84 protein-coding genes are annotated in these 100658 nt (G+C 64.8%); 55 read left to right on the forward strand and 29 right to left on the reverse strand.

Annotated features, from left to right (window positions below; translation table 11 throughout):
• Positions 1 to 150 precede the first annotated feature (150 nt).
• The gene (locus tag AAE027_RS31780) at positions 151 to 444 is read right to left on the reverse strand and encodes a hypothetical protein (RefSeq protein ID WP_128944970.1); all 294 of its coding nucleotides are present in this window, start codon (positions 442 to 444) and stop codon (positions 151 to 153) included.
• A gap of 587 nt (positions 445 to 1031) precedes the next feature.
• On the opposite strand from AAE027_RS31780, the gene AAE027_RS31785 reads away from it, so the two are divergent.
• The 6 genes from AAE027_RS31785 to AAE027_RS31810 all read left to right on the forward strand — a co-directional run bounded on the left by AAE027_RS31785 (position 1032) and on the right by AAE027_RS31810 (position 6955).
• Entirely contained in the window at positions 1032 to 2210 is a 1179-nt protein-coding gene (locus AAE027_RS31785; protein ID WP_370989859.1) for an ABC transporter substrate-binding protein, read from the forward strand.
• Positions 2211 to 2398: 188 nt separating this feature from the next.
• Entirely contained in the window at positions 2399 to 3268 is an 870-nt protein-coding gene (locus AAE027_RS31790) for a branched-chain amino acid ABC transporter permease (protein WP_370989860.1), read from the forward strand.
• An 8-nt stretch (positions 3269 to 3276) separates the two neighbouring features.
• Entirely contained in the window at positions 3277 to 4305 is a 1029-nt protein-coding gene (locus AAE027_RS31795; protein ID WP_370989861.1) for a branched-chain amino acid ABC transporter permease, read from the forward strand.
• Entirely contained in the window at positions 4302 to 5057 is a 756-nt protein-coding gene (locus AAE027_RS31800; RefSeq protein WP_370989862.1) for an ABC transporter ATP-binding protein, read from the forward strand. The genes AAE027_RS31795 and AAE027_RS31800 overlap by 4 nt, the downstream gene beginning before the upstream one ends.
• On the forward strand, positions 5050 to 5766 hold the full coding sequence (locus AAE027_RS31805) for an ABC transporter ATP-binding protein (RefSeq protein ID WP_128938835.1): 717 nt from the start codon (positions 5050 to 5052) through the stop codon (positions 5764 to 5766). Before AAE027_RS31800 ends, AAE027_RS31805 begins: the two co-directional genes overlap by 8 nt.
• A 70-nt stretch (positions 5767 to 5836) precedes the next feature.
• Positions 5837 to 6955, forward strand: coding sequence for a cobalamin-independent methionine synthase II family protein (locus AAE027_RS31810; protein ID WP_128938834.1), 1119 nt, complete (start codon positions 5837 to 5839; stop codon positions 6953 to 6955).
• 175 nt (positions 6956 to 7130) lie between these two features.
• On the opposite strand, the gene AAE027_RS31815 is transcribed toward AAE027_RS31810, so the two are convergent.
• Entirely contained in the window at positions 7131 to 8849 is a 1719-nt protein-coding gene (locus AAE027_RS31815) for a caspase family protein (protein WP_370989863.1), read from the reverse strand.
• Positions 8850 to 9021: 172 nt separating this feature from the next.
• Here AAE027_RS31815 and AAE027_RS31820 point away from each other — a divergent pair, with 172 nt between their 5' ends.
• The 10 genes from AAE027_RS31820 (at position 9022) to AAE027_RS31865 (ending at position 19598) form a co-directional block, all read left to right on the forward strand.
• A complete protein-coding gene (locus AAE027_RS31820; RefSeq protein ID WP_128938832.1) occupies positions 9022 to 10377 on the forward strand; it encodes a hypothetical protein in 1356 nt (451 codons plus the stop codon).
• 61 nt (positions 10378 to 10438) lie between these two features.
• The gene (gene metK / locus AAE027_RS31825; RefSeq protein ID WP_128932730.1) at positions 10439 to 11635 is read left to right on the forward strand and encodes a methionine adenosyltransferase; all 1197 of its coding nucleotides are present in this window, start codon (positions 10439 to 10441) and stop codon (positions 11633 to 11635) included.
• Positions 11636 to 11764: 129 nt separating this feature from the next.
• Positions 11765 to 13186, forward strand: a complete 1422-nt coding sequence (gene ahcY, locus AAE027_RS31830; protein WP_128932731.1) for an adenosylhomocysteinase — start codon at positions 11765 to 11767, stop codon at positions 13184 to 13186.
• A gap of 156 nt (positions 13187 to 13342) precedes the next feature.
• The gene (locus AAE027_RS31835; protein ID WP_370989864.1) at positions 13343 to 14803 is read left to right on the forward strand and encodes a flavin-containing monooxygenase; all 1461 of its coding nucleotides are present in this window, start codon (positions 13343 to 13345) and stop codon (positions 14801 to 14803) included.
• Between the two features lie 136 nt (positions 14804 to 14939).
• Positions 14940 to 15602, forward strand: coding sequence for a nucleotide-binding protein (locus tag AAE027_RS31840; RefSeq protein ID WP_370989865.1), 663 nt, complete (start codon positions 14940 to 14942; stop codon positions 15600 to 15602).
• On the forward strand, positions 15571 to 16224 hold the full coding sequence (locus AAE027_RS31845) for a hypothetical protein (RefSeq protein ID WP_370989866.1): 654 nt from the start codon (positions 15571 to 15573) through the stop codon (positions 16222 to 16224). Before AAE027_RS31840 ends, AAE027_RS31845 begins: the two co-directional genes overlap by 32 nt.
• A gap of 177 nt (positions 16225 to 16401) precedes the next feature.
• Positions 16402 to 16557, forward strand: coding sequence for a hypothetical protein (locus AAE027_RS31850; RefSeq protein ID WP_007612486.1), 156 nt, complete (start codon positions 16402 to 16404; stop codon positions 16555 to 16557).
• A gap of 133 nt (positions 16558 to 16690) precedes the next feature.
• Complete coding sequence (locus AAE027_RS31855) at positions 16691 to 17620, forward strand: aspartyl/asparaginyl beta-hydroxylase domain-containing protein (protein ID WP_128938827.1); 930 nt, start codon at positions 16691 to 16693, stop codon at positions 17618 to 17620.
• Positions 17621 to 17633: 13 nt separating this feature from the next.
• Entirely contained in the window at positions 17634 to 18092 is a 459-nt protein-coding gene (locus AAE027_RS31860; RefSeq protein WP_370989867.1) for a YybH family protein, read from the forward strand.
• A 165-nt stretch (positions 18093 to 18257) separates the two neighbouring features.
• Complete coding sequence (locus tag AAE027_RS31865) at positions 18258 to 19598, forward strand: MFS transporter (protein WP_370989868.1); 1341 nt, start codon at positions 18258 to 18260, stop codon at positions 19596 to 19598.
• Positions 19599 to 19662: 64 nt separating this feature from the next.
• On the opposite strand, the gene AAE027_RS31870 is transcribed toward AAE027_RS31865, so the two are convergent.
• The 3 genes from AAE027_RS31870 to galE form a co-directional block, all read right to left on the reverse strand.
• The gene (locus AAE027_RS31870; RefSeq protein WP_370989869.1) at positions 19663 to 20364 is read right to left on the reverse strand and encodes a fumarylacetoacetate hydrolase family protein; all 702 of its coding nucleotides are present in this window, start codon (positions 20362 to 20364) and stop codon (positions 19663 to 19665) included.
• Positions 20365 to 20401: 37 nt separating this feature from the next.
• Positions 20402 to 22204 (reverse strand): ABC transporter ATP-binding protein, encoded by a 1803-nt coding sequence (locus tag AAE027_RS31875; RefSeq protein WP_370989870.1) that lies wholly within the window; start codon positions 22202 to 22204, stop codon positions 20402 to 20404.
• Positions 22205 to 22322: 118 nt separating this feature from the next.
• Positions 22323 to 23336: a UDP-glucose 4-epimerase GalE gene (gene galE, locus AAE027_RS31880; RefSeq protein ID WP_370989871.1), complete on the reverse strand. Its 1014-nt coding sequence runs from the start codon at positions 23334 to 23336 to the stop codon at positions 22323 to 22325.
• A gap of 125 nt (positions 23337 to 23461) precedes the next feature.
• Here galE and AAE027_RS31885 point away from each other — a divergent pair, with 125 nt between their 5' ends.
• Entirely contained in the window at positions 23462 to 24499 is a 1038-nt protein-coding gene (locus tag AAE027_RS31885; protein WP_370989872.1) for a glycosyltransferase family 4 protein, read from the forward strand.
• A 179-nt stretch (positions 24500 to 24678) separates the two neighbouring features.
• Here AAE027_RS31885 and waaF read toward each other — a convergent pair whose 3' ends face one another.
• Positions 24679 to 25749, reverse strand: coding sequence for a lipopolysaccharide heptosyltransferase II (gene waaF, locus AAE027_RS31890; RefSeq protein ID WP_370989873.1), 1071 nt, complete (start codon positions 25747 to 25749; stop codon positions 24679 to 24681).
• Between the two features lie 158 nt (positions 25750 to 25907).
• Between waaF and rfaD the strand changes: the two genes are divergently transcribed.
• The 5 genes from rfaD (at position 25908) to AAE027_RS31915 (ending at position 32735) form a co-directional block, all read left to right on the forward strand.
• A complete protein-coding gene (gene rfaD, locus AAE027_RS31895; RefSeq protein WP_370989874.1) occupies positions 25908 to 26888 on the forward strand; it encodes an ADP-glyceromanno-heptose 6-epimerase in 981 nt (326 codons plus the stop codon).
• Positions 26889 to 26900: 12 nt separating this feature from the next.
• Positions 26901 to 28385: a D-glycero-beta-D-manno-heptose-7-phosphate kinase gene (gene rfaE1 / locus AAE027_RS31900; protein ID WP_370989875.1), complete on the forward strand. Its 1485-nt coding sequence runs from the start codon at positions 26901 to 26903 to the stop codon at positions 28383 to 28385.
• Complete coding sequence (locus AAE027_RS31905; RefSeq protein WP_370989876.1) at positions 28382 to 29668, forward strand: O-antigen ligase family protein; 1287 nt, start codon at positions 28382 to 28384, stop codon at positions 29666 to 29668. Before rfaE1 ends, AAE027_RS31905 begins: the two co-directional genes overlap by 4 nt.
• 126 nt (positions 29669 to 29794) lie before the next feature.
• Positions 29795 to 31705, forward strand: coding sequence for an SDR family NAD(P)-dependent oxidoreductase (locus AAE027_RS31910; protein ID WP_370989877.1), 1911 nt, complete (start codon positions 29795 to 29797; stop codon positions 31703 to 31705).
• An 85-nt stretch (positions 31706 to 31790) separates the two neighbouring features.
• Positions 31791 to 32735: an NAD-dependent epimerase/dehydratase family protein gene (locus tag AAE027_RS31915; RefSeq protein WP_370989927.1), complete on the forward strand. Its 945-nt coding sequence runs from the start codon at positions 31791 to 31793 to the stop codon at positions 32733 to 32735.
• Here the strand turns inward: AAE027_RS31915 and AAE027_RS31920 are convergent.
• Together AAE027_RS31920 and AAE027_RS31925 are read right to left on the reverse strand one after the other, a co-directional pair.
• Positions 32723 to 33742 carry an MraY family glycosyltransferase gene (locus tag AAE027_RS31920; protein WP_370989878.1) on the reverse strand — a complete coding sequence of 340 codons (1020 nt, stop codon included), beginning with the start codon at positions 33740 to 33742 and terminating at the stop codon, positions 32723 to 32725. The two genes, AAE027_RS31915 and AAE027_RS31920, sit on opposite strands and share 13 nt — an antisense overlap.
• On the reverse strand, positions 33739 to 34698 hold the full coding sequence (locus tag AAE027_RS31925) for a lysylphosphatidylglycerol synthase transmembrane domain-containing protein (RefSeq protein WP_370989879.1): 960 nt from the start codon (positions 34696 to 34698) through the stop codon (positions 33739 to 33741). The genes AAE027_RS31920 and AAE027_RS31925 overlap by 4 nt, the downstream gene beginning before the upstream one ends.
• A gap of 235 nt (positions 34699 to 34933) precedes the next feature.
• Between AAE027_RS31925 and AAE027_RS31930 the strand changes: the two genes are divergently transcribed.
• The 11 genes from AAE027_RS31930 (at position 34934) to AAE027_RS31980 (ending at position 48038) form a co-directional block, all read left to right on the forward strand.
• Positions 34934 to 35923 (forward strand): NAD-dependent epimerase, encoded by a 990-nt coding sequence (locus AAE027_RS31930; RefSeq protein ID WP_370989880.1) that lies wholly within the window; start codon positions 34934 to 34936, stop codon positions 35921 to 35923.
• Between the two features lie 7 nt (positions 35924 to 35930).
• Positions 35931 to 37343, forward strand: coding sequence for a mannose-1-phosphate guanylyltransferase/mannose-6-phosphate isomerase (locus tag AAE027_RS31935; protein ID WP_370989881.1), 1413 nt, complete (start codon positions 35931 to 35933; stop codon positions 37341 to 37343).
• A gap of 184 nt (positions 37344 to 37527) precedes the next feature.
• Positions 37528 to 38532 carry a Gfo/Idh/MocA family protein gene (locus AAE027_RS31940; protein ID WP_128938810.1) on the forward strand — a complete coding sequence of 335 codons (1005 nt, stop codon included), beginning with the start codon at positions 37528 to 37530 and terminating at the stop codon, positions 38530 to 38532.
• Positions 38533 to 38583: 51 nt separating this feature from the next.
• Complete coding sequence (locus AAE027_RS31945) at positions 38584 to 39735, forward strand: DegT/DnrJ/EryC1/StrS family aminotransferase (protein WP_370989882.1); 1152 nt, start codon at positions 38584 to 38586, stop codon at positions 39733 to 39735.
• Between the two features lie 228 nt (positions 39736 to 39963).
• Entirely contained in the window at positions 39964 to 41493 is a 1530-nt protein-coding gene (gene murJ, locus AAE027_RS31950; RefSeq protein ID WP_370989883.1) for a murein biosynthesis integral membrane protein MurJ, read from the forward strand.
• 66 nt (positions 41494 to 41559) lie between these two features.
• Positions 41560 to 42078 (forward strand): DoxX family protein, encoded by a 519-nt coding sequence (locus AAE027_RS31955; protein ID WP_370989885.1) that lies wholly within the window; start codon positions 41560 to 41562, stop codon positions 42076 to 42078.
• 486 nt (positions 42079 to 42564) lie between these two features.
• A complete protein-coding gene (locus tag AAE027_RS31960; protein ID WP_370989887.1) occupies positions 42565 to 42762 on the forward strand; it encodes a hypothetical protein in 198 nt (65 codons plus the stop codon).
• A 172-nt stretch (positions 42763 to 42934) separates the two neighbouring features.
• Positions 42935 to 43264 carry a DUF1127 domain-containing protein gene (locus AAE027_RS31965; protein ID WP_370989888.1) on the forward strand — a complete coding sequence of 110 codons (330 nt, stop codon included), beginning with the start codon at positions 42935 to 42937 and terminating at the stop codon, positions 43262 to 43264.
• Positions 43265 to 43549: 285 nt separating this feature from the next.
• Positions 43550 to 45859: a xanthine dehydrogenase family protein molybdopterin-binding subunit gene (locus tag AAE027_RS31970; RefSeq protein WP_370989889.1), complete on the forward strand. Its 2310-nt coding sequence runs from the start codon at positions 43550 to 43552 to the stop codon at positions 45857 to 45859.
• Positions 45860 to 45949: 90 nt separating this feature from the next.
• A complete protein-coding gene (locus AAE027_RS31975; RefSeq protein WP_370989890.1) occupies positions 45950 to 46399 on the forward strand; it encodes a cytochrome c in 450 nt (149 codons plus the stop codon).
• Positions 46400 to 46754: 355 nt separating this feature from the next.
• Positions 46755 to 48038, forward strand: a complete 1284-nt coding sequence (locus AAE027_RS31980) for a cystathionine gamma-synthase family protein (RefSeq protein WP_128932760.1) — start codon at positions 46755 to 46757, stop codon at positions 48036 to 48038.
• Positions 48039 to 48110: 72 nt separating this feature from the next.
• On the opposite strand, the gene AAE027_RS31985 is transcribed toward AAE027_RS31980, so the two are convergent.
• Positions 48111 to 48527 (reverse strand): CHRD domain-containing protein, encoded by a 417-nt coding sequence (locus AAE027_RS31985; protein WP_370989891.1) that lies wholly within the window; start codon positions 48525 to 48527, stop codon positions 48111 to 48113.
• 155 nt (positions 48528 to 48682) lie between these two features.
• Here AAE027_RS31985 and AAE027_RS31990 point away from each other — a divergent pair, with 155 nt between their 5' ends.
• Positions 48683 to 49612: a c-type cytochrome gene (locus tag AAE027_RS31990; protein WP_370989892.1), complete on the forward strand. Its 930-nt coding sequence runs from the start codon at positions 48683 to 48685 to the stop codon at positions 49610 to 49612.
• A 158-nt stretch (positions 49613 to 49770) separates the two neighbouring features.
• On the opposite strand, the gene AAE027_RS31995 is transcribed toward AAE027_RS31990, so the two are convergent.
• Together AAE027_RS31995 and AAE027_RS32000 are read right to left on the reverse strand one after the other, a co-directional pair.
• A complete protein-coding gene (locus AAE027_RS31995; RefSeq protein WP_091891994.1) occupies positions 49771 to 50016 on the reverse strand; it encodes an Lrp/AsnC ligand binding domain-containing protein in 246 nt (81 codons plus the stop codon).
• Between the two features lie 96 nt (positions 50017 to 50112).
• Complete coding sequence (locus tag AAE027_RS32000) at positions 50113 to 52092, reverse strand: PAS domain S-box protein (RefSeq protein ID WP_370989893.1); 1980 nt, start codon at positions 52090 to 52092, stop codon at positions 50113 to 50115.
• 289 nt (positions 52093 to 52381) lie between these two features.
• Here AAE027_RS32000 and thiD point away from each other — a divergent pair, with 289 nt between their 5' ends.
• The 4 genes from thiD to AAE027_RS32020 all read left to right on the forward strand — a co-directional run bounded on the left by thiD (position 52382) and on the right by AAE027_RS32020 (position 56421).
• On the forward strand, positions 52382 to 53182 hold the full coding sequence (thiD, locus tag AAE027_RS32005) for a bifunctional hydroxymethylpyrimidine kinase/phosphomethylpyrimidine kinase (RefSeq protein WP_370989894.1): 801 nt from the start codon (positions 52382 to 52384) through the stop codon (positions 53180 to 53182).
• A 323-nt stretch (positions 53183 to 53505) separates the two neighbouring features.
• Positions 53506 to 54318 carry a UDP-2,3-diacylglucosamine diphosphatase gene (locus AAE027_RS32010; protein WP_091891998.1) on the forward strand — a complete coding sequence of 271 codons (813 nt, stop codon included), beginning with the start codon at positions 53506 to 53508 and terminating at the stop codon, positions 54316 to 54318.
• 13 nt (positions 54319 to 54331) lie between these two features.
• Positions 54332 to 55375, forward strand: a complete 1044-nt coding sequence (locus tag AAE027_RS32015) for a glycosyltransferase family 4 protein (protein WP_370989895.1) — start codon at positions 54332 to 54334, stop codon at positions 55373 to 55375.
• Positions 55376 to 55437: 62 nt separating this feature from the next.
• Positions 55438 to 56421 carry a threonine/serine dehydratase family protein gene (locus AAE027_RS32020; protein ID WP_128944935.1) on the forward strand — a complete coding sequence of 328 codons (984 nt, stop codon included), beginning with the start codon at positions 55438 to 55440 and terminating at the stop codon, positions 56419 to 56421.
• Between the two features lie 425 nt (positions 56422 to 56846).
• Here AAE027_RS32020 and AAE027_RS32025 read toward each other — a convergent pair whose 3' ends face one another.
• A complete protein-coding gene (locus tag AAE027_RS32025; RefSeq protein WP_370989896.1) occupies positions 56847 to 58649 on the reverse strand; it encodes a caspase family protein in 1803 nt (600 codons plus the stop codon).
• Positions 58650 to 58838: 189 nt separating this feature from the next.
• On the opposite strand from AAE027_RS32025, the gene AAE027_RS32030 reads away from it, so the two are divergent.
• Complete coding sequence (locus tag AAE027_RS32030; RefSeq protein WP_370989928.1) at positions 58839 to 59198, forward strand: hypothetical protein; 360 nt, start codon at positions 58839 to 58841, stop codon at positions 59196 to 59198.
• 132 nt (positions 59199 to 59330) lie between these two features.
• Here AAE027_RS32030 and AAE027_RS32035 read toward each other — a convergent pair whose 3' ends face one another.
• Positions 59331 to 60722: a hypothetical protein gene (locus AAE027_RS32035; RefSeq protein WP_370989897.1), complete on the reverse strand. Its 1392-nt coding sequence runs from the start codon at positions 60720 to 60722 to the stop codon at positions 59331 to 59333.
• A gap of 75 nt (positions 60723 to 60797) precedes the next feature.
• On the opposite strand from AAE027_RS32035, the gene AAE027_RS32040 reads away from it, so the two are divergent.
• The gene (locus AAE027_RS32040) at positions 60798 to 61994 is read left to right on the forward strand and encodes an MFS transporter (protein WP_370989898.1); all 1197 of its coding nucleotides are present in this window, start codon (positions 60798 to 60800) and stop codon (positions 61992 to 61994) included.
• On the opposite strand, the gene dgcA is transcribed toward AAE027_RS32040, so the two are convergent.
• Positions 61964 to 62959 (reverse strand): N-acetyl-D-Glu racemase DgcA, encoded by a 996-nt coding sequence (gene dgcA, locus AAE027_RS32045; RefSeq protein WP_370989899.1) that lies wholly within the window; start codon positions 62957 to 62959, stop codon positions 61964 to 61966. The two genes, AAE027_RS32040 and dgcA, sit on opposite strands and share 31 nt — an antisense overlap.
• Before the next feature lie 143 nt (positions 62960 to 63102).
• Between dgcA and AAE027_RS32050 the strand changes: the two genes are divergently transcribed.
• From AAE027_RS32050 to AAE027_RS32060, 3 genes are read left to right on the forward strand one after another with little or no spacing between them, the layout of a single operon-like run.
• On the forward strand, positions 63103 to 64236 hold the full coding sequence (locus tag AAE027_RS32050; protein ID WP_370989900.1) for an MlaE family ABC transporter permease: 1134 nt from the start codon (positions 63103 to 63105) through the stop codon (positions 64234 to 64236).
• A gap of 2 nt (positions 64237 to 64238) precedes the next feature.
• Complete coding sequence (locus tag AAE027_RS32055) at positions 64239 to 65009, forward strand: ABC transporter ATP-binding protein (protein WP_162500203.1); 771 nt, start codon at positions 64239 to 64241, stop codon at positions 65007 to 65009.
• A gap of 28 nt (positions 65010 to 65037) precedes the next feature.
• Positions 65038 to 65907, forward strand: coding sequence for an MlaD family protein (locus AAE027_RS32060; protein ID WP_091899101.1), 870 nt, complete (start codon positions 65038 to 65040; stop codon positions 65905 to 65907).
• A gap of 254 nt (positions 65908 to 66161) precedes the next feature.
• Here AAE027_RS32060 and AAE027_RS32065 read toward each other — a convergent pair whose 3' ends face one another.
• On the reverse strand, positions 66162 to 71870 hold the full coding sequence (locus AAE027_RS32065; protein ID WP_370989901.1) for an apolipoprotein A-IV repeat region-like domain-containing protein: 5709 nt from the start codon (positions 71868 to 71870) through the stop codon (positions 66162 to 66164).
• Positions 71871 to 72268: 398 nt separating this feature from the next.
• On the opposite strand from AAE027_RS32065, the gene AAE027_RS32070 reads away from it, so the two are divergent.
• Positions 72269 to 72643, forward strand: coding sequence for an Hpt domain-containing protein (locus AAE027_RS32070; protein WP_370989902.1), 375 nt, complete (start codon positions 72269 to 72271; stop codon positions 72641 to 72643).
• Positions 72644 to 72811: 168 nt separating this feature from the next.
• Positions 72812 to 73132, forward strand: a complete 321-nt coding sequence (locus tag AAE027_RS32075; RefSeq protein WP_091898497.1) for a 2Fe-2S iron-sulfur cluster-binding protein — start codon at positions 72812 to 72814, stop codon at positions 73130 to 73132.
• 99 nt (positions 73133 to 73231) lie between these two features.
• Here the strand turns inward: AAE027_RS32075 and AAE027_RS32080 are convergent, their stop codons facing one another.
• On the reverse strand, positions 73232 to 73699 hold the full coding sequence (locus AAE027_RS32080) for an acyl-CoA thioesterase (protein ID WP_370989903.1): 468 nt from the start codon (positions 73697 to 73699) through the stop codon (positions 73232 to 73234).
• A 182-nt stretch (positions 73700 to 73881) separates the two neighbouring features.
• On the opposite strand from AAE027_RS32080, the gene AAE027_RS32085 reads away from it, so the two are divergent.
• The 3 genes from AAE027_RS32085 (at position 73882) to AAE027_RS32095 (ending at position 76263) form a co-directional block, all read left to right on the forward strand.
• Positions 73882 to 74910 (forward strand): NAD(P)/FAD-dependent oxidoreductase, encoded by a 1029-nt coding sequence (locus AAE027_RS32085; protein WP_370989904.1) that lies wholly within the window; start codon positions 73882 to 73884, stop codon positions 74908 to 74910.
• 105 nt (positions 74911 to 75015) lie between these two features.
• Positions 75016 to 75612 (forward strand): DUF2147 domain-containing protein, encoded by a 597-nt coding sequence (locus AAE027_RS32090; RefSeq protein WP_370989905.1) that lies wholly within the window; start codon positions 75016 to 75018, stop codon positions 75610 to 75612.
• A 294-nt stretch (positions 75613 to 75906) separates the two neighbouring features.
• Complete coding sequence (locus AAE027_RS32095) at positions 75907 to 76263, forward strand: hypothetical protein (protein WP_370989906.1); 357 nt, start codon at positions 75907 to 75909, stop codon at positions 76261 to 76263.
• Positions 76264 to 76320: 57 nt separating this feature from the next.
• Here the strand turns inward: AAE027_RS32095 and AAE027_RS32100 are convergent, their stop codons facing one another.
• The 3 genes from AAE027_RS32100 to AAE027_RS32110 form a co-directional block, all read right to left on the reverse strand.
• Positions 76321 to 76590 (reverse strand): hypothetical protein, encoded by a 270-nt coding sequence (locus AAE027_RS32100; RefSeq protein WP_370989907.1) that lies wholly within the window; start codon positions 76588 to 76590, stop codon positions 76321 to 76323.
• Between the two features lie 192 nt (positions 76591 to 76782).
• Positions 76783 to 78147 carry a sensor histidine kinase gene (locus tag AAE027_RS32105; protein WP_370989908.1) on the reverse strand — a complete coding sequence of 455 codons (1365 nt, stop codon included), beginning with the start codon at positions 78145 to 78147 and terminating at the stop codon, positions 76783 to 76785.
• Positions 78144 to 78824: a response regulator transcription factor gene (locus AAE027_RS32110; RefSeq protein WP_370989909.1), complete on the reverse strand. Its 681-nt coding sequence runs from the start codon at positions 78822 to 78824 to the stop codon at positions 78144 to 78146. The genes AAE027_RS32105 and AAE027_RS32110 overlap by 4 nt, the downstream gene beginning before the upstream one ends.
• 339 nt (positions 78825 to 79163) lie before the next feature.
• Between AAE027_RS32110 and AAE027_RS32115 the strand changes: the two genes are divergently transcribed.
• Together AAE027_RS32115 and AAE027_RS32120 are read left to right on the forward strand one after the other, a co-directional pair.
• Positions 79164 to 80051 (forward strand): MipA/OmpV family protein, encoded by an 888-nt coding sequence (locus AAE027_RS32115; protein WP_370989910.1) that lies wholly within the window; start codon positions 79164 to 79166, stop codon positions 80049 to 80051.
• A gap of 6 nt (positions 80052 to 80057) precedes the next feature.
• The gene (locus tag AAE027_RS32120; protein WP_370989911.1) at positions 80058 to 80798 is read left to right on the forward strand and encodes a hypothetical protein; all 741 of its coding nucleotides are present in this window, start codon (positions 80058 to 80060) and stop codon (positions 80796 to 80798) included.
• Between the two features lie 16 nt (positions 80799 to 80814).
• Here the strand turns inward: AAE027_RS32120 and garD are convergent, their stop codons facing one another.
• The 8 genes from garD to AAE027_RS32160 all read right to left on the reverse strand — a co-directional run bounded on the left by garD (position 80815) and on the right by AAE027_RS32160 (position 92278).
• The gene (gene garD, locus AAE027_RS32125; protein WP_370989912.1) at positions 80815 to 82356 is read right to left on the reverse strand and encodes a galactarate dehydratase; all 1542 of its coding nucleotides are present in this window, start codon (positions 82354 to 82356) and stop codon (positions 80815 to 80817) included.
• A gap of 134 nt (positions 82357 to 82490) precedes the next feature.
• Positions 82491 to 83939, reverse strand: coding sequence for an aldehyde dehydrogenase family protein (locus tag AAE027_RS32130; RefSeq protein WP_370989913.1), 1449 nt, complete (start codon positions 83937 to 83939; stop codon positions 82491 to 82493).
• Positions 83940 to 84020: 81 nt separating this feature from the next.
• Positions 84021 to 85379, reverse strand: coding sequence for a glucarate dehydratase (gene gudD, locus AAE027_RS32135; protein WP_370989914.1), 1359 nt, complete (start codon positions 85377 to 85379; stop codon positions 84021 to 84023).
• 25 nt (positions 85380 to 85404) lie between these two features.
• Positions 85405 to 86349, reverse strand: coding sequence for a 5-dehydro-4-deoxyglucarate dehydratase (gene kdgD, locus AAE027_RS32140; protein WP_370989915.1), 945 nt, complete (start codon positions 86347 to 86349; stop codon positions 85405 to 85407).
• A 123-nt stretch (positions 86350 to 86472) separates the two neighbouring features.
• Positions 86473 to 87378 carry a LysR family transcriptional regulator gene (locus tag AAE027_RS32145; protein WP_370989917.1) on the reverse strand — a complete coding sequence of 302 codons (906 nt, stop codon included), beginning with the start codon at positions 87376 to 87378 and terminating at the stop codon, positions 86473 to 86475.
• A gap of 122 nt (positions 87379 to 87500) precedes the next feature.
• The gene (locus AAE027_RS32150; RefSeq protein ID WP_370989918.1) at positions 87501 to 88853 is read right to left on the reverse strand and encodes an MFS transporter; all 1353 of its coding nucleotides are present in this window, start codon (positions 88851 to 88853) and stop codon (positions 87501 to 87503) included.
• Positions 88854 to 89151: 298 nt separating this feature from the next.
• Positions 89152 to 91104, reverse strand: a complete 1953-nt coding sequence (locus AAE027_RS32155) for an SGNH/GDSL hydrolase family protein (RefSeq protein ID WP_370989919.1) — start codon at positions 91102 to 91104, stop codon at positions 89152 to 89154.
• A gap of 91 nt (positions 91105 to 91195) precedes the next feature.
• Positions 91196 to 92278: a lysylphosphatidylglycerol synthase transmembrane domain-containing protein gene (locus tag AAE027_RS32160; RefSeq protein WP_370989920.1), complete on the reverse strand. Its 1083-nt coding sequence runs from the start codon at positions 92276 to 92278 to the stop codon at positions 91196 to 91198.
• Between the two features lie 427 nt (positions 92279 to 92705).
• Between AAE027_RS32160 and AAE027_RS32165 the strand changes: the two genes are divergently transcribed.
• The 3 genes from AAE027_RS32165 (at position 92706) to AAE027_RS32175 (ending at position 97464) form a co-directional block, all read left to right on the forward strand.
• Positions 92706 to 93212, forward strand: coding sequence for a YciE/YciF ferroxidase family protein (locus AAE027_RS32165; RefSeq protein WP_370989921.1), 507 nt, complete (start codon positions 92706 to 92708; stop codon positions 93210 to 93212).
• 330 nt (positions 93213 to 93542) lie between these two features.
• Positions 93543 to 94952 (forward strand): MFS transporter, encoded by a 1410-nt coding sequence (locus tag AAE027_RS32170; protein ID WP_370989922.1) that lies wholly within the window; start codon positions 93543 to 93545, stop codon positions 94950 to 94952.
• A 112-nt stretch (positions 94953 to 95064) separates the two neighbouring features.
• Positions 95065 to 97464 (forward strand): bifunctional diguanylate cyclase/phosphodiesterase, encoded by a 2400-nt coding sequence (locus tag AAE027_RS32175; protein WP_370989923.1) that lies wholly within the window; start codon positions 95065 to 95067, stop codon positions 97462 to 97464.
• 4 nt (positions 97465 to 97468) lie between these two features.
• Here AAE027_RS32175 and AAE027_RS32180 read toward each other — a convergent pair whose 3' ends face one another.
• Entirely contained in the window at positions 97469 to 97903 is a 435-nt protein-coding gene (locus tag AAE027_RS32180; protein ID WP_128944801.1) for a hypothetical protein, read from the reverse strand.
• Positions 97904 to 97982: 79 nt separating this feature from the next.
• Between AAE027_RS32180 and AAE027_RS32185 the strand changes: the two genes are divergently transcribed.
• Positions 97983 to 98564, forward strand: a complete 582-nt coding sequence (locus tag AAE027_RS32185; RefSeq protein WP_370989924.1) for a hypothetical protein — start codon at positions 97983 to 97985, stop codon at positions 98562 to 98564.
• Between the two features lie 8 nt (positions 98565 to 98572).
• Here the strand turns inward: AAE027_RS32185 and AAE027_RS32190 are convergent, their stop codons facing one another.
• Positions 98573 to 99916: an aminotransferase-like domain-containing protein gene (locus tag AAE027_RS32190; protein ID WP_370989925.1), complete on the reverse strand. Its 1344-nt coding sequence runs from the start codon at positions 99914 to 99916 to the stop codon at positions 98573 to 98575.
• 186 nt (positions 99917 to 100102) lie between these two features.
• Between AAE027_RS32190 and AAE027_RS32195 the strand changes: the two genes are divergently transcribed.
• Positions 100103 to 100339 carry a DUF1127 domain-containing protein gene (locus AAE027_RS32195; protein WP_370989926.1) on the forward strand — a complete coding sequence of 79 codons (237 nt, stop codon included), beginning with the start codon at positions 100103 to 100105 and terminating at the stop codon, positions 100337 to 100339.
• Positions 100340 to 100658 lie beyond the last annotated feature (319 nt).

Below are 100658 nucleotides of genomic sequence, written 5' to 3' on the forward strand. Positions count from 1 at the left end.
ACAAGACGCCTCGCTGCACCCTAAAAAGCTCGCCGCCCTTTTTGAGTCAGGCTCTGAGGAGACCGCGAAGCGGGCGTCTCGAAGGACGAGGCGCACGCAAAGCGCCATATACGATTGCCCTGCCGCGTGCGGGGAGAGGGGCGCACAATCTTAACGCACCGCGTTGCCCGACGTTGTCCCCGTCGCGCCCTTCTGCGCCTGCTCTTCCTTCTCGCGATCGGCTGCCGGCAGCAGCCGCTTGCGTTCGCGCTCCTTCATGTAGGCGTCGTATTGCGGCGTACCCGGTCGCGGCGGGGCGTCGGCCGGCAGGCCACCGGCCCATTGCGGGACGTAGTCGCCCATGCCGGCGGAGAGCTTTTCGTTGACCGTGCCGCAGCCTGCAAGGTTCGATGCCAGCAGAGCGACGACGGCAGCGATCGAAAGCGAACGGAAACGCATGAGCATCTTCTACTTCGTGCCCGATCGGGCACGTGTGATGGGGACGCCGAACGGGCGCGAGCGGCGGACTGTAGTCCTCAATAAGCAAAATTGGCCTATTCGAAGACAGATTCTTTTGTATACACGAAGGTATTATAATAGGTTTATTTTGCCCTTGAGAGGGTCATCCTAGCTGGTATGGTATACATAGCGTATTCACAAGCTAGGAGATCAGCCGGCATAGCCGTGAGGGTTCAACGGCAAAAGCATTCGGGGATGTTCGAATTCTGCAAATGAGAGGCGGAATTCTCCATCACGCTGCCGTGGCGCCCTCTTAGAGTGCCGCATCAAATTCGCGGCAAACTGGCTTGAGCAACGAAGGGCTTTTTCGTTGACAAGACCATTTTATTTGTACAATCGTACAAATATCTCCGGGCTGTCGTCGACGGGACCGCGCGCTTGCGCCGAATGGTCGCCCAACGTCCGATTGACAACGGGGTTGCAGAGGACGCCATGTGGCCGCACGGCATGGCTTGTCCGCGAGTTAAAGCGCGGCAAGGACCGGGCACTCGGTTCAGGGCACAAAAGTCAGGAATTAAGGGGAGGGAGATCTGATGTTCGTACGCAAACCATTTTCTTGGGCCGCCGCGGTGGCTGCCATCTCGGGCCTTGCTGCCATTGCTCCGGCCAAGGCCGAGGACGCCGTCAAGGTCGGCCTGATTCTGCCGATGACCGGCGGCCAGGCCTCGACCGGCAAGCAGATCGAGAACGCGATCAAGCTCTACATGCAGCAGAAGGGCGACACCGTCGCCGGCAAGAAGATCGAGATCATCCTCAAGGACGACGCCGCGATTCCCGACAAGACCAAGACCGCCGCGCAGGAGCTGATCGTCAACGACAAGGTCAACTTCATCGCCGGCTTCGGCGTGACGCCCGCCGCGCTCGCGGCCGCGCCGCTCGCAACGCAAGCCAAGATCCCGGAAGTGGTCATGGCGGCCGGCACCTCCATCATTACCGAGCGTTCGCCCTACATCGTGCGCACCAGCTTCACGCTGGCGCAGTCCTCCACCATCATCGGCGACTGGGCGGTGAAGAACGGCATCAAGAAGGTGGCGACGCTGACCTCGGACTACGCGCCGGGCAATGACGCGCTGAACTTCTTCAAGCAGCATTTCACCGCCGGTGGCGGCGAAGTGGTCGAAGAGGTCAAGGTGCCCTTGCAAAACCCTGATTTTGCGCCGTTCCTGCAGCGCATGAAGGACGCCAAGCCCGACGCGATCTTCGTGTTCGTGCCTGCGGGGCAGGGCGGCAACTTCATGAAGCAATATGCCGAGCGCGGCCTCGACAAGGCCGGCATCAAGGTGATCGGACCCGGCGACGTCACCGATGACGATTTGCTCAACAACATGGGTGACGCCGTGCTCGGCACGGTCACCGCGCATCTCTACTCCGCGGCGCATCCCTCGCAGATGAACAAGGACTTCGTTGCCGCTTACAAGAAAGCGTTCGGCAACCGTCCGGGCTTCATGGCCGTGAGCGGCTATGACGGCATGCACCTGATCTACGAAGCGCTGAAGAAGACCGGTGGCGACACCAACGGCGACAAGCTGATCGAGGCGATGAAGGGCCAGAAGTGGGAGAGCCCGCGCGGCCCGATCTCGATCGACCCCGAGACCCGCGACATCGTGCAGAACATCTACATCCGCAAGGTCGAGAAGGTCGACGGCGAGCTCTACAACGTCGAGTTCGCGACCTTCGAGGCCGTCAAGGATCTCGGCAAGACCAAGAAGTGACGCGCTCTTTTCTACACCTCTCCCGCTTGCGGGAGAGGTCGGCGCGAAGCGCCGGGTGAGGGCTCTCTCAATACGGGGATTGTCTCGTTGCGGAGAGACCCTCTCCCCAGCCCTCTCCCGCAAGCGGGAGAGGGAGCACAGCAGCCTACTCCGCTAGACCTCATATTCTCGACAACGACCTGTCATCGATGACCGCAATCCTTACCAACCTGTTCGATGGCGTTGCCTACGGCATGCTGCTGTTCGTGCTCGCCTGCGGGCTCGCGGTCACGCTCGGCCTGATGAACTTCGTCAATCTCGCCCATGGCGCCTTCGCCATGGCCGGGGGCTATGTCTGCATGGTGCTGGTCAACCGGATGGGCTGGCCGTTCTTCGCCGCGCTGCCGCTCGCCTTCGTCTCCGCAGCCGCGATCGGCATTGCGCTCGAACGCACGCTCTACCGCCACCTCTATGCGCGCAGCCATCTCGACCAGGTGCTGTTCACGATCGGCCTGACTTTCATGTCGGTGGCGGCGGTCGATTACATCCAGGGCTCTTCGCGCGTCTTCATCAATTTGCCCGCCGCGCTCCAGGGCCAGTTCGACGTGTTCGGCGTCGGCATCGGCCGCTACCGGCTGATGATCATCGTGATCTGCGGCCTGCTCACCATCGGCCTGCAGATGGTGCTGGCCAAGACCCGCTTCGGCAGCCGCCTTCGCGCCGCAGTCGATGATCCCCGCGCCGCGAGCGGCCTCGGCATCAACGTGCCGCAAGTGTTCGCCTTCACGTTCGCTTTTGGCTGCGGGCTCGCCGGCCTCGGCGGCGCGCTGAGCGCCGAGATTCTCGGCCTCGATCCGTACTTTCCGCTGAAATTCATGATCTACTTCCTGATCGTGGTCACCGTCGGCGGTTCGTCCTCGATCACCGGGCCGTTCCTGGCCTCGCTCCTGCTCGGCATCGGCGACGTCGCCGGAAAATATTACGTGCCGAAGATGGGCCCCTTCGTGATCTACACCATGATGATCGTGATCCTGATCTGGCGCCCGAACGGCCTGTTCGGCCGCACGGCCACGCGTTGAGTCCGCCGATGAGCGCTTCCTCCGACGTCGGTCATCACGCCCAGCGCCAGGCGCGCTGGCACTATGGCGAAGTCGCCTTCTGGCTCATCGTGCTGGCCTGCGGCTTCGCCTTTCCCACGCGCTATCTGATCATGACCGACATCCTGCGGCTGGCGCTGTTCACGATGTCGCTCGATCTCATCCTCGGTTATGCCGGCATCGTCTCGCTCGGCCATGCCGCCTTCTTCGGTGTCGGCGCCTATGCGGCGGGACTTCTTGCGCTGCACGGTATCATCAAAGAGCCCGTGCTGGCGCTGATCGTTGCCGGCCTTGCCGCGATGGTGCTCGGCTTTGCCACCAGCTTCCTGGTGATCCGCGGCGTCGATCTGACCCGGCTGATGGTGACGCTCGGCATCGCCCTGCTGCTGGAAGCGCTGGCCGAACGCTTCTCCAACATCACCGGTGGCACCGACGGCCTGCAAGGCATCGAGATGCAGCCGATCTTCGGCGCGATCCCATTCGACATGTTCGGCAAGGCCGGCTTCTTCTATTCGCTGGCCGTGCTGTTCCTCCTCTTCCTGCTCGCCCGCCGCGTCGTGCATTCGCCGTTCGGCCTGTCGCTGCGTGCGATCAAGAACAATCCGCTGCGGGCCGCCGCCATCGGCATCCCGGTCAATCGCCGCCTGATCGCGATCTACACCCTGGCGGCGTTCTATGCCGGCATTGCGGGGGCGCTGTTCACCCAGACCACCGCGATCGCTTCGCTCGACGTGTTCGCGTTCGAGCGCTCCGCCGATCTGATGCTGGTGCTGGTCATCGGCGGCACCGGCTATCTCTATGGCGGGCTGATCGGCGCGGTGGTGTTCCGCATGCTCCAGGAATTGTTCTCCACCATCACCCCGCAATACTGGCAGTTCTGGATCGGCCTCGTGCTCGTCGTGATCGTGCTGGTCGGCCGCCAGCGCCTGCATCGCTGGGTGCTCTATGTGCCGAACCTGATCATCAGGCAGGTGGCCGGGCGCAAGGCCGTCGTCGCCGTGCCGGAGAGCGACGCATGACCATCGCGCTCGAAACGAAGAATCTCGAGAAGCAGTTCGGCGGCCTGCGCGTCACGCGCGACTTGTCGCTCAAGGTCGAGCAGGGCGCCCGCCATGCCCTGATCGGCCCGAACGGCGCCGGCAAGACCACGGTCATCAACCAGCTCACCGGCGTCCTCAAGCCGAACTCGGGGCGGATCCTGCTCGAAGGCCAGGACATCACCGATCTGCCCGTGCACAAGCGCGTGCTGCGCGGCCTGTCGCGCACGTTCCAGATCAACCAGCTCTATCCCGACCTGACCCCGCTCGAGACCATCGGCCTTGCCGTCTCCGAGCGCCTCGGCCATGGCGGCGACTGGTGGCGGCGGATGGGGACGCGCGGCGACGTCAACGGTGAGGTCGCCGATCTGCTGACGCGCTTCCATCTGCTCGATGTCATGAACGAGCAGACCGTGACGCTGCCCTACGGCAAGCAGCGCTTGCTCGAGATCGCGGTGGCGATCGCGGCCAAGCCGCGTGTGCTGCTGCTCGACGAGCCCGCCGCCGGCGTGCCCGAGAGCGAGCGCCATGACATTCTCGCGGTCGTCGGCGCACTGCCGCGCGACGTCACCGTGCTCCTCATCGAGCACGACATGGATCTCGTGTTCTCCTTTGCCGACCGCATCTCGGTGCTGGTCTCCGGCGCGCTGCTCACCGAGGGGCCGCCCGAACAGGTCGCGCGCGATCCGCAGGTCAAGGCGGTCTATCTCGGCGAGGAGGCGGTCAATGTCTGACCTGCTCGCGATCGACTCCCTTCGCGCCGGCTATGGCGAGGCGGTGGTGCTGCCCAACATGTCGCTGCGCCTCGCCGAAGGGCAGGTGCTGGCGCTGCTGGGCCGCAACGGCACCGGCAAGACCACGCTGATCAATTCCATCGTCGGCGTCACCCGCCGCTTCTCGGGGTCGGTCGCGCTTGCCGGCGCGGATGTCACCTCGCTCCGGCCTGACCAGCGCGCGCGTGCCGGCATCGGCTGGGTGCCGCAGGAGCGCAACATCTTCCGCTCGCTCACGGTGGAAGAGAACATGACCGCGGTGGCGCAGCCCGGCCCCTGGACGGTCGAGAAGGTCTACGAGATGTTCCCGCGGCTGAAGGAGCGGCGGAGCAATTTTGGCAACCAGCTCTCCGGCGGCGAGCAGCAGATGCTGGCGATCGGCCGCGCGCTGACGCTCAATCCGAAAGTCCTGCTGCTGGACGAGCCGACCGAGGGCCTCGCCCCCATCATCGTCGAGGAACTGCTCAAGGCGATCGGCACCATCACCCGGGCGGGCGGCATCTGCTCGATCATCGTCGAGCAGAATGCCCAAAAGATTCTGGGGCTGGCCGACCGCGTCGTGATATTGGAGCGCGGAACGATCGTCCACGACGCCCCGAGCGCGGCGCTGAAGGCCGACCCATCCGTCCTGGAGCGCCACCTCGGCGTCGCCGGAGCGGCCGCCCATTGATCTTCGCCTCTCCCCGCAGGCGGGGAGAGGGAGTACAACTTGCGCCACTGAAAGTTCGGGAGAGATAACAATGCAGCGAACCAAAGCCCCCTTCCGCGCCGACGAGGTCGGCAGCCTTCTGCGTCCCGCCAAGATCAAGGAAGCCCGCAGCCGTCTGGAGAAGGGCGAGATCTCGGCCGACGATCTGCGCAAGATCGAGGACATGGAGATCGAGAAGGTCGTGCACAAGCAGGCCTCGATCGGGCTCAAACTTGCGACCGACGGCGAATTCCGTCGCTCCTGGTGGCATTTCGACTTCCTGGCCAAGCTCACCGGCTGCGAGCTGTTCCATCCCGACACCGGCATCCAGTTCGCGGGCGTTCAGACCCGGCACGACGCGGTGCGCGTGATCGGCAAGCTCGACTTCCCCGACAACCACCCGATGCTGGATCACTTCCGCTTCCTGAAGAAGTACGCCGATCAGGCCCACGTCACAGCCAAGATGACGATCCCGTCGCCGGCGGTGCTGCATTTCCGCGGCGGTCGCAAGTCGATCTCCAAGGACGTCTATCCCGATCTCGACGCCTTTTACGAGGACCTCGGCAAGACCTATCGCAAGGCGGTGAAGGCGTTCTACGACGCCGGCTGCCGCTATCTCCAGTTCGACGACACCGTCTGGGCCTATCTCTGCTCGCAGGACGAATTGCAGAAGGCGCGCGAGCGCGGCGACAATCCCGAAGGCCTCCAGCAGATCTATGCCCGCATCATCAACTACGCGCTGGCCGAGAAGCCCGCCGACATGGTGGTGACGACGCATGTCTGCCGCGGCAATTTCCGCTCGACCTGGATCTCCTCGGGCGGCTACGAGCCGGTCGCCGAGACCCTGCTCGCCGGCACCAATTACGACGGCTATTTCCTCGAATACGACAGCGATCGCGCCGGCGGCTTCGAGCCGCTGCGCTTCCTGCCCAAGGGCAACAAGGTCGTCGTGGTCGGCGTCATCACCTCGAAGTTCGGCGAACTCGAGAAGAAGGACGACATCAAGCGCCGCCTGGAAGAAGCCGCCAAGTTCGCCCCGCTGGAGCAGCTCGCGCTGTCGCCGCAATGCGGCTTCGCTTCGACGGAAGAGGGCAACATCCTCTCTGAGGAAGAGCAGTGGGCCAAGCTCAGCCTTGCGGTGGAGATCGCGAAGGAAGTGTGGGGCAAGTAAGTCGCCTCTTGCTCGCTGTCATTCCCCGCGAAGGCGGGGAATCCAGTACGCCGCGGCTTCTCGGCTCAATCACTGGCGCAACGGAGTACTGGATCGCCCGGTCAAGCCGGGCGATGACAGTTGAGTGTTGGGCGAGCAGCGCGGCCCTCCTGATGAGCCAAGCGCAAACCCGCCCTCACTTCGCCGCCAGATAGACCTCACCCAGCAACGACGAATTCGACCACGGCACCTGCTTGTTCTTCGTGGTCGAGACCACCTCGGCCCGTACCCGTGTCAGCATCTGCTGCACCTCCAGCCCGGGCGTGCCGATGTGACGCGACAGCGCGGCGGAGAACGGCGAGTTCGCGCCTTCGCCGTCGAGCGCGACCTGGCCCGGCGCGGTCGCGTAGGCGATCAGCGTGCCGGCTCCCAACGTCACGCCGGTGCCCAGGCTCGTTGGAGCTGCGAGGCCCGAGGCACCCTCGATGCCGCGATTGCCGCCGACGGATGCGACCTGCTGCGCCATCGGATTGTTGCGGCAGGCGTCGAAGATCAGGATGTTGGTGCGGACCTGGTCGTCGAGGCCGGCCATGATCGTATCAGTCTCGATCATCGCCTCCGTCATGTTCGCGCCCGGCTTGAGCGCGACGTCGACGGGAATGAGATAGTTGCGGCCGTCGACCTGCACACCATGGCCGGCATAGTAGACCATCGCGACCTGCGCCCGCGCCGCCACGCGCAAGAAATCGCGCGTCACCTTCTGCATCGCGGCGCGGTCGAGGTCGATGCCCTCGGACACGGTGAAGCCGATGTCGCGCAGGCTCTTGGCGATGGCGCGCGCATCGTTGGGCGGATTGGGCAGCGCCTTGACATGCGCATAGGCGCCATTGCCGATCACCAGCGCCATGCGCTTGCCGGGGGCGACCGGTGCGGGCGAGGGCGTCGGCGCCGGCCCCGCCTGCTGCGGAGCGGGGGTGGACGTCGGCTGCGTCGTCGGTGACGGCGCATCGCGCGGGATCGGCGCGCTCGCATCCGTCAGCAGCGACAGCCGCACCTTCGCGGTGGCCTGGTTGGCCTTGCTGCCGGCGTCCGAAGCCACGATCGCCAGCGTCGCCTTGTAGTCGTCCTTCGCATGCGCATAGTCGCCCTTGACCTCATAGGCGAGCGCGCGATGGATGTAGCCGGAGATCAGCACGCTGTTGGGCGGCGTCATGATGTTGACCGGCGGCCTTTCCTTGGCGAGCCGGATCGCTTCGCTGCCATCGGCGATGGCGCGATCGAGATCACCCTTGGCGCGCCAGATCGCGGTGCGGTTGATCAGCGGCTGCGGCAGCGTCGGATCGAGCCGGATCGCCTGATTGATGTCCGCGAGCGCGCCGTCGAGATCGCCGAGCGCCTCTTTCGAGATGCCGCGGTTCTGGAACGAGAACGCCGATTTCGGATCGGCCTTGATCGACATGTCGTAATCGGCAATGGCCTTGGCATAGTCGTGCTTGCCACGCCAGGCATTGCCGCGATTGTGGAAGATGATGCCGCTGGGCGGGCCGAGCTTCAGCGCGTCGTCGAAATCCGCGATCGCGATCTCGTACTCGCCCTTGTCGTAATAGGCCGACCCCCGCAAGTTGTAGACCGCCTGGCTCGGCTGGAGCCGGATCGCTTCCGTGGCATCAGTGATGACCTTGGCGTAGTCGCCCTTCTTGTTCCACCCGACCGCGCGCCAGAAGTAGACCGTTGCGAGCTCCTCGGCCCTGAACACTTTCAGCGCGATGATCTTGGTGCAGGCGTCGACCATCTGGTCCGCGGGCGTGGTCTCGGTGGTGCAGAGCGGGCCGAGCTGATTGCGGGCCTGGGCGAAGGCGGGCCCGGACCACGGCGCGACGATGAGCAGGCAGAGCGCGACGAGCAGGCGGCGCATGACGATATCTCGTGAGAGGAGAAGCGCTTGTTTGTTGCCCGGCGGGGCGCAGGGGTTCACGGGCTCCCGCCCTGGCGCGCGGCCAACCGAGGCGCATCGATCCGCTATTCCCTGAGTGGGCAGAATTTGCTAGGACACAGGACCCAATCCGTCTGCCCACCGCGTCCCACCGATGAAAAACGACGAAATCCTAAGCCAGATCACCGAATTCTGCCGCAAGGCGGGCATGGCGGAATCGACCTTCGGTCGGCGCGCGGTGAACGATGGGAAGCTGGTGCATCGGCTGCGCGAGGGAAAGCGCATCACCATCGACACGCTGGAGCGGATCCAGGCCTATATGGCCGCATCGATGGCCGGCGGCGTGCCGCCGCCACGGGGACTTCAGGTGCCGCCGGAAAAGCGCGACCCGCGCGGCAATTTCCGCTTCTTCGAGAACCGCCAGAAATACCTGCTGTTCGTCCACACCTGCAGCGAGAAACGGGTGATCGCAGACAGGGTCGCCTTGGAGCTAAGTTCCATCCATCCGCGCCCGCCGGCGCTACGTCTGTTCGACGCAGGCGTGGGCGACGGCACAGTGCTTGCGCGGGTGCTGCGCGCGACGCACCAGCGCTTTCCCAACATGCCGTTCTATGTCGCCGGTAAAGAGCTCAGTCTCGAGGACCTGCGCCTTACGCTGGAGAAGGTGCCGGATCGCATTTTCGAGCATCCGGCGTCGGTGTTCGTCTTCACCAACATGTTCTACGCGGAGGCGCCCTGGCTGACGCCGGCATCGCCTGCGGCGGCGGCGGCCACCGTCTGGCACGAGGTGCCGCTGCGCGGCGCGTCATCGGGCGAGTTCGAGCAGCAGATCGCGGAACTGCGGCCGTTTCTGGAGCAGAACTGGCGCGCCGCGATCAGCCCACGCACGGCTATGCCGCTCTACGAGCGGCCCGTCGTCCTCGTGCTCTATCGCGAAGACCACAGGTTTCTCTTGGATTCGACCATCCCGCGGCCGGGCCAGACCGAGGCCAATTTCGACCTCGTCATCGCATCCCAGCCCTACCGGGCGCTATCCTCGGTTAATTTCCGGGCCAAGCGGATCATTGCACCCTTGGCGCGGGCGCTCCGGCCTGGCGGCAGGCTGATCGGAATCCACTCCCATGGCCAGGATCCGGGCATGGAAATGATCCAGGCGATCTGGCCTGGAGAAAATCCTTTCTCAGTCAGCCGTCATGAGCTACTGCGTGCAGTTAAGTATGAACTTGGATCGGTGGGCCGCGACTTAAATTTTAATGCTTACGCGGATAACCGTTCGATCTTCAGGTATGATATGGAAGCGCTGCCCAACGAGGTCACCGGCACCATCGGTACCTCGACGGCCTTTGCAGCGTGGAATGCGGCGGTGTATGTCGCTCAGATTGAGGACGACCGGTTGACAGAAATGACTCAAAACGGCCGCACTCTGGATGCCGCCAGGGACGTGCTGCGCAAGTACAATGGGCTCTGGTTTCTCGACGAATCCTACGTCATCTCGCGTCGGCGTGATTGACATCATCAAAAGGTAAACATCGCAAACGCCCGCCGGCTAAAGGCGGAACAAGGGGTTACTGATGCGCGCATCCTATCTCTTCACCAGCGAATCCGTGTCCGAGGGCCATCCGGACAAGGTCTGTGACCGGATCTCCGATGAGATCGTCGACCTGTTCTATCGTGAAGGGCCGAAGGCGGGCATTGATCCCTGGGCCATCCGCGCCGCCTGCGAGACGCTGGCGACCACCAACAAGGTGGTGATCGCAGGTGAGACCCGCGGTCCGAAGTCGGTGACCAACGAGCAGATCGAGAGCGTCGTCCGCGGCGCGATCAAGGACATCGGCTACGAGCAGGAAGGCTTCCACTGGAAGACCTGCGACGTCGAGATTCTGCTGCATCCGCAGTCGGCCGACATCGCGCAGGGCGTCGATGCGCTGCAGCCGGGCGAGGTCAAGGAAGAAGGCGCGGGCGACCAGGGCATCATGTTCGGTTACGCCACCAACGAGACGCCCGACCTGATGCCGGCGCCGATCTTCTACGCCCACAAGATCCTCCGTCTCATCTCCGAAGCGCGCCACTCCGGCCGCGAGAAGGTGCTGGGCCCGGATTCCAAGAGCCAGGTCACCGTGCAGTACGAGAACGGCAAGCCGGTCGGCGTGCGCGAGATCGTGGTGTCGCATCAGCATCTGATCGAGGACCTCACCTCCAAGCAGGTGCGCGACATCGTCGAGCCCTATGTGCGCGAGGCGCTGCCGAAGGACTGGATCACGCCGAAGACGATCTGGCATATCAACCCGACCGGCAAGTTCTACATCGGCGGCCCCGACGGCGACTCCGGCCTGACCGGCCGCAAGATCATCGTCGACACCTATGGCGGCGCGGCCCCGCATGGCGGCGGCGCGTTCTCCGGCAAGGATCCGACCAAGGTCGACCGCTCCGCGGCTTACGCGGCGCGCTACGTCGCCAAGAACGTCGTTGCCGCCGGTCTCGCCGATCGCTGCACGCTCCAGCTCGCTTACGCCATTGGCGTCGCGCGGCCGCTGTCGATCTACATCGACACCCACGGCACCGGTAAGGTGTCGGAGGACCAGCTCGAGAAGGCCGTCGCCAAGGCGATGGATCTCACGCCACGCGGCATCCGCACCCATCTCGACCTCAACCGCCCGATCTACGCGCGCACTTCGGCCTACGGCCATTTCGGCCGCACGCCGGACAATGAGGGCGGCTTCTCCTGGGAGAAGACCGACCTCGTCGAGCCGCTCAAGCGCGCGCTCTAGTTTTAAGCGTCATCCCGGGGCGCACGCGGTACGCGAGCGAACCCGGGATCCTTATCCATCACATCGAGATTCCGGGTTCGCCTCTTTCGGGCGACCCGGAATGACGAGTTCAACAACAGGACACTCGCAATGAACGCGAAGCCCGGCTTCACCGATTACATCGTCAAGGACATTTCGCTCGCCGATTTCGGACGCAAGGAGATCTCGCTCGCCGAGACCGAGATGCCCGGCCTGATGGCCACCCGCGAGGAGTACGGCCCGAAGCAGCCGCTGAAGGGCGCGCGCATCGCCGGCTCGCTGCATATGACGATCCAGACCGCGGTGCTGATCGAGACGCTGGCCGCTCTCGGCGCCGACATCCGCTGGGTCTCCTGCAACATCTATTCGACGCAGGATCACGCCGCGGCTGCGATCGCGGCCGCCGGCATTCCCGTCTTCGCCGTCAAGGGCGAGACGCTGACTGAATATTGGGATTACACCGCAAAACTGTTCGACTGGCACGGCGGCGGCACGCCGAACATGATCCTCGATGACGGCGGCGATGCCACCATGCTGGTGCATGCCGGTGTCCGTGCCGAGAACGGCGACACTGCTTTCCTCGACAAGCCGGGCTCCGAGGAAGAGGAGATCTTCTACGCGCTGGTCAAGCGCCTTCTCAAGGAGAAGCCGAAGGGCTACTTCGGCGAGATCGCCAAGAACATCAAGGGCGTTTCGGAAGAGACCACCACGGGCGTGCATCGCCTCTACGAGATGGCCAACAAGGGCACGCTGCTGTTCCCGGCGATCAACGTCAACGACAGTGTCACCAAGTCGAAGTTCGACAACCTCTATGGCTGCCGTGAATCGCTGGTCGACGGCATCCGCCGCGGCACCGACGTGATGCTGTCGGGCAAGGTCGCGATGGTCGCCGGCTTCGGCGACGTCGGCAAGGGTTCGGCCGCTTCGCTGCGCCAGGCCGGCTGCCGCGTCATGGTCTCCGAAGTCGATCCGATCTGCGCGCTGCAGGCGGCGATGGAAGGCTACGAGGTCGTGACCATGGAAGACGCCGCGCCCCGCGCCGACATCTTCGTCACCGCGACCGGCAACAAGGACATCATCACCATCGAGCACATGCGCGCGATGAAGGATCGCGCCATCGTCTGCAACATCGGCCACTTCGACAACGAGATCCAGATCGCCGCTCTGCGCAATCTGAAGTGGACCAACATCAAGCCGCAGGTCGACGAGATCGAATTTCCCGACAAGCACCGCATCATCATGCTGTCGGAAGGGCGCCTCGTGAACCTCGGCAACGCCATGGGCCATCCGTCCTTCGTGATGTCGGCGTCCTTCACCAACCAGACGCTGGCGCAGATCGAGCTGTTCGCCAACAACAAGGACGGCAAGTACGAGAAGAAGGTCTACGTGCTGCCGAAGACCCTCGACGAGAAGGTCGCCCGCCTGCACCTCGCCAAGATCGGCGTCAAGCTCACCGAGCTGCGCAAGGACCAAGCCGACTACATCGGCGTGAAGCAGGAAGGCCCGTACAAGTCGGATCATTATCGGTACTGAGATTTTCTCCAGCAACGGCACGAAAGCCCCGGATCGATCCGGGGCTTTTTTGTTTGTCGGCCAGAAAACGATCGCTCTCCTAACGGTTGTGGCGAGCCGATTGGCGATTGACGGGCGCCGCCGCCGGTCGGACAATCCGTCCCGGCGGAGGAAACCATGTCCCAAGAACATTTCGACGTCCTCATCGTCGGTGCCGGCCTGTCCGGCATCGGCGCGGGCTATCATTTGCAGACGAAGTGCCCGGGCAAGAGCTACGTCATCCTGGAGGGACGCGACTGCATCGGCGGCACCTGGGACCTGTTCCGCTATCCCGGCATCCGCTCCGACAGCGACATGTTTACGCTCGGCTATTCGTTCAAGCCGTGGACCGACCCGAAGGCGATTGCCGACGGGCCGCAGATCCTGAACTATGTCCGCGAGACCGCCGCCGAGAACGGCATCGAGCAGCACATCCGCTTCCGTCATCGGGTCAAGCGCGCATCGTGGTCGACGCCGGAGGCGCGCTGGACCGTGGAGGCCGAGCGCATCGCGGGCGAGGGCGCAACCGAACTCGTGCGCTTCACCTGCAATTTCCTGTTCATGTGCTCGGGCTATTACAAATACGAGGCGGGCTACACGCCGGAGTTCAAGGGCACGGTGGATTTCCAGGGCCGCATCGTGCATCCGCAGAAATGGACCGAGGACATCGACTATTCGGGCAAGCGCGTCGTCGTGATCGGCTCGGGCGCGACCGCAGTGACCCTGGTGCCGGAGCTCGCCAAGAAAGCGGCGCAGGTCACCATGCTCCAGCGCTCGCCGACCTACGTGGTGTCGCGCCCCGCTCAGGATCCCGTCGCCAACAAGCTGCGCCGCAATTTGCCGACGCGGCTTGCTTATCACCTGATCCGCTGGCGCAATGTGATGTGGGGGATGTTCTTCTTCCAGCTCAGCCGGCGCCGGCCGGCGAAGGTGAAGGATCTCATCCTCAGGGGTGTGCAGATGGCACTCGGCCCCGACTACGACGTCGCGACCCATTTCACGCCGCGCTACAATCCCTGGGACCAGCGGCTGTGCCTCGTTCCCGACGGCGATCTCTTCAAGGCGATCCGCGAGCAGCGCGCCGCCGTCGTCACGAGCGAGATCGACACGTTTACGCGCGACGGTATTCGCCTGAAGGACGGCAGCGAGCTTGCGGCCGACATCATCGTGACGGCGACGGGCCTCGTGCTCCAGGTCGTCGGCGGGCTCGAGATCAGCGTCGATGGCCGCGCCGTCGATTTCGCCAGCACGCTGACCTACAAGGGCATGATGTATGCCGACGTGCCGAACATGGCTTCCGCCTTCGGCTACACCAACGCGTCGTGGACGCTGAAATGCGATCTCACCTGCGAATATGTCTGCCGGCTCATCAACTACATGGACCGGCACAATTTCCGTCAGTGCAAGCCGCACAATGACGATGCCACGATCACCGCACAGCCTTCGCTCGATTTCACCTCGGGCTACGTGCAGCGCTCGATCGCCAAGATGCCGAAGCAGGGCTCGAAGCGGCCGTGGCGGCTCCACCAGAACTACGCGCTCGATATCGTCTCCTTGCGCTTCGGCCGGATCGACGACGGCGTGATGAAGTATTCCTGATCTCCGTATGTTGCCGGAGGAACCCGTCGATCGCTTGAGGTGAACCGCGACTTCAAGTAGTATTGCTGCGTTGCATGCAATTTAGTTCCGACAGCGCCTGAGTTCCGCGTCGCTGGCATTGATGGGAGCGCGGGACGTGCAGGTGGTTGCTCTGGTCACGCAAAAAGGCGGAAGCGGCAAGAGTACGCTGGCCGTTGGGCTTGCAGTGGCCGCGATGGAGCGCGAAGAGCGCGTCGCTCTCATCGAGGCGGACGCGCAGGGTACCATCTCGAAATGGAAACAGCGTCGCGAGAATTCCTTTCCTCGTGTCGAGTGCGTTGCGGATCCGGCGGAGATCGAGCCGGTGCTATCTCGGCTCCAGGCTGAAGGAATTGGGCTCGCAATCATCGACACGGCCGCCACGAATAACGCCTTGGCGCTGCGCGCCATCACCAACGCCGACCTCTGTCTCATTCCGGCGCGTCCGAGCCCGGCCGATATCGAAGCTGCCATCCCTACGCTGTTGGCCATTCGTAGGGGTAACCGCCGGTTCGCCTTCATCCTCAATCAGACGCCCACACGGGGGTGCCGGCTGAGTGAAGCTGCCACGTCGCTCAACTCGCTTGGGGTGCTTGCGCTTCCCTTTATTGGACAGCGCAACGACCATCAGGATGCGCTCGGGGTAGGCTTGGGCGTCACCGAGTTTGCGCCGGACGGAAAAGCCTCGGACGAGATCGTTGGGCTGTGGCGCTGGATTTCGGAACACATCTTCGCGGAGTCGAATCATCATGAGCAAGGCGCGGTCGAGACAGCCTGCTGATGGCGCACGCGCCAGACGTCGGTCGCTGGTGGATCTGACTGCGGCGGTGAGCCGTAGCATCGACGAGAGCCTCTTGGAGATGCCGCCTGATCCGGTCGCCGTCCCACGGGGCGATGGACTCCGGAGCGAGCGGGCAGCCAAGAAGGCTGCTCGAAAGACGCCTGCTCGAAAGGTACCTGCGGAGACGGCCATTCCCGCGGCAATCGACAACGTCGCGACGTGCTCGTCTACGAAGGTGGAGTTGGGTTCGACGCAATTCCAAAGTGCCAGCAACACCTCCGCTCTCGCCGTGGAGATCGCCAAAGAGATGCAGACGCGTGCTCTCGAGGCAATGAAGTTAGGCGTGCATACTGCGTTCGAATATACGAAGGATATTGCCAGCCCGGAAAGCGACGTCCTGGACGGAGCTGCCGCTGAGTGCCACGCGGTCGTGCTCGAATTGATGAAAGTGAATGCAGGCGCGACCCTGCAGTATACGCGCGAGTTGAGCCGCGTGAGAACGCTCTCGCAGTGGGTCGAGTTGTCGAGCTCACATGCGCGAAAGCAGTATGAGTTGGTGCGACAGCAAGCCGAATTGCTGAAATCATTGACACGCAATGCGAGAACGTCCGGCGCCGAATAGCGCGCATCGGAATCAGGATATCGCCGAGGCTGGGGCGGGGCGCCCCGCCCGCCAATGTTGTTTGCGTATTCGGCCGCCCGTCTGAATCGGCCATCCTGCCCAACGGTTAACGCCGGATTAACGGATGGGTCCTAGCCTGTCTCGGCCGGGGTGACTCGCAAGGCCGAGGTGAGCCCAATGGAAGCCCAGAGAATCGCGGTCGACGCCGTCGTCGCGCTGACCGATTGCGACCGCGACGCCGTCATCGCCTTCATCCGCCGTCTCTACCTCGCCGGCGTCACCGATCCCAAGCGCCTGACGTTCAAGGGGCTCCAGGCGCTGTCGCGGGCCTGATTTGGGCGGTTTCGGCCCCAAGTTCCGCTCGAGCGCTCTCCCCAGCGTGATTGCAACCCGGCGGTGAATATCTTGCCGCTCGGGCCCTGTCGGGCTACACGACACCCCGGCTGGGTCACTTGGGATTGGGGAAATGCTGAAACAGCTTTTTGCGCCGCAACTTGTCATTCTTTATGTGCTGGCGGCCTCGACGATTTACGTTCACTTCCGCGGCAAGCAGCGGCTGCGCTTCGCGCGCCAGCTCGGCGATCACTCGACCTACCTCGCACCCTACAACGTGCTGATGTATGCCGGTTCGGCCGTGCCCAACAAGCCGGTGATCTCGGTCGATCAGTTTCCCGAGCTGAAGCCGCTGAGCGAGAACTGGGAGACCATCCGCGACGAGGCGGTGCGCCTGTTCGACGAGGGTTTTATCCGCGCCGCCGCCAAGAACAACGACTGGGGCTTCTATTCCTTCTTCAAGAGCGGCTGGAAGCGGTTTTACCTGAAATGGTACGATGACTTCCTGCCTTCGGCGCGCACGCTCTGCCCGAAGACGGTGGAGCTGCTGAACTCGATCCCGAGCGTGCACGGCGCGATGTTCGCGATGCTGCCGCCGGGCGGCAAGCTCGGCGCCCATCGCGATCCCTTCGCGGGTTCGCTGCGCTATCACCTCGGCCTCGTTACGCCGAACTCGAACAAATGCCGGATTCTCGTCGACGGCGTCGAATGCGTCTGGCGCGACGGCGAAGCCTTCATGTTCGACGAGACCTTCATCCACAGCGCCGAGAATGCGACCGACGTCAACCGCATCATCCTGTTCTGCGACGTCGAGCGCCCGATGAAGTTCGGCTTCATGACCGCGATCAACCGTTGGGTCAGCCATCACATCGTCAAGGCGTCGGCGACGCAGAACGTCGACGGCGAGAATGTCGGCGTGCTCAACAAGGTGTTCGGCAAGCTCTACGAGATCCATCTCGGCAGCCGTAAGGTCAAGGAATGGAACCGCAACGTCTACTATACGCTGAAGTATTCGCTGACGGCGCTGATCCTCGGCCTCATCGTGCTGTCGGCGTTGCGGTGATCGGCGCCTCGCGATGAGCCCCTTGCCGGTCGCGAATACGGAGATCGTGCGGTTCTTCCGCCAGTGGCTGGACACCTTCGCGGGCTATGTCCGCGAAGTCGACTACGCCTCGGCGCGGCCGCTCTTCCATCCGGATGTGCTCGCCTTCGGCACGCATAACGATGTCATCCCCGGTCTCGACCAATGGGTCTCGACGCAATGGGACAACGTCTGGCCGAAGACGACCGATTTTCGTTTCGTGCTCGATCAGACCTCGATCCTGGCATCGTCCGACGGCACGATGGCGACCGTGATCGCGCCATGGACGAGCACGGGCTACCATCCTGATGGCAGCGCGTTTGCGCGGCCCGGCCGGGCGACGATGGTGTTCTCCAAGACCGCCGACGGCTGGCTGTGTGTGCATTCCCACATGTCGCTCAACCGCGGAGTGCCCCAGGCGAGCCACGCCAATCGGCCGGTGAAGGCCTGGTAGAGCCAAGCCGTCCGGCAGCGTGCGCCGCCGACTTTATTGGCCGACTAAAGTTTTACCTTCTCGCTCCAGTTCGGCCGGAACGCTTGGAACCTGATCTCGTTTGTTCCTCAACGAACAACCGGTGAAAAATGCGCAACAGGGGGGCTGTTCGAGGGAAACGCTCCCATGGCAACACTCGACCTTGATGCCACCCGACTTACTGAATCCGAGCATCAGCGCCAGCTTCGTCGCGCGGTGATCGCGTCCACGGTAGGGACCGCGATCGAATGGTATGATTTCTTCCTCTACAGCACCGTCACCGGTCTGGTTTTCGCAAAGCTGTTCTTTCCGCAGTCCGATCCCTGGGTTGGCACGCTGGAGGCGTTTGCGATCTACGCGGTCGGCTTCGTCGCGCGCCCGATCGGCGCGGCAATCTTTGGACACTATGGCGACCGCATCGGACGTAAATCGACGCTGATCGCGACGCTGCTTTTGATGGGACTGGCGACCGCAGCAGTGGCCGTGGTGCCGACCTATGCGAGCATCGGCATCTGGGGCGCCGTGATCCTGACCGTGCTGCGATTCATTCAGGGCGTCGGCGTTGGCGGCGAGTGGGGCGGCTCGGTGCTGATGTCGATGGAATGGGCCCGCAGCGACCGATCCCGAGGATTGATCGCGTCATGGCCGCAATTCGGCGTGCCCTGCGGCCTGTTCCTCGCAAATCTCGCCGTGCTGGCGTTCAGCCAGATGGCGGGCGATCAGTTCCTGGCGTGGGGCTGGCGTATTCCGTTCGCGCTCAGCATCATCCTGGTCGGTGTCGGCCTTTATATCCGGCTCGGCATTCTCGAAACGCCGGTGTTCTCAAAGCTCGTGGCCGAACGTCAGGTCGACCGCACGCCGATGCTGACGGTGATCCGGGAATACCCGAAGGAGATCCTGCTGTCGGCCTTCGCGCGCATGTCGGAGCAGGCGCCGTTTTACATCTTCACCGCCTTCGTCTTCTCCTATGGCATCGGCACCCTGCACGTTTCGCGCGACTTCCTGCTGACCGCGGTGCTCTCGGCCTCGGTGCTGTCGTTCGTCTCGATCCCGCTGTGCGGACATATCTCCGATCAGATCGGCCGCAAGAACATGTACATGATCGGCGCTGCCGTGACGGGCATCTTCGGCTTCGTCTATTTCGCGCTGCTCAACACCGGATCGCCAACCATCATCTTCCTTGCGATCATCCTGTCGTTGATTCCGCACGACATGCAGTACGGTCCGCAAGCGGCCTTGATCGCCGAGAGCTTTACCGGACGCCTGCGCTACAGCGGATCCTCGCTCGGCTATCAACTTGCATCCGTGATCGCCGGCGGCCCGGCGCCGCTGATCGCAACCTGGCTGTTCGGCACGTTCCACTCGGCGACCGCAATCGCGGTCTACATCGCGATTTGCGCTGTCATGACGCTGGCCGCAACCGCGATGATGACCGATTACACCGGGAAGGACATCAACGTGGCTGGCGCGCACGAGCGGCGAACTTGAGGCCGCAAAAAAAGCCCCGGACGTGACGTCCGGGGCTTTGCCTGTCCGTGATCTCGAGCTCAGCCTATTCCGGCTGGCCGATCGAGACCTTCAGCGTGCCGACGCCGTCGACGCCGCATTCGAGCTTGTCGCCCACCTGGAGCTGCGACACGCCGGCCGGCGTGCCCGTCATGATGATGTCGCCGGCGGCGAGCTTCACCTGCTGCGAGAGCTGCCAGATGATCTCCGGCACGTTCCAGATCAGCTCGGTGAGGTCGCCCTTCTGCGCTTCCTTGCCGTTGACGGTGAGCCAGATCTTGCCCTTCGAGGGATGGCCGATCTTCGAGGCCGGCTGCACCGCGGAGCAGGGGGCGGAGCCGTCGAACGACTTGCCGATCTCCCAGGGACGCTCCTTCTTGCGCGAGGCAATCTGGAGGTCGCGGCGGGTGAGGTCGATGCCGACGGCGTAACCGTAGACGTGGTCGAGCGCCTTGTCGGCGGGGATGTTCAGCCCGCCGCTCTTCATCGCGACGACCAGCTCGACCTCGTGATGCAGATCCTTGGTCAGCGGCGGATAGGGGATGGTTGCGCCGTCGGGCACCAGCATGTCGGCGTGTTTGGCGAAGAAGAACGGCGGGGCTCGCTCGTCATTGCCCATCTCGCGGATGTGCTCGAGATAATTGCGGCCGACGCACCAGATGCGGCGCACCGGGTAACGGCCGCTTTCGCCGACGACGGGAAGCGATGCCTGGGGCGGAAGCGGAATGACGTAGGAGGCGGCGTTCATGAAGCGGTCTCGCGGCTCTTGAGGTTGATAAGGAACTCTATGCGGTTGCGCTGATCGGCGCCAGTGTGCCGGCATCGTGATGTTGCAGGCGGAAGAACGAGGCGTAGCGGCCGGACCGGCGCAAGAGCTCGTCATGCCGGCCCTGCTCGACGATCTCGCCGCCCTCGACCACCAGGATGCTATCTGCGTGCATGATGGTGTGCAGGCGGTGCGCGATCACGATGGTGGTGCGGTTCCGGCAGAGATGCTCGATCGCCTCCTGCACCTGACGCTCGGACTCCGAATCGAGCGCGGCGGTGGCTTCGTCCAGGAGGATGATCGGCGCGTTCTTGATCAGCGCGCGCGCCACCGCGATGCGCTGGCGCTGGCCGCCGGAGAGCTGCGTGCCGTGCTCGCCCACCGGCGTGTCGTAGCCGAGCGGGAAGCCCATGATAAAATCATGCGCGCAGGCCGCCTTCGCCGCCTCGATGATTTCCTGTTCGGTCGCGCGGGGCCGGCCGAAGGCGATGTTGTTGCGGATGGTGTCGCGGAACAAATAGACGTCCTGGCCGACATAGGCGGTCTGCGCCCGCAGCGATTTGCGCGACACTGAATTGATCGACTGGCCGTCGATCACGATCTCGCCTTGCGTCACCTCGTAGAAGCGCAAGAGCAGCGCCAGCACGGTTGACTTGCCGCCGCCGGACGGGCCGACCAGTGCGGTGACTTTGCCCGGCTCGGCGATGAAGCTCATGCGATTGAGCACGGTCTCGCCTGAGCGATAGGAGAAGCTGACGTCGCGGAGCTCGATGCGGGCATCTGACAGCTTCAGCGCCGGCTTGTCGTCGTCGGACTGCTCGCTCGCGGGGCTGTCGACGACCTCGAGCAGCATGCGCGCGCCGACCAGCTGGCTGTTGAGGTCGATGTTGAGCCGCGCCAGCCGCTTGGCCGGCTCGGTCGCCATCAGGAACGCAGTCATGAAGGAGAAGAATGCGCCGGGCGTCGCATTGAGCGCGACCACGGCGTAGCCGCCGTACATCAGGCAGCCGGCGACCGCGAAGCCCCCGAGCATCTCCATCAGCGGGTTGGAGCGGTTGGCGACGCGGGCCATCTTGTTGGCGTTGCGCTCGACGACCGCGATGTTCTCGTCGATGCGGTTCTGCATGGTGTCTTCGAGCGTGAACGCCTTGACCGTGCGGATGCCTTGCAGCGATTCCTGCATCGTCTCCAGGATGTCGGCGGTGCCGGTGAACTGGTTGTGCGCAAGGCCCTTGATGCGCTTGACCAGCTTGCGCAGCACCAGCATCGCAGGCGGCACCGCGACGAGGCCGATGAACGACATCAGCGGATCCTGCCACACCATCACGCCGATCATGGCGAGCAGCATCAACAGGTCGCGCCCGATGGCGTTGACCAGCATGTTGAGCACGTCGGTGATGGACTTGGCGCCGGCGGTCAGCCGCGCCAGGAATTCAGACGAATGCCGCTCGGAGAAGAAGCCGACGCTTTCGCGCATCAGCTTGGCGAACAGCTGGCGCTGGTTGGTGGCGAGGATGGCGTTACTGATCTTGGTCAGGATCACCATGTGGCCGTAGGTCGCCACGCCCTTGATGAACAGCAGCACCACCGTGATGCCCGAGAACATCGCGATGCCCGGGATATTCTTGTCGACATAGGCCTGGTTGATGACCTGGCCGAGCACATAGGTCGCGCATGCGGTTGAGCCTGCGGCGAGCGCCATCAGCGCAAAGGCGACGAGGTAGCGCCGCCAGTAGACGACCCCTTGTTCCATGACCAGGCGGCGAATCAGGACCGCTGCCGCATAGGGATCGTCGGTGATTTTCTTTGGAAACTGGGCCATCCGGTGTCCATTGACGGCGCAGGACAAAGCCTGCCCGCGCGTCAGGGATCGATGGGCCTCTGTGCCCGCTCAAGCGGGGTTTTTCAAGCCCAATTAAGGGCTTGCGCTCGGGATGATTCTAGGCCGAGACGGCGTGGCGAAGCTCGCCGTGGCGCTCGCGGAACAGCTTGTCCTCCCAGGCCAGCGCATGCGCGGCGATGGTCTCGAGGTCCTCGTATTGCGGCTTCCAGTCGAGCAGGCCGCGGATGCGGCTGGTGTCGGCGACCATGGTCATGATGTCGCCGGGCCGGCGCGGGGCGTATTGCACGGCGAAGCTGCGGCCCGAAACCCGGCGCACCGCGTCGATTGTCTCCAGCACCGAATAGCCGCGGCCATAGCCGCAATTGAGCGTCGTCGAGGCGCCGCCATTGCGCAAGTACGCCAGCGCGGAGCGATGCGCCTGCGAGAGGTCCGTGACGTGGATGAAGTCGCGGATGCAGCTTCCGTCCGGGGTCGGATAGTCGGTGCCGAACACGTCGATCTTGGCGCGCTGACCGGTGGCGGCTTCCACCGCGATCTTGAGCAGATGCGTGGCGCCGACGGTGGCAAGGCCGATGCGCGCCTGCGGATCGGCGCCGGCGACGTTGAAGTAGCGCAAGGTCACATATTGCATACCGAAGGCAGCGGCGACGTCGTGCAGCATGATCTCCGTCATCAGCTTCGACGAGCCGTAAGGCGACAGCGGCCGCGTCGGCACGTGCTCGGGCACCGGCACCTGGTCCGGATTGCCGTAGACGGCGGCGGTCGAGGAGAAGATGAAGCGGCCGATGCCGCGCTTGACTGCGACGTTGAGCAGATTGCGCGCGGTCGTGAAGTTGTTGCGATAGTATCCGAGCGGATCGCGCATCGAATCCGGCACGACGACCGAGCCGGCGAAATGGATGATGCTCTCGATGTCGTGCTGCGCGATCACGCCTTCGAGCAGGTTCTCGTCGCCGGCATCGCCAATGAACAGCGGCACGCCTTCCGGCAGATAGGTGGAGAAACCTGTGGAGAGATCGTCGATCACGACGACGTCCTCGCCGGCTTCCGCCAGCGCCAGGACCGTGTGACTTCCGATGTAGCCGGCGCCGCCGGTGACTAGCACAGTCATGATCTCACCCGTCTTCGATCAACGCGCAAACTAGCGCTGGCGTGGTGAAGAGGGGGTATCGGCGCGGCTGAACTGGTCACTATGCTTAATGTTGCGTATAGGGGATCTGCTAAACGGAGCATGACGTGGCGAATTTCCCCGGCGATCTCGAACTGATCGTGCCAAATCTGCACAGGCGCTATTCCGGGGTCACCGCGACCAATCGGATGGTGGCGCCGCGGCTGGCGAAACTGTATCGCGCGGCGTGGTTCGGCTCCGATGCGCCGGACGGGATTGCGCGCCTGAGCGCTGCGGATTTCGTGAAACTATGGCGGCGCAAGGCGCCGCTGATCTGGCATGCGCGCCGCAACAACGAGATGATCGCCGGCGTCGTGTTGCGCGCGCTGGGCTGGCCCTTGAAGCTCGTGTTCACCTCGGCGGCGCAGCGGCATCACAGCTGGATCACGCGCTGGCTGATCCGGCGCATGGATGCGATCATTGCAACGAGCGACATCTCGGCATCGTTCCTGAAAGTGAAGGCAACCGTGATTCCGCATGGCGTCGACACCGACGTCTACGCACCGCCGACAGATCGCGCCGCTGCCTTCGCGGAAGCGGCGCTGCCGGGCCGCCACGCGATTGGCTGCTTCGGCCGCGTGCGCGCGCAGAAGGGCACCGACGTGTTCGTCGATGCGATGTGCCGGCTGCTGCCGCGCTATCCCGATTTCACCGCAGTCATCGTCGGCCAGGTCACGCCCGAGCAGACGCCCTTTGCCAACGACCTGAAGCAGCGCATCGCGGCCGCCGGCCTGCAATCGCGCATCGTCATCACCGGCGAGTTGCCGATCGGCGAGGTGCAGCGCTGGTATCAGCGATTGACGATCTACGCCTTCACCTCACGCAATGAAGGTTTTGGCCTGACACTGATCGAGGCGATGGCGGCCGGCAGCGCCCTCGTCGCCGCACGCGCCGGTGCAGCCGAGCTCGTGGTCGAAGATGGCGTGACCGGCGTGCTGATGCCGCCGGGCGATGTCGATGCGCTGGTCGCCGCGCTGGAGCCGCTGATGCGTGATGTGGACGCCGCGACCGCGATGGGCGCGCGCGGGCGGGCAAGGGTGCTCGAACGCTTCAGCCTGGATGCGGAGGCGGCGCGGATCGGCGAGGTCTATCGGCCGCTGCTCTGAACCGGCTTTTTCGCGACCGCCAAACAAAAAGTGCGAAAACAACCCCATGCACAGTAGCCGCGGTCAGCAAGATCAATGGCTTGGCTGGGAGCTCGTTTTTCTTGCGGATTTTTCGAATCGCGTTTGACTTGTCGGGCAAAACACTGGCAGGATGTCATCATTGGCGCTGCTCGCCCCGCTCACGTCGTCGCCCGCGCCCCCACCTCACCCAGCACCCGCTGCGCTATCGCCACCACCTCGCTCGCCGCGATGTCGCGCATGCAGCGGTGATCGTTCATCTTGCAGATCGTGCTCTGGCAGGGCTGGCAGGACAGCACGCTCTTGTCCTGTATGACGGTCGCGGCGAGGCCGTTGAGGGGGGCCCAGAGATAGGGGCTGGTCGGGCCGAAGATGCCCATGGTGGGCGTGCCCAGGGCGGCTGCGATGTGCATCAGGCCGGAATCGTTGGAGATGGCGACGCCGGCCGCGGCCATGGCCAGCACGCCGTTGCGCAAATCGTTGCCGGTGAGGTCCCGCACCCCCGCGCCGCCGGCCGCGACGATTTCCTGAGCGAGGCCCTTTTCCGCGGGGCCGCCGACCACCCAGACCTCCAGGCCGCGCTCGACCAGCAACCGGGCGGCCTCGGGATAGTAGGTCCAGCGTTTTGACACCCCGACCGAGCCGGGGGCCAGCGCTACGGCTGTGCCGGCGTTGAGGCCATTGGCTTGCCGCCAGCGGACGATCTCCTCGGCGGGGACGCGCAATTGCGGCACCGGCCATTCCGGAGGCAGCGGGGCGCCATCGGGCTGGGCGAGGGCGGCGTTCTTGTCGATGAAACGGGGCAGTTTCTTCTCGCCCCAGCGCCAGCGATTGATCAGGCCGAACCGGAACTCGCCGACGAAGCCGACCCGTTCAGGAATGCCCGCCAGCGCGGGCGCGATGGCCGCCTTCCAGGTTCGGGGCAGCACCAGGGCGGTGCCGTAGTTCCGCTCGCGCAGGAGTTTTGCCAAGCTGAGCTGGCGGCTCACTGCAAGCCGGCCGCGCGGCAGGTCCCGGACGATCCCAGCGCGCACGCCGGGCATGTAATCGACCAGCGGGGCGCACAGGGAGGTGGTCAGGAGATCGACCGGCCGGTTGGGCCAGCGCTCCTTCAGGACCCGCACGACGGTGTGATTCCGGACGAAATCGCCGATCCACATGTAGGGAATGATCAGGATCGGGCTTGTGTCGTCCCGGTCGGCATGTCCACTAAGCTGCGAATCTATATTCATTTGTTAATTGGGCCGAAAGCGAGCTGTATGGCCGTTCGGTTAGCCGCTCCGGGCCGGCAGGTAAAGCCGGCTGAGGACCGATCCCAAAACCGCTTACACTTTGCCGGATCATGCGCTACGGCAGGACCGGGCTTTCAGAAATCGGGCAGGTAGGTGGAATGTTGCTGGTGACCGGCGGGGCCGGTTTTATCGGATCGAATGTCGTCGCCGCGCTCAACGAGGCCGGCCGCAGCGACGTCGTGGTCTGTGATCTCCTCGGTTCTGACGGCAAATGGCGCAACCTCGCCAAGCGGCAGCTTGTGGATATCGTCCCGCCAGCCGAGCTGGGGGACTGGCTGAAGGGCCGCAAGCTCGACGCCATGATCCATCTCGGGGCGATTTCCGAGACCACTGCGATCGACGGCGATCTCGTGATCGAGACCAATTTCCGCCTGTCGATGCGCCTCTTGGACTGGTGCACGGCGAATGCGGTGCCGTTCATCTATGCCTCATCGGCGGCGACTTACGGCGATGGCGCGGACGGCTTTGACGACGACGCCTCGCTGCCCGCGCTGAAGAAGCTGCGGCCGATGAATCTCTACGGCTGGAGCAAGCACCTGTTCGACCTCACAGTTGCCGAGCGCGTCGCGAACGGTGATCGGCTGCCGCCGCAATGGGCGGGCCTGAAATTCTTCAACGTGTTCGGCCCCAACGAATACCACAAGGGCTCGATGATGAGCGTGCTGGCGCGCCGCTTCGACGACGTGAAAGCGGGCCGCGTCGTGCAGCTGTTCAAGTCGCATCGTGAAGGCATCGAAGACGGCGACCAGCGCCGCGATTTCATCTATGTCGACGACGTCGTGCGCGTCGTCATGTGGCTGCTGGCGACGCCGTCGGTCTCCGGCCTGTTCAATGTCGGGACCGGAAAGGCACGCAGCTTCAAGGACCTGATGCTGGCAGCCTATGCCGCGCTCGGCAAAAGGCCCAATATCGAATACATCGACATGCCCGAGGCGATCCGGGGCAGCTATCAATACTTCACCCAGAGCAAGGTCGATCGTCTCCACCGCGCCGGCTACAACGGCGGCTTCACGACGCTCGAGGATGCGGTCAGGGCCTATGTCGGGGACTATCTCGACCGGCCCGACCGCTTCCGCTGAGGCCCCGCGATCATGCCGACACCCATTCTCGATTTCGATGCCCTCGCACAAGCCATCGGCGGCCGCACGGTGCTGTGCGTCGGCGACATCATGCTGGACGAGTTCGTCTATGGCGAGGTGTCGCGGATCTCGCCGGAAGCGCCCGCGCCGGTGATCTCGGCACAGCGCAGCGAGATCCATATCGGCGGCGCCGGCAACGTCGCGCGCAACGTCGCCTCCCTCGGCGCGCGCTGCATCTTCGTCGGCCTCGTCGGCGAGGACGATGCGGGCAGGCGGCTCGCCTCGGCGCTGGCGGAGTACGCCGGCATCGACAGCGTTCTGGTGAGCGACTCCTCGCGCCCGACCACGCGAAAAGTCCGCTTCGTCTCCGAGCATTTTTCCACGCACATGCTGCGTGCGGATTGGGAGCAGGCGGGGCCTGCCTCCGATGCCACCGAGACGAAACTGATCGAGGCGATCCTGCCGCAGATCGCGCGCGCCGACATCGTGCTGCTGTCCGACTACGCCAAGGGCGTGCTGACCGCACGCGTGATCCGCCACACCATCGACGCTGCGCGAAAGCTCGGCAAGCCCGTGATCGTCGATCCCAAGAGCCTGAACTGGGCGATCTATCGCGGAGCGACACTGCTCACGCCCAACCGCAAGGAGTTTTCGGAAGCGACGCGGAGCCGCGCCGACACCACGCAGAGCATCGTCGATGCCAGCGAGGACGTGATGCGGCTCGCCGATTGCGAGGCGATCCTGGTCACGCTGGGCGAGCACGGCATGACGCTGGTGCCGCGCAGCGGCGAGGCCGTTCATGTTCCGGCTTTCCCGGTGAAGGTGCGCGACGTCTCCGGCGCCGGCGACACCGTCGCCGCCGCGCTTGCGGTGTCGCTCGCAACGGGCGCGGACTGGGACGCGGCGCTGCGCATGGCCAATGCCGCCGCCGCCGTCGCCGTCGGCAAGCAGGGCACCGCCACCGTGAGCGCGGCCGAGCTGCGGCGAAAGATCCTGCCGCACGCCTATCTCGCCGCCGAGGAGAAGATCGTGCTCGAGCCGGGCGTGCTGGACGCGCAACTCGCCGAATGGAAGAGACAGGGCCAGCGCGTCGGCTTCACCAATGGCTGTTTCGACATCCTGCACCCCGGCCACGTCAAAGTGCTGACCGCGGCGCGCGCCGCCTGTGACCGCCTGATCGTGGGTCTCAACAGCGACGCCTCGGTGCGGCGGCTGAAGGGTGCCGATCGCCCGGTCCAGGACGAGCGCGCGCGTGCCGAGGTGCTGGCTGCGCTGGAGGCCGTCGATCTCGTCGTCATCTTCGAGGAGGACACGCCGATCGAGCTGATCACCAAGATCAAGCCCGGCGTGCTGGTCAAGGGCGGCGACTACACCCGCGAGCAGGTCGTCGGCCACGAGGTCGTCGAGGCCGCGGGTGGGACGGTCGTGCTGGTCGATATCCTTCAGGGCTTCAGCACCACCGCGCTGGTGCATCGCGCGCGGGGAGAGGACAAGTGACGGCGCTCGCCCGCGAGACGGCGGGCCAGATGCTCGGGCGGCGCCTGCGCAGCCCGGCGGCTTGGCGCGAGACGGTCGACATTCTTGCGGTGCTGACCGCGGCTTCGCTGCCATGGTCGACGTCGCTTGCGGGGATCTTCAATGCCCTGATGCTGCTCTGCATGGTGCCGTTCCTCGACCTCCGCACGTTCCTGCAATCGCTGAAGCGTCCGATCTGCGTTGCGCCGATCGCACTGGTCGTTCTCGCGCTGGTCGGGACGCTGTGGTCGGATGCGACCTGGGGCGCGCGCCTGTATGCGGTCAATCCAACCGTCAAGCTGCTCGTGCTGCCCGTCCTGCTCTACCATTTCGAGCGCTCGCAGCGCGGGCATTGGGTGCTCGTCGCCTTCCTGGTGTCCTGTGCGCTGTTGTCGGTGATGTCGTGGCTGGTCGCCTTCTATCCCAACCTCGCGCTCAAGACCGATGCGCCCGAACGCGGCATCTTCGTCAAGAACTACATCGACCAGAGCCAGGAATTCACGCTTTGCGCGGTCGCGCTCGCCTATCCGATCGTGATGCTGCTGCGTGAGAAGCGTTACTGGCTCGCCGGGCTGCTCACGGCGCTGGCGCTCAGCTTCTTCGTCAACATGGCCTTCGTGGTGGTGTCGCGCACGGCGCTCGTCACCATTCCGATCATGTTCGGCGTGTTCGCGCTGCTTCATCTCAAATGGCGCAGCATTGCGATCATCGCCGCCGCTCTGCTCGCCGGCGCCGTTCTGGCCTGGCAGGCTTCGCCGCATTTGCGCCAGACCGCTGAGAGGTTTACCAACGAGTACACGCGCTATGTGGAAAGGGGCGAGCCGACCTCGATCGGGCTGCGGCTCGAATTCTGGCGGAAATCGCTCGGCTTCTTCGCGGAGGCGCCGGTCGTGGGGCACGGCACGGGCTCGACGCGCGGATTGTTCGAGCGGGTCGCGACACCCGGGGGGCAGTACCAGGCGTCCGCCGAAGTGATCGGCAATCCGCATAACCAGACGCTGAACGTCGCCGTGCAATGGGGCGCCATCGGCATCGCCGTTCTCTACGCGATCTGGATCCTGCACCTGCTGTTGTTTCGCGGCGACGGTTTCGCCAACTGGATCGGACTCCTGGTGGTGGTGCAGAACGTCTTCACCTCTCTGTTCAACTCCCACCTGTTCGACTTTCACGAGGGCTGGATGTACGTCATCGGCGTCGGTGTTGCCGGCGGCATGGTGATCCGGGCCCAACGGGCCGAGGCGAAGCCGGAAGAGGCCGGTTCCTGAACGGCCCTCGCGGCCGGCAGGCCTCGACTGCTAGCGTCACCTCGCAAGCCTTCTCTGGCATGTCCTGCCGAGATGGGTTATCAGCGCGGGCAGGTTGCATCTAACTGGGTTTTCATCGGTCGGCGGATGACGCGTCTTTCGCATCTCACTTTGCGCAATTTCCTGATCGCGCTCCACGACTTGCTGGCGACCACGGCGGCGCTTTTCGCCGCCTTTTATCTACGATTCGAGGGTGGCGAAGGCTTCTTCGAACGCTTGCCGCTGCTGTTCCAGATCCTGCCCTATTTTCTTGCCTTCAGCGTGGTCGTGTTCTTCGTCTTGAACCTGACCACGACGAAATGGCGGTTCATCTCGCTGCCGGACGCGCTGAACATCATTCGCGCGGCGACCGTGCTGACGGTTGCCCTGCTCGTGCTCGACTACATCTTCGTCGCGCCCAACGTTCGCGGTGCCTTCTTCCTCGGCAAGGTGACGATCGTCCTCTACTGGTTCCTGGAAATCTCCTTCCTCAGCGCTCTGCGCATGACTTATCGCTATTTCCGCTATACGCGGGTGCGGCGTCATGCGAGGACCGATGATGCCGCGCCGACGCTGCTGATCGGCCGCGCCGCGGATGCGGAGGTATTGCTGCGCGGCATCGAGAGCGGGGCGATCAAGCGCATCTGGCCGGTTGGCGTGTTGTCGCCGTCGCTTGCGGATCGAGGCCAGTTCATCCGCAACCTGCCGGTGCTGGGCGGCATCGACGATGTCGAGGACGTCATCGCGGACTTCGCCAAGCGCAACAAACCGATCGCCCGCCTGGTGATGACGCCGTCGGCGTTCGAGCCGGACGCGCATCCGGAATCGATCCTGATGCGGGCGCGCAAGTTGGGTGTGATCGTCAACCGCATGCCCTCGCTCGAGAGCGGCGACACGCCGCGGCTCACGGCTGTCGCGGTCGAAGACCTCCTGCTGCGGCCGAGCGAGAAGATCGACTATCTGCGCCTCGAAACCCTGATCAGGGGCAAGGCGGTGATCGTCACCGGCGGCGGCGGCTCGATCGGCTCCGAGATCTGCGAGCGCGTCGTCGCCTTCGGCGCCGCGCGTCTTCTGATCGTGGAAAATTCCGAGCCGGCGCTCTACGCGGTCACCGAAGCGCTCGCCGCGCATTCGGCGGCCCAGATTGAAGGGCGGATCGCCGACATTCGCGACCGCGAGCGCATCATGCGCCTGATGGCCGAGTTCAAGCCGGACATGGTCTTCCATGCCGCGGCGCTCAAGCACGTGCCGATTCTCGAGCGCGACTGGAGCGAGGGCGTCAAGACCAACATCTTCGGCTCCATGAACGTGGCCGACGCAGCGCTCGCCGCCGGCGCGGAAGCCATGGTGATGATCTCGACCGACAAGGCGATCGAGCCGGTGTCGATGCTCGGCCTGACCAAGCGTTTCGCCGAGATGTACTGCCAGGCGCTCGACCGTGATCTTGCGGCAGCGAGCGGCGGTGCCAAGCCGCCGATGCGGCTGATCTCGGTCCGGTTCGGCAATGTGCTGGCCTCGAACGGCTCGGTGGTGCCGAAATTCAAGGCCCAGATCGAGGCCGGCGGCCCCGTGACCGTGACGCATCCCGACATGGTCCGCTATTTCATGACCATCCGCGAGGCCTGCGATCTCGTCATCACGGCGGCAACGCACGCGCTCGGAGCGCAGCATTCGGACGTCTCGGTCTACGTGCTCAACATGGGCCAGCCGGTGAAGATCGTCGATCTCGCCGAGCGCATGATCCGGCTCTCCGGGCTTCAGCCGGGCTACGACATCGATATCGTGTTCACGGGCATGCGGCCGGGCGAGCGCCTGCACGAGATCCTGTTCGCTTCCGAGGAGCCGACCCGCGAGATCGGCGTCCCCGGCATCATGGCCGCTCAGCCGAACGAGCCGCCGATGCAGACCCTGCGCAAATGGATTGCGGCGCTCGAGCAGGCGATCGCGCGCGACGATCGCGCCACCATCAGGACCATCCTGAAGGATGCGGTCCCCGAATTCGGGTCGACCGCGGCCTGACCATGCAGCCTCGAGGCAAGATCGTCGTCGCCTGTGCCGCTCTGGTCGACGGATTGTTGCGCAATGTTGTTCCGGCGGAGCAATGATGAGCGAGATAAAGCCGGTCGCGCTGGTGACGGGGGCGAGCGGCTTCCTTGGCCGCCATATCGTGCCTGCGCTGATGCGGGCGGGATGGTCGGTCCGCCGCGCGGTGCGCAGCCCGGAAGGTACCGGCGAGGTCGTGATCAACTCGATCGGCCCCGAAACCGACTGGCAGGCCGCGCTTGAAGGCGTCGACGCCGTCGTCCACCTCGCCGCGCGCGTGCATTACAAGAACGAGGAGCACGCGGTCCAGCTCTACCGCGACGTCAATGTCGACGGCACACTGCATTTGGCGCGCTCCGCAGCGACGGTCGGCGTGCGCCAGTTCATCTTCATCAGCACCGTTCTCGTTCACGGCCGCAGCAATGACGGCCGTGCGCCGTTCAGCGAGAGCGATGTCCCGACGCCGCGCGGTCTCTACGGCACATCCAAGGCTGAGGCCGAGGCGGGCTTGAGGACGCTGGCGCGCGACAGCGACATGAAAATCTCGGTGATCAGGCCGCCTCTGATCTATGGCGCGGGCGCCAAGGGCAATTTCGCGCTGCTGACGCGCGCGGTCAGGCGGGGACTGCCGCTGCCCTTTGCGGCGATCCGCAACCGCCGCAACTTTCTTTCCGTGCAGAACCTGTCGTCGTTCATCCTGCACCGGCTCGCCCATTCCGACCCGGCGAGCAATTTCGAGATCTTTCTGCTGGCCGACCGGGAGCGGGTCTCGACGCCTGAATTCATCGCGTGCCTGGCGAGAGCCTCCGGCAAGAGCGCCCGGCTGTTCGGCATACCGCCAAAGCTGCTCAGTGCGGTCCTCCGCGTGACGGGCCGTCAGGATATGCAAGACGGCCTGATTCGCTCGCTCGAGCTCGACATCTCGAAGGCGATCGCAACCGGCTGGCAGCCGCAGGTCACCCTCGAGGAGGGCTTGCGCCTGGCAGTATCGGATCAGGAGCCCTGAGGCCGGGAGAAGCGGCGCAGCACGAATGCGACCGCGATCGCGCCGGCAACAAGCGCGAACACGGTGATCGCGGGCGCGGCGGCGCGGATGGTGAGGATGGCAAGCCCGGCGAGCACGAGGTTGAGCAGGAAGACCTCGCCGATCACCTGCGGCACCGTGAAGCCGTTGTCGGTGGCGCGCTGGTAGAAATGCGTGCGGTGCGCCGACCAGAACGGCTCGCGCCGCGCGATCCGTCGAAACAGCGTGATGGTGGAATCGGCGAGATAGTAGGCGGGTAACAGCAGCGCCGCGGCCGGCTGCCCGCGAAAGGCGAGCTCCAGCAGGCACCAGCCGAGCAGAAGGCCGATCGGCAGACTGCCGACATCGCCCAGGAAGACCTTTGCGACCGGACGGTTGAACGGTGCGAAGCCGAGCATGGCGCCGCACAGCGCCGTCGCGATCAGCGCGGCCGGCCACGGCAGCTCGCCGAGCCATCCCAGCAGCAGCAGCGCTACCGTGACAGGCACCACTTCCGCTGCCGTCATCAGGTCGAGCCCGTCCATGAAGTTGACGAGGTTCACGAACCAGACTCCTGCGAGCAGGATGAGACCGCGCTCCAGCGCAAGCGGCAGCGCCGGAACGATGCGCGCAGTCTCGGGCGCAGTGAATACCACGGCGCCGACGGCTGCCGCCTGCAGCACCAGCCGCAACAGCACCGGCAGCGACACGATGTCGTCGGCGAATCCGACCAGCGCGATCAAGACCGTCGCACCAACCAGCGCCGGCGGGATCGCGACGTTCGCGATAATCGCAAAGAGCGAGGCGACGATCAGCGTCGCGGCTATCACGGCGATGCCCGCACCCTGTGGGGTCGGGATGCGATGCGAGGACCGCGCGTTCGGCCGCGCCAGCGCGTAGCGCTGGAGCAGGGGACGGCTGGTCCAGGTGATGAGCGCCGACATCAGCGCGGCGATTGCGACGGCAAGCAGCGACGGCATGGCGGCGAGGGCGTCGGCGGACGGGCTCACTCGGGCACCCCGATCGGCGCCGATCCTTGCGCGGCCTTCTCCGCGCTGAGGATCCAGACCAGGCCGCCGATCGCCCCGACGATGAAGAACACCGCGCCGAACAGCAGCGAGACGTTGACACCCTCGTTTGCGGCGAGTCCGGCGAAGCCGAACGCGAGGCCCATCGTGGCTTCACGCACGCCCCAGCCCGCGATCGAGATCGGCATCATGGTGATCAGCATCACCGGCGGGACGAGCAGGAAGATCTGACCGAAGCTGATCGGTGCCGCGATCGACTGCACCACGCACCAGGCGATGACGACGGCGAGCACGTGAACGAGGATCGACAGGATCGCGACGATCGGTCCGCGGCTGCGGTTGAAGATCACGCGATTGGCGACCACGGCACAGGCGTGGATGTGATGCGTGGCCCACCAGGTCTTCAGCCAGCGCCATTTCAACGCGCCGAAGACCAGAAAGCCGAGGCCGCCCGCCAGCGCCGCGAAGTCGAGGAGCAGCAGCGCCGAGCGCCCGTTCGGATCGGTGATGAGGGCGTAGCTCCAGGGCAGGCTTGCTACGATGAGAACCGCGAGCGCGATCAAGCCGATCGCGCGATCGACGAAGATCGAGTAGGTCGCCGCGCGCCAGCCGGCGCCGGCACGCGCGACCAGCCACAGCCGGACCGCATCGCCGCCGATCGCCGACGGCAGGGTCTGGTTGAAGAAGGCGCCGATCACGTTGTAGCGCATGGCCCGGCTGAGCTCGAGCGGCGCGCCGCATTCGGCGCTGATCTCGCGCCAGCGCAGGACGCCGACGAAGATTTGCAGGAACGTGACCGCGATCGCCACGCCGATCCAGACCAGGCTGGTCACCGTGAAGCGCGAGAACAGTTCGGACAGGTCCACCTTGCGCAGCGCCAGATAGAGCAGCGCCGCGGAAATCAGGATCTTGGCCGCAGAAAGCAGGATTCGGCGCATCTCGCCCGCATCAACAGGGTTTGCGAAGATTGGAGGCAACCCGACGCGAGGCGCCGAATTCGGCCGCTTTGGTATGGTTTTGGCGCCAATCTTGCAATAGCCGTGTGTCGTCAGCCGTGTGTAAGCCGTGCAGTGGCGTCTTGAAGGGCCCTCATGAGGAGCGGCAGGCCTATTGCGGCCTCCACGATGCGGCGGCTAAACAGGTTCTGCGGGCGAGGGATCTCTGGGGAACAGGATGACGGATCAGGCGATTTTGGTCACGGGCGCTGCCGGCTTCATCGGCTTTCACGTCGCCCGGCAGCTCCTGGCCGAGGGCCGGTCCGTCGTCGGGCTCGACAATCTCAACAGCTATTACGATCCCGCGCTGAAGCGAGCACGCCTTGCACTGCTCAGTAACGAGTCCGGCTTCTCCTTCGTCGAGGCCGACCTCGCCGACCGCGAGACGATCGCGGCGCTGTTTGCGCGACATCAATTTGCCAAGGTCGTGCATCTCGCGGCCCAGGCCGGCGTGCGCTACTCGATCGAGCAGCCGCATGCCTACGCCGATTCCAATCTCCAGGGCTTTCTCAACGTGCTCGAAGGCTGCCGCAACAATGGCTGTCGTCACCTCGTCTACGCCTCGTCATCCTCCGTTTATGGCGCCAACACAAAAATGCCATTTGCCGTGCAGGATCGCACCGACCATCCCGTGAGCTTCTACGCCGCGACCAAGAAGGCGAATGAATTGATGGCGCAGTCCTACAGCCATCTCTACCGGCTGCCGGTCACGGGCCTGCGCTTCTTTACCATTTACGGCCCGTGGGGACGGCCTGATATGGCCATGTTCCTCTTTGTAGATGCCATCATGGCGGGCAGGCCGATCCGGCTCTTTAACCATGGCAGGATGCGCCGCGACTTCACCTATATTGATGACGTGACGCGTGTAGTATCCAAGCTGATCGATCTTGTGCCTGCGGACGATCCGGCTGCCGCAAATGCGCCGTCAAAGCTCTACAACGTCGGCAATCACCATCCGGAGGAACTGATGCACGTCGTCGGTCTTCTGGAGCGGGAACTGGGCCGGACGGCGATCAAAGAATTGCTGCCGATGCAGCCGGGAGATGTGCTGGAAACGTTCGCGGATGTCGAGGACCTGATGCGCGACACCGGCTTTGCGCCGTCAACGCCGATCGAGCATGGGGTCCGTAACTTTGTCACCTGGTATCGGGACTATTTCAAGGTTTGAGATGACGATGGACAAACGCATAATCCCCCTGATCATGTGCGGCGGTGCCGGCACGCGGCTGTGGCCGGCTTCGCGCGAGGTGCGGCCCAAGCAATTCCTGCCGCTGTTCGGCACCCGCTCGACCTTCCAGGACACGCTGCTGCGCGTCTCCGATCCCTCGCTGTTCGACCGGCCGATCGTCATCACCAATGCGGCCTATCGCTTCATGGTGCTGGAGCAGCTCGCTGAGATCGGGATCGAGGCCGATGTGATCCTCGAGCCGATGCGGCGCGATTCCGGACCTGCGATCGCGGCTGGCGCGGTGTTCGCGCAGAACCGCGCCAATGAAGCGATCGTGCTCGCGCTCGCCGCCGACCACGTGGTGCGGGACAATGCCGCCTTCGTCGCCGCGTGCCGCGAAGGCCTTGCGGCCGCGAATGCCGGGCGCATCGTCACCTTCGGTGTCAAGCCGGAGCGGCCGGCGACCGAATACGGCTATATCAACCCGGGCGAGGTGATCACCGGCGAGGTGCACGCGGTCGCGCGCTTCGTCGAGAAGCCGGATGCCGTGAAGGCATCGGACTACGTCACTTCCGGCTATCTCTGGAACAGCGGCAATTTCATGTTCCCGGCGGCCGTGCTGCTCGACGAATATCGCAGGGTGGATGCGGCGAGCATCGAGGCTGTCACGAGCGCCGTCACCAATGCCGGCCGCGATCTCGGCTTCGTCACGCTGGAGCCGCAGGCGTTCGGCGCGGCGAAGGCGATCTCGATCGACTATGCGGTGATGGAAAAGACCTCGCGCGCAGCCGTCGTGCCGGTGTCGTGCGGCTGGTCCGACGTCGGCTCCTGGCTCGCGGTGTGGGAGCTCTCGGAGAAGGACGCGCAAGGCAACGCCGCGCACGGCACTGCGGTGTTCGAAGACTCCCGCAACTGCAACGTCACCACCGATTCCGCGCTGGTCGCGCTCGAAGGCGTCGACGATCTCGTGGTGGTCGCGACCGCGGATGCGGTGCTGGTGTCGCGCCAGAAGGATGCCAACGGCCTGAAGCGTCTTGTGACCAAGCTTAAGGCGGTGGCGCCCAAGGTCACCGAGGAACACCTCAAGGTGCACCGGCCCTGGGGCAGCTATCAGTCCGTCGACAATGGCGAGCGGCATCAGGTCAAGCGCATCGTGGTGAAGCCGGGTGGGCGGCTGTCGCTGCAGAAGCATCACCATCGTGCCGAGCACTGGATCGTGGTGCGAGGCACGGCACAGGTGACTGTCAACGACACCGTGAAAGCGGTGCACGAGAACGAGTCGGTCTACATTCCGATGGGCGCCGTTCACCGGATGGAGAACCCCGGTAAAATCATGCTGGAGCTGATCGAGGTCCAGACTGGGAGCTATCTCGGGGAAGACGACATCATCCGGATTGAAGACGACTATCAAAGGTCGTAACCAGCAAACTCCGAATCACGCGATCCGGGCCCGAAGAGCGGTATCTTTTCCGGCTTAAGGCCCGGGGAACGTGTAATTTTTTGAATCAAATCGTGTCCGGACCGCTAGCGCGTCATTCGCCACAAATGTGGCGCCCGTGCTAGAAGCGGCGCCGGGGATTTGGGTTGAATCGGGGTTCCATCAGATGAGTTCCAAAGGATCTGCACCGGCCAAGGCCGGCCTGCGAGTCGGCGTCATTGGCGCGGGCGTGATGGGCAGCAACCACGCGCGCGTGCTCGCGGGTCTTCCCGGCGTCAGCCTGGTCGGCATCGTCGATCCTTCGCCGACGCACCGCACCCGCACCACCGAGCTTGCGAGCTGCCAGGGTTTTGAGACGCTCGACCAGCTCTTCGCCGAGGGCGTCGATGCCGTCACCATCGCGGCGCCCACCCATCTGCATCACGAGGTCGCGCTCGCCTGCATCGCCAAGAACATCCACGTCCTGGTCGAGAAGCCGATCGCATCCACGGTCGAAGAGGGCCGCGAGATCGTCGCCGCCGCGCGAAAGGCCGGCGTCACGCTGATGATCGGTCATGTCGAGCGCTTCAATCCGGCGGTCGCCGCGGTCAAGCAGGCGATCGCGGGCGAGGACATCCTGTCGATCGCGATCACCCGCGTCGGCCCGTTCCCGCCGCGCATGTCCAATGTCGGCGTCGTCATCGACCTCGCCGTGCACGACATCGATCTGATCCGCTGGTTCACCGAATCCGACATCGTCGAGGTGCAGCCGCAACTGTCGAGCGCGGTTGCCGAGCGCGAGGACATCGCGCTGTTGCAGTTCCGCACCGCCAATGGCGTGCTCGCCCACATCAACACCAACTGGCTGACGCCGTTCAAGGCACGCAGCGTCACGGTCGCGACGCGCGACAAATACGTGATGGGCGATCTGTTGACGCGCCAGGTCACCGAATGCTTCGGCTTCAAGCCTGATGGCAGCTATTCGATGCGGCATCTGCCTGTCGGCCATGACGAGCCGCTGCGGGCCGAACTGATTGCGTTCCTGAAAGCAGTGCGCAACGGCGAGACGCCGGCGGTGACCGGCGACGAAGGCGTCGCCAGCCTCGAGATCGCGACGCAGTGCCTGGAGGCGCCGTCGCGGCCCGCAGCCGCGGCGCCCGCCCGCAAGGGCCCGCGCCGCGTCGCCGGCTAATCCCTTTCCATGTCGGCTTCTCAAACGTCGCGAGAAAATCAGCAAGGCGCCATGAACCAGCATCTGCGTTCCGATCCCATTCCCTTCATCGATGTCGGCGCGCAGCGCCGCCGGCTCGGCGCCTCGCTCGATGCGGCCGTGAAACGGGTTCTCGACCATTGCCAGTTCGTCAACGGACCTGAGGTCTTCGAGCTGGAGAAGCAGCTTGCGGCCTACAGCGGTGCCAAGCACGTCATCGGCTGCGCCAGCGGCACCGACGCGATCCTGATGGTGATGATGGCGAAGAATGTCGGACCCGGCGATGCCGTGCTGTGTCCCTCCTTCACCTTCATCGCGACCGCCTCGCCAGTGGCCCGGACCGGCGCGACACCGGTCTATGTCGACGTGGATGAGACCACCTTCAACATGAGCCCGGAGTCGCTGAAGCGCGGCATCGCGGCCGCCCGCAAGGCCGGGCTCAAGCCGGTCGCGGTCATTCCGGTCGACCTGTTCGGCCAGCCCGCCGATCACGACACTATTGCCGAGATCGCCAAGGCCGAAGGCCTGTTCGTGCTCGACGACGCCGCGCAGGGCTTTGGTGCGAGTTACAAGGGCCGCAAGCTCGGCACGCTCGGGCACGCCACCGCGACCAGCTTCTTTCCCGCCAAACCGCTCGGCTGCTTCGGCGACGGCGGTGCGATCTTCACCGACGATGACGAACTCGCGGCCACGCTGCGCAGCATCCGCGTGCACGGGCAGGGCGTCGACAAATACGACAACGTCCGCCTCGGCCTGACCGGCCGGCTCGACACCATGCAGGCCGCAATCCTGATCGAGAAGCTGAAGATCTTTGACGACGAGATCGCCGCCCGCAACAAGGTTGCGGAACGCTACGCGCGTGGCCTGTCCAACGTCGTCACCGTGCCGCGTCTGTCGCCCGGCAACACATCGGTCTGGGCGCAGTACACGATCCGCTTGCCCAAGGGTACCGACCGCGACGGCTTTGCCGCCGCGCTGAAGGCCCAGGGCGTGCCGACCGCGATCTATTACGGCAAGTCGATGCATCAGCAGACCGCCTACAAGCACTACCCGGTCGCAGACGGCGGCCTGCCGGGATGTGAAAGCCTGTCGCAGGACGTCATCAGCCTGCCGATGCACGCCTACCTGACCGAAGCCGACCAGGAGCGGGTCATCGCCGCCGTGCGCGGCGCGCTTTCAAGCTGATCTCGCGATTCTCCCCCTCTCCCCTTGTGGGAGAGGGTGGCTCGCCGCGATAGCGGCGAGACGGGTGAGGGGTCTCTCTCCGTACGGAAAACGCGGAGAGAGACCCCTCACCCCAATGAGTTCGTGTCTACTCGCGGCGCTGCCCTCTCCCACAAGGGGAGAGGGCACAGCAATGTGCATCGCAAGATGCAATCGACCTCCGTCCGATAAGCCTCTAGAACAGTTCGCATGCTCGGACGCATCTTCACGGTTGGCGGTTATACGCTGCTCTCGCGGGTGACGGGATTTGCCCGCGACATCATGCTCGCGGCGATTCTCGGCGCCGGCCCGGTGGCCGACGCCTTCTTCGTGGCGCTGCGGCTGCCCAACCATTTCCGGGCGATCTTCGCCGAGGGCGCCTTCAACGCGGCCTGGGTGCCGGCCTATGCGCATGTCCATGGCGAGAAGGGGGAGGGAGCGGCAAGCCTGTTCGCCGATCGCATCTTCACGCTGCTATTGGCCTCGCAAGTCGTGCTGCTGATCGTTGCCTGGCTGTTCATGCCGCAGGCCATGAGCATTTTGGCGCCAGGCTTTTCCGAGGACGCCGAGCAACGCAAGCTCGCGATCGAGCTCACGCGAATCACCTTTCCTTATCTGCTGCTGATCACGCTGGTGACGCTCTACGGCGGCATGCTCAACGTGATGCAGCGCTTCGCCAGTGCCGCGGCCGCGTCGATCTTCCTCAACGTCGGGATGATGATGACGCTGGCGCTGGCCGCCTGGTTTCCAACCGCGGGCCACGCTGCGGCCTGGGGCGTGCTGATCTCCGGCTTCCTGCAATATTTCCTGCTCGCCGGCGATCTGGCGCGTCATGGCGGCCTGCCGCGCTTTGCGCCCTTGAGGCTCGATGAAGACGTCCGCGGCTTCTTCAAGGCGTTAGGGCCTGCGACGCTGGGCTCGATGGGGACACAGGTCGCGCTGTTCGCCGATACCATCATTGCGACCTTCCTGCCTGCCGGCGCGCTGTCGGCGCTCTATTACGCCGATCGCCTCAACCAGCTCCCTATCGGCGTGATCGGCATCGCCATCGGCACGGTGCTGTTGCCGGAAATGTCGCGGCGCATCACCGCCAACGACCACGACGGTGCGATGAAGGCGCAACGCCGTGCCTTCGATTTCACGCTGCTGTTCTCGGTGCCGTTCGTCGCGGCCTTCATCACCGTGCCCGAGGCGATCATGCGCGCGCTGTTCGCCCGCGGCGCGTTCTCGAAGGCCGATGCGGCCGCGGCAGGTGCAACGCTCGCCGCCTATGCCATCGGCCTGATCCCCTTCGTACTGATCCGCAGTGCGGTCGCGACTTTCTATGCGCGCAAGGATACGGCAACGCCGGTCCGGGCGTCGCTGACCGGCATCGCGGTCAACGTCGCCCTGAAAGTCGCGTTAATGGGATCGCTCGCCCAGATCGGCCTCGCGCTCGCAACAGCCGTTGGTGTCTGGACCAACCTCTTGCTGGTGCTCTTCTTCGCAGTGCGGCGAGGCTTTCTCGTGCCGGACCGCGGCTGGCTGATGTCGCTCGCCAAATTCCTGCTGACCGGATTGATCCTGGCCGCCACCTTCTGGCTGACTGCGCACTTCAGCGCGGGCATTTTGGCCTCCATGCAAGCCTTCCGGGACGAAGTGACGCTGGCCCTCTTGGCCATCGGGGGCACGATCGTCTACGCGCTCGCGATCCTCACCCTGTTCGGCCGCAACTGGCTGATCTCGCTGGTGCGAGGCTAGCCGTTACCCCGCCGTCACCGCGCCGTGCGATGCCCCCGCCGGGGCCTTTCATGCGGTTCGCCGATCATGATACGATCTCTGGCATATTCAGGTGCCGTCCTCAGGCAACAAAGCGATGAGGCAGTGACCATGACATTCCGCCCTCCCTGGCCCACATCTCAAATTGACAAGTTCGCCACCAGCAATGCCGACCTGCTGATCCTGATCGGCCGCGTCCTGCTTGCATGGGTCTTCGTTGGAAGCGCGTACGGAGCACTTACGAATTTCAGCGGCTCAGTGGGCTATTTTCGGTCGCTGAACCTTCCAATGCCCCAGCTGTTCACGACAGTAACCGTCCTGCTGGAAATACTGATATCGGCTGGTTTGATACTCGGCATTGGTACGCGCTACTGCGCAATTTTGGTTTTGCTATTTGTCGTCGCGGCTACTGCAATCGCACATCGTTACTGGGAATATCCCGCCGGTCCGCAACAGATTGGACAGTACAATAATTTCTTGAAGAACATCTCGATATTGGGAGGCGCTCTGTTGATCTTGGTCACCGGAGGGGGACGGTTCTCCCTCGATCGGAGGCTGGCAGGCTAGCAGCGTTGTTCGTTTCTCAGCGTCAATAGCCATAATTTTCCTGAACTGCCTGGAGGCGCAAAGCATCGCGCTCCCTCGCAGAGCTGAGAGAGTGCGTCCGCACGATGTGCGCGCTTTGGTTCGTTCGCCCTGCGTCATCAAGGCGACGCGCAGCCTTGCCAGTTTGGCAGCGGCCAAGCCGCGCCTTAAGGCCACTGCCTTAAGCCCACTATTGCGTCACTTCGCCCTCAGCCTGAACGTAACCTCGAGCAGATGGCTGAGGAATTTTGACAGAGGCTTCAAGCGCTCGGCAGTGATTCCGAAGAAAAGCATCAGCCACGTCGCCAGTGCGGCACACCACAATAGACTTTCCAATGTTTCGGGCATGAGGACACCCCTTCAAAACAAGTACTTGAAATGCGAGCAGTCTTGCCGAACGAAACCCGCGTGGCAAGTCCTCCAATAAGTGGCAAGACGCCGAAATACTCGGAAGAGCGTTAGGGCGCCATGACATTCGCCAAAGCACTGCATCTCGGTGTGCGCCGGGGAAGCAAAACCAATCTGCTGCTGGTGCTCTTCTTCGCGGTGCCGCTGACCGAATTTCCAGAGACGACTGCGCCGGCGCGAGGGCTCGCTTTTAGGATGCAACCGACATCGGCACATCCCTTGATTTTACGCGATTGTTGTGGTACGAGCGCCTCATGATCAAATCCGTGCGCACCGTCAACTTCATGCACATGACCCGCTTCGGCTGGGCCGTGGGAGGAGTCGCGCGCTAGGATTTCGACGACGACATCTTTTCCACCAGGCCCCGCCGGCATCGGACGGGGCCTTTTCTTTGGCCACGCTCCTGCCGGCTCAACAGCAGGAGCATCCGATGCCACCCCATCAGACGATCATCACATCCGAGACCGAGCGCGATGCCGCGGCGCTCCGTCTCGACCTTCCCGTTGCACTGGAAAAGGATACTGCTGGACCAGCGGCCAGTTCGGCGCAAAGCGTCTTAGGCCTGCTCAAGCAGTGTTGGCGAGCGTTTCAGCGGCGGCGCCAGCGCCAGGGCTTACGGGTCACTTTGCAGGAGCTCAGTGACAGGGAGCTGATGGACATCGGCTTGACGCGTAGCGAGATCGACTACATCACATCTCAACGAGCCATCGATGCGCTTAGAGATAGGGCGATGCATCTATGGAGCCGTGGTGTGATGTGACTGATAGGCATCAGACGTGGACATGCGCTTTGCGAGCAAGCGGCGGTCGGCACGGCCGCTTGTTCATGGGAGTGCGCTGCGGGTTAGTTCGGCAACTAATCATGCCAATAACCGCATCGATCTTCACAGGGAAATGACCGAGCTGCGACCTTTCGTGCCCATCCCGCTCCGACAGGCGAGGGCAGCGAACAACTTTCGCGGACGCTGCATGCCTAAACCCGTTTGCCTTGCAAGTTTTTCCACGGCAATATGCCGCCAAAACAACCATGAGAACGGGAAGATAAAATGGCGGCTCCCATCAAGTTCGGCGTTGGCCAAAGCGTGCTGCGCAAGGAGGATGACGCACTCATCCGCGGCAAGGGCCGCTATACCGACGATTACACGCCGCAGGCCGCGCTCCGCTGCTTGATGCTGCGCTCGCCGCACGCGCATGCCAAATACACCATCGATGTGAGCCGTGCCCGCGGCTTGCCCGGCGTTGCGCTGATCCTGACTGCCGATGACGTCAAGGATCTCGGCAATCTGCCGTGCCTGTTCAATCTCGAGACCGATCCCTTCACCGGCCCGCCATACCCGATCCTCGCCAAGGATGAGGTGCGCCATGTCGGCGATGCCGTCGCCTTCGTCGTCGCCGAGACCATCGATCAGGCGCGTGACGCGATCGAGGCGATCGATGTCAAATGGAGCCCGCTGCCGGCGGTGACCGGCGTCGTCAACGCCGTGAAGCCCGGGGCCCCGCAGGTCTGGCCGGACAAGCCGGGTAACGTGCTGTTCGACGTCTCGATCGGCGACAAGCAAGCGACCGAAGCCGCCTTTGCCAAGGCGCATGCGGTCGCCGAAATCTCCATCGTCAATCCGCGCGTGGTCGCGAGCTTCATGGAGACGCGCGCGGCCGTCTGCGAATACGACGCCAAGCGCGACCATCTGACGCTGACCGTCGGCAGCCAGGGCAGTCATCGCCTGCGCGACATCCTCTGCCAGAACGTGCTCAATATCCCCACCGACAAGATGCGGGTGATCTGCCCCGACGTCGGCGGCGGTTTCGGCACAAAGCTGTTTCCCTATCGGGAATACGCCCTGATGGCGGTCGCGGCGCGACAGCTGAAGAAGGCCGTGAAATGGGCGGCCGATCGCTCCGAGCATTTCATGGGCGACGCGCAGGGCCGCGACAACGTCACCACCGCCAAGATGGCGCTGGCCGAGGACGGCAAGTTCCTCGCGATGGATTGCGACCTGATGGGCGACATGGGCGCGTATCTGTCGACCTTCGGGCCTTACATCCCGCACGGCGGCGCCGGCATGCTGCCGGGCCTCTACGACATCCAGGCCTTCCATTGCCGGGTGCGCACCATCTTCACCCACAGCGTTCCGGTCGATGCCTATCGCGGTGCGGGGCGGCCCGAGGCAGCCTACGTCATCGAACGCCTCGTCGACGCCTGCGCGCGCAAACTCGAGATGACGCCGGACGCCATCCGCCGCAAGAATTTCATCCCGCCGAAGGCGCTGCCTTACAAGACGGCGACCGGCAAGGTCTACGATTCCGGCGACTTCGCCGCGCATCTGAAGCGCGCGATGGAGATCGCGGAATGGAAGGAGTTTGGCAAGCGTGCCAAGGCGGCTAAGAAGCAGGGGTTGATCCGCGGCATCGGCCTTGCGAGCTATGTCGAGATCTGTGGCGTGATGGGTGAGGAGACGGCCAATGTCCGCCTCGATCCCAATGGCGACGTCACCGTCCTGATCGGCACGCAATCGAGCGGACAGGGTCATCAGACGGCCTATGCGCAGATCGTCGCCGAACAGTTCGGCCTGCCGCCGGAGCGTGTGCATATCCACCAGGGCGACACCGATGAGATTGCGACGGGCCTCGGCACCGGCGGTTCGGCCTCGATTCCCACCGGCGGCGTCTGCGTGGAGCGTGCTGCGGGCGATCTCGGCAAGAAGCTGAAGGAGTTCGCAGCGCAGGCGCTGGAAGCGAGCGCGGGGGACCTCGAGATTACCGACGGCGTGATCCGGATCGCCGGCACCGACCGCTCGATCTCCTTCGCCGACCTCGCCAAACGGCCCGGCGCCGATCCGTCGAAGCTGAACGGCAGCGCCACCTTCGCCAGCGCCGACGGCACCTATCCCAACGGCACGCATCTGGCGGAGGTCGAGCTCGATCCGGCCACGGGCATCATCAAGATCGTCAACTATGTGATCGTCGACGATTTCGGCAAGACGCTCAACCCGCTGCTGCTGGCGGGGCAGGTGCATGGCGGCGCCATGCAGGGCATCGGCCAGGCCTTGATGGAGCAGGTGGTCTATGGCGCGAGCGACGGCCAGCTCATCACCGCGACCTACATGGACTACGCGCTGCCGCGCGCGGCGGACGGGCCGGCCTTCGTGTTCGAGACCAACAACATCCCCTGCAAGACCAATCCGCTGGGCGTGAAGGGGGCGGGCGAGGCCGGCGCGATCGGCTCCTGTCCGGCCGTCGTCAACGCCATCGTCGATGCGCTCTGGCGCGAATACAAGATCGACCACATCGACATGCCGGCAACGCCCGAGCGGGTGTGGATCGCGATCAACGAGCATCACCGCCGTCACAGTCTCTAGCCCGGATCCTCCCGCGCGGGAATAAACGCCCTGCGCGGGGTTCTATTCATGATGGCCGAATTCCCCCAACCGCCTCGGAGACACAAGCCGATGAGACGAACGATGATTGTCGCGGGTACCCTGCTGCTGGGTGTGGGCGCCGTGACGGCGCAGCAGGAGATCGCCGTTCAGCAGGACAATCTGATGCGCTCGATCGCCAAGAACCAGTATGGAATCATCCAGAAGATGACCAAGGGCGACATCCCCTATGACCAGAAAGCGGTCGATCGGGCCATCGCCAGCATGGAAGCCGATGTCGCCAAGATCGCGAAGACCTTCGAGGTCAATCCCAAGCAGGACGTGGTGAACGCGACCTATGGCGCCTCGCAAAAGGTCTGGCAGAACAAGGCCGATTTCGACTCCAAAATCCCTCCGGTGCAGAAGGCGATCGCCGACGTCAAAGGCAAGATCACCAATGTCGCGAGCCTGAAAGCGGCCTATACCGCGATCAACGATCGCTGCACCGATTGCCACGAGACGTATCGGGTGAAGTTGAAATAACAGGGCCAAGTCCGTAGCCCGGATGGAGTGAAGCGAAATCCGGGAGATCTATCCAAGAATGATAGTCCGTCCCGGATTGCGCTGCGCTCCATCCGGGCTACTAGGACTCACGAAACGGCGGTTGCGAAAGCAGCCGCCCTTTTTTGCGCGACCATGGGCCGCGAGTCGCAGCGCAGCGCGACAGGAAATTACCTCCGCAAGGCCTGACGGATCGCCGTGAGAGCGGTTATGTTTGCTTCAGCCGCCGCGGCATTGATGTGAGCTGTTGGATGCTGGCGCATCTCGCGCCTGACTGCCTCATGATAGCAGGAGTTCCAACGCCCGGCGAGGAACTGAAGCAACAGCGAGATAGGCCATGGCAAAACCATTCCCGTCGAAGACCCACATCGGCAACCATATGCTGCATCCGGAAACCTTGATGCTGACCTATGGCTATGACCCGCAACTGTCGGAAGGCGCCATCAAGCCGCCGGTGTTCCTGACCTCGACCTTCGTGTTCAAGACGGCCGACGACGGCCAGGACTTCTTCGACTACGTCGCCGGCCGGCGCGAGCCGCCGGAGGGGATGGGCGCAGGCCTGGTCTATTCGCGCTTCAATCACCCCAACAGCGAGATCGTCGAGGACCGGCTCTCGATCTATGAGCGCACCGAGAGCTGCGCTCTGTTCTCGTCCGGCATGGCGGCCATCGCAACCACGATCCTGGCTTTCGTGCGCCCCGGCGACGTCATTCTGCACTCCCAGCCGCTCTATGGCGGGACGGAAACGCTGCTGACGAACACGCTTGCGCGTCTGTCGATCGGCGCGGTCGGCTTTGCCGACGGCATCGACGAGGCGGCAGTCAAGCAGGCTGCGGAGGAGGCCATGGGCAAGGGTCGGGTGTCGATGATCCTGATCGAAACTCCCGCCAACCCGACCAATGGGCTGGTCGACATTGCGATGATGCGCCGTGTCGCCGAAGTCATCGGAAAGGCTCAGGGACACACGCCGATCATCGCCTGCGACAATACGCTGCTCGGACCGGTGTTTCAGCGGCCGATCGAGCACGGCGCAGATATTTCCTTGTACTCGCTCACGAAATATGTCGGCGGTCATTCCGACCTGATCGCGGGCGCCGCGCTCGGCTCGAAGGCGCTCATGAAGGGGATCAAGGCGCTGCGCGGCGCCATCGGCACCCAGCTCGATCCGCATTCCTGCTGGATGATCAACCGGTCGCTCGAGACGCTGAGCCTGCGCATGGAAAAGGCCGATGTGAATGCGCGCCTCGTCGCGGACTATTTGCGCGATCACCCCAAGGTGGCGAAAGTCCACTATCTCGGTCATCACGAGGACGCATCGCCAGCCGGACGGGTGTTCGCGGAGCAGTGCTCAGGGGCCGGCTCCACGTTCTCGTTCGATATCGTCGGCGGCAAGGAAGCGGCCGTCAAATTCCTCAACGCGCTCCAGATCTTCAAGCTCGCCGTGAGTCTCGGCGGAACGGAATCGCTGGCCAGCCTGCCGGCGACGATGACCCATTCCGGCGTTCCCGCCGACATCCGCCGGAAAATCGGTGTCCTCGATTCCACGATCCGGCTGTCGATCGGAATCGAAAATCCGTCGGACCTGATCGCCGACCTCGCGCAGGCGCTGAACGCGGCTTGAGCGTGGCGAGAATCGAAAAGGCCGGACGCCCCTCCTGCGTCCGGCCCTTCCGCAGCGAAACAGCGTTTGCGCTTACTTCGTCACTTGGCCGCGGATCTCGCCACCCGGGTTCGCCGCCGTGTGGATGTTGATGTAGTACTTGCCGCCGAGCAGATCGGCGGCCTGCGCGTCGGTGAGCGTCGCTTCGCCCTTGACCGGGCTCGCCGCCGCGTTCGGGATCGCGACCGCAACGCCGGCGTTCTTGCCCGCCTCGGCCGGGCCATGGAAATGAGCCGCGGTGGCAGGGCCAGAGAGCCCGGAATAGTTGACGGTCCAGGACAGTTTCTTGCTGGCGGCATCGTAGTTCAAATCGGCCGTTCCGGTGCCGCTGGTTGTCGTTGCGGGTACCTCGGACTTGCCGTCGAGCGTGGCTTTCAGCTTTTCGGCGCAGGCCGGGCCTGCAAAAGCGACGGCACCGAGCGCGCACATGGCGATGACGGTCTTGTTCATGACATTCTCCCTGCAAAACCCGTTCGGGCTGGCTAACTTTCAACAGTCGGCATTTCAGTTTATTCCCGTTTCCGGCCAGGGCGGGCTAAATTCTTTGTGGTTGGAGCCGCACGGAGATCGGTCATAGGTTCGCCGCAACGAATGAATGGATCAGCATGTTGCAACGAACAATTTTCGTGGCGCTGCTCGTCGCGATCGCCGCTACGGGCATCTATTGGTGGCTCAGCGCGCCGGTGGTGGCGGCTGCGAGCACCACGCCGCCGCCCCATGCGCCTGATCTTGCCAATGGCGAGGTGATGTTCAACGTCGGCGGCTGCGCGTCCTGCCATGCCGTTCCCAATCAGCCCGATCGTCTCAGGCTCGGTGGCGGCGTCGCGATCAAGTCGCCGTTCGGAACGTTCTACGCGCCGAACATCTCGCCCGATCCGGCCGACGGCATCGGCAAATGGACGGATGCCGATTTCGTCAATGCGGTGATGCACGGGGTCTCGCCGTCCGGGCAGCATTACTTTCCGGCGTTTCCCTACACCTCCTATCAGCACGCCAGGCGCGAGGACGTGCTCGATCTCTTTGCGTATCTGAAAACGCTGCCGGCCGTTGCAGGCAAAGTGCGTGACCACGACGTCGGCTTTCCCTTCGACATCCGGCGCAACATCGGCATCTGGAAGTTCTTGTTTCTGGACGACAAGCCCTTCGTCGCCGACGCCGCGAAGTCGCCGGAATTCAATCGTGGCGCCTATCTCGTGAACAGTTTCGGCCATTGCGCCGAATGCCACACCCCGCGCAACGCGCTTGGCGGCATCATTTCCGGCGAGCGGTTTGCCGGCGGGCCCAATCCGGAAGGCGAGGGGTGGGTCCCCAACATCACCCAGAAGCGCCTCGGTGACTGGAGCGCGAAGGACATCGCCTATTTCCTCAAGACCGGCGAATTGCCCGACGGCGACAGCGCCGGCGGCGCGATGACGCGCGTCATCAAGAACACCTCGCAATTGCCGGACGCCGATCTCGCGGCGATGGCGGACTACGTCAAATCGCTGCCGCCTGTGGACGGGCCGACGCCGCCCAAGCGCAAGCAGGGCAGCTAGTGTAGCTCGATCGGATGTCCGGGGCTGCGGCGTTCAGTGAGACTGTAACCCCTCACCCGGATCGCATCTATCGATGCGATCCGACCTCTCCCTTCGGGAGAGCTGACCTCTTGGCTCGCATCGATTTTACCGAACTCATCTCACATAAAGACGCGGCGCTAGCTCGTGCCGAACGCCTTGAACGTGATGATGGTGAGGGTGTCCTGGATGCCCGGCAGCACCTGCACCTTCTCGTTGACGAAGTGGCCGATGTCGGTGTCCTTGTCGACGTAGAACTTCACCAGGAGGTCGTATTGACCGGCCGTGGAGTAGATCTCGGAGGCGATCTCGGCTTCGGCGAGCGCATTGGCGACCACATAGGACTGGCCGAGCTTGCATTTGATCTGGACGAAAAAGGGAACCATCGCGGTCACTCCGAAAGCACATCTGGCCGGCTAATAGGCCAAAACCGGCCGCATTTAGCAAGCGAACTTGCCGGCCGCCAGATGGCTATCAGGCGCTCAGGAGGCGACGGCCGCCGCGGCGAATGCATCCCTGAGCCGCTGCGCGAGCTCGACCTTGCGATAGGGCTTGGTCAGCACGATCGCCTGGGCATGCGCGCGGCCCTGCTCCACCAGGGTCTCCAGCGCGTAGCCCGAGGTGAACAGGACCGGCAGGCCCGGGCGAATCCGCCGCGCCTGATCAGCAAGCTCCCAGCCGCTCATGCCGCCCGGCATCACGATGTCGGTGAACAACATGTCGATGCTGGGATCGGTGCGCAGCTGCTGCAGGGCCTCCTTGCCATTGACGGCGGCGACGACGCGGTATCCGAGAGCTTCCACCCTGCGAATCGCGGAGGAGCGGACGAACGGATCGTCCTCGGCGATCAGGATGGTCTCGTATCCTCTGGGCGCCGTGTCCTCGCCGTCCGCAAGGTCGGCCTGTGTTTGCCCTGCGTCGGCGCGCGGCAGGTAGATCCGGACCGTCGTCCCAAGACCCGCCTCGCTGTAGATCGAGACATGGCCATTGGATTGCTTGGCAAAGCCATAGACCATGCTGAGACCGAGGCCGGAGGCCTTGCCGACCTCCTTGGTGGTGAAGAACGGCTCGAAGGCGCGCGCGGTGACATCAGGCGTCATGCCTTCGCCGTCGTCGGTGACCGAGATCAACGCGTAAGTGCCGGATGCGACTTCCGGGTGAAGGACACGATAGTCGTCGTCGATCGCAACCAGCTCCGTGCTCAGCGTCAGATGTCCTCCGGATGGCATGGCATCCTGTGCGTTGAGCGCAAGGTTCAGCACGGCGGATTCGAGCTGGGTGCGATCTGCAAAGGCCATGATCGTGCCGGGCCCGGAGCTCGTCCTGATCTCGACATTTTCGCGCAAGGTGCGCTTGAGCAGCTTGAACATGGAATCGAGCAGGCCGCGGCAATCGATCATCTGAGGCTGGAGCAATTGGCGGCGGCTGAACGCGAGCAGGCGCTGCGTCAGCTCGGCGCCGCGTTCGCCCGATTGGCAGATGTCGTCGGCAAACCGCTTGAGGTCGGGCCTCGCCTTGAGCTGCTCGCTGAGGTGCTCGGCGTTGCCGATGATGACGGTCAAGAGATTGTTGAAATCGTGCGCGATGCCGCCGGAGAGCTGGCCGACCGTCTCCATCTTCTGCGCCTGCTGGAGCTGCTGCTCGGTCAGCTTGCGCGTGGTCAGATCGTGGATGATGCCGACGAAGATCAATTCGCCGTCCTGCCGCGCCTGGCCCACCGACAGGTCCATCGGAAAGGTCGATTCATCCTTGCGCAGGCCGATGGCCTCGCCGCCGGTCGCGAAATGCCCCGTGCGGCTGTCGGACGCAGCAGCTGCCTCGGGCATCAGCATGCCGATGTGCCGGCCCATCACCTCGTCGGCCCGGTAGCCGAACAAGCGCTCGCAGGCCGGATTGAACAGCAGGATTCGATCCTGCGCATCGAACAGGATGACCCCGTCGACCGCGGTCTCGACGATTGCGGTGAGGCGCGCCATGCTGTCGCGCATCGCGCGCTGGGCTTCCCCGACCTGCTTGAGCAGGAGCGTCGCGTCCCGGCTCTTGATTTCCTCCTCCTCGAGCGCGGCCTGGACCTGCCGAAGCTCGAACGGAGAAGGAATCGTCAGGATCTTCGGCAGCAGCGGCCAGAGCGCAGCGGCGGTCACCACGGACGCGACCGCTGTGGTCGCCTTGACGAGGCCCTCGATGCCATAGATCGGGACCCAAAGCGTGTAGATCGACAGCACATGGGTCAGGCCGCACGCCATGATGAAGATCGCGAACGCCCAGTAGACCCAACCGAATTTGAGGTCGCGCCGCTTGGTGACGAGGATCGCGAGCGCGAACGGGATCGAAAAATAAGCGGCGGCGATGCAGGCGTCGGAAACGACATGGAGCCAGATCAGTTCGGGTTCCCACAACAGGCAGATGCCGTGCGGCGACAGCATCGAGGAGTCGAGGAGACGTTCAAAATAGGCCCACATAATTCCACCCCGGGAAAACGTGCGAGCCGGGGGCGGCTCGCGCGAATGGTGTCGCTGGACGATTCCACCACCTAACGTCTCACTCATCGGTGCGGACGCCAAGGGCAGGTTATCAAGGCTATGGCGATGCTCGATTTTTCAGGCCGGCACGATTGCGGGGGCGATGCCGCGCCGGTTGCGGGCGCGACGGGCCGCCACGAATCATGGCGGCGGGCCGTGGCGCTTGCTGCTGTTCCACGGTCGCGCTACGACAGGCCATGGCGGTGTCCTCAAGCAAATGCATCCCGCGATGACGACCCCGGTCGCGCTCACCATCGCCGGCTCCGATTCGAGCGGCGGCGCCGGCATCCAGGCGGACCTGAAGACTTTTGCCGCTCTCGGCGTCTATGGCGCCTCCGCCATCACGGCACTGACGGCGCAGAACACGCGCGGCGTCACCGGCATTCACGCGGTGCCGGCGGAGTTCGTCACCGCACAGATCGATGCGGTGTTTTCCGATCTCGATGTCGGCGCGGTGAAGATCGGCATGGTGGCCCAGGCCGCCAGCATCGAGGCGATCGCGGCCGCGCTGTCGCGCTGGGCGCCGCGCCACGTGGTGCTCGATCCCGTGATGGTGGCAACGTCAGGCGACCGGCTGCTGGCCTCCGAGGCCGTCGAAGCGTTGCGCACGAGACTGATACCGCTCGCCTCGGTGATCACGCCGAACCTGCCCGAGGCCGCTGCGCTGCTCGAGGAGCCCGTGGCGGAAAGCGAGGCCGAGATCGAAAGCCAGGGGCGCCGCCTGCTGGCGCTCGGCTGCCGCGCAGTCCTGGTCAAGGGCGGGCACGGCGCGGGCGCGGAGAGCATCGACTATCTGATCGATGCCGACAGCACCATCGCGCTCGCCGCGCCGCGCCTCGCCACCAAGAACACCCATGGTACCGGCTGCTCGCTGTCATCGGCGGTCGCGGCGGGGCTCGCCAGGGGCGAGGAGCTCGAGCAAGCGGTGCGCAATGCCAAGGCCTGGATCAGCGCCGCGATCGCGGCCGCTGACCGCTTCAGCGTCGGGCATGGCCACGGACCGATCCATCATTTCCACAAGTTTTACTGACGCGGGCTCGCTCAACCTCTCCCGCTTGCGGGAGAGGTCGCGCCGAAAGGCGCGGGTGAGGGCTCTCTCCACTCGGGGGTCATCGCTTGAGGAGGCAGCCTCACCCCAACCCTCTCCCGCAAGCGGGAGAGGGAGCGCACTTGCCTCGTGGGTTCCAGCGGGAATCTGGTCTTGCGGAGACCGTTGCGGCGCGATGTCGCCTGATTGTCGCATGCGACTGATATTCGCGGGCAGGGCGAGGCAAGGCGTGATTCGTATTTGAAGGTGCCTCGAAGGTTCAATCGGTCATCCCCCTGTCACGGGACATTGTTACAGGCTGGCGCATGGGAAGCTACGATGTGAGTGACGAGAGCCCGGAGCGGCGCTTTCGCACGTTGTTCATCTCCGACGTTCATCTCGGAGCCCGCGGTTCTCAAGCCGACCTTCTGCTCGACTTCCTGCGCTACCACGATGCCGACACCATCTATCTCGTCGGCGACATCGTCGACGGCTGGGCGCTGAAATCGAGCTGGCACTGGCCGCAATCGCACAACGACCTGGTCCAGAAGCTGCTGCGCAAGGCGCGCAAGGGCGCCAAGATCATCTACATTCCCGGCAATCACGACGAGTTCCTGCGCAACTATTACGGCACGCATTTCGGCGGCATCGACGTGGTCGAGAACACCGTCCATACCGGCGTCGACGGCAAGCGCTATCTCGTCATCCACGGCGACATCTTCGACCTCGTGGTGCAGAATGCGCGCTGGCTCGCCCATCTCGGAGACAAGGCCTACGACTTCGCGATCCAGATGAATCGCTTGGTCAATTTCTTCCGCCGCCTGTTCGGCGTGCCCTATTGGTCGCTGTCGCAATGGGCCAAGCAGAAGGTCAAGAACGCCGTCAACTATATCGGCGCGTTCGAGCAGGCGCTCGCCGCCGAAGCGCGGCGCCATGAGGCCGACGGCGTGATCTGCGGCCACATCCACTATGCCGTGATCCGCGACGAGGCCGGCATCCGCTACATGAATTGCGGCGACTGGGTCGAGAGCTGCACGGCCCTCGTCGAGCACGACGACGGCCATTTCGAGATCATCACCTGGGCGGATCATTTGCAGAAGCCCGCACAAGTCCCGCAGGTCGCGGCAAGAGCTGCCTGATGAGAGCTGCCTGATGCGCATCCTGGTCGCGACCGACGCCTGGCACCCGCAAGTCAACGGTGTGGTTCGGACGCTGGCCAAACTCGCTGACGCCGCCGAGGGGCTCGGCATCGCGTTTACGTTCCTGACGCCGCAATCGTTCCGCACCTTTGCGATGCCGAGCTATCGCGATGTGCGCCTCGCGATGCCGCGTCCGGCGCGAATTGCAAGGCTGATCGAAGAGGCGCGCCCGGACAGCATCCACATTGCGACGGAGGGGCCGATCGGCCTGATGGTCCGCCGTTATTGCCGGCAGCGCAGGCTGCCGTTCACGACCAGCTTCCACACCCGCTTTCCCGAATATGTCCGCGCCCGCGTGCCGGTGCCGGGCTCGCTGATCTGGCGCGCGCTGCGCCGCTTCCATGCGCCCAGCCGCGCCGTGATGGCGGCAACGCCCGCGCTCGCCCGCGAGCTCGGCGAGCGCGGCTTCGACAATGTCGTGCTGTGGCCGCGCGGCGTCGACACCCATTTGTTCCACCCGCGCGCGATCGACCTCTGTCTGCCGGCGCCGGTGTTCCTGTCGGTCGGCCGGGTCGCGGTGGAGAAGAATCTCGAGGCCTTTCTCGACCTCGATCTGCCCGGCACCAAGGTGATCGTCGGCGACGGTCCGGCGCGTGCCGCGCTCGAACAGGCCTATCCCGATGCGATCTTCCTCGGCGAGAAGCATGGCGAGGCGCTGGCGGAAATCTATGCTGCGGCCGACGTCTTCGTGTTCCCGAGCAAGACCGATACGTTCGGCCTGGTCCTGCTGGAAGCGCTCGCGAGCGGCCTGCCGGTGGCGGCCTTCCCCGTGAAGGGTCCCCGCGACGTGATCGGCAATGCGCCGGTCGGCGTTCTCGATCACGATCTGCGCAGCGCCTGTTTCGCCGCGCTCGACATCTCCCGGCAGGACTGCGTCGCGTTCGCCGCCAATTACACCTGGGAGGCTTCGGCCAGGGCTTTCGTGGCTAGCATCGAGGCGGTCGGCGCGGTACTGCCGGGCCGGAACGGGGCGGAACAGCCACGCTTCGTCGCCTGACGGGGAAAATCCTCGCGGGGAGGTGTCTTGCCCGCGGCTCGTCGGCCGCGATAAAGTCGGCCATGACCGAACAGCTCCTCCCGGTCGGCCCCGCCGACATCGATGCCGCAGCGCGCGTGATCGCGCCTTACGCCATCCGCACCCCGCTGTTGTCTTTTCCCGTGCTCAACGAGCGCGTCGGCGCAAAGGTCTTCCTGAAGCCGGAAATGCTCCAGCGCACCGGCTCCTTCAAGTTCCGCGGCGCCTTCAACAAGGTGTTCTCGATTCCGCAGGACAAGCGCGCCGGCGGCGTCGTCGCGTTCTCCTCGGGCAACCACGCCCAGGGCGTGGCGGCCGCGGCAAAAATCCTCGACATGCAGGCGACGATCGTGATGCCGGCGGATGCGCCGCTGTCCAAGCGCGAGCGCACCAAATCCTACGGCGCAGAGGTCGTGCTGTACGATCGCGACCGCGACGACCGCGAGGCGATCTCGCGCGGCATCGCCGAGAAGCGCGGCGCGACACTGGTCAAGCCGTACGACGATCCCTTCGTGATTGCGGGGCAGGGCACCGCCGGCCGCGAGATCGCGGAGGACATGGCGGGCCTCGGCCTTGCCCCCGACATCGTGGTCGCGCCGGCCTCCGGCGGCGGCCTGATCGCGGGCGTCGCAACGGCGGTGAAGGCGCGCTATCCGCTCGCCGAGATCGTGGTCGCCGAGCCCGAGGCGTTCGACGATCACGGCATTTCGCTGACCGCCGGCCATCGTGAGCCGCATCCGCCGGCGGGCCGCACCATCTGCGATGCGCTGATGGCCCTGATGCCCGGCGAGATGACCTTTGCCATCAACAGCAAGCTGCTGGCGCGCGGCGTCACCGCATCGGACGCCGAGGTGGGCGCCGCGGTGGCGTTCGCCTATCGCGAGCTGAAGCTCGTGGTGGAGCCGGGCGGCGCCGTGGGCCTTGCCGCGCTGCTGGCGGGACGTCTCGACGTCGCCGGCAAGAACGTCGTCATCGTGCTCTCCGGCGGTAATGTCGATGCGGAGTTGTTCGCCGAGCTGGTGGCTTGAGTTTGGTTGAAATGGTGCGAGCCGCAGTCCACCTCTCCCGAAGGGAGAGGTCGGATCGCATAGATAGATGCGATCCGGGTGAGGGGTTACGGTCTCAGCGAGCGTTGCGGCCCCTCACCCGGATTGCTGGCGCAATCCGACCTCTCCCCGCCGGGGAGAGGTAAGGCCGGCACCGTGCCCGTCCTCATCCAGTCATGACGAGAAGAAAGGGGCAGAGCGTTGCCGCTCTGCCCCTTCTGGGTGTTTGTCGATCTTGTGGTTCGAACTTTCCGCTTGCTCGGTGCAACCTCTCCCGCTTGCGGGAGAGGTCGGCACGCAGTGCCGGGTGAGGGCTTTTTCCTCTTGGGGATTGTCCCGTTGCGGAGAGACCCTCTCCCCAACCCTCCCCCGCAGGCGGGGGAGGGAGCGCACCTTCCTCGTGGCGATCAGTGCATGAAGTTCCGGCGATTGTTGCCGCCGCCCGTGCTCGGCGCCTGGTTCATCGACTGCCGGAAGTTGTTGCCGCTGTTGACCATGCGGTTCGGCGTCGTGTTGAGCTGCGGACGGTTGGTCTGCACGTTGTTCTGCACCTGCACCTTGTTCACCGGATTGTTGTTGAGCTTCACGATACCGGTGTTGCCGTTGTTGATGCGGATCGGCTGGTTCTGGGTCTGAACGGGCTTCACATCGATAGTCGAGCCACCCTTGCCGACATTCACCGGCATGCTCACGATCTTGCCCGGCTTGCCGTTGGCGTTGCTGGCATTCGGCTTGGTGTTGGTCACGGGCAGCGTCACGATCTTGCCGGTGCCACCAGTGTTGTTGCTCGCGTTGGTCGGCGCAGGCAGGGTGACGATCTTGCCCGGGGTCTGCGACGGCGTGCCGTTCGGCTGGTTGTTGCCTGAGGGCAGGTTGATGATCTGGCCACCATTGCCGAGCTTGCCGATGACGTTGCCGTCGATCGGCTTCTGCACGACCGGCAGATTGCCGTTCACTTGCGCGCCGCCATTGCCCTGCTGCATCAGCGGCATGTATTTGGGCTGGCCGAGATTGCCGATCTTCAGCGTGGGGGCGATGTTCTGTGGCGCCAGGAACTTGGTCGCTTGCATCAACGGGATCTGCTTCGGCTGCGCCTGCAGTTTCAGCGCGACTTGCGCATAGGGGCTGTTGCCGTAGCTGTCATAGAAGCTCTTGTAGCCGAGCGGCGAGTTCGTGAGCACGGCCTTGTGCCAGGCCTGCGTGAGCAGGAGGTTGTTGAGCAGCCAGCGGATGTGGTCGCACAGCGGGTCGTGCGGGTACATCTGGATGAACTCCTGATAATATTCCGGCCGGCCCTCGGACACCACGTAGTCATAGGCCTGGCGGGTCGAGCGGCTCGGCAGGTTGGAGGCCATCTGCACCACCGGCGCTTTTACCGGCGGCCGATTGGCGGCAACGGCGGTGTCGCCGAAGAAGGTGAAGTCCGAGGTCAGCGACGAGCTCTCCCACGGAATCTGCGCACCGCTGGTGGTCTGGTTCACCTGCAGGCGCACGCGCTTGAACAGCTGCTCGATCGGCACGTTGGGCTCGCGCGCGACGTTCAGGAACGCCTGGGTGTAGGGGCTGTGGCCGCTGGTGCCGTCGAGCGCTTCGGCGCCCGGCGCGGTCGAGTAGCCGACGATCGAGCCGTTCGGCGCATCGACGATGGCTAGGCCGCGGCCGGCGTCGTTGACTTGGGGGAACGGGTTGTTGCGGCAGGCATCGAGGATGACGATGCGCATGCGGCTCGGGATCGTCTCCAGCGTCGACATCACGTCGACCAGACGCACCGAGTTGTTGACGAGCTCGGTCGGGCTCGACACCTTCGCATCGACGGGTACGAGATAATTCTCGCCGGCGAGCTGCACGCCGTGACCAGCGTAATAGACCATCGCCACCGTGTTCGGACCGCGCGAAGCGACCTTGGCGGAAAAGTCCTGCACCACGCGCAGCATGTCGTTCTGGGTGAGGTCGGTCGCGGCGACCACTTCGAAACCGGCCGAGTTTAGGAACTGCGCCATCGATTGCGCGTCATCGTCGGGGTTCGCAAGTTGCGGCGCGTTCTGGTAGTTCGCATTGCCGATCACCAGCGCCACCCGCTGCTCCGGGCCTTGCAGCGCGGTGGGAGCCGGCTGGGCCGGGGCGACTTGCGCGGAAACGGGCCCGCAAGCGAAGCCGAACAGGCTTCCCAGGAGGCCGGCAGTCATCAGGAAAGGCTTTAGGCGGAACATGGCGTGCTCCTTTGCCACTCATCTCGATGCGAGATTGGTTGCGAGCAAGCCTGACCGCGTTCGATTCCGGCGTCCGTGATCCCTATCACGATGGTAAGTTGCGTGATCTGAATCACGCTTGGAACCTGCTATGGTTGGGGATCGATTGGGAGGATGGCCTCCGCGCAATCGATCGACTATTGTCGATTCATGTCGCGCATTGTGTGTCTATTCGTTGCTGTCATCCTGTCTCTGCTGCCCGCCGCCGCGCCCGCCGAGCCCGTTCAGAAGCGTCCCAAGCCGGTCTGGCGCGGCTACGGCTTCCTGCCGGGCTATCGCCAGCCGCTAAGCAACAGCATTCCGCTCTACAAGCAGAAGGACGCGATGCGTCGCTTGTCGCGCGCCGACCGGCGCCACTGGTACATCGACCCGGTCCCTCAGTATTACCGCTGGGATGGCGAGTGGCACTATTTCGGCCGCCCCGGCTTCGGCGGTGGCCGCTACAATGGCGGCAGTTTCGGTCCATGCTGGACGCGGACGCCGATCGGGCCGATCTGGAATTGCGGGTGACGAGGGGACGCGACGCAGCTAGCCCGTCATTGCGAGGAGCTCTTGCGACGAAGCAATCCAGACTGTCTCCGCGGAGGGATTCTGGATTGCTTCGTTGCGCTCGCAATGACGGTGTGGCGAGAGCGTGCTCTCTTACGAGAAAAACGCGATCTTCTCGGCCTGGGTCATGCGGCGGATCGGCGCGAGCGGGTCGTTGGCGGCGGCGCGGGGTTTTTGCAGGATGCCGCTGGCGAGGATGGTGGCGCCGAGCGAGGGCTCGGGCAAGGACGTGGATAAGGGCGAGGGCATCGGCAGCGTCGCGCTCGGTGCCGCGGCGAATGTTGCTGTGGCCGCCATGGTCGGGGCCGGCTGCTCCATCACTTCGGCAGCGGCTTCCGCAATGGCGTCGGTGAGGCGCGCGAGCGAGTCCATCGCGATCGGCGCGTCCGCGGCGGGCTCTTCCGCGACCGCTGCGACGACCGGCTCTGGCGCGATCGGCTCCGGCGGCTCCGCTGCAACGGGAGCTGCGATCTCCGCAGCCGTCGGCTCCGGAGCGACCGCTTCCATCTCCACCGGCTCGATGATCTCGTCGAACTCCGGATCGGGCGCGGCCATCTCCAGCGCGATGGCCTCAAGGATGGCTTCGTCTTCGGCTTCCGCGGCGGCGTCGAGCGAGAACTCGTCGCTCATCTCCGCGAGGGCGGCGGGCTCAGCGGCCGGCTCTTCAAAAGCGACGTCTTCATCCGCCGCTTTTTCAAGTGCAGCTTCTTCAACTGCTGCCTGGCTTTCGGCGACGATCTCGGGCGCGATTGCCTGCTCGGCAACGGCGGAAGTATCAGTGACGCCAGCTGCTTCGACCTCGGGAGCGGCGGCGATGTCCTGCGACGTCTCCGTAAAAGCCACGGGGCCTTCGCTCGCCGTCGCGCCAAGCGCGACCTCCGAATGCGGCGCTTCTGCCGCGGATGACGGTGCCTCCTGCCTGGGAGCCGGCGCGGCCTGCGGCGTTGCGCCGCCGTCAAGCTGCTCGACCCGATCCTTCAGTAGATCGAAGGCCGCCTTGAGCTCGACACGGGGGTCGATGGTCGAGATCTGTCCGCAGGCGGCCTCGATGGAGGCGAGCTGCGAATCAATGAGGTCGCAGATTCGCCCGTCGGCGCCGATCTCGCGCCAGCGCCAGGAGATCTCCTTGATGATGCGCACCCCGCGCGGAATCGGCGCAAGGCTCGCCTCGATCGCCGCGGAATCGAACGCCGCGATTGCGATCGTCTCGGCCTCGCGGATGGCGCGTCGGATCTCGATCAGCGCCTCGGGCAGGCGGTCCTCGACGACGGGTTGTCGCTGTGCCGCAAGGGTTTCTTCGATCTTCGCGACCGCATCGAGCACCATGCGCGTGTCGGCGTTGCGGTTGCGCTTGGCGTATTCGCCGAGGAACCAGCGGCCGCGCGCGGTCTCCATGAAGGCTTCGCGGATCGCGTCGTAATCCTGCTCGTTCGGCTCGGCCGCGCGGGCAGACATGGGCGAGAGGGCGAATGCTTCGTTGGCCATGACAATCTCGTCGCGCAAATCACCGCGCGTTACTGTAACGATCACCACGATATCGACCGAATCGCAATTGGTTTGATGCAGTCCGAATCACAAATCCCCATCGCGGCAGCGAAGAAGCGGCGATTCGCCGTGAGTCTTGCGCTGTTCTATTCGGCTGTGTTCGCGGTCTCGGGCACGCATTTGCCGTTCTTCCCGGTTTGGCTGAAGGCGATCGGCATCGACGCGGCCTGGATCGGGCTCATCAACGCGCTGCCGGCGATCACACGCTTCACCACGCTGCCGCAAGTGACCGCCTTTGCCGAAAAGCGCCAGGCCATTCGCACCGCCATGATGGTGTCGGTGCTGGCGACGGCGATCGGCTTTACCGCGGTCGGCTTGCAGCAGCAGCCGCTGGCGCTGCTCCTGATCTATGCGCTGACCTGCGTGATGTGGACGCCGACGACCCCACTGACCGACGCCTATGCGCTGCGCGGTGTCGCGCGTTACGGGCTCGATTATGGGCCGTTGCGGCTGTGGGGCTCGGCGGCGTTTGCCGCCGGCTCGCTCGCCTGCGGCTATCTCGTCGACAGCATCGCGCCGCGCGACCTGATCTGGGTCATCGTCGCATGGGCCGCCGTTGCGGTTCTCGCCAGTCTGCTGCTTCAGCCGCTCGACGATGTCAGGCGCAAGACCACCGAGACGCATGCCGGCAAGGCGCTGCTGCGCGATGTCGGCTTCTGGGCGATCATCGCCTCAGCGGCGCTGATCCAGGGCAGCCACGTCGCCTATTACACCTTCTCGGCCATCAACTGGCAGCTCCATGGGATCAGTGGGCTGACGATCGCGGGGCTGTGGACGCTGGGCGTGATCGCCGAGATCGTCGTGTTCGCGCTGTCGCCGCGCTTCTCGCTGCATCCGTCCACGATGATGGCGATCGGCGGAGCGAGTGCGGTGGTGCGCTGGATCGTCACCGCCAACGAGCCGCCGCTGGCGCTGCTCGCGATCGTGCAGCTCGGTCACGGTCTCAGCTTCGGCATGACCATCGTCGGCACCATGAATCTCCTGGTGCAGCGCGTGCCGCCGCATCAGATCGCGCGGGGGCAGGGCTATTACGCCGCGTGCAACGGTCTATTGGGCGCAACGACCTCGATCGCGTCAGGCGCGATCTACGCCCATATCGGCGACGGCCTGTACTACGTCATGGCCGCGATGGCCGCTGCCGGTGCGCTCGTGATCTGGTCGGCGCGGCACCGGCTCAAGCCTCATCCCCACAGCGAGGCGTCCGGCGGATAGACCAGGCTTTCGTCGTAACGCAGGCCGTGATCGCGATCGCGCGCCAGCAGCAGCGGGCCGTCGAGATCGACGAAGCGCGCCTGCGGCGTGACCAGCATCGCAGGTGCCATCGACAGCGAGGTCGCGACCATGCAGCCGATCATGATCTCGAAGCCGAGCGCCTGCGCGGCATCGGCCATGGCCAGCGCCTCGGTGAGGCCGCCGGTTTTGTCGAGCTTGATGTTCACGGCGTCGTAGCGTGCGCGCAGCGGCGCGAGCGACGAGCGGTCATGCACGCTCTCGTCGGCGCAGACCGCGAGCGGCCGCTTGATCCGGGCCAGCGCCTCGTCCTTGCCTGATGGCAGCGGCTGCTCCACGAGGGTGACGCCGGCGGCGGCGCAGGTGGCAAGATTGTGCTCCAGATTGGCCCCGCTCCAGGCCTCGTTGGCGTCGACGATCAGCTCGGACTTGGGGGCGGCCTTGCGCACGGCCGCGATCCGCATCCCATCGCCTTCGCCGCCGAGCTTGATCTTGAGCAGCGGCCGGTGCGCGGCCTTGGCGGTCGCCGCGGCCATGGCCTCGGGGGTGCCGAGCGAGATGGTGTAGGCCGTGGTGCATTCGCGGGGCGTCGGGCGGCTCAGCAGGTTCCAGGCCCGCCGGCCTGCCGCCTTGGCCTCCAGGTCGATCAGGGCGCAATCCAGCGCATTACGGGCAGCACCGGGCGGCATGGCGGCCTGGAGGGCCTGCCGGGTCAGCCCACCGGCCACCGCGTCCTGCATGGCCTCGATGGCCGCCAGCGTCGCCTCTGGCGTCTCGCCATAGCGGGGATAGGGCACGCACTCGCCGCGGCCGGTCAGGCCGCCCTGGCTGACCTCCGCCACGACCGTCACGGCCTCGGTCTTGGCCCCCCGGCTGATGGTAAAGCTGCCGGCGATGGGGAAGCGCTCGATTCGCGCCGCCAGGGAGGCAAATTTCATGGAAGTCATTTTGAACTCTGGCGAAATCTGAACCTGCTAGTTACCTCTAGCAACTAACAATGGGCAGTTGGGGATACCTTCTCTAGGTAAGGGCGCGTGCGCAACCATCCGATTCTATCCGTTTCCTGCGCCTCGGCACGGGAGCGGACATCTTGAGTGGCGATCCGAAGCTGGAACGGATTGCCAAGGGCAATGCGCTGGCACTCTGCGCCACCGGAACCTGGACCGCGAGCTTCGCGCCGGTCCTGGAGCGGATGGTGGCGGACGCCGAGAAGCTCGCCGGCGGCCCCCAAAGCATCTTCATCGACGTCTCCGAGGTCGCCAAGCTCGACACCTTCGGCGCCTGGCTGATCGAGCGGCTGCGCCGCAGCCTGACGCAAGGCGCCGTCGAGGCGCAGATCGCCGGGCTCTCCGCCAATTATTCCAGCCTCGTCGACGAGGTGCGGCGGGTGCGGGCGACCCCCGTGATCGACAGCAGCCCGATCACCATCACCGGCATGCTGGAGCAGATCGGCCGGACCGTGGCCGGTGTTGCCGGCACGGTGGCGGGCCTCGTCGACATGCTCGGCGCGGTGCTCGCGGCAGGCTTTCGCGTCTTGATCCATCCGCGCTCGCTCCGCCTGACCTCGACCGTGCACCACATGGAGCAGGTCTGCTGGCGCGCGGTGCCGATCATCGTGCTCATCACCTTCCTGATCGGCTGCATCATCGCGCAGCAGGGCATCTTTCATTTCCGCAGGTTCGGCGCCGATATCTTCGTCGTCGACATGCTCGGCGTGCTGGTGCTGCGCGAGATCGGCGTGCTCTTGGTCGCGATCATGGTGGCGGGCCGTTCGGGCAGCGCCTACACCGCCGAGCTCGGCTCAATGAAGATGCGCGAGGAGATCGACGCGCTGCGCACCATGGGGTTCGACCCGATCGAGGTCCTGGTGCTGCCGCGCATGATGGCGCTCGTGATTGCGCTGCCGATCCTCGCTTTCCTCGGCGCAATGGCCGCGCTCTATGGCGGCGGGCTCGTCGCCTGGCTTTATGGCGGCGTCGAGCCGGAGGCCTTCCTGCTGCGGCTGCGCGACGCCATCTCGATCGATCATTTCATCGTCGGCATCGTCAAGGCGCCGGTGATGGCCGCCGTGATCGGCATCGTCGCCTGCGTCGAAGGGCTCGCCGTGCAAGGCAGCGCGGAATCGCTGGGACAGCACACCACGGCATCGGTGGTGAAGGGCATCTTCTTCGTCATCGTGATGGACGGCGTGTTCGCCATCTTCTTCGCCTCGATCGGGATGTGACGATGGCAGGTGAGATTCAAAATCCCATCATCCGCGTCCGCGACATCACCGTGCAGTTCGGCGCGACGCGCGTGCTCGACGGCCTCAACCTCGACGTCAAGCGCGGCGAGATTTTGGGCTTTGTCGGCCCATCCGGCGCCGGCAAATCGGTGCTGACGCGCACCATCATCGGCCTCGTGCCGAAGGTCGCAGGCTCCATCGAAGTGTTCGGCGTCGACCTCGATTCCTCCAGCACGTCGCAGCGGCGAAATGTGGAGCGGCGCTGGGGCGTGCTGTTTCAGCAGGGCGCGCTGTTCTCCTCACTGACCGTGAGGCAGAACATCCAGTTTCCGATGCGCGAATATCTGCGCGTCTCGCAGCGGCTGATGGACGAGATCACCATGGCCAAGCTGACCATGGTCGGTCTCAAGCCGGAAGTTGCCGAGCGCTTCCCGTCCGAGCTCTCCGGCGGCATGATCAAGCGCGTGGCGCTCGCCCGCGCACTTTCGCTCGATCCGGATCTCGTCTTCCTGGACGAGCCGACCTCGGGTCTCGACCCGATCGGCGCCGGCGATTTCGACGAGCTGGTCCGGACGCTCCAGCGCACTTTGGGCCTGACCGTTTTCATGGTAACCCACGACCTCGACAGCCTTTACACAGCATGTGATCGCATCGCCGTTTTAGGGAACGGTAAGATCATTGCGGCAGGGTCGATCGCCGACATGCAGGCCTCGCAGCATCCCTGGCTGAGGCAGTATTTCCATGGCAAGCGCGCCCGCGCGGTCATGGGTTGAGAGCTGGGTTGGTTAGCCGGAGCACCTGATGGAAACGCGGGCGAATTACGTATTGATCGGCTCGTTCACACTGGCGGTGATCGCCGCCGCGATCGGCTTCGTGCTGTGGTTTCAGTCGCTGCACACCACCAAGCAGCGCACCCCCCTGCGCGTCGTGTTCGAGGGCCCGGCGGCGGGCCTGCGCAACGGCGGCAGCGTCAACTTCAACGGTATCCGGGTGGGTGAGGTTGTCTCGGTGAAGCTGGACAACCCGCGGCGGGTTGTCGCACTCGCCATGATCGAGAACAACGCCCCGATCCGCAAGGACACGCTGGTCGGCCTCGAATTCCAGGGCCTCACGGGGGTTGCCGCAATCTCGCTCAAGGGTGGCGACGAGGCCGCGGCCGCACCGCCGCTCGACCAGGACGGCATCCCGACGCTGACGGCGGACCCCAACAAGCTCCAGGACGTCACCGAGGCGATCCGCGGCACGCTGCAGAACATCAACAAGATCGTCGCCGACAATCAGGAATCGGTGAAGAACTCGCTGAAGAATCTGGAGACCTTCACCAACTCGCTCGCCCGCAATTCCGAGAAGATCGACGGCATGATGGCCAAGGTCGACGGCGTCATGCTCAAGGCCGATAGTCTCATGCTCGGCCTCAACACGCTCGCCGGCGGCAAGGACGGCGGCGAGCTGTTCCAGGCGGTCAAGTCGATCCGCGAACTGGCCGAGGACTTCGACAAGCGCTCCGGCGCGCTGATGAGCGACGGCCGCCGCACTCTCGGCGACATCAGCCGCGCCGTGAACAATTTTGACCGCAACCCGACCCGCGTCCTGTTCGGCGCCAGCAACTCATCGCAAGCAGCCCCGCCGCCCGAGCCGCCGAAGCCGGCGGCGGCCGAGCGCAGGCGGTAGGAGGGCGAGCAGTCATTGCGAGCGACTTGTCCGCTGTAGCTCGAAGAGCGAAAGCGGAAGCGAAGCAATCCAGACTGTCTCCGCGGAGGCAGTCTGGATTGCTTCGTCGCAAGAGCTCCTCGCAATGACGGTGCTTGTTGGGGCCGCGTAGTTCCTACCGCGCGGTAAATTGCTGGTGCAATGACAAGCCCAAACAAGAACGGAGGCCGTGAGGCCTCCGTTCTCATTCGCAATTCGCTGTTGCTATTGGCGCCTCACCCCAGCCGTCCTGCCGCGTGGGCCAGCAGCGTGTAGACCAGCCCCGTCTCCGAGATCAGGTGGCTGCGCAGCTCCTGCGGGCCGCGGCCGTCGCGGGCGACTTCGTCGAGCAGGCGTTCGAACTCCGCGACATAGCGGTCGACCGTGCCCTTGAAGTTGCGGTCGGCGCGATACTTGCGGGCGACCTCGTCGAAGGCCTTCTGGCCGGCGGGCGTGTAGAGGCGCTTGGTGAAGGCCTTGTTCTCGCCGCGCTGGTAGCGGTCCCACATCTCGGCGGCGAGGTTGCGGTCCATCAGCCGGCCGATGTCGAGCGACAGCGATTCCAGCGGATTGCCACCACCTTGCGGCGCCTGCGGCTGCGGGGCGGGTGCCGCACGGCCGCGGGGAGCCTCACGGCCGTTCGGAGTGGCAGGACCGGTGTCGGCGCGGTTGAGCAGGTCCGACAGCCAGCCGTCGCGGCCCTGGTCGCTGCCGGCAGGCGCGACCGACGGCGCCTCGGTGCGGCGTGCAGCCGGCATGCCGAGGTCCGGCGGCGGCAGCGTCGAGGCGCTGCCGGTGTCGCGCACGCGGGTCTCGGTGGCGCGGCCGCCGACGGCTGCCAGCACCGCCGGCTCGTCATGGCGCTGCACGCTGGCGCGGTTCGTCGTGGTGACGTCGAGACCGCGGCCATGCTGGGCCACGATGCGGTTGAGCTCGGCGAGGGCCTCGATCTGGTCGACGATCACCTTGCGCATCTGCGCCGTGCTCTCGGCGGCCTCCTGCGGCATCTCGAGCACGCCGCGGCGCAGCTCGTTGCGGGTGGCCTCGAGCTCGTTGTGCATCTCGAGTGCCATCTGCTTCATGCTGGAGACGAGGTTCGAGAACTTCTCGGTCGACTGCTTGAACATCACATCCGCTTCATCCGTGGTCTGGCGGTAGATGTCATGCATGGCTTCGATGGTCTGCCGGTGCTCCTCCTCGGACGCCGCGCGCACCGCCTCGAACTGGCGGGTGATTGCGGCCGAGCCTGCGCCGGCGGTCTCTGCGACGACGCGGGCGATGTCGCGGGCACGCTCTTCGGCTGCGGCCAGCGATTCATCGAGCAGGCCGGTGAAGCGCGACAGGCGCTGGTCGAGATCGGTCGTGCGCAGGTCGATCGTGGTGACGAGCGATTCCAGCGCCTGCTTGCGCTCGGCGAGCGAGGCGGTGGTGTTCTTGTTGCTCTGCTCGACGACCTGCGCGGCCTCGACGAGTGCCTTGCCATGCTTATCGAACTGGGTCGACAGCTCGCCGAGATCCTGGAGCGCCTTCGTGGTCTTGCTGTTGAAGACGTTGAGCTGGTCTTCCAGGTTCTGCGTCGCAGCGCCGTTGCGCGAGGTGACGTCGTTCATCGCCGAGACGAAGTCGGCGACGCGCGTCACCAGCGCCCGCTCGAGCGAGTTGAGGTTGTCGTGCGCACCGGTCAGCACCTCCTGGAGCAGGATGTTGCCTTCGCGCAGCCGCTCGAACAGCGCCACCGTGTCGGTACGCAGGATCTTGCTGGTCTCCTGCATCTCGGTGACGGCCGCGATCGAGACCTGGCGCGACTGGTCGATCGCCGAGCGCGAGGCCTGCTCGAGGTCCTTGAGCGACTTGCCGACCGCGCCGGTGGCGATCTCGCTCGCCGTATTGATGGCGCGGGCGACTTCCGAGCCGTTGCCCATCATGGTCTGCGAGAAGGCCTGGCCGCGCGTCTCGATCGACTTCAGCGCGTCGGAGGTGACGCGGTCGATGTCGAGCGTGAGCTGGCTGGTCTTGGAGCCGATCGCGTCGACCAGAGCGCCGCGCTTGGCGTCGATCATGTTCGACAGACGGTCGGCCTGCTGCTGCACATAGGTGACGATCTCGTCGGTCTTGCCGGTCATGGCCTGGCCGAAGCTGCTGCTGGCGGCGAGCACCGAGCGCTCGACGTCGGCCGAACTCGACTTGACCCGCGAGCTCGCCTCGTTGGAGGCAGATATCAGCGCGTTCTGGGCGTTGAGCGCGCTGGTCTGGATGTCGTTGGTCGCATTCGCGGTGGCCGCGCTCAGCGTACGCTCGATCTCGGTCGAGATCGTGCGGATTTGGCTCGCGGCATCCGCCGAGGTCGAGGTCAGCGAGGTCTGTGCCTCACGCGCGCTGTTGAGGATCGTCGAGGCGGTGTCGGCGCCGACCGCGGTCAGCGTGCGCTCGATGTCCGTGGTCAGCGACTTGATCTGGCTCGCCGCGTCGGTCGAGGCGGAGATCAGCGTGCCCTGGGCCTCGCGGATGCCGCCGGTGAGCGCCTCGATGGTGGCGCCGCCGGCGGTCGCCAGCGCGCGCTGCATCTCGGCCGCGAGCGAACGGACCTGGCTGGTCTGCTCGGCCGAAACTGCGAGCAGGGTGCTCTGGGCGTCGCGGGCGCTGGTGGTGATCGTCTCGGCGGTCGACACGCCAACCTGCGAGAGCGAACGATGCACTTCGGCCGCGAGCGACTTGACCTGGCTCGCCGCATCCGAAGACGCCGTGACCAATGTGCTCTGAGCCTCGCGGGCGCCGCTCATGATGGTTTCGGCGGTCGAGGTGCCCGCCATCGAGAGCGAACGCTGCACGTCGGAAGACAGCGACTTGATCTGGTTGGCGGTCTCGGTCGAGGCCGCGATCAGCGCGCCTTGCGCATCGCGGGCGCCGGCGACGATCGACTCCGCCGTGCTGGTGCCGGCCAGCGACAGCGAGCGCTGCACGTCGGCGGTGAGCGTCTTGACGTGGTTGGTTGCATCCGAAGAGGCGGTGACGAGCGTGGTCTGCACTTCGCGGGCGCCGGCCAGGATCGAGGCGGCGGTGGCCGAACCTGCCGCGGACAGCGTGCGTTCGACGTCGGCCGCGAGTCCCTTGAGCTGGTTCGACGCCTCGCCCGATGCGGCGACCAGGGTCGACTGCGCCTCGCGGGCGCTGGTCAGGATCGAATTCGCAGCACCGGTGCCGACCGCGGTCAGCGCACGCTCGACCTCGGTGGAGGTCATCTTGAGCTGGGCGTTGACGTCGGAGGAGACCGTCATCAGCGACTGCTGAGCGGTGCGCGCGCCGGTCTGGATGGTCTCGCTGGTGTTGACGACGAGGTTGGTGAGCGAGCGCTCGGCGTCTTCGACATGCGAGCGGATCGCGGTCGAGATCATCTCGGCGCGGGACATCATGTCCTCGCTGGCCTGGCGTCCACTGCTCTCGATGCGGCCGGCGACGGCCTCGACGCGCGAGCCGAGCAGATCCTCGAACTGCGCCACGCGCACGTCGATGTCGTTGGCGACCGAGCCGACCTTGGTCTCGATGGCCTGGTGGATCTCCTGGAAGCGCGCCGTGACGGTGTCGGCCAGATGCGTGCTGCGGCCGTCCATGATCTCGGTGACGCCGGTGATGCGGCGGTCGACGGCTTCGATCGCCTGCGCGGTGCCGTCGGTGAGGGTCGAGGTCAGCAGCGTGAGGCGCGTGTCGATCGACTGCACGGCCTGCGAGGCGCCGTTCGTCACCGCCGTGGTCAGGTAGGTGAGGCGGGAGTCGATGGATTCGAGCGCCTGCGACGCGCCGCCGGTCAGCGTCGTCGTGAGATGCGTCAGCCTCGTGTCGATCGACTGGATGGTCTGGGACGCGCCGTCGGTCAGCGAGGTGGTGAGGTGGTTGAGGCGCGTATCGATCGTTTCGATGGCCTGTGATGCGCCGCTGGTCAGCGACGTCGTGAGATGGGTGAGGCGGCCATCGATCGACTGGATCGCCTGCGCGGCACCGTCGCTCAGCGCCGTCGCCAGCGTATCGATGCGTCCGTCGATGGTTTCGGTCATGGACTTCGCGCGGCTGTCGAACGATTGCTCGAGCGCGGCGACGCGGCCGACGAGCTGTTCGTCGAAGGTCCTGATGTGGCCTTCGATCGTGCCGTCGAGGCTGGCGAACTTGCCGTTCAGGGAGGCGTCGAAGTTGCTGACGCGTTCGCCGATCGTGGTCTCGAATTGCACGAGGCGCTGGTCGAGCACGGCCGTGATCGCGCCGCCATTGGACGTGAAGCGGGTGTCGAAATTGTCGACATAGGTCTTCAGCGTCTCGGCGATGTCCTCGGTGCGCTGGCCCATGCGCTCCACGATCTCACCGCCGAAGGTCTTCACGGTGCGGTCGAATTCGGAGATGTGGCGCGTGATCAGCGCGCCCAGCGTGCCGGAGTCGCGGGCGAACTTCTCGACCAGCTCGGTGCCCTGGTTCTTCACGAGCTCGTCGAAGGCGCTCATCTGGAGCGACAGCGAATCGTGCGCGGTCTCGGTCTGGCTGACGACCTTGGCGACCAGGGTGTTGACGGTGGCGTCGAGCGCCTCGCTCGCCTTGTCGCCGCTCGTCATGATCTGGCCGGCGAGCCGGTTGCCGGCGTCGTCGATCTTGGCGGAGATGTCGTTGGAACGCAGCTCGAGCTCGAGCAGCAGCGAGTCCGACGAATTCTTCAGGGAATCGTGCACCTGCTCGGTGCGCTCGGAGATGCCGTCGACGATCGCGGCGGAGCGCTGCTCGAATTCGCCGGTGATGCGGTCGATGCGCTCGTTTAGCATCTCGTGGACGCGGTCGGCGAGGTCGACGAACTCGTCGTGGACGTGGCCGGTCTTGAAGTTGAGGCTGGTGGTCAGCCGCTCGCTGGCGTCGAGCACGGCGCGCGTGGTCTCGTTGCTGGCCTCCTCGAGGCGGTCGAGCAGGTCGCCGCCGCGCTCGCCGAGCGCCAGGATCATGTTGTCGCCGGCACTGCTCAAGGCGCTGGTGATGTGGGCGCCGCGCTCTTCCAGCGCGCCGGTGATGGACTTGGCGACCTCGTCGACGCGCGAGGCGATCGCGTCCGAGATCAGCGCGATGTCGTGGCGCAGGTCGATCTGGACCCCGGAGATTGCGCTGCGGACCTGCTCGGCCTGGCCGACCAGATTGTCGCGCTGATGCGCGATGTCCTGGAGTAGGGCGCGGATGCGCACCTCGTTGTCGGAATAGGCGCGCTCGAGCGCCGCGACCTCGTTGGCGACCAGCGTCTCGAGCTCGCCGGCGCGCGCGATCGCGCGCTCGATGCCGTCGCCCATCGCTGCGACCTCACGGCGGATGGCCTGGCCGACGGTGACCATGGAGTCGGAGGCCGAGCCTTCCGGCTCGGAGAAGCGGATGGCAACCTGCGCCATCGCCTGTGCGATCATGCGCATTTCCTGGCCGCGCCAGACGAGGCTCGCCAGGAAGTAGAACAGCATGATCGGCGCGAAGAACATCGCGATCAGGCCGGCAATGACGAGCACGCCGCCGCTCTGGCCCATGGCGGCCTGGATCGAGGGCAGGAAGCCGAACGTCAGCGCGGCGCAGGCGGCGAGCCAGACCCCGGCGAAGATGGTGGCGAAGGTGTAGACGCTGCGGGCAGGGCGGCCCTTCTGAAGCGCCTGGAGCAGCTGGCCGATGGTCTCGCGGTCGTCGTTGGCGGCGCGGCGCGAGGTGCGGGGCTCCTCGATCGGGTCGAACGCAGTCGCTCGTTCGTTGGCGGCGGGGCGCGGCTCGAAGCTCGGCTCGTCGAAGCTCGGCGGCGCGGGCGGCGCCACCGGAGGCGGCGTTTCGTTGCGCATCGCGGCGTTGCGGCTCGTATCCGCAGCGGTGTCACTGATGTTCAGGGCTTCCTGGATCGCAGAAAGCGCAACTTCTGTGGGGTCTTTGACCTTTTTCGGAGTGTTCGCCATGTTCAGTCCGAGCCCTCGTTACTTGTACGCGTCCCCCCGCGAGCCCTGCGCGCTACGCGAGCCCACAGACCGGATCATGCCGCTTGCGCGGATCTCCGAGCCGTCCCCACCCGGACGGCTTGTCCGCCAATTTCTGCAACATCCTATTGGCAGAGCGTCGCGAATGAAATGCCCGCGATTAAGACAATCTTAATCATCGTTAACAGGATCGGGCCGTAACGCCTTAGCAATAAATGCAATTCTCCACCGAACTTGGCCGATTGCGGCAACTTTTAGTCAACAAACCGGCGGATCTGCGTCAAACAGCCCAAACATTTCGTTAACCATTTTCATGCTTGGGTGGGAGGAACCTGACCGCCGGACCGGCGGGACCATCGCGCGATGCCGGGGCCTGGGTCATGACGCCTGAACTGCAACGGATGGACTGGATGCCCTCGCCCCCGCTTGCACCCATCGACAGCCCGCTCGACCTCGATCATCTCTCGCGCATGACGCTCGGCGATGCCCAGCTGGAACGGGAAGTGCTGGCGATGTTCGCCGAGCAGGCGGCCCGCCTGATTGCGGCGATGACGGCGCTGCCGGCCGAGGCCGGCGCACTCGCCCACAAGCTCAAGGGTTCGGCTCGCGGGATCGGTGCCTTTGCGGTGGCCGATGCCGCAGCCAGCCTGGAGACCGCGATCCGGACCGGCCATGGCCGGCCCCACGCCCTTGCTGCCTTGAAAGAGGCGGTAACCGAGGCCCGCACCGCCATCGAGGCGATGCTGAAGTCTTAAGCGCGGACTGTCAGAACCCGGTTCTACTCTTTTGTTTTGACGCGTTTTCTTGCCGCGAAGCGGGATCCACGTCGCGCGAAAACGCTATGGCGCCGGGCGGACCGACCCGTTATAGGACAGCCGGGACCCATCACCTTCATTCCAAGCACCGCGGCAGCACGAGCACACATGGCCAAGATTCACTTTGTCGACCACAAGGGCGAAACCCGCACGGTGGAAATCGAGAACGGCGCAACCGTGATGGAAGCCGCCATCCGCAACAGCATTCCCGGCATCGAGGCCGAATGCGGCGGCGCCTGTGCCTGCGCGACCTGCCATGTCTATGTCGACGAAGCCTGGCGCGAGAAGGTCGGCAGCCCGACGCCGATGGAAGAGGACATGCTCGACTTCGGTTTCGACGTGCGCCCGAACTCGCGCCTGTCCTGCCAGATCAAGGTCTCCGACGACCTCGACGGGCTCGTCGTCGGGACGCCGGAACGCCAGGCCTGATCTTCCCTTCAATAGGGCAGATCTTTAATAGGGCAGATCTTTCCGGAAAACCGCTGCACGCTTTGCAGCTAGCGCGGCCCTTCGGGTCCGGATCATCGATTAGGCGCGCGGCGGCGCGACCTCGATGCCGCGCTTGTGCCAGGGGCTTAGCTTCGCGACCACTTCTGCAGTGAGCGGCGTTGGCCGCCGTGACGCTTCGTCGATCATCACGCCGACCGAATTCGCCGACGCGATGCACTTTCCTTGCGAGAATACGACCTGCTCGAAGGTCACCGACGTTCGTCCGAGCTTCACCACGCCAAGGCCGAGCTCGATCGTGTTCGGCCAGTGCAGCTCGGCCCGGAAATGGATGTCGAGCCGCACCATGATCCAGGCAAGACCCGGCGGCGTCAGCCCATATTCCGGGAGCTTCATCAGCGTGACACGGCCGGTCTCGAAATAGGTGGCGTAGACGGCGTTGTTGACGTGCTGGTTGGGATCGAGATCGCCGAACCGAACGTTGTCGCTGAGGCGATAAGGGTAGTCTTCCAGGCGCGGCGTCCTATCGAGGCGGCTTGGTGCGTTCACCGATTGATCTCCGTCATATCCTTCCTCGTTACAACCCAGTTATTTTGACCCGGCAAGTGGGTGCGGCAGCGGGGCGCTCCCGCTTTTATGCCTTCCCTGTTCCATCCCCGTTGGCTAGACAGGCGGGGTCACCTCGGCCCAAAGGGCGCCGTCCAACCGATAACGACCGATAAAGAGACGACATGAGCGACGTGATCAAAACCGATGTGCTGATTATTGGCGCCGGCCCCTGCGGTCTGTTCGCCGCCTTCGAGCTTGGCCTTCTCGACATGAAGGCGCATTTCGTCGACATCCTCGAGAAGGTCGGCGGCCAGTGCGCCGAGCTCTATCCGGAAAAGCCGATTTACGACATTCCCGGCATTCCGCAGGTTTCGGGCCAGGGGCTGACCGACGCGCTGATGGAGCAGATCAAGCCGTTTCACCCGACCTTCCATCTCGGCGAGATGATCGAGACCGTGGAGAAGATCGGCGATCCCGCCTTTCGCTGCACCACCGACGCCGGCAAGGTGTTCGAATGCAAGGTGGTGGTGATCGCGGCCGGCGGCGGCTCGTTCCAGCCCAAGCGCCCGCCGGTTCCGGGGATCGAGGCCTACGAAGGCACTTCGGTGCACTACGCCGTGCGCAAGATGGAGACGTTCCGCGACAAGAACGTGCTGATCGTCGGCGGCGGCGACTCCGCACTGGACTGGACGCTCAATCTGCATCCGATTGCCAAGCGCATCACGCTGCTGCATCGGCGCGACGAGTTTCGCGCCGCGCCCCACAGCGTCGAGCAGATGCGCGCGCTGGTCGCAGGCGGCAAGATGGATCTGAGGCTCGGGCAGGTCACGGCGCTCTCCGGCGCTGATGGCAAGCTCTCCGGCGCCACCATCAAGGGCAACGACAACGCCATGACCGAAATTGCCTGCGACACCATGCTGCCGTTCTTCGGACTGACCATGAAGCTCGGCCCGGTCGCGAACTGGGGCATTGCGCTGGAGAACAATCTGGTGCCGGTCGAGACGTCGGCGTTCGAGACCAACGTATCAGGCATCTTCGCCATCGGCGACATCAACACCTATCCCGGCAAGATCAAGCTGATCCTGTGCGGCTTCCACGAGGGCGCGCTGATGTCGCAAAAAGCCCATCGTTACGTCTATCCGGAGAAGCGGCTGGTGTTCCAGTACACGACCTCATCCTCCAGCTTGCAAAAGAAGCTCGGTGTCAACTGACGGCGCTGAGCAGGGAGGCGATGCCCCATGTTTCTGGTGCTGGAACCGTTCGCGAAATCGCCGTAGTCTGCGGCCATTCCAGTCGTGGAATAGCAAGGTGATCTAATGCGGAATTTCCTGTCCAGCTCTCGGCTGCTTCCCTTCCTCGCGCTCGCGTTGTCGCTCCTTGCGGTGACACCGTCTGCGGCACAGACCGCCGAGCCTACGGCGGCGGGCCTCTGGCAGAAGGTCGAAGACGGCAAGACAGTCGGATGGTTTCTCTTCGTCGACCACAACGGCGTCTTCGAAGGCGTGATCGCTAAGACCTTTCCGCGGCCAACCGACGATCCGAACGAGGTTTGCTCCAAGTGCACCGACGATCGCAAGAACGCGCCAGTGCTCGGCATCTCCTTCGTCCGCAACATGAAGCGCGAAGGCTTGAAGTACGAAGGCGGCAACGTGCTCAATCCGCGCGACGGCCAGATCTGGAAGGCCAACATGAAGGTCAGTCCTGATGGCCAGACCCTGACGCTGCGCGGCTATCTCGGCATCGCGCTGCTCGGCAAGGACGAGACCTGGACGCGCCTGCCGGATGCCTACATGGCCCAGGTCGATCCTGCCATCGTGGCAAAATATCTCCCTGCGCAGGCCGCTGCCACGAAGCCGGCGGCACCCGCGACGAAAAAGGGCGGCGCGATGATGGCGCCGGCGCCCAAGCAGTAAGGGCGTTCCTCGCGCACTGTGCCGCCTCGTCGGCAGTAGCTCCACACATCATCATCACTCCTCGTACTGGCGGGGAAGACGGAAAGTCGGCGGCGGTCATATCCGCCGAAAGACGAACGCGCCGCGGGCCCGCTCCAGTAGTTGCCCGGAATGCAAGCTGGCGCCGGATTTGCATAGCTATCCGCAAAGCTGCTGGGGGAACGAGTCGCTGCCTTCACGCCTTTCGCCGAGCCGCGGAAGGCGGTCGGCGCGCGTTGTCCCCCCGCGGCGATCATGTCGACCCGCGGAGACGATATGCGACTTGCAAGATTGTGTGCGGCGCCATTGCTGGCCCTGACAGCGCTCTTGGCAACATCGGCGCTGGCGCGCGACGACGGGCGCTACGCCAACTCGCCGCTAAAACCCTGGTTCGAAAGCCTGCACAGCGAATTCGGACAGTGCTGCTCCGACGCCGACGGCTACGTCATTGCCGACGTCGATTGGGAATCCGATCGCGGCCGTTACCGCGTCCGCATCGACGACGAATGGGTCGTGGTGCCCGACGGTGCGGTGATCACTGTGCCGAACAAGATCGGCCGCACCATGGTGTGGAAGCACTATATCGACGGCCATCCGCGCGTGCGCTGCTTCATGCCGGGCAGCATGACGTAGACCCGCGTGTCATTCCGGTCGGCGCGGAGCGCCGAACCCGGAATGACAAAGCGAAGCTTAGTGCGCCTGGTTTTCCGAACCCGCGCTCGCGAGCCGCTTGACGCGCGGGGTCAGCACTGAAACCTGCGCGGGCGAAGCGGGCATGCCGGCGACGATCATCGCAGGGCTTGCCGACTGCTCCTCGACGCCGGCGCCGCCGAGCACCTGCACTTGCGTCGCCGAGATCGGAAACGAAGTCACTTCGTAGGAGGGAAGCTCGCTGGCAAAGGCACCGGCCGAGCTTGCAATCATGGCGCCGGCAACGGCAATTATCGAGAGAACACGCATTGGAAAAATCTCCGTGGAAGATGTCAATCGGAGGTTTGGTCGCGTCGGTGCCGGAACAGGTTCGCTCGCGCGCGAACATTCCCATCGCCGTCGACGAAAATGTGGTTGCGTGATGCGAAAGGACGAAACGCGCACGAAGTTTTTCGCGGCAATGTTTCCGGACGGTTTCGCGGAAGAGCCGACGCGCCTCGCTTAGTGCTCTTGCAGATCAAGCTGCGGAGCTTTTGCCGGCGCGCTAGCTGCGGAAAAGCGCAGGCTCATCGTCGTGCCGCGGCCGGGGACTGAGGAGATGACCAGCTCGCCGCCGTGGGCGGCCATGATCTCGCGGACGATCGACAGGCCGAGGCCCGCGCCATTACCCGTGATGTTGCCGGTTTGAAACGGCTCGACCAGCTTGTGTTCGGCGCCATCGGGCAGGCCGGCGCCGTCATCGTGAATCGAGATGCCATCGCGGCTGAGCGTGGCGACGATGCGTCGGGCGCCATGGGCATGGATGAGCGAATTGCCGACGAGATTGGCAAGCGCACTGCGAACCGCAGCGTCCACACCTTGCACCAGGAACGGACCTTCGCCGTCCTGCTCCAGCGCAAGCTCGATACCGGCGTCCAGCGCCGAGGGGCTGAAATCGGCCAGCACGTCCAGCGTGATTTGGGCAAGATCGATCGGCCGCTTCTCGATCGCATGATTTTGCAGCCGCGCCAGGTCGAGCATGGCGGAGACCAGCGAGGTCAGGCGGCGGACGTCGCGCACCAATTCGGTCCTGAGGGCCGGCTCGGGCACGTCCTCGATTTTCGCACGCAGCAGCGTCAGTGGCGTGCGCAGCTGGTGCGCGGCATTGCCGAGGAAGCGGCGCTGCATCCTGATATAGGCGTCGATCTCGCCGAAGGCGCGGTTCAGCGCCTCGACGAGCGGCTTCAACTCGCGGGGGACCTCGCTCAGGGAGATCAGACCTTGCGGCGCCGCAGGGTCGATCGCGAGCGCGCGAAGCGCGACCCGTTCGATACCGCGTGAGACGAAGCGCGCGGCCAGCGCCGCGCCGACGGCAACGGTCGCGGCAAAGGCCAGCGCCAGCAGCATGATCGAAAAGACACTGCGGATGAGAAAGTTTCTTGCCATCCGGCCGAAACGGACTTGAGGCTCGCCGACCATCATCGCGAGCTGCAGCGAACCCCTTTGCACGACGGCGAGGCAGAAGGTGCTCTTCTGGTCGAGCGTGTTGAAGACCGATGAGCCGACTGGCCCGTGATAGGGAAATGCGAAGGGGAGGGCCGGCCGGCGTTCGCTGCCGTACTCGCTAACCATGTCGCCTGCGGACACGACGTACCAGAGGTTCGGGCTGTCCGCCTTCAGCTCTTCGAGGGCGCGGGTCGGGCGCACCGTGAGTTTCTGCCCTTCGATATCGGTGGCGCGATCGAGAACGGCGACCACGACCCGGCAAGCCCTGAATTCGCGTTCCTCCATCGGATAGCGCCAGATGAAGAGGCCGAGCATGATCAGGAAGATCGTCGTCGCGGCGATGCCGAGCGACAGCGCAAAGGTTCTGGCGATCGACCTCATCGCGGTGTTGCCAGCCGCAGGATGTAGCCGATGCCCCGCATGCTGCGGATCTCGACGTCGCCGCCGAGCTCAGCCAGTTTCTTCCTCAGGCGGGAAACCTGCGCTTCGAGCGTGTTGGATTCGATCTCGTCGTCGAAGCCGTAGATCTCCTCGATCAAGGCGGCGCGGGTGATGACGCGGTCGCGGCGCATCAGCAGTGCCCCCAGGATCAGCGCCTCGCGCCGCCGCAGCAGGATCTTGGTGTCGGCGACCACCGCCTCGTTGCTGCCGAGATGCAGCTCGACATTGCCGAGCGACAGCACCGAGGGGGCGAGCAGCCGGGGCCGCCGCAGCACCGCGCGCACCCGCGCAAGCAGCTCCTGCGGCTCGAATGGTTTGCCGAGATAGTCGTCAGCGCCTCCGTTGAGCCCTTCGACGACATCCTCCTTGGCGTCCTTGGACGTCAGCATAATGATCGCAGGGCGCTCCGGCGACTGGCTCAGCGCGGTGACCACGTCGAGCGCGTCGCCGTCGGGCAGCATCCGGTCGACGATGGCGAGATCATATTTGAAATTGTCCAGCGCCTGGCGGGCATCGGCAATCGAGCCAACGAGGTCGACGACGCCGTGCAATTGCCCGAGCAGGCGGCTGACATAGGCGCCGATCTGCGGTTCGTCTTCGATTACGAGCGAGCGCACGCGGGTCGTCCCTGACTCTCCTGGGGCCATATGGCCCCGACGTTGACGCTCTCTGGCCGAAGTCGGCGGTTCGGTTCGCGCGCGAGTTCCCTTTAAGGCATCGAGCTGGGCGAATAAAAGGCAGGCACGAGCGGGCTGACTGGCGCCGACCGTCGAAGTTTTGGAGCTCGAGCGCGACCTTGCAATGTTGGGGCAATGTTCGTCCTGCGGCGCACCTGGTGCGCGGAATGTCGCGGGCACGGTCGCCCGTTGCAATCTTGGGGCAATTTTGCCGGACCAATGCTGTGGCTTCTAACCACATCAGTCGACCGGCCAGGAAGGCTGGTCCGGGGCCCCGTAATGAAGCATTTTGACGAAGCCGCTCTCCGCCTCACGGTGAATGCGCGGCTGACGACCGCCTTCCTTGCCGCACTCGGCGCGATCGTGACGATCCCTCCGTCCGCATCGGCGCAGACCGCGTTCACCCTGCCGGCGCCGCCGTTCGAGTTGCCGATGCTGCCATCGCCGTCCGGAAACTGGACCGTCATGGTCGGCATCGGCGGCGAATACACCCCTGATTTCGTCGGATCGAAGAACGGCAAGTTTCTCCCGATTCCGATCTTCACCATCCGCCGCGCCGGATCGATCGACCAGTTTCGCGGGCCGCGCGACAGCGCCAGCATCGCGCTGCTCGACGTCGGCAATTTTCGCGCCGGGCCGGCTTTCAAGTACGTCTCTTCGCGCAAGAGCGACAAATATGCCGAGCTGACTGGCCTCGGCGACGTCAAGGCCGCCTACGAGCTTGGCGGTTTCGTCGAGTATTATCCGGTCGACTGGCTGCGCCTGCGCAGCGAATTGCGCCAGGGCATGGGTGGCCATACCGGCACGGTCGCCGATGTCTCCGCTGACGTCATCGTACCGCTGATTCAAAGGCTCACCATCTCGGCCGGCCCGCGCTTCACCTGGAAAAGCACCAAGGCGACCGCGCCCTATTTCGGCGTCGACGCCGCGCAGGCGCTGGCGTCGGGATTGCCGATGTACGATGCCAAAGGCGGCGCGCACTCGGTCGGCTTCGGCAGCCAGATCTCCTACCGCATCAATCCGCAGTGGGAGGTCCATGCCTATGTCGAATACGAGAAGCTGCTCGGCGACGCCGCGGATAGTCCGCTCGTGAAGCTGCGGGGATCGTCGAACCAGATCACCGTTGGGCTCGGTGCGTCCTATTCTTTCGATTTCAGGATTCGATAGCTCGCCATGCGCCGCATTGCTTTTCTATGGATTGGCCTCGCGGCCGCTTGCGTCGCTCTCGGCGCCGCCGCGGCGTTCGAGACGCGCGCCAGCCGCCTCCAGGCGATCAAAACCGTCGGTATCGTCTCGGCGATCGGCGAGGAGATGAGCCTGACGCAAGCCGGCCTGACGGGCCTTGGCAACACCGGGCAAAGCGTCCCGATCAGCGCATGGGGGCTGGACGAGATGATCGTGCAGCAGGCGACGAGGCTGCTGAGCGGACGTTTTCGCGTGCAGCCGGTGAACTACAGGCGCGCAGCCTTCGCCGCGATCCGGGATTCGGCGGTTGCGCCCGTCAATCTCCTGCGCAGTGATCCGTTCAAGGAGCTGGTTCGCAGCGATGTCGCCCCGCAGGGGCTGGACGCCTACATCATCATTACACGAGCAAAATCGAAGCTCGGAAACGGCCGGGCCGTCGAGGGCGTAGGATTCGCGGAATACCGGACGCTGCTTGCAAACTACGGCCTGATCCACGCGCTGTACGAGGTCCGCGTGATCGACGGCAAGTCGTTCGACGTGATCGAGAAGAGGGCGGCCGCGCCGCTGGACAACACCGGGACCATGAGGATCGCCGGTCCGAGCGGCGCGATCGACGACACGTTCGACGGTCCGATGTCAAGCGAACGGTTGCGCGCAGCGATCGCCGATCTCATCACGCGCAGCCTGCCCGTCACGCTGGGCGACATGCACCTGATCGACAGTCAGTGAGGCCGGCTCGCCGGCCTCAGGTCACCGGCGCCGGATTGAACAGGGTGAGGTCGTTGTGGATGCCCCAGCGGTCCGACCACGGTTTTGTGCGGCCGCTGGCGACGTCGAGGATCAGGCGGAACAGGTCCCAGCCGGTTTCCTCGATGGTCTTCTCGCCGGTGGCGATGCGGCCCGCGTCGAAGTCGATCAGGTCCTTCCAGCGGCGGGCAAGCTCGCTGCGGGTGGCGACCTTGATCACGGGCGCGGCCGCAAGGCCGTAGGGCGTGCCGCGGCCGGTGGTGAACACTTGCAGCGTCATGCCGGAGGCGAGCTGGAGCGTGCCACAGATGAAGTCGGAGGCGGGTGTCGCCGCGAACAGCATGCCCTTCTGCGTCGCCTTCTCGCCAGGCGAGAGCACGCCGGTGATGGCAGACGATCCGGACTTGACGATCGAGCCCAGCGACTTCTCGACGATGTTGGCGAGGCCGCCCTTCTTGTTGCCGGGCGTGGTGTTGGCGCTGCGATCGGCGCCGCCGCGGGCGAGATAGGAATCGTACCAGGCCATCTCGCGCACCAGCGCGCGGCCGACGTCCTCGTTGATGGCGCGCCGCGTCAGGAGCTGGATGGCGTCGCGCACCTCGGTGACTTCCGAGAACATCACGGTGGCACCGGCGCGGACCAGGAGGTCCGCGGCAAAACCGACGGCGGGGTTCGCGGTGACGCCGGAGAAGGCGTCACTGCCGCCGCATTGCAGGCCGATGACGAGATCGGAGGCCGGGCAGGTCTCGCGCTTGCGGGTGTTGAGCACCTTCAGCCGTGCCTCGGCTTGAGTCATGATCGCATCGACGATGGCGCCAAAGCCGTCGAAGGCTTCGTCCTGCATGCGCACGATGGCATCGCTGACGCCTTCCGGCACCAGCCGCTCGGGCGCGAGTTTCTCGCAGCCGAGGCCGACGACCAAAATCTCGCCGCCGAAATTCGGGTTGAGCGCGATGTTCTGCAACGTGCGGATCGGCACCACAGCGTCGGGCGCGGTGATGGCGACGCCGCAGCCATAGGCGTGGGTCAGCGGCACGACGTCGTCGACGTTCGGGTACTTCGGCAAGAGCTCGGCGCGGATGCGTTTGACCGCATATTCCATCGTGCCCTTGACGCATTGCACGGAGGAGGAGATGCCGAGGATGTTCTTGGTGCCGACCGATCCGTCGGGATTGCGATAACCCTCGAAGGTGAAACCTTCGAGCGGCGGCAGCGGCGCCGGGACGGCGGTCGAGATTTCGAGCTTGTCGAGGGCAGGGGCCTCCGGCATGCGAATGCGGGCTTCGTCCACCCATTCGCCGGCCAGGATCGGCGACAGCGCGTAGCCGATCACCTCGCCATAGCGGATGATCGGCGCGTCTTGTGCGATGTCGACCAGCGCCGTCTTGTGTCCCTGCGGCACGAAGGCGCGCAGCGTCAGCCCGCAGGCGAAGCGGGAGCCGGCGGGAAGCCCGAAATCATTGACGACGATCGCGACATTGTCGCGCTCGTTGAGCTTGATGTAGCGGGGCTGCTCTTTCGCTGCGACTGACTGGTCCATCTGCTCTTGCCTCAGAGACTGAATCGTAGGGTGGGCAAAGGCGCAACGCGCCGTGCCCACCATGCTTCACACCGAAGATAAGCGGTGGGCACGCTTCGATTTGCCCGCCCTACGATATCTACGATGTCGGCCCATCAACCCGGATTGGTATAGGCCGTCTTCACCGCAGTGTAGAACTCGCGGGCATAGGAGCCCTGCTCGCGGGCGCCGTAGCTCGAACCCTTCCGGCCGCCGAACGGCACGTGATAATCGACACCGGCGGTCGGCAGATTGACCATCACCATGCCGGACTCGCTGTTGCGCTTATAGTGCGAGGCGTATTTCAGGCTGGTGGTGCAAATGCCGGAGGCGAGGCCGAACTCGGTGTCGTTGGAGATCGCCAGCGCCTCTTCGTAATTCTTCGCACGGATGACGGCGGCGACCGGGCCAAAAATCTCTTCACGCGCGATGCGCATGCTGTTGTTGACTTCGGTGAACAGCGCCGGCTGGAGGTAATGGCCGGGCGTTTCGCGCTTGAGCAACTCGCCGCCCCACGCAAGTTTGGCGCCCTCGTCCTGGCCGATCTTGATGTAGCGTAGGTCCTGGTCGAGCTGGCTCTGGTCGACCACCGGGCCGATATGCACGCCGGCCTTGAGTGCGTCGTCCACCGACAGGCCCTTCAGGCGTTCTGCCATCGCCGCGACGAAGCGGTCATGGATGCCTTCGGTAACGATCAGGCGCGACGAGGCGGTGCAGCGCTGTCCCGTCGAGAAATATGCACCGTTGACGGCGACCTCAACGGCGGTCTTGAGGTCGGCGTCGTCGAGTACGACCAGCGGATTCTTGCCGCCCATCTCGAGCTGGAATTTCTTCATCGGGTTCGACAGCACGCAGGCCTGCGCGATCTTGCGGCCGGTCTGCACCGAACCGGTGAAGGAGATCGCCGCCACATCCGGGTGGTCGAGCAGGGTCTGGCCGACCACCGAACCGGAGCCGACCACGAGGTTGAACACGCCGGCGGGAATACCGGAGCGGGTGATGATCTCGGCGAGCGCATGGCCAGAGCCGGGCACCAGCTCCGCCGGCTTGAACACCACCGTGTTGCCGTAGCAAAGCGCGGGCGCGATCTTCCAAGCGGGGATTGCGATCGGGAAATTCCAGGGCGTGATCATGCCGACAACGCCCACCGGCTCGCGGGTGAGCTCGACGTCGAGGCCGGGACGCACCGAGGCGCCTTTCTCGCCGATCAGGCGCAGCGCTTCACCGGCGAAGAACGCGAAGATCTGGCCGGCGCGGGCGACTTCGCCGATGCCTTCCGGCAGCGTCTTGCCTTCCTCGCGCGCGAGCAGGCGGCCGAGCTCTTCCTTGCGGGCGAGGATTTCGAGAGAAATCTTGTTCAGCGCATCATAGCGCTCCTGCGGCGTCGAGCGCGCCCAGGCGGGGAAGGCGGCCTTGGCGGCAGCGATCGCCTTCTCGGTCTGCGCCTTGTCGGCCTTGGCATATTCGCCGACGAGGTCGTTGGTGTTGGAGGGGTTGATGTTCTTCGTGACGCCGGAGCCGTCGACCCATTCGCCGCCGATGAAGTTCTTCAGGATTGCCGTCATCTCGTTCCTCCAAGTCATCTAAGGGGCATGATCCCTCTCGGAAAACCGGTACCCACTTTTCCGGGATCATGCCTGAGTTTCTTAACGCACGAGGCAGGGACGCTTGTCGTCGAAGGTCCAGCCGGGGATCAGATCCTGCATGGCAATAGCGTCATCACGGGCGCCAAGTCCATGCTGCTTGTAGAGGTCATGCGCAGCGTCGATGGCCGCCCTGTCGATTTCGATACCCAGGCCCGGCCTGTCGGGAACGGCAATCTTGCCGCCCTTGATCTGAAGCGGCTCTTTCGTCAGCGCCTGGCCATCCTGCCAGATCCAGTGGGTGTCGATGGCGGTGACCTTGCTGGGGGCGGCGGCGCCGACATGGGTGAACATGGCCAGCGAAATGTCGAAATGGTTGTTGGAGTGCGAGCCCCAGGTCAGGCCGTTGTCGCGGCAGGTCTGGGCGACGCGGACCGAGCCTTGCATGGTCCAGAAATGGGGATCGGCGAGCGGAATGTCCACCGCACCGAGACGCAGCGCATGGGAAAGCTGCCGCCAGTCGGTGGCGATCATGTTGGTCGCGGTCGGCAAGCCCGTGGCGCGGCGGAACTCGGCCATGATCTCACGGCCGGAGAAGCCGGCCTCAGCGCCGCAGGGGTCCTCGGCATAAGCGAGGATGCCATGCATGTCCTTGCAGAGGCTGATCGCTTCGTCGAGCGACCAGGCGCCGTTCGGGTCGAGCGTCACGCGCGCATTGGGAAAGCGCTTGGCAATCGCGGTGACGGCCTCGATCTCCTGCTCGCCGCGGAGCACACCGCCCTTGAGCTTGAAGTCGGCGAAGCCGTAATGGTCGTGGGTGGCTTCCGCGAGCCGCACCACGGTCTCGGGCGTCATCGCCTCCTGATGGCGGAGGTTGAACCACTCGGCCTTGCCGGTCTCGCCGTTGACATAGTCGAGCTTGGATTTACGGCGGTCTCCAACGAAGAAGAGATAGCCGAGCGTCTCGACGCTCCTGCGCTGCTGGCCTTCGCCGAGCAGCGCCGCGACGGGAAGATTAAGATGTTGGCCGAGCAAATCGAGCAGCGCGGATTCGATCGCTGTGACCGCGTGGATCATGACGCGAAGATCAAACGTTTGCTTGCCGCGGCCGCCGGCATCGCGGTCGGCGAAGGCGGTGCGGATATCGGCGAGGATGTTGTTCATCGCGCCGACGGTCTTGCCGATCACGAGATCGCGGGCGTCCTGCAGCGTCTGCCAGATCTTTTGTCCGCCCGGCACCTCACCGACGCCGGTGTGACCGGAATTGTCGGTGAGGATGACGATGTTGCGGGTGAAGAACGGCGCATGCGCGCCGCTCAAATTGAGGAGCATGCTGTCGCGGCCCGCGACCGGGATCACCTGCATCGCCGTGACGACCGGTGCGCCAGCGACTGGCGCGCCGGAGATCTCAGTCTGGGCCATCGCACGCTCCTCCTGTTGTCGTCCGTTATTCTGCCGCCTGTTGTGTCGAACGGATGGCGGGCAGATTCTTCACCAGCGCGGTCAGTTCCGCCGTCTCCTGCTCGGTGAGATCGGTGAGCGGCGGGCGGACCGGGCCGGAGTCGCGGCCGATCACCTTCATGCCGGCCTTGATGATCGAAACCGCATAGCCCTTCTTGCGGTTGCGGATCGCGATCATCGGCAGGATGAAGTTCTTCAGGCCGGCATGGATCGTCTCATGGTCGCGCTTGCGCACGGCGGCGTAGAAGTTGGTGGCGAATTCCGGCACGAAGTTGAACACGGCCGAGGAATAGGTCGTCACGCCCATGTCGAGATAGGGCAGCGCGAAGGTCTCCGCGGTCGGCAGGCCGCCGATATAGGTCAGGCGGTCGCCGAGCTTGGTGTAGACGCGGGTCATCAGCTCGATGTCGCCGATGCCGTCCTTGTAGCCGACTAGGTTCGGGCAGCGCTCGGCGAGACGCGCGAGCGTGTCGGGCTGGAGGATGGCGTTGTCGCGGTTGTAGACGATGACGCCGATCTTCACGGAGGCGCAGACCGCCTCGACATGCGCGGCGAGGCCCTCCTGCTCGGAATGGGTCAGATAGGGCGGCAGCAGCAGCAGGCCATCGGCGCCGGCTTTCTCGGCGCCAACGGCGATCTCGCGGGCGATCGCGGTACCGTAGCCGGTGCCGGCGAGCACGGGCACGCGGCCCTTGGTCTCCTCGACGGCGATCTTGACGATTTGCGGAACCTCGGTCGGCGTCAGCGAGAAGAACTCGCCGGTGCCGCCGGCGGCGAACAGGCCAGCAACGTCATAGCCGCACAGCCAGTCCATGTTGGCGCGGTAGGTCGCCTCGTCGAAGGAGTAGTCAGCCCTGAACGGCGTGACGGGGAAGGACAGGAGGCCAGATCCGATCTTCTGGGCCATTTCCTGCGGGGTCATCTTGCTCATGGGCGCGGCTCCCTTCTTGCGTGTTGTGGAGGACGCAAGCCTGCGCGTCCATGCGCCGGTGTTTAGGAGACCGTTCGATGCGCGTCCAAGCCAAAGCCTATATCGACTGATGCAGATTGAGTATCAATCCTCCGCCACCTCCACGGAGGACAATTCACCGGCGATTTTGACGAGGGCCGAGAGCAACGGATTCTCGTCGTCGCGGCGCCAGACCATGAAGAGCTCGACGGGAACGCGCGTACGCAGCTTCAGCGGCCGCAGCCGCACGTCGGCGATCTTCAGGCTTGCCGCCGCCGCCGGCACGATGGCGAGGCCGAGGCCGGCACGCACCATGGCGAGGATCGAGTGGATCTGGCTGAGATGCTGGACGTAGCGCGGCAGCACATCGGCGCGGGTGAACAGCGCCACCAGCAGATCGTGAAAATAGCGGCTCTCATAGGGCGAATACATCACGAAGGGCTGGTCGTCGAAATCCTTGATGGTGATGCTCTCCGCGTTCGCCAGCGGATGCTTCTTGGGGATCGCCGCGAGCAGGGGCTCGGCGACGACGCGGCGGCTGGCAAGCTCGGGCCGCGCAATCGGCGGCCTAAGCAGGCCGGCGTCGATCTGGCCCGAGGTCAGCGCCTCGAACTGGTCGCCCGACACCATCTCCTTCAGCGAGAAGTCCACCTCCGGCAGCTTGGCGCGGCAGGCGGCAACGAGCTCAGGCAGGAAGCCGTAAGCCGCGGCGGCCGTGAAGCCGATCTTCAGCGAGCCTGTCTTGCCGAGCGCGATGCGGCGGGCGACTTGTGAGGCGCTTTCCGCAAGCTTGAGGATGCGCCGTGCCTCCGGCAGGAAGCTGCGCCCTGCGGGCGTCAGGCGCACCGAGCGGCTGGTGCGCTCCAGAAGCGGCGCATCGATGATGTGCTCGAGCACCTGGATCTGCCGGGACAGTGGCGGCTGCGTCATGTTCAGCCGCGCGGCGGCGCGGCCGAAATGCAGTTCCTCCGCCACCGTGACGAAACAGCGGAGCTGGTTGAGGTCGAACATCGATACATGCCTTAGATGGATAAGGCGTTTCCCCGGCACTTCTAGCATCGATCACCCCCAAAACAAAGACGGCGGCTGGGAAGCCGCCGTTGAGTTGCCTGGTCAAGCTCCCATGGGAGCCCTCAGGAGGAATGTTTGAGCGTCACCCGCTCGATCTTGCCGACCACCACGAGATAGGCGAACGCCGCCACCAGCGCGTTGAGGCCGACGAACACCAGTGCGCCGTTGAACGAGCCGGTCGCGGCCAGGATGTAGCCAATCACGATCGGCGTGGTGATCGAGGAGAGATTGCCGAAGGTGTTGAACAGGCCACCGGAGACGCCGCCGGCTTCCTTCGGCGAGGTATCGGACACGACCGCCCAACCGAGCGCGCCGATGCCCTTGCCGAAGAAGGCGAGCGCCATGAAGCCGACCACGAGCGCCTGTCCGTCGACATAGTTGCAGGCGATGATCGACATCGACAGCAGCATGCCGCCGACGATCGGGATCTTGCGCGCCATGGTCAGCGAGCCCGTCCTGCGCAGGATGGCGTCGGAGATGATGCCGCCGAGCACGCCGCCGATGAAGCCGCACAGCGCAGGCAGCGTCGCGACGAAGCCGGCTTGCAGGATCGACAGCCCACGCTCCTTGACGAGGTAGACCGGAAACCAGGTCAGGAAGAAATAGGTCAGCGTGTTGATGCAGTACTGGCCGAGATAGACGCCGAGCATCATGCGGTTGGAGAGCAACTGGCGGATGTGATCCCAGCCGGAGCCGGCCCCGGGGGCACGCTCGCGCAGCAGATCGTCCTTGGGCGCGTCGAGATCGACCAGCGCGCCGCCTTCCTTGATGTAGTCGAACTCGGCGTCGTTGATCGAAGGATGCTCCTTCGGGCCATAGATGCTCTTGATCCAGACGAGGCCCATGACGATGCCGAGCGCGCCCATCACGAAGAACACGAAGCGCCAGCCATAGGTGTGCGCGATCCAGCCCATCAGCGGCGCGAAGATCACGGTCGCGAAATACTGTCCCGAGTTGAAGAACGCCGACGCGGTGCCGCGCTCATTGCCGGGAAACCAGGCGGCGACGATGCGGGCGTTAGCGGGGAAGGAGGGCGCTTCGGCGATGCCGACCAGGAAGCGCAATGCGAACAGCACGAGGACGGCGGTGCCGGCGCTGAAGAAGCCGACCCAGCCCTGCATCATCGTGAAGATCGACCAGACGATGATGCTGAAGGCATAGACGAGACGCGAGCCGTAGCGGTCGAGCAGCCAGCCGCCCGGCACCTGCGCGATCACGTAGGACCAGCCGAACGCCGAGAAGATGTAGCCCATGGCGACGGGATCGAGATGCAGCTCCTTGGAGAGCGCGGAGCCTGCGATCGACAGCGTGGCGCGGTCGGCATAATTGACGGTGGTGACCAGGAACAACATGGTCACGATGAACAGCCTGACGCGAGACCTCTTCACGTCCGCTGCGGACACCACTGCGCTCATCACGCGCCTCCTTAGAACTCGAACATTTCCTCAAGGCGACTCCTAGAGGCGCGCGCGGCAAAGTGTCCAAGTTCAAGGCAGTATCGATCGATGCCGTTTTTGGATTGATGGAACGGCAGGTGAGGGGAACGTTACGTGGAAATTGCAAACGTGCTCTCCACGCACTCCGCTGTCATTCCCCGCGAAGGCGGGGAATCCAGTACGCCGCGGCCCCTCGATTTAATCACGCCTGCCGCGGAGTATTGGATCGCCCGCCTGCGCGGGCGATGACACCGATCGTGTGTGGAGCTAGCCTGTACTACTGCCGCGCACTCGGTAGCAGCTGTGGCAGAAATCCGCGCGTCACATCCGGCGGAGCGGCGTCGAGGCCGAGCACGGCGCTCGCGGCGGGCAGTGCGGCATCCGCCATCGCGGCGTGGCCCTCGGCACTTGGATGCACGGCACCGCCATAGACGGCGGAGAGCACGCCCCAGGTCGCGTCGTGGATGTCCGTCGGCTGGCTCGCGGCCGGCAATCCTTGCGGATAGGTCATCGCGGCAAAATAGCTGTCGTTGGCGTCGCGGATCCAGCGGGCGCGCGGCAGGTAGGCGCGGTATTCCGAAGCGCCGCGCCCGCACAGCATCGGCTGGCTCGCCGCCGTCACGATGTCGGGATTGAAGCTCTGGCCGTTCTCGGCAAAGCAGGTGCGGTCGAATTCGGGATCGTTGCCCGAATGAGCGCAGAAGCCGTGATCGGCGAACGCCGCCTGATGCGTGTCGACGAAGGTCATGCGGTCGGCTTCGGGATCACGGCAAAGCGCGCCGCGGGTGCAGGTGGCGAGCCCCTTCAGCTGCGGCAGGAATTCGGTGTCGACGAAGGTCGAGACGCGGGCCAGGCGTTGCGGATCGGCGTTGAAGGATGGATGGATGTCGAAGCCGGCGCGGCCGCCGCGGCAGGGCACGCCGCCATCGGCGAGCGCCGGGTTGGCGTAGGAGACATAAACCACGTGCGAGAGATCGCCACCGACCAGCGGCTTCAGCGCCTCGCGCAGCTTGACGAAATTCTGCGGCAGCTCGCGCGCCAGCGCATCGCGGGAATCATCCACGCTCGCCATCACGCCGGAGCGGCGGAACAGCGCGCGCTCGGTCGCGGTGTCGACGATCACGTCGGCGACGAGACCGGAAAAATAGACGTCGTTGGCGCCGACCGACAACAGCACGAGATCGAGCGTGCGGTCGGGCTGGCGCTTCTTCGCCGCGGTGAGCGCTTCGCGCAGCTCGGCGACCTGCGCGTTCACGCTGGTGTTGCAGACGCCGGTCTTGCCGGGCGGGCATTCGCGGGCGCGCTGCGAGCCGAGCAGGCCGTCGCCGATGCTGGCGCCGGTGCAGGCGAGCGGCAGGAAGGTCACGGCGATGTGGGTGTAACGCACCGCGAGCGCCAGCGCGGTGCGGGCCTGATAGCTGTAGAGCGAGCGGTGGCAGGGCGCGTTGAACCAGAGCGCGCTGTAGCGTTGCCAGTTGGCGAGCGTATCGGGCGCCTCGCAGGCGCGGCCACCCTTGAAGCCGTGGCGGCTCGGCCGGTAGTACTGCGCGCCAGCGGTACCGAGATAGGAGCGGAAGCAAAAACCTTCGTCCGACAGCGCCAGCGGCCGGTCCGGATTGCCTTCGCCGGAGGCGATGCTGTCTCCTAAGCCGGCGACGAAGATGTCGCGGACCTGAATCTCGGCCTGGACCCGCTGGGTCGGATCCGAGCCGGAGGAGACATCGACGGTCGCGACCGTCTGCTTGCCGTAGCGGACGCGCAAATTGACCGGCTCGGCGCAGTCGAAGGTCGAGGTTTGCGGCCCGTCGCCATCGTCGAACGACCAGGCGCAGGTGGCGCCGACCGGCACTGCGCCGGCGAGGCGCACGGTGACGGGATGGTCGATCGGGGTGAGGTAGTTCTCCTTGACGTTGTCGCGGGTGCAGGGCTGGTTGACCCGGCCCTGAAGGTCGATGCAGAGCCGGTTGACCATGTTGCGGGCCCAGCCGCGGCCCTCGCTCTGAAGCTCCAGCGACTGCTCGGCAGCCAGGATGCTGCGGTTACGCGCATTCTCGACGTGGAGCAGGAAATCGCGCTCCTCGCGGAACAGGCGGAAGCGGTTGCGCACCTCCCAACTGATCTGCATGGCGCCGGCGTCCTGCGCGGCGGCGCGCTCGAGCGGCAAGGCGGACAGAATCGCGGCAAGCAGCAGGGCGCCTGCACGGAGGGTGCGAAAGGGGAGAGGGATCATGGTCCGCGTGTTCAACGGCAAAGTTGGGGCGGAAATAAGAGAGGATTGTTGCCCCGCCCGCAACCTTAGTCTGACGCTCCTGCTGACCCGCCTATCGCTTGCCGGCCTGCCGCAGCGTCCGCTCGCGCTCCATCGCGGCCACCTGCTGGGGCAGGTTGGCCTGGGCGCAGGCCTCCGCCAACCGTCGCCGCTCCTGCCACGGCGCGACCACGTTCATCCAGAGTTCGCGCGTGCCCATGATGGAGATGGCGAGGCCGAACGGGATCACGAAATAGAGAAGGCGGAACACCAGCAGTGTCGCCAGAAGCTGCTCGCGGCCGAATTCGGGCAGCGCTAACAGCATGGCGGCATCGAACACGCCAATCGAGCCGGGCGCGTGGCTGGCAAAGCCGAGCAGCGTCGCCAGGATGAACACCACGGCGAGCGACATGAAGTCGATTGGCGGATTGGCCGGCATCAGCAGGTACATCGCCGTGGCGCAGAAGCCGAGATCGACCACGCCGATCAGGATCTGCACCAGCGTCAGCGGCGTCGAGGGCAGCACCACCTTCCAACCCTTCTGGCCGAGCTCGCGCCGCTTCTCGCCCATGCAAAGCCAGACCAGATAAGAACCGATCGAGGCGAGGCCGCCGAGCGCGATCAGCCGGTTGATCGACGACGGCAGCTGATCCATCGCGGACGCCGCATCCGGATGGATGGCCATGCCGATCGAGAGCACGAAGATGTTACCGAGCCAGAAGGTCAGGCCCGACAGGAAGCAGATCTTCGCGACGTCGATCGCGTTTAGGCCGTAATCCGAATAGATCCGGAAACGGATCGCCCCGCCGGTGAAGACGGTGGCGCCGATGTTGTGGCCGATCGAATAGGACGTGAAGCTGGAGAGCGCCGCGATGCGGTAGGGCACGTGCTTCTTGCCGATCGTTCGCAGTGCAAAAAAGTCGTAGAAGGTCAGGGTGCAGAACGCGAAGAAGACGCAGATCGCCGCCAGCCCGATACTTCCGCGGGGAATCTCGGTCAACGCCGTCAGGATGACCCCGGTATCGATGCCCTTGAGGGTCCGCACCAGCGTGGTGACCGCGAAGGCGATGATGCAGACGCTCGCGGCAATGCCGAGCCGTCGCCAGCCGATCCATCTATTGAAGCCGCGTCTCAGCGCGGGCAGCAGTCCGTGCATTCATCCTCCCGGCGGGGGGCAAGACCGATCCAGCCAGGTATTGGCAAGTCGGGTACGATGACGGCCAAAGGCGGGCGTCGATCGGTTGGCATGATCCAGCTCATTTAAGGCAAAAACAGCGGCTTGTGCAGCCCTTGACAACAATAGGTTCTGCGTTGGACCAGCCACTTTTGTCATATGTGGTTCACATCTGACGCGCGTTAAGCATATGAGTCGCGAAACGCGGCTCGGACGGCGCATTCATGTTCAAGAGGATGGTTTCAAATCCTGCCGCCATCCGCATTGTTCCAGCGCAAAGCGATGGGCGTTTTGGAACGTCGATACCGCGTGCTCGTTGGGCCCCAACAGCAGCCGAACATGGCGGAATAATGGGGCCTTTCGTGCAGGCCGATACCGCCGTGTTCCCGAAACCGAGAGGAGCGGAACGATGGGACTGTTCACAAAAGACATCAAAACCATGAACGACCTGTTCGTGCACCAACTCCAGGACATCTATTACGCCGAGCAGCAGCTCACCAAGGCGCTGCCGAAGATGGCAAGCAAGGCTACCGATCCGCAGCTGAAACAGGGCTTTTTGACGCACCTCGATGAAACCAAGCAGCATGTCACGCGTCTCGAGGAGGTGTTCAAGATGCACGGCGTCGCCGTGAAGGCAGTCGACTGCCCGGCCATTGACGGCATCATCGAGGAAGCCGACGAGACGGCCGGTGAGGTTGCCGACAAGGCCGTGCTCGATGCTGCGCTGATCAACGCAGCCCAAGCCGCTGAACATTACGAGATCGCCCGCTACGGCAGCCTGATCGCTTGGGCTAAGCAGCTCGGCCGTAACGACTGCGCGGCGGTGCTTGCCAAGACGCTCGAGGAAGAGAAGGCGACCGACAGGAAGCTGACCACACTCGCCGAGAGCAAGGTGAATCTGCGCGCGGCGAGCTAGCGCGAAGGTGGCGAGATAAGATGCCGCGTGGTGCTGCCGCCCCATAGGCTATGTCATCGCCCGGCTTGACCGGGCGATCCAGTATTCCAGAGAAATTAGTGGATACGGAGAAGCCGCGGCGTACTGGATGCCCCGCCTGCCGCCTACGCTTCGGCGCGCCCGAGACCGAAACCTCGGCGAAGCCTTGGCGTAGCCGGGTCGCGGGGCATGACACTGTCTGTGGGGCAAGCACGATCGCTACACACACACACACATCATTCGGTCATTGTCGAATCATGACGGTGTGCCACTAGCGTATATTTCGCATGGGGCTGCAATCGAGGTGGCAGCATGCGAGCAAGCACCATCAAATATCAAACCGTGGACAACGCGCGCGCCGCCCCGCGCGGCGGCTCGCATCTTGCAACCTCGCTCACGCTTGCCGCGATGAGCCTCGGCTACGGCGTGGTGCAGCTCGACGTCACCATCGTCAACACCGCGCTCGATGCCATGGGCAGGGCGCTCGGCGGCGGCGTTGCCGAACTGCAATGGGTGGTCAGCGCCTACACCATCGCGTTTGCCGCTTTCATCCTGACGGCCGGCGCGCTGGGCGACCGGATCGGCGCCAGGCGCGTCTTCATGGCGGGGTTCGCCATCTTCACCGCGGCCTCGCTCGCCTGTGCGCTGTCGCCCAATGCGGTCGTGCTGATTGCAGCACGGCTGGTTCAGGGCCTGGCGGCGGCGATCCTGGTGCCGAATTCTCTTGGGCTGCTCAATCATGCCTATGCGGACGACCGCGAGCGTGGTCGCGCCGTCGCGGTCTGGGCCGCCGGAGCAAGCCTTGCGCTCACCGCCGGTCCCTTAGTCGGCGGCGCGCTGATCACGCTGGTCGGCTGGCGCGCGATCTTCCTGGTCAATCTGCCGATCGGGCTCGCCGGCCTGTGGCTGAGCTGGCGTTACGCCAGCGAGACCACGCGGGCGCGCTCGCGCGAGATCGATCTGCCCGGCCAGCTGGCCGCGATCGGCGCGCTGGGCGCGCTCGCCGGCGCAATCATCGAAGGCGGGGCGCTCGGCTGGGACCATCCAGCCGTGATCGCAGCCTTTGTCGGAGCCGCCGTTCTCGCCGTGCTCTTTGTCTGGCGCGAGAGTCGCGCGGCGCAGCCGATGCTGCCGCTGTCGTTGTTCGGCCACCGGCTGTTCACGCTGACTTCGCTCGTGGGACTGCTGGTGAACATCGCGATCTACGGCCTGATCTTCGTACTCAGCCTGTATTTCCAGCGGATCAATGGGCTGTCGGCGTGGTGGACCGGTCTTGCCTTCGTCCCGATGATGGCGGCGGTGCTGCCGGTCAATCTGCTGGCGCCGCACCTTTCCGAGCGCATCGGCCCGTGTCCGACCATCGTCGTCGGCGCCTGCATCTCGGCCCTCGGCTGTCTCGGCCTGCTCTCGATCGAAGCCGGGACCAGCTATTGGGCGATCTGCGCGCAGATGATCGCGATCAGCGGCGGGCTCGGCCTCCTGGTGCCGCCGCTGACGTCGACGCTGCTCGGCAGCGTCGAGAAGGCGCGTTCCGGCATCGCGGCCGGCGTCCTGAACGCGACGCGGCAGACCGGCAGCGTGCTCGGCGTTGCTCTGTTTGGTTCCTTGGTGGCGTCGGACCGTGCGTTCATGACGGGGCTGCATTTGTCGCTGGTCGTTTCGGCGGCCGTCTTGCTGATCGCCGCCAGCGTGATTGGCGTCGGCGCGCCGGCGCGAGGATGAACAATGTGAGCGAACGCACACATCTCCTATTCACCATTCCCCGAACAGGTTTGTAGATAGTTACCGATCGTCCATTTCTGTCGGGTCAAGTGCCGGTTGATAGGGGCCGGCAATGTATCAAGTTCTCTTTTGTCTCACCGACGAGCACGATTGGCGACTGGTCGCGCTTGGGGGCGTAGTGTGTCTGCTCGCCAGCGCAGCGGCGATCAGCCTGTTTCAGCGCGCACGCGCGACCCTCGGCCCCGGGCGTCTGGCCTGGATCGCCCTGGATGCCGCCGTCAGCGGATGCGGCATCTGGGCGACGCATTTCATCGCGATGCTCGCCTACGGGCCGGGCGGCGCCGGCGCCTACAACATCCCGGTGACGCTCCTCTCCTTGATCCTTGCGATCTCCGTGACCTTCGTGGGACTGAGCATCGCGGTATCGTCCTCGCGCCCGGTGTGGATCGCCCTTGGCGGCGCCATCGTCGGCTCTGGTGTCGCGGCGATGCATTACACCGGCATGGCGGCGCTGGAGATACCGGCACGGGTGGACTGGATCGGAAGCACGGTCGCCGCCTCGGTGCTGTTCGGAATCGTCTTTGCGGCCCTCGCACTGTTCATCGCCGCGCGGCGCGACGACCTCTCCCATGCGCTGACGGCGACCACCCTGCTGACGCTCGCCATCGTCGCGCACCATTTCACCGCGATGGGCGCGGTGCTGCTGACGCCGGACCCGACGCGCGCGATCAGCAGGCTTTCGATCCCGCCGGCCTCGCTGTCCTTCCTCACCGCGAGCGCTGCGGTTGCGATCATCGCGATTGCGCTCGTGGCCGCGCTGCTTGACCGGCGCGCCAAGGGCCAATTGGGGCGCCAGCAGATCGTGTTGGACAGCGCGCTCGAGAACATGTCGCAGGGACTGTGCATGTTCGACGCGGACGGCAAGATCATGCTGTTCAACGAGCGTTATGCCGCGATGCTCCGTCGCACCGACATCCTGCTCACCGGCCGCCTTCTGATCGACGTGCTCAGGGAGGAGCAGGCCAAGGGCCGGTGGCAGGGCGATGCGGAAGAATTCTTCGCCCGCCTCGTCGCCGACGCGCGCGAGGGCCGCACCACGACCGACGTCGTCAACCGGTTCGGCCGCTCCATCCGCGTCGTCAACCAGCCGATGCAGGGCGGCGGCTGGGTCGCGACCTTCGAGGACATCACCGAGTGGCTGGAGGCGCAGGCCAAGATCTCGCACATGGCGCGCCACGACGCACTGACCAGCCTGCCGAACCGCGTGCTGTTCCACGAACAGCTCGAGCAGGGACTGCGCCGGACGAGGTCGGGCGACCAGCTCGCGGTGCTTTGTCTCGATCTCGATCACTTCAAGGACATCAACGATTCGCTCGGCCATCCCATCGGCGATGCGCTGCTGAAGGAGGTCGGCCGCAGGCTGAAGACGACCGTCGGCGAACACGATACTGTGGCGCGGCTCGGCGGCGACGAATTCGCGGTGGTCCAGATCGGACGTTCCGAGGAAACCGCTGCGAGGTCCCTTGCCGGGCGCCTCGTCGAGGTGATCTCGGCGCCTTACGAGATCGACGACCATCAGATCGTGATCGGCGTCTCGATCGGCATCGCGCTGGCGCCGCAGGACGGCAACAATCCGGACGAACTCTTGAAGAACGCGGACCTCGCGCTCTATCGCGCCAAGGCGGACGGCCGCGGCACCTATCGCTTCTTCGAGACCGGCATGGATGCCCGCGCGCAGGCGCGGCGCCTGTTGGAAATGGATCTGCGCGCGGCGCTGCAACGTGACGAGTTCGAAGTGTATTATCAGCCGATCCGTGACGTCGCGAGCGGCCGTGTCGTCGCCTTCGAGGCGCTGCTGCGTTGGAACCACCCGCAGCGCGGACTGATCGCACCGATCAGCTTCATCCCGCTGGCCGAGGAGACCGGACTCATCGTTCAGCTCGGCGAGTTCGTGCTGCGCTCCGCCTGCACCGACGCGGCCACATGGCCCGACGATGTCGACGTCGCCGTCAACCTGTCGCCGGTGCAGTTCAAGAGTCCGCACCTGGTCGCATCCGTGACCGAAGCGCTGACCGCCTCGGGACTCGATGCGCGCCGTCTCGAGCTCGAGATCACCGAATCGGTGCTGCTCCAGAACAGTGATGCGACGCTGGCCACCTTGCACGAGCTGCGTGCCATGGGCGTGCGGATCTCGCTTGACGATTTCGGCACCGGCTATTCGTCGCTGAGCTATTTGCGCAGCTTCCCGTTCGACAAGATCAAGATCGACCGCTCGTTCGTGTCGGAGCTGGCGACGCGCGAGGATTCCATGGCGATCATCCGCGCCGTGACCGGCCTCGGCCGCAGCCTCGGTATCGTCACCACCGCCGAAGGCGTCGAGAACGATGCGCAGCTCGAGCTGCTCCGGCGCGAAGGCTGCACCCAGGCGCAGGGCTATCTGTTCAGCAAGCCGCGACCTGCTTCCGACGTGGCGATGATGTTGGATGGCCCGCGGCTACGCGCGTCGGCTTGATGGTCTAGCCGCGGCGCAGTGCGAAATGCGCGCCGCAAAATGCCATCACGGCGCCGAGACACAGCGCAGCGAGCCCGGCCAGTACGCTCGAGACGGTCGGGATCGGGCTCGGTGCCGAGGCCACCTGGCCCGCGCCCGCGAGCAGCAGCACGCCGACCGCGATCAGGAATTGGCGCATCCGTTGCGGGATCTGTCCGGAAATCGCGCTCTGCATCATGGTCGCCGTGAAATAGCCGCCGGAAAAGCCGACGGTCGCGATCAGCCACCAGGCGATCGCTGCGCCGGCCGGGATGAACTCATGCGTGTCGGAGCGCCAGAGGCCGCCGAGGTCGAGCCCGTAGCGCGCGCCCAGCATGTGCACCGCGAGCGCGAGCAGCACGCCGGAGATCATTGCGGCGCCGAGAATCAGGCGGCGCGGAAAAAATGTCGTCTCAGCCATGTCCCGCTTGTAGGATGGGCGAGGGCGGTCGCGCAAGCGGATCGCATACGGGATCGCGCGGACGGGATTGATTGTCGAGATGCAGGTTTCGGATGCTGAGGCAGTCACGAGCTATGCCTATAAGGCGTCGCTGATCGGCTCGGCACATCGCTTCGAGCTGACGGAGCAGGGGCTGTCCTGGCACGTCGCCGGGCGCTCCGCGCTGTGGCGCTATGACGAGATCAGTGCGATCCGGCTGTCGTTTCGCCCGGTGTCGATGCAGCAGCACCGCTTTCGCGCCGATGTCAGCCACGCCAGCGGTGGGCGTATCGCGATCCTGTCGACGAGCTGGCAGACCGCGGCGCTGATGGCGCCGCAGGACAGCGGCTTTCGCGCTTTTCTCGTCGCGCTGCATGAGCGGATGGCGAAGGCGGGGAGCCGGGCGACGCTGAGCGCGGGCCTCGGCCGGAAGACCTATGCGGCGGTGTTGGCCTTCCTGGCGGTGCTGACGGTGGCGATGGCGGGTCTGTTGATCCGCGCGCTGATGATCGGCGAGTTCGCCGGCGCGCTGTTCATCCTCGGCTTTGCCGCACTGTTCGCCTGGCAGGTCGGCGGCTTCGTGTGGCGCAACCAGCCACGGACCTACAGCTTCAATCAGTTGCCCCGATCCTTGCTGCCATAGACCGATCGTTACTCCGTCGAGTCGAAATCCTCTTCCTTGGTGCCGAGCAGCGACACGATGGTGCGCAGGCCGGAATCGAGCTGCTCGGGCGAGGGCGGGGCAAGCGCGAGCCGCACCGCATTCGGTGCATGGCCATGCGCGATCGCGAAGGTCGAGGACGGCGTCAGCGCGATGCCGCGCCGGGCCGCCGCCGCGACGAAGGTCTGCGAACGCCAATGCGGCGGCAGTGTCAGCCAGAGATGATAGGAGCGCGGGTCGGCGGCGAGCTGGTAGCCGGCCAGCAGCCTTGCCGCGGTCTGCTGGCGGCGCGCGGCGTCGATGCGTTTCAGCCTTGTCAGCTCGGCGACGGTGCCGTCGGCCATCAGCCGCTGCCCGGATGCGAGCGCGTGGCCGGAGGCGATCCAGCCGCCGGTGCGGACCGCGCTCATCACGCTTTCGCGTAAGTGAGGCGGCGCGACGAGGATGCCGAGCGCGAGGCCCGGCGCGACCTTCTTGGACAGGCTGTCGATCACCATGCAGCGGTCAGGACCGAGTGCGGCGAGCGGCGTGTCGTCGGCGAGGAAGCCGTAGACGGTGTCCTCGATGATGATGAGATCGAGCTTTTCGGCAACCCGCATGATGTCGGCGCGCCGCGTCGCGTTCATGGTAACGCCGAGCGGGTTCTGGATGATGGGCTGGAGATACAGCGCCGACAAATGCGCCTCGCGATGCGCCTTCTGGATGGCGTCGGGCCGCGCGCCGAATTCGTCCATCGGAAGCGGGACCAGCGTCACGCCGAGCCGCGCGGCGATGCTCTTGATGTAAGGATAGGTCAGCGCCTCGACGCCGCAGCGCCCGCCGGCGGGAACGAGCGCCGCGAGCGCGGCCGCGAGTGATTGCTTGCCATTGGCGGTGAAGACGATCTGCTCGGCCTGTGGCGTAAAATCCTTGCGCGAGAGATAGGCGGCGGCCGCAACACGCGCGCTCTTGGTGCCGGTGCTGGTCGAGACGCGCAGCGCGGATTCGAGCGCGTCGACGCGCTCGAGCCCCGCAAGGCTCTTGGCGATCATCGCCCATTGCTGCGGCAGCAGCGGGTAATTGACCTCGAAGTTGATGCGCGCGTCGGCCGGCTCGCTGATCGTCTCGACCTCGCGCCTGATGTCGCCGGAGATGAAGGTGCCGCGGCCGACCTCGCCGATCACGAGCCCGCGGCGGAGCAATTCGGTGTAAACCCGGCTCGCGGTCGAGACCGCGATACCGCGGTCATAGGCAAAATTGCGCTGCGGCGGCAGCCGGTCGCCGGGCCTTAACGTGCCGTTAGCGATATCGACGGCAATGGCATCGGCAAGCTTCACGTACTCGAACTTGGACATTATTGCACCGAGAGCAATGTTTTCCTTGCTCCGAGCAATGTACTGGAGCATTTAGGTTCCATCAAGTTCCGCGATTGAGCCGAGGAGAGCGAGAGCAATCCGACGGCAAATGAGGTGCAAGCGCTCGAAGCGTCTGCGCCAACGGCATCGGCTTCGCCGCGCGGGACGACAGGCCGGAGAAGAACAATGACCACGATCTCGCAAACTGCCGGGAGGAGTTTACGCCCATCCTCATCGAGCGGATTTTTCAGCACGCTCGCTGGCGCCGTCTACGCGCTGTTCGACCGCCTGGAGCGCCGCTCCGCCGTCAAGACGCTGAACGAGCTCGATGACCGCGCCCTGCGCGACATCGGGATCACGCGCAGCCAGATCGAGGACGCGGTCTACGGCCAGTTCAAGGCCGAGCTGACGCGGTATTTGTGAGACGATGACAATGGCGGAGGGTGACGGCATTCGCCCTTCGCGTGTCCCGGACGCGCTGCAGCGTTTACGCTGCGGCGCGGAGCCGGGACCCAGCAGGCCAAGCATTCGCTGCAACATGGGCCCCGGCTCTGCAGCGCACCGCTGAAGAAGCGCTGCGCTGCGTCCGGGGCACGAGACGTGGTGTTGGCGCGCAGCTGCTTCAACATCGTCATTGCGAGCGCAGCGAAGCAATCCAGAGTTGATCTTCCCCCAAAAAAGTGGACAGCGTTCAAGCCGATTTTAGCTCCATCTCGACGGGGCTGATATAGCCGATGGCCGA

It is taken from the genome of Bradyrhizobium sp. DN3, assembly GCF_041357655.1.
Classification (GTDB): domain Bacteria; phylum Pseudomonadota; class Alphaproteobacteria; order Rhizobiales; family Xanthobacteraceae; genus Bradyrhizobium.

Coding starts and splice junctions, on each gene's coding strand:
- AAE027_RS32170 (WP_370989922.1), top strand. CDS start 93,543: ATGCGAGCAAGCACCATCAAATATCAAACCGTGGACAACGCGCGCGCC.
- AAE027_RS31915 (WP_370989927.1), top strand. CDS start 31,791: ATGAGCGAGATAAAGCCGGTCGCGCTGGTGACGGGGGCGAGCGGCTTC.
- AAE027_RS32105 (WP_370989908.1), bottom strand. CDS start 78,147: ATGAGGTCGATCGCCAGAACCTTTGCGCTGTCGCTCGGCATCGCCGCG.
- AAE027_RS32085 (WP_370989904.1), top strand. CDS start 73,882: ATGAGCGACGTGATCAAAACCGATGTGCTGATTATTGGCGCCGGCCCC.
- AAE027_RS32025 (WP_370989896.1), bottom strand. CDS start 58,649: ATGTTCCGCCTAAAGCCTTTCCTGATGACTGCCGGCCTCCTGGGAAGC.
- AAE027_RS32065 (WP_370989901.1), bottom strand. CDS start 71,870: ATGGCGAACACTCCGAAAAAGGTCAAAGACCCCACAGAAGTTGCGCTT.
- AAE027_RS31980 (WP_128932760.1), top strand. CDS start 46,755: ATGGCAAAACCATTCCCGTCGAAGACCCACATCGGCAACCATATGCTG.
- AAE027_RS32115 (WP_370989910.1), top strand. CDS start 79,164: ATGAAGCATTTTGACGAAGCCGCTCTCCGCCTCACGGTGAATGCGCGG.
- AAE027_RS32035 (WP_370989897.1), bottom strand. CDS start 60,722: ATGGCCAACGAAGCATTCGCCCTCTCGCCCATGTCTGCCCGCGCGGCC.
- AAE027_RS31970 (WP_370989889.1), top strand. CDS start 43,550: ATGGCGGCTCCCATCAAGTTCGGCGTTGGCCAAAGCGTGCTGCGCAAG.
- AAE027_RS31875 (WP_370989870.1), bottom strand. CDS start 22,204: ATGGCCCAGTTTCCAAAGAAAATCACCGACGATCCCTATGCGGCAGCG.
- AAE027_RS31820 (WP_128938832.1), top strand. CDS start 9,022: ATGAAAAACGACGAAATCCTAAGCCAGATCACCGAATTCTGCCGCAAG.
- AAE027_RS31805 (WP_128938835.1), top strand. CDS start 5,050: ATGTCTGACCTGCTCGCGATCGACTCCCTTCGCGCCGGCTATGGCGAG.
- AAE027_RS31935 (WP_370989881.1), top strand. CDS start 35,931: ATGGACAAACGCATAATCCCCCTGATCATGTGCGGCGGTGCCGGCACG.
- AAE027_RS31800 (WP_370989862.1), top strand. CDS start 4,302: ATGACCATCGCGCTCGAAACGAAGAATCTCGAGAAGCAGTTCGGCGGC.
- AAE027_RS31995 (WP_091891994.1), bottom strand. CDS start 50,016: ATGGTTCCCTTTTTCGTCCAGATCAAATGCAAGCTCGGCCAGTCCTAT.
- AAE027_RS31955 (WP_370989885.1), top strand. CDS start 41,560: ATGATACGATCTCTGGCATATTCAGGTGCCGTCCTCAGGCAACAAAGC.
- AAE027_RS32155 (WP_370989919.1), bottom strand. CDS start 91,104: ATGATCCCTCTCCCCTTTCGCACCCTCCGTGCAGGCGCCCTGCTGCTT.
- gudD (WP_370989914.1), bottom strand. CDS start 85,379: ATGGCCCAGACTGAGATCTCCGGCGCGCCAGTCGCTGGCGCACCGGTC.
- AAE027_RS32100 (WP_370989907.1), bottom strand. CDS start 76,590: ATGCGTGTTCTCTCGATAATTGCCGTTGCCGGCGCCATGATTGCAAGC.
- AAE027_RS31925 (WP_370989879.1), bottom strand. CDS start 34,698: ATGCGCCGAATCCTGCTTTCTGCGGCCAAGATCCTGATTTCCGCGGCG.
- AAE027_RS31975 (WP_370989890.1), top strand. CDS start 45,950: ATGAGACGAACGATGATTGTCGCGGGTACCCTGCTGCTGGGTGTGGGC.
- AAE027_RS32020 (WP_128944935.1), top strand. CDS start 55,438: ATGACCGAACAGCTCCTCCCGGTCGGCCCCGCCGACATCGATGCCGCA.
- AAE027_RS31965 (WP_370989888.1), top strand. CDS start 42,935: ATGCCACCCCATCAGACGATCATCACATCCGAGACCGAGCGCGATGCC.
- AAE027_RS31910 (WP_370989877.1), top strand. CDS start 29,795: ATGACGCGTCTTTCGCATCTCACTTTGCGCAATTTCCTGATCGCGCTC.
- rfaD (WP_370989874.1), top strand. CDS start 25,908: ATGTTGCTGGTGACCGGCGGGGCCGGTTTTATCGGATCGAATGTCGTC.
- AAE027_RS32195 (WP_370989926.1), top strand. CDS start 100,103: ATGACCACGATCTCGCAAACTGCCGGGAGGAGTTTACGCCCATCCTCA.
- AAE027_RS32185 (WP_370989924.1), top strand. CDS start 97,983: ATGCAGGTTTCGGATGCTGAGGCAGTCACGAGCTATGCCTATAAGGCG.
- galE (WP_370989871.1), bottom strand. CDS start 23,336: ATGACTGTGCTAGTCACCGGCGGCGCCGGCTACATCGGAAGTCACACG.
- metK (WP_128932730.1), top strand. CDS start 10,439: ATGCGCGCATCCTATCTCTTCACCAGCGAATCCGTGTCCGAGGGCCAT.
- AAE027_RS31810 (WP_128938834.1), top strand. CDS start 5,837: ATGCAGCGAACCAAAGCCCCCTTCCGCGCCGACGAGGTCGGCAGCCTT.
- AAE027_RS32145 (WP_370989917.1), bottom strand. CDS start 87,378: ATGTTCGACCTCAACCAGCTCCGCTGTTTCGTCACGGTGGCGGAGGAA.
- AAE027_RS31850 (WP_007612486.1), top strand. CDS start 16,402: ATGGAAGCCCAGAGAATCGCGGTCGACGCCGTCGTCGCGCTGACCGAT.
- AAE027_RS32000 (WP_370989893.1), bottom strand. CDS start 52,092: ATGTGGGCCTATTTTGAACGTCTCCTCGACTCCTCGATGCTGTCGCCG.
- AAE027_RS32180 (WP_128944801.1), bottom strand. CDS start 97,903: ATGGCTGAGACGACATTTTTTCCGCGCCGCCTGATTCTCGGCGCCGCA.
- AAE027_RS31860 (WP_370989867.1), top strand. CDS start 17,634: ATGAGCCCCTTGCCGGTCGCGAATACGGAGATCGTGCGGTTCTTCCGC.
- AAE027_RS32150 (WP_370989918.1), bottom strand. CDS start 88,853: ATGAGCGCAGTGGTGTCCGCAGCGGACGTGAAGAGGTCTCGCGTCAGG.
- AAE027_RS32040 (WP_370989898.1), top strand. CDS start 60,798: ATGCAGTCCGAATCACAAATCCCCATCGCGGCAGCGAAGAAGCGGCGA.
- waaF (WP_370989873.1), bottom strand. CDS start 25,749: ATGAATATAGATTCGCAGCTTAGTGGACATGCCGACCGGGACGACACA.
- AAE027_RS32070 (WP_370989902.1), top strand. CDS start 72,269: ATGACGCCTGAACTGCAACGGATGGACTGGATGCCCTCGCCCCCGCTT.
- AAE027_RS32055 (WP_162500203.1), top strand. CDS start 64,239: ATGGCAGGTGAGATTCAAAATCCCATCATCCGCGTCCGCGACATCACC.
- AAE027_RS31790 (WP_370989860.1), top strand. CDS start 2,399: ATGACCGCAATCCTTACCAACCTGTTCGATGGCGTTGCCTACGGCATG.
- AAE027_RS32165 (WP_370989921.1), top strand. CDS start 92,706: ATGGGACTGTTCACAAAAGACATCAAAACCATGAACGACCTGTTCGTG.
- AAE027_RS32010 (WP_091891998.1), top strand. CDS start 53,506: ATGGGAAGCTACGATGTGAGTGACGAGAGCCCGGAGCGGCGCTTTCGC.
- AAE027_RS32190 (WP_370989925.1), bottom strand. CDS start 99,916: ATGTCCAAGTTCGAGTACGTGAAGCTTGCCGATGCCATTGCCGTCGAT.
- AAE027_RS32120 (WP_370989911.1), top strand. CDS start 80,058: ATGCGCCGCATTGCTTTTCTATGGATTGGCCTCGCGGCCGCTTGCGTC.
- AAE027_RS32015 (WP_370989895.1), top strand. CDS start 54,332: ATGCGCATCCTGGTCGCGACCGACGCCTGGCACCCGCAAGTCAACGGT.
- murJ (WP_370989883.1), top strand. CDS start 39,964: ATGCTCGGACGCATCTTCACGGTTGGCGGTTATACGCTGCTCTCGCGG.
- AAE027_RS31865 (WP_370989868.1), top strand. CDS start 18,258: ATGGCAACACTCGACCTTGATGCCACCCGACTTACTGAATCCGAGCAT.
- AAE027_RS31785 (WP_370989859.1), top strand. CDS start 1,032: ATGTTCGTACGCAAACCATTTTCTTGGGCCGCCGCGGTGGCTGCCATC.
- AAE027_RS31960 (WP_370989887.1), top strand. CDS start 42,565: ATGACATTCGCCAAAGCACTGCATCTCGGTGTGCGCCGGGGAAGCAAA.
- AAE027_RS32075 (WP_091898497.1), top strand. CDS start 72,812: ATGGCCAAGATTCACTTTGTCGACCACAAGGGCGAAACCCGCACGGTG.
- AAE027_RS31930 (WP_370989880.1), top strand. CDS start 34,934: ATGACGGATCAGGCGATTTTGGTCACGGGCGCTGCCGGCTTCATCGGC.
- AAE027_RS32060 (WP_091899101.1), top strand. CDS start 65,038: ATGGAAACGCGGGCGAATTACGTATTGATCGGCTCGTTCACACTGGCG.
- AAE027_RS32030 (WP_370989928.1), top strand. CDS start 58,839: ATGTCGCGCATTGTGTGTCTATTCGTTGCTGTCATCCTGTCTCTGCTG.
- AAE027_RS32095 (WP_370989906.1), top strand. CDS start 75,907: ATGCGACTTGCAAGATTGTGTGCGGCGCCATTGCTGGCCCTGACAGCG.
- AAE027_RS32130 (WP_370989913.1), bottom strand. CDS start 83,939: ATGACGGCAATCCTGAAGAACTTCATCGGCGGCGAATGGGTCGACGGC.
- AAE027_RS31990 (WP_370989892.1), top strand. CDS start 48,683: ATGTTGCAACGAACAATTTTCGTGGCGCTGCTCGTCGCGATCGCCGCT.
- garD (WP_370989912.1), bottom strand. CDS start 82,356: ATGGACCAGTCAGTCGCAGCGAAAGAGCAGCCCCGCTACATCAAGCTC.
- kdgD (WP_370989915.1), bottom strand. CDS start 86,349: ATGAGCAAGATGACCCCGCAGGAAATGGCCCAGAAGATCGGATCTGGC.
- AAE027_RS31845 (WP_370989866.1), top strand. CDS start 15,571: ATGAGCAAGGCGCGGTCGAGACAGCCTGCTGATGGCGCACGCGCCAGA.
- AAE027_RS31940 (WP_128938810.1), top strand. CDS start 37,528: ATGAGTTCCAAAGGATCTGCACCGGCCAAGGCCGGCCTGCGAGTCGGC.
- AAE027_RS32175 (WP_370989923.1), top strand. CDS start 95,065: ATGTATCAAGTTCTCTTTTGTCTCACCGACGAGCACGATTGGCGACTG.
- AAE027_RS31985 (WP_370989891.1), bottom strand. CDS start 48,527: ATGAACAAGACCGTCATCGCCATGTGCGCGCTCGGTGCCGTCGCTTTT.
- AAE027_RS31795 (WP_370989861.1), top strand. CDS start 3,277: ATGAGCGCTTCCTCCGACGTCGGTCATCACGCCCAGCGCCAGGCGCGC.
- AAE027_RS32160 (WP_370989920.1), bottom strand. CDS start 92,278: ATGCACGGACTGCTGCCCGCGCTGAGACGCGGCTTCAATAGATGGATC.
- dgcA (WP_370989899.1), bottom strand. CDS start 62,959: ATGACTTCCATGAAATTTGCCTCCCTGGCGGCGCGAATCGAGCGCTTC.
- AAE027_RS31870 (WP_370989869.1), bottom strand. CDS start 20,364: ATGAACGCCGCCTCCTACGTCATTCCGCTTCCGCCCCAGGCATCGCTT.
- AAE027_RS32090 (WP_370989905.1), top strand. CDS start 75,016: ATGCGGAATTTCCTGTCCAGCTCTCGGCTGCTTCCCTTCCTCGCGCTC.
- ahcY (WP_128932731.1), top strand. CDS start 11,765: ATGAACGCGAAGCCCGGCTTCACCGATTACATCGTCAAGGACATTTCG.
- AAE027_RS31835 (WP_370989864.1), top strand. CDS start 13,343: ATGTCCCAAGAACATTTCGACGTCCTCATCGTCGGTGCCGGCCTGTCC.
- AAE027_RS31945 (WP_370989882.1), top strand. CDS start 38,584: ATGAACCAGCATCTGCGTTCCGATCCCATTCCCTTCATCGATGTCGGC.
- AAE027_RS31780 (WP_128944970.1), bottom strand. CDS start 444: ATGCTCATGCGTTTCCGTTCGCTTTCGATCGCTGCCGTCGTCGCTCTG.
- rfaE1 (WP_370989875.1), top strand. CDS start 26,901: ATGCCGACACCCATTCTCGATTTCGATGCCCTCGCACAAGCCATCGGC.
- AAE027_RS31815 (WP_370989863.1), bottom strand. CDS start 8,849: ATGCGCCGCCTGCTCGTCGCGCTCTGCCTGCTCATCGTCGCGCCGTGG.
- thiD (WP_370989894.1), top strand. CDS start 52,382: ATGACGACCCCGGTCGCGCTCACCATCGCCGGCTCCGATTCGAGCGGC.
- AAE027_RS31855 (WP_128938827.1), top strand. CDS start 16,691: ATGCTGAAACAGCTTTTTGCGCCGCAACTTGTCATTCTTTATGTGCTG.